General features: G+C 54.0%; 94 protein-coding genes and 1 tRNA gene (2 of these 95 cut by a window edge). 53 read left to right on the top strand and 42 right to left on the bottom strand.

Going from position 1 to position 115,343, the window contains the following annotated elements; genetic code table 11:
- A protein-coding gene (locus tag Q399_RS0115775) for a FimV/HubP family polar landmark protein (protein WP_031570038.1) crosses the window boundary here: on the top strand, positions 1–997 show its 3' portion. It extends 743 nt beyond the left edge of the window; 997 of the gene's 1,740 nt are visible here — the last part of the coding sequence; its start codon lies beyond the left edge, outside the window; its stop codon occupies positions 995–997.
- A 19-nt stretch (positions 998–1,016) separates the two neighbouring features.
- On the top strand, positions 1,017–1,775 hold the full coding sequence (locus tag Q399_RS0115770; RefSeq protein WP_031570037.1) for a substrate-binding periplasmic protein: 759 nt from the start codon (positions 1,017–1,019) through the stop codon (positions 1,773–1,775).
- Here Q399_RS0115770 and Q399_RS0115765 read toward each other — a convergent pair.
- Positions 1,772–3,109, bottom strand: coding sequence for an amidohydrolase (locus Q399_RS0115765; RefSeq protein WP_031570036.1), 1,338 nt, complete (start codon positions 3,107–3,109; stop codon positions 1,772–1,774). The genes Q399_RS0115770 and Q399_RS0115765 overlap by 4 nt on opposite strands.
- Positions 3,110–3,300: 191 nt before the next feature.
- Between Q399_RS0115765 and Q399_RS0115760 the strand changes: the two genes are divergently transcribed.
- Positions 3,301–4,044, top strand: coding sequence for a TerC family protein (locus tag Q399_RS0115760; RefSeq protein ID WP_031570034.1), 744 nt, complete (start codon positions 3,301–3,303; stop codon positions 4,042–4,044).
- A gap of 66 nt (positions 4,045–4,110) precedes the next feature.
- On the opposite strand, the gene Q399_RS0115755 is transcribed toward Q399_RS0115760, so the two are convergent.
- Positions 4,111–4,737 (bottom strand): trimeric intracellular cation channel family protein, encoded by a 627-nt coding sequence (locus Q399_RS0115755; protein WP_031570033.1) that lies wholly within the window; start codon positions 4,735–4,737, stop codon positions 4,111–4,113.
- A gap of 236 nt (positions 4,738–4,973) precedes the next feature.
- On the opposite strand from Q399_RS0115755, the gene Q399_RS0115750 reads away from it, so the two are divergent.
- The 3 genes from Q399_RS0115750 (at position 4,974) to Q399_RS0115740 (ending at position 8,717) form a co-directional block, all read left to right on the top strand.
- Positions 4,974–6,803, top strand: a complete 1,830-nt coding sequence (locus Q399_RS0115750; RefSeq protein ID WP_084164415.1) for a M4 family metallopeptidase — start codon at positions 4,974–4,976, stop codon at positions 6,801–6,803.
- A gap of 146 nt (positions 6,804–6,949) precedes the next feature.
- A complete protein-coding gene (gene zigA, locus Q399_RS0115745; RefSeq protein ID WP_031570029.1) occupies positions 6,950–8,158 on the top strand; it encodes a zinc metallochaperone GTPase ZigA in 1,209 nt (402 codons plus the stop codon).
- Complete coding sequence (locus Q399_RS0115740) at positions 8,124–8,717, top strand: DUF1826 domain-containing protein (RefSeq protein ID WP_084164413.1); 594 nt, start codon at positions 8,124–8,126, stop codon at positions 8,715–8,717. The genes zigA and Q399_RS0115740 overlap by 35 nt, the downstream gene beginning before the upstream one ends.
- Here the strand turns inward: Q399_RS0115740 and Q399_RS0115735 are convergent.
- Entirely contained in the window at positions 8,691–10,043 is a 1,353-nt protein-coding gene (locus tag Q399_RS0115735) for a DUF2252 family protein (protein ID WP_051686069.1), read from the bottom strand. The two genes, Q399_RS0115740 and Q399_RS0115735, sit on opposite strands and share 27 nt — an antisense overlap.
- A gap of 204 nt (positions 10,044–10,247) precedes the next feature.
- Here Q399_RS0115735 and Q399_RS21210 point away from each other — a divergent pair, with 204 nt between their 5' ends.
- Entirely contained in the window at positions 10,248–13,253 is a 3,006-nt protein-coding gene (locus Q399_RS21210; protein WP_211253360.1) for an EAL domain-containing protein, read from the top strand.
- Here the strand turns inward: Q399_RS21210 and Q399_RS0115725 are convergent, their stop codons facing one another.
- Positions 13,254–14,405, bottom strand: coding sequence for an HD-GYP domain-containing protein (locus Q399_RS0115725; RefSeq protein ID WP_051686068.1), 1,152 nt, complete (start codon positions 14,403–14,405; stop codon positions 13,254–13,256).
- A 171-nt stretch (positions 14,406–14,576) separates the two neighbouring features.
- On the opposite strand from Q399_RS0115725, the gene Q399_RS0115720 reads away from it, so the two are divergent.
- On the top strand, positions 14,577–16,235 hold the full coding sequence (locus tag Q399_RS0115720) for a S41 family peptidase (RefSeq protein ID WP_031570019.1): 1,659 nt from the start codon (positions 14,577–14,579) through the stop codon (positions 16,233–16,235).
- Between the two features lie 52 nt (positions 16,236–16,287).
- Here the strand turns inward: Q399_RS0115720 and Q399_RS0115715 are convergent, their stop codons facing one another.
- The 6 genes from Q399_RS0115715 to leuA all read right to left on the bottom strand — a co-directional run bounded on the left by Q399_RS0115715 (position 16,288) and on the right by leuA (position 23,974).
- Positions 16,288–16,767: a hypothetical protein gene (locus Q399_RS0115715; RefSeq protein WP_031570018.1), complete on the bottom strand. Its 480-nt coding sequence runs from the start codon at positions 16,765–16,767 to the stop codon at positions 16,288–16,290.
- Between the two features lie 31 nt (positions 16,768–16,798).
- Complete coding sequence (locus Q399_RS21725; RefSeq protein ID WP_051686067.1) at positions 16,799–19,015, bottom strand: adenylate/guanylate cyclase domain-containing protein; 2,217 nt, start codon at positions 19,013–19,015, stop codon at positions 16,799–16,801.
- A gap of 254 nt (positions 19,016–19,269) precedes the next feature.
- Entirely contained in the window at positions 19,270–19,872 is a 603-nt protein-coding gene (gene leuD, locus Q399_RS0115705; protein WP_031570014.1) for a 3-isopropylmalate dehydratase small subunit, read from the bottom strand.
- Entirely contained in the window at positions 19,869–21,281 is a 1,413-nt protein-coding gene (gene leuC, locus Q399_RS0115700) for a 3-isopropylmalate dehydratase large subunit (protein WP_031570012.1), read from the bottom strand. Before leuC ends, leuD begins: the two co-directional genes overlap by 4 nt.
- Positions 21,282–21,291: 10 nt before the next feature.
- Entirely contained in the window at positions 21,292–22,362 is a 1,071-nt protein-coding gene (gene leuB / locus Q399_RS0115695) for a 3-isopropylmalate dehydrogenase (RefSeq protein WP_031570011.1), read from the bottom strand.
- Between the two features lie 25 nt (positions 22,363–22,387).
- Positions 22,388–23,974, bottom strand: coding sequence for a 2-isopropylmalate synthase (gene leuA / locus Q399_RS0115690; protein WP_031570010.1), 1,587 nt, complete (start codon positions 23,972–23,974; stop codon positions 22,388–22,390).
- 552 nt (positions 23,975–24,526) lie between these two features.
- Here leuA and Q399_RS0115685 point away from each other — a divergent pair.
- Positions 24,527–24,613: transfer RNA gene (locus Q399_RS0115685), tRNA-Leu, on the top strand.
- A 101-nt stretch (positions 24,614–24,714) separates the two neighbouring features.
- Here the strand turns inward: Q399_RS0115685 and Q399_RS0115680 are convergent.
- Complete coding sequence (locus Q399_RS0115680; RefSeq protein ID WP_031570008.1) at positions 24,715–26,637, bottom strand: tetratricopeptide repeat-containing diguanylate cyclase; 1,923 nt, start codon at positions 26,635–26,637, stop codon at positions 24,715–24,717.
- A gap of 206 nt (positions 26,638–26,843) precedes the next feature.
- On the opposite strand from Q399_RS0115680, the gene Q399_RS0115675 reads away from it, so the two are divergent.
- The 9 genes from Q399_RS0115675 (at position 26,844) to Q399_RS0115635 (ending at position 35,986) form a co-directional block, all read left to right on the top strand.
- Positions 26,844–28,073, top strand: coding sequence for an adenosine deaminase family protein (locus Q399_RS0115675; RefSeq protein ID WP_031570006.1), 1,230 nt, complete (start codon positions 26,844–26,846; stop codon positions 28,071–28,073).
- 508 nt (positions 28,074–28,581) lie between these two features.
- Positions 28,582–28,776 (top strand): hypothetical protein, encoded by a 195-nt coding sequence (locus Q399_RS0115670; protein WP_031570004.1) that lies wholly within the window; start codon positions 28,582–28,584, stop codon positions 28,774–28,776.
- 168 nt (positions 28,777–28,944) lie between these two features.
- Positions 28,945–30,960 (top strand): M64 family metallopeptidase, encoded by a 2,016-nt coding sequence (locus Q399_RS0115665; protein ID WP_031570002.1) that lies wholly within the window; start codon positions 28,945–28,947, stop codon positions 30,958–30,960.
- On the top strand, positions 30,944–31,420 hold the full coding sequence (locus Q399_RS0115660) for a hypothetical protein (RefSeq protein ID WP_031570000.1): 477 nt from the start codon (positions 30,944–30,946) through the stop codon (positions 31,418–31,420). Before Q399_RS0115665 ends, Q399_RS0115660 begins: the two co-directional genes overlap by 17 nt.
- Before the next feature lie 127 nt (positions 31,421–31,547).
- Complete coding sequence (locus tag Q399_RS0115655; protein ID WP_031569999.1) at positions 31,548–32,960, top strand: sensor histidine kinase; 1,413 nt, start codon at positions 31,548–31,550, stop codon at positions 32,958–32,960.
- A gap of 2 nt (positions 32,961–32,962) precedes the next feature.
- A complete protein-coding gene (locus Q399_RS0115650) occupies positions 32,963–33,541 on the top strand; it encodes a hypothetical protein (protein WP_031569997.1) in 579 nt (192 codons plus the stop codon).
- A gap of 1 nt (position 33,542) precedes the next feature.
- Positions 33,543–34,907 carry a sigma 54-interacting transcriptional regulator gene (locus tag Q399_RS0115645; RefSeq protein ID WP_031569995.1) on the top strand — a complete coding sequence of 455 codons (1,365 nt, stop codon included), beginning with the start codon at positions 33,543–33,545 and terminating at the stop codon, positions 34,905–34,907.
- 20 nt (positions 34,908–34,927) lie between these two features.
- Positions 34,928–35,245, top strand: coding sequence for a DUF2288 domain-containing protein (locus Q399_RS0115640; RefSeq protein WP_031569994.1), 318 nt, complete (start codon positions 34,928–34,930; stop codon positions 35,243–35,245).
- A 24-nt stretch (positions 35,246–35,269) separates the two neighbouring features.
- The gene (locus Q399_RS0115635; protein ID WP_031569993.1) at positions 35,270–35,986 is read left to right on the top strand and encodes a 2OG-Fe(II) oxygenase family protein; all 717 of its coding nucleotides are present in this window, start codon (positions 35,270–35,272) and stop codon (positions 35,984–35,986) included.
- 6 nt (positions 35,987–35,992) lie between these two features.
- On the opposite strand, the gene Q399_RS0115630 is transcribed toward Q399_RS0115635, so the two are convergent.
- Positions 35,993–36,775, bottom strand: coding sequence for a DUF3667 domain-containing protein (locus Q399_RS0115630; RefSeq protein ID WP_084164409.1), 783 nt, complete (start codon positions 36,773–36,775; stop codon positions 35,993–35,995).
- A gap of 118 nt (positions 36,776–36,893) precedes the next feature.
- On the opposite strand from Q399_RS0115630, the gene Q399_RS0115625 reads away from it, so the two are divergent.
- From Q399_RS0115625 to Q399_RS0115585, 9 genes are all read left to right on the top strand, one after another.
- Positions 36,894–38,303, top strand: coding sequence for an HDOD domain-containing protein (locus Q399_RS0115625; RefSeq protein WP_031569990.1), 1,410 nt, complete (start codon positions 36,894–36,896; stop codon positions 38,301–38,303).
- A 219-nt stretch (positions 38,304–38,522) separates the two neighbouring features.
- Positions 38,523–38,723: a hypothetical protein gene (locus Q399_RS0115620; protein ID WP_031569988.1), complete on the top strand. Its 201-nt coding sequence runs from the start codon at positions 38,523–38,525 to the stop codon at positions 38,721–38,723.
- Positions 38,724–38,876: 153 nt separating this feature from the next.
- Entirely contained in the window at positions 38,877–42,653 is a 3,777-nt protein-coding gene (locus tag Q399_RS0115615; RefSeq protein ID WP_169739325.1) for a two-component regulator propeller domain-containing protein, read from the top strand.
- A gap of 108 nt (positions 42,654–42,761) precedes the next feature.
- Positions 42,762–43,553, top strand: a complete 792-nt coding sequence (locus tag Q399_RS0115610) for a DeoR/GlpR family DNA-binding transcription regulator (RefSeq protein WP_031569985.1) — start codon at positions 42,762–42,764, stop codon at positions 43,551–43,553.
- 2 nt (positions 43,554–43,555) lie between these two features.
- Positions 43,556–45,385, top strand: a complete 1,830-nt coding sequence (glmS, locus tag Q399_RS0115605) for a glutamine--fructose-6-phosphate transaminase (isomerizing) (protein WP_031569983.1) — start codon at positions 43,556–43,558, stop codon at positions 45,383–45,385.
- 136 nt (positions 45,386–45,521) lie between these two features.
- A complete protein-coding gene (locus tag Q399_RS0115600) occupies positions 45,522–48,242 on the top strand; it encodes a DUF2339 domain-containing protein (protein WP_031569981.1) in 2,721 nt (906 codons plus the stop codon).
- Between the two features lie 206 nt (positions 48,243–48,448).
- The gene (locus tag Q399_RS0115595) at positions 48,449–48,826 is read left to right on the top strand and encodes a PadR family transcriptional regulator (protein WP_031569978.1); all 378 of its coding nucleotides are present in this window, start codon (positions 48,449–48,451) and stop codon (positions 48,824–48,826) included.
- Between the two features lies 1 nt (position 48,827).
- Positions 48,828–49,397 (top strand): HAAS signaling domain-containing protein, encoded by a 570-nt coding sequence (locus Q399_RS0115590; protein WP_031569976.1) that lies wholly within the window; start codon positions 48,828–48,830, stop codon positions 49,395–49,397.
- A 25-nt stretch (positions 49,398–49,422) separates the two neighbouring features.
- A complete protein-coding gene (locus tag Q399_RS0115585) occupies positions 49,423–50,616 on the top strand; it encodes a metallophosphoesterase (protein WP_031569975.1) in 1,194 nt (397 codons plus the stop codon).
- Between the two features lie 28 nt (positions 50,617–50,644).
- On the opposite strand, the gene ggt is transcribed toward Q399_RS0115585, so the two are convergent.
- Positions 50,645–52,387: a gamma-glutamyltransferase gene (gene ggt, locus Q399_RS0115580; RefSeq protein WP_031569974.1), complete on the bottom strand. Its 1,743-nt coding sequence runs from the start codon at positions 52,385–52,387 to the stop codon at positions 50,645–50,647.
- Positions 52,388–52,489: 102 nt separating this feature from the next.
- Between ggt and Q399_RS0115575 the strand changes: the two genes are divergently transcribed.
- Positions 52,490–53,326 (top strand): AraC family transcriptional regulator, encoded by an 837-nt coding sequence (locus Q399_RS0115575; protein ID WP_031569972.1) that lies wholly within the window; start codon positions 52,490–52,492, stop codon positions 53,324–53,326.
- A gap of 2 nt (positions 53,327–53,328) precedes the next feature.
- On the top strand, positions 53,329–53,874 hold the full coding sequence (locus tag Q399_RS0115570) for a DUF4256 domain-containing protein (protein ID WP_031569970.1): 546 nt from the start codon (positions 53,329–53,331) through the stop codon (positions 53,872–53,874).
- Positions 53,875–53,891: 17 nt separating this feature from the next.
- Here the strand turns inward: Q399_RS0115570 and Q399_RS0115565 are convergent, their stop codons facing one another.
- From Q399_RS0115565 to gntR, 6 genes are all read right to left on the bottom strand, one after another.
- On the bottom strand, positions 53,892–54,767 hold the full coding sequence (locus Q399_RS0115565; RefSeq protein WP_031569968.1) for a transporter substrate-binding domain-containing protein: 876 nt from the start codon (positions 54,765–54,767) through the stop codon (positions 53,892–53,894).
- Positions 54,768–54,884: 117 nt separating this feature from the next.
- Positions 54,885–55,103 (bottom strand): hypothetical protein, encoded by a 219-nt coding sequence (locus Q399_RS0115560; protein WP_031569966.1) that lies wholly within the window; start codon positions 55,101–55,103, stop codon positions 54,885–54,887.
- Positions 55,103–55,663 carry an RNA polymerase sigma factor gene (locus Q399_RS0115555; RefSeq protein ID WP_031569964.1) on the bottom strand — a complete coding sequence of 187 codons (561 nt, stop codon included), beginning with the start codon at positions 55,661–55,663 and terminating at the stop codon, positions 55,103–55,105. The genes Q399_RS0115560 and Q399_RS0115555 overlap by 1 nt, the downstream gene beginning before the upstream one ends.
- 9 nt (positions 55,664–55,672) lie before the next feature.
- The gene (locus Q399_RS0115550) at positions 55,673–56,065 is read right to left on the bottom strand and encodes a DUF6249 domain-containing protein (protein ID WP_031569962.1); all 393 of its coding nucleotides are present in this window, start codon (positions 56,063–56,065) and stop codon (positions 55,673–55,675) included.
- A 9-nt stretch (positions 56,066–56,074) separates the two neighbouring features.
- The gene (locus Q399_RS0115545) at positions 56,075–57,598 is read right to left on the bottom strand and encodes a serine hydrolase domain-containing protein (RefSeq protein ID WP_031569960.1); all 1,524 of its coding nucleotides are present in this window, start codon (positions 57,596–57,598) and stop codon (positions 56,075–56,077) included.
- 110 nt (positions 57,599–57,708) lie between these two features.
- On the bottom strand, positions 57,709–58,734 hold the full coding sequence (gene gntR / locus Q399_RS0115540; protein ID WP_031569958.1) for an HTH-type transcriptional regulator GntR: 1,026 nt from the start codon (positions 58,732–58,734) through the stop codon (positions 57,709–57,711).
- Between the two features lie 210 nt (positions 58,735–58,944).
- Here gntR and Q399_RS21205 point away from each other — a divergent pair, with 210 nt between their 5' ends.
- The 8 genes from Q399_RS21205 to Q399_RS0115495 all read left to right on the top strand — a co-directional run bounded on the left by Q399_RS21205 (position 58,945) and on the right by Q399_RS0115495 (position 70,081).
- Positions 58,945–59,577: a gluconokinase gene (locus Q399_RS21205; RefSeq protein ID WP_084164405.1), complete on the top strand. Its 633-nt coding sequence runs from the start codon at positions 58,945–58,947 to the stop codon at positions 59,575–59,577.
- Between the two features lie 28 nt (positions 59,578–59,605).
- Positions 59,606–61,048 carry an MFS transporter gene (locus Q399_RS0115530; RefSeq protein ID WP_084164403.1) on the top strand — a complete coding sequence of 481 codons (1,443 nt, stop codon included), beginning with the start codon at positions 59,606–59,608 and terminating at the stop codon, positions 61,046–61,048.
- Complete coding sequence (locus Q399_RS0115525; protein ID WP_211253352.1) at positions 61,048–63,441, top strand: GH36-type glycosyl hydrolase domain-containing protein; 2,394 nt, start codon at positions 61,048–61,050, stop codon at positions 63,439–63,441. The genes Q399_RS0115530 and Q399_RS0115525 overlap by 1 nt, the downstream gene beginning before the upstream one ends.
- A 354-nt stretch (positions 63,442–63,795) precedes the next feature.
- A complete protein-coding gene (locus tag Q399_RS0115515; RefSeq protein WP_031569952.1) occupies positions 63,796–65,352 on the top strand; it encodes a cytochrome ubiquinol oxidase subunit I in 1,557 nt (518 codons plus the stop codon).
- A 1-nt stretch (position 65,353) separates the two neighbouring features.
- Positions 65,354–66,490: a cytochrome d ubiquinol oxidase subunit II gene (gene cydB / locus Q399_RS0115510; protein WP_031569951.1), complete on the top strand. Its 1,137-nt coding sequence runs from the start codon at positions 65,354–65,356 to the stop codon at positions 66,488–66,490.
- A 12-nt stretch (positions 66,491–66,502) separates the two neighbouring features.
- The gene (cydX, locus tag Q399_RS21720) at positions 66,503–66,616 is read left to right on the top strand and encodes a cytochrome bd-I oxidase subunit CydX (protein ID WP_051686065.1); all 114 of its coding nucleotides are present in this window, start codon (positions 66,503–66,505) and stop codon (positions 66,614–66,616) included.
- Positions 66,617–66,638: 22 nt separating this feature from the next.
- The gene (gene cydD, locus Q399_RS0115500; protein WP_157836330.1) at positions 66,639–68,423 is read left to right on the top strand and encodes a thiol reductant ABC exporter subunit CydD; all 1,785 of its coding nucleotides are present in this window, start codon (positions 66,639–66,641) and stop codon (positions 68,421–68,423) included.
- Positions 68,420–70,081, top strand: a complete 1,662-nt coding sequence (locus tag Q399_RS0115495; protein ID WP_031569946.1) for an ATP-binding cassette domain-containing protein — start codon at positions 68,420–68,422, stop codon at positions 70,079–70,081. Before cydD ends, Q399_RS0115495 begins: the two co-directional genes overlap by 4 nt.
- 22 nt (positions 70,082–70,103) lie before the next feature.
- Here the strand turns inward: Q399_RS0115495 and Q399_RS22490 are convergent, their stop codons facing one another.
- Positions 70,104–71,570 (bottom strand): methyl-accepting chemotaxis protein, encoded by a 1,467-nt coding sequence (locus Q399_RS22490; protein WP_051686063.1) that lies wholly within the window; start codon positions 71,568–71,570, stop codon positions 70,104–70,106.
- Positions 71,545–72,060 (bottom strand): PAS domain-containing protein, encoded by a 516-nt coding sequence (locus Q399_RS0115485; RefSeq protein WP_031569943.1) that lies wholly within the window; start codon positions 72,058–72,060, stop codon positions 71,545–71,547. The genes Q399_RS22490 and Q399_RS0115485 overlap by 26 nt, the downstream gene beginning before the upstream one ends.
- 304 nt (positions 72,061–72,364) lie before the next feature.
- Here Q399_RS0115485 and Q399_RS0115480 point away from each other — a divergent pair, with 304 nt between their 5' ends.
- Positions 72,365–74,185, top strand: a complete 1,821-nt coding sequence (locus tag Q399_RS0115480) for a M61 family metallopeptidase (RefSeq protein ID WP_051686062.1) — start codon at positions 72,365–72,367, stop codon at positions 74,183–74,185.
- 74 nt (positions 74,186–74,259) lie between these two features.
- On the opposite strand, the gene Q399_RS0115475 is transcribed toward Q399_RS0115480, so the two are convergent.
- The 3 genes from Q399_RS0115475 to Q399_RS0115465 form a co-directional block, all read right to left on the bottom strand.
- Entirely contained in the window at positions 74,260–75,219 is a 960-nt protein-coding gene (locus tag Q399_RS0115475; RefSeq protein WP_031569939.1) for an aspartyl/asparaginyl beta-hydroxylase domain-containing protein, read from the bottom strand.
- A 116-nt stretch (positions 75,220–75,335) separates the two neighbouring features.
- Positions 75,336–76,784, bottom strand: coding sequence for a heavy metal sensor histidine kinase (locus tag Q399_RS0115470; protein ID WP_051686061.1), 1,449 nt, complete (start codon positions 76,782–76,784; stop codon positions 75,336–75,338).
- Positions 76,768–77,457 (bottom strand): heavy metal response regulator transcription factor, encoded by a 690-nt coding sequence (locus tag Q399_RS0115465; RefSeq protein ID WP_031569935.1) that lies wholly within the window; start codon positions 77,455–77,457, stop codon positions 76,768–76,770. The genes Q399_RS0115470 and Q399_RS0115465 overlap by 17 nt, the downstream gene beginning before the upstream one ends.
- A gap of 222 nt (positions 77,458–77,679) precedes the next feature.
- On the opposite strand from Q399_RS0115465, the gene Q399_RS0115460 reads away from it, so the two are divergent.
- Together Q399_RS0115460 and rarD are read left to right on the top strand one after the other, a co-directional pair.
- A complete protein-coding gene (locus Q399_RS0115460) occupies positions 77,680–78,132 on the top strand; it encodes a thioesterase family protein (RefSeq protein WP_031569934.1) in 453 nt (150 codons plus the stop codon).
- A 296-nt stretch (positions 78,133–78,428) separates the two neighbouring features.
- The gene (gene rarD, locus Q399_RS0115455) at positions 78,429–79,340 is read left to right on the top strand and encodes an EamA family transporter RarD (RefSeq protein WP_031569932.1); all 912 of its coding nucleotides are present in this window, start codon (positions 78,429–78,431) and stop codon (positions 79,338–79,340) included.
- Here rarD and Q399_RS0115450 read toward each other — a convergent pair.
- A complete protein-coding gene (locus Q399_RS0115450) occupies positions 79,337–80,614 on the bottom strand; it encodes an NAD(P)/FAD-dependent oxidoreductase (RefSeq protein ID WP_031569930.1) in 1,278 nt (425 codons plus the stop codon). The genes rarD and Q399_RS0115450 overlap by 4 nt on opposite strands.
- Positions 80,615–80,700: 86 nt before the next feature.
- On the opposite strand from Q399_RS0115450, the gene dapA reads away from it, so the two are divergent.
- From dapA to Q399_RS0115435, 3 genes are read left to right on the top strand one after another with little or no spacing between them, the layout of a single operon-like run.
- Positions 80,701–81,657, top strand: coding sequence for a 4-hydroxy-tetrahydrodipicolinate synthase (gene dapA / locus Q399_RS0115445; RefSeq protein ID WP_245612898.1), 957 nt, complete (start codon positions 80,701–80,703; stop codon positions 81,655–81,657).
- 34 nt (positions 81,658–81,691) lie between these two features.
- Positions 81,692–82,693, top strand: coding sequence for a 4-hydroxyproline epimerase (locus Q399_RS0115440; protein ID WP_031569926.1), 1,002 nt, complete (start codon positions 81,692–81,694; stop codon positions 82,691–82,693).
- A complete protein-coding gene (locus tag Q399_RS0115435) occupies positions 82,693–84,234 on the top strand; it encodes an aldehyde dehydrogenase (NADP(+)) (RefSeq protein ID WP_051686060.1) in 1,542 nt (513 codons plus the stop codon). The genes Q399_RS0115440 and Q399_RS0115435 overlap by 1 nt, the downstream gene beginning before the upstream one ends.
- 81 nt (positions 84,235–84,315) lie before the next feature.
- On the opposite strand, the gene fusA is transcribed toward Q399_RS0115435, so the two are convergent.
- Positions 84,316–86,418 (bottom strand): elongation factor G, encoded by a 2,103-nt coding sequence (fusA, locus tag Q399_RS0115425; RefSeq protein WP_479691990.1) that lies wholly within the window; start codon positions 86,416–86,418, stop codon positions 84,316–84,318.
- A gap of 226 nt (positions 86,419–86,644) precedes the next feature.
- Positions 86,645–87,304 carry a GntR family transcriptional regulator gene (locus Q399_RS0115420; protein ID WP_031569918.1) on the bottom strand — a complete coding sequence of 220 codons (660 nt, stop codon included), beginning with the start codon at positions 87,302–87,304 and terminating at the stop codon, positions 86,645–86,647.
- Between the two features lie 144 nt (positions 87,305–87,448).
- On the opposite strand from Q399_RS0115420, the gene Q399_RS0115415 reads away from it, so the two are divergent.
- On the top strand, positions 87,449–87,712 hold the full coding sequence (locus tag Q399_RS0115415) for a hypothetical protein (RefSeq protein ID WP_031569917.1): 264 nt from the start codon (positions 87,449–87,451) through the stop codon (positions 87,710–87,712).
- 9 nt (positions 87,713–87,721) lie between these two features.
- Here Q399_RS0115415 and recG read toward each other — a convergent pair whose 3' ends face one another.
- The 11 genes from recG to Q399_RS0115360 all read right to left on the bottom strand — a co-directional run bounded on the left by recG (position 87,722) and on the right by Q399_RS0115360 (position 99,382).
- Entirely contained in the window at positions 87,722–89,827 is a 2,106-nt protein-coding gene (recG, locus tag Q399_RS0115410; protein ID WP_031569915.1) for an ATP-dependent DNA helicase RecG, read from the bottom strand.
- Positions 89,828–89,893: 66 nt separating this feature from the next.
- Positions 89,894–90,658 carry a transporter substrate-binding domain-containing protein gene (locus tag Q399_RS0115405; protein WP_084164399.1) on the bottom strand — a complete coding sequence of 255 codons (765 nt, stop codon included), beginning with the start codon at positions 90,656–90,658 and terminating at the stop codon, positions 89,894–89,896.
- 31 nt (positions 90,659–90,689) lie between these two features.
- Positions 90,690–91,454, bottom strand: a complete 765-nt coding sequence (locus Q399_RS0115400; RefSeq protein WP_051686059.1) for a substrate-binding periplasmic protein — start codon at positions 91,452–91,454, stop codon at positions 90,690–90,692.
- A gap of 44 nt (positions 91,455–91,498) precedes the next feature.
- Entirely contained in the window at positions 91,499–91,891 is a 393-nt protein-coding gene (locus Q399_RS0115395) for a RidA family protein (RefSeq protein WP_031569909.1), read from the bottom strand.
- Between the two features lie 5 nt (positions 91,892–91,896).
- Positions 91,897–94,029, bottom strand: coding sequence for a bifunctional GTP diphosphokinase/guanosine-3',5'-bis pyrophosphate 3'-pyrophosphohydrolase (gene spoT, locus Q399_RS0115390; protein WP_031569907.1), 2,133 nt, complete (start codon positions 94,027–94,029; stop codon positions 91,897–91,899).
- Positions 94,030–94,137: 108 nt separating this feature from the next.
- Complete coding sequence (rpoZ, locus tag Q399_RS0115385) at positions 94,138–94,413, bottom strand: DNA-directed RNA polymerase subunit omega (RefSeq protein WP_031569906.1); 276 nt, start codon at positions 94,411–94,413, stop codon at positions 94,138–94,140.
- Positions 94,414–94,461: 48 nt separating this feature from the next.
- Complete coding sequence (gmk, locus tag Q399_RS0115380; RefSeq protein WP_031569905.1) at positions 94,462–95,094, bottom strand: guanylate kinase; 633 nt, start codon at positions 95,092–95,094, stop codon at positions 94,462–94,464.
- Positions 95,095–95,202: 108 nt separating this feature from the next.
- On the bottom strand, positions 95,203–95,691 hold the full coding sequence (locus Q399_RS0115375) for a PaaI family thioesterase (RefSeq protein ID WP_031569904.1): 489 nt from the start codon (positions 95,689–95,691) through the stop codon (positions 95,203–95,205).
- Positions 95,692–95,738: 47 nt separating this feature from the next.
- Positions 95,739–96,362: a hypothetical protein gene (locus Q399_RS0115370; protein ID WP_031569903.1), complete on the bottom strand. Its 624-nt coding sequence runs from the start codon at positions 96,360–96,362 to the stop codon at positions 95,739–95,741.
- A gap of 103 nt (positions 96,363–96,465) precedes the next feature.
- Positions 96,466–98,499 (bottom strand): alpha/beta hydrolase family protein, encoded by a 2,034-nt coding sequence (locus tag Q399_RS0115365; RefSeq protein ID WP_031569902.1) that lies wholly within the window; start codon positions 98,497–98,499, stop codon positions 96,466–96,468.
- Positions 98,489–99,382, bottom strand: a complete 894-nt coding sequence (locus Q399_RS0115360) for a MaoC/PaaZ C-terminal domain-containing protein (RefSeq protein WP_084164395.1) — start codon at positions 99,380–99,382, stop codon at positions 98,489–98,491. The genes Q399_RS0115365 and Q399_RS0115360 overlap by 11 nt, the downstream gene beginning before the upstream one ends.
- Positions 99,383–99,552: 170 nt before the next feature.
- Here Q399_RS0115360 and Q399_RS22270 point away from each other — a divergent pair, with 170 nt between their 5' ends.
- Positions 99,553–102,768: a PQQ-binding-like beta-propeller repeat protein gene (locus tag Q399_RS22270; protein WP_031569900.1), complete on the top strand. Its 3,216-nt coding sequence runs from the start codon at positions 99,553–99,555 to the stop codon at positions 102,766–102,768.
- 83 nt (positions 102,769–102,851) lie between these two features.
- Here Q399_RS22270 and Q399_RS0115350 read toward each other — a convergent pair whose 3' ends face one another.
- Complete coding sequence (locus tag Q399_RS0115350; RefSeq protein ID WP_031569899.1) at positions 102,852–103,457, bottom strand: LysE/ArgO family amino acid transporter; 606 nt, start codon at positions 103,455–103,457, stop codon at positions 102,852–102,854.
- Positions 103,458–103,592: 135 nt separating this feature from the next.
- Here Q399_RS0115350 and Q399_RS0115345 point away from each other — a divergent pair, with 135 nt between their 5' ends.
- Complete coding sequence (locus Q399_RS0115345) at positions 103,593–104,471, top strand: LysR family transcriptional regulator ArgP (RefSeq protein ID WP_031569898.1); 879 nt, start codon at positions 103,593–103,595, stop codon at positions 104,469–104,471.
- A 564-nt stretch (positions 104,472–105,035) separates the two neighbouring features.
- Here Q399_RS0115345 and Q399_RS0115335 read toward each other — a convergent pair.
- Genes Q399_RS0115335 through Q399_RS21710 form a run of 3 tightly spaced genes read right to left on the bottom strand, consistent with a single transcriptional unit; the run spans position 105,036 to position 106,160 of the window.
- Positions 105,036–105,326 carry a hypothetical protein gene (locus Q399_RS0115335; RefSeq protein WP_031569897.1) on the bottom strand — a complete coding sequence of 97 codons (291 nt, stop codon included), beginning with the start codon at positions 105,324–105,326 and terminating at the stop codon, positions 105,036–105,038.
- On the bottom strand, positions 105,323–105,595 hold the full coding sequence (locus tag Q399_RS0115330; RefSeq protein ID WP_031569896.1) for a hypothetical protein: 273 nt from the start codon (positions 105,593–105,595) through the stop codon (positions 105,323–105,325). Before Q399_RS0115330 ends, Q399_RS0115335 begins: the two co-directional genes overlap by 4 nt.
- A 46-nt stretch (positions 105,596–105,641) precedes the next feature.
- Entirely contained in the window at positions 105,642–106,160 is a 519-nt protein-coding gene (locus tag Q399_RS21710) for a DUF2569 domain-containing protein (RefSeq protein ID WP_051686058.1), read from the bottom strand.
- Positions 106,161–106,472: 312 nt separating this feature from the next.
- Here Q399_RS21710 and Q399_RS0115320 point away from each other — a divergent pair, with 312 nt between their 5' ends.
- The 7 genes from Q399_RS0115320 to Q399_RS0115290 form a co-directional block, all read left to right on the top strand.
- Complete coding sequence (locus tag Q399_RS0115320; protein WP_051686057.1) at positions 106,473–107,738, top strand: alanine racemase; 1,266 nt, start codon at positions 106,473–106,475, stop codon at positions 107,736–107,738.
- Positions 107,739–107,778: 40 nt separating this feature from the next.
- A complete protein-coding gene (locus tag Q399_RS0115315) occupies positions 107,779–108,630 on the top strand; it encodes a MurR/RpiR family transcriptional regulator (RefSeq protein ID WP_031569893.1) in 852 nt (283 codons plus the stop codon).
- Positions 108,630–110,159, top strand: a complete 1,530-nt coding sequence (locus Q399_RS0115310) for an N-acyl-D-amino-acid deacylase family protein (RefSeq protein ID WP_051686056.1) — start codon at positions 108,630–108,632, stop codon at positions 110,157–110,159. Before Q399_RS0115315 ends, Q399_RS0115310 begins: the two co-directional genes overlap by 1 nt.
- On the top strand, positions 110,156–110,539 hold the full coding sequence (locus Q399_RS0115305; RefSeq protein ID WP_031569890.1) for a RidA family protein: 384 nt from the start codon (positions 110,156–110,158) through the stop codon (positions 110,537–110,539). Before Q399_RS0115310 ends, Q399_RS0115305 begins: the two co-directional genes overlap by 4 nt.
- A gap of 102 nt (positions 110,540–110,641) precedes the next feature.
- A complete protein-coding gene (locus Q399_RS0115300; protein ID WP_051686055.1) occupies positions 110,642–112,180 on the top strand; it encodes a sodium:solute symporter family protein in 1,539 nt (512 codons plus the stop codon).
- Positions 112,180–113,178, top strand: coding sequence for a PfkB family carbohydrate kinase (locus tag Q399_RS0115295; protein WP_031569887.1), 999 nt, complete (start codon positions 112,180–112,182; stop codon positions 113,176–113,178). The genes Q399_RS0115300 and Q399_RS0115295 overlap by 1 nt, the downstream gene beginning before the upstream one ends.
- A gap of 2 nt (positions 113,179–113,180) precedes the next feature.
- On the top strand, positions 113,181–115,343 hold the 5' portion of the coding sequence (locus tag Q399_RS0115290; protein ID WP_051686054.1) for a beta-N-acetylhexosaminidase. The gene runs 219 nt beyond the window's last position; 2,163 of the gene's 2,382 nt are visible here — the first part of the coding sequence; the start codon lies at positions 113,181–113,183; its stop codon lies beyond the right edge, outside the window.

The following is a 115,343-nucleotide window of genomic DNA, read 5'->3' as shown; positions in this document are numbered from 1 at the left end:
TGAGCGCAGCAGCTGGACAGTCAGTCCGTACCTGCGCTGGGATCAACGCGATAGTGAACGCAATCTGGTTGATTTGCGTCAGGCTTATTGGCTGAGCGTAGGCGATGGCTGGGAGTTTAAAGCCGGCGTCGACAAAATTTTCTGGGGTGTGACCGAGTCGATCCATCTGGTGGATATCATCAACCAGACTGACTGGGTGGATGCGGTCGATGGTGAATCGAAACTGGGCCAGCCGCTGCTGCAACTCAACCTGAGCGGTGACTGGGGCAATCTGCAAAGTTTTGTGCTGCCATATTTTCGGGAGCGTACCTTAAGCGGCGAACAAGGCCGTTTGCGGCTGCCATTGCCGGTGTTAGTCGATGACGCTGTGTATCAGTCGTCGCGCGAACAGCAGCATGTAGATCTGGCGCTGCGTTACAGCCAACAAATCGACCAAATCGACCTGGCGCTGTCGTATTTTACCGGCACTAACCGGGACCCGCGGTTTATGCCGGTGGGTCAGGGTAGTGCGGTGGTACCCTATTACGAACAAATGCAGCAGTGGGGGCTGGAAGGCCAGTGGATTGTCGACAGCTGGATCTGGAAGCTTGAAGCTATTCGTCGCAGCAGCGATATCGACAATTTCACCGCCGCGGTGGCCGGTTTTGAATACACCAATGTTGGTGTGTTTGATTCGGCGGTGGACCTTGGCTGGTTGCTAGAATATCAATACGACAACCGCGGGCAGTTTGCGCCGGTTCCGGGGCAACGCGATCTGTTTGCCGGCGTGCGCGTAGCACTGAATGATGAAGCCGGCAGCGAGCTATTATTTGGCATCGCACAGGATTTACAAAATGGTGGCACCCGAAGCGGCATGCTTGAAGCCTCTATGCGTTTCAGTAACAATCTGCGCTTGCGGCTGGATGCCTGGTTTTTTCAAACCATGTCTTTGCAACAGCCGACCTGGTGGTTCAGACAGGATGATTATATTCAGTTAGGCTTTGATTATTATTTCTGACAATTCCGGAGTATGTCGTATGAAAGTTTGGCTGGCAGCAGTGTTGTTGTGTTGGTCTGCGCTTGCCAAAGCTGAACCCCGCTCCATTGTGGTCGGTATCGAACAAATCGATTATTACCCGCATTTCGATTTCAGCAGCGGCCAGCAGCGTGGCTTCTTCTACGATTTGATGCAGTTATTTGGCAAAACCGCCGGTTATCAAATCCGCTTTTCAGCATTACCAGTCAAACGCCTGTATCAGGAAGCCAACAGCGGAATAGATTTGGTTTATCCGGACAATCCGGCCTGGCAACAGTACATGGTGGCGGAATATCCGAAGACTTTTAGTGACCCGGTGATTTACACCTTAGGCAGCACAATAGTGTTACCGCAAAACCAGCAAATGCCGCTGGAAAAGTTCCGCTCCCTGGCTGTGATCCACGGTTTTGCGCCGCATCGCTGGCTGGAGTTGCAAAAGCGCTACAAATTTCGCATGGTGGATGTCGCAGACAGTGCGTCCGCTTTGGGGTTGGTGCTCAGAGGGCGGGTGCATGGTGCGTCGATTGAACTGAATGTCGCCAATGAATACCTGCGCCGGATTGGCCAGCCGGGTGCGCTGGTGGCGGCTGACACTTTGCCCTTCTCTGAGTTGCCGTTTTTGTTATCCAGTGTGAATCAACCTGGGCTTATCATTGAATTTAACCGCTTTTTGCGCCAACAGCAGCGCGCTATCCAGCAGCTGAAAGACAAATATCAGCTGCTGGAACACAAAGAACAGCTCAAAACGACAACGAACTAGCGCGGTGCCTGTAGCAAATCAGTCAGAGCCCGCACTGTCGCTTCCACGCCGGTACGAACTGCAGGTTCAGGTTCGATTTTAAATAACGGGCTGTGATGGCTCGGCACGGCAGGCCCACCATTTTTCTCCGCGGCAAAAGCCGCAGCCGGTGTGCCGCCGACGGCAAAGTACACACTGGGGATGTATGGGTCTGTCGTCAGGAACGGAAAGTCTTCTGCACCCATGCCGAGCCGTTTGTAATTCTGATCAAAAATATCCGCACCCATATGCTTGGTCCAGGTGGCTTTGAGGCGCTGCGTCAGCGGAATGTCATTGACGGTCGGTGGTGTGGTGCCATCGCGTACTATCACCTCCGGCAGTTTGTCTTCCGGCAGGCCTGCGACCCGTCCCATATTCACCGCGACCCGCTTAATAGCCGCAATCAGCTGATCGCGCGTTTCCATATTGTCGTTGCGCACCGTCAGCTGCAGCACGGCTTGGTCTGAGATGATGTTGTGTTTGGTGCCGGACTGAAAGGAACCAACAGTGATAACACCCGGCTCTTTCGGCGGCAATTCCCGGCTGATAATGGTTTGCAAAGCCAACACAATCTGCGCGCCAAGCACTATCGGATCTTTACCGCGATGCGGGCTGGCGCCATGGGCACCAACACCGTGAATAATAATATCGACGCTGTCGACACCGGAATAAGGCGAGCCTTCTACAGCGACCAACTTACCTGCTTCAATTTCACTGGATACATGGAATGCCAGCGCATAATCCGGTTTACCGAATTTCTGATACAAACCATCCTGCACCATGCCCAAAGCGCCGCCACTGCGCTCTTCTGCCGGCTGCCCGATTAACATCAGGGTGCCGGACCAGTCTTTTTTCCGCGCCGCCATTTGTCGGGCCGTGCCAACCAGGCTGGTGATATGCACGTCATGGCCACAGGCGTGCATCACGGAGACATCGTGGCCGTCCCAATCTTTGGTTTTCACTTTGGAGGCGTACGGCAAGCCAGATTTTTCTTCAACCGGCAGGCCGTCCATATCAGCGCGCATCATCACTAATGGCCCCGGGCCATTTTTCAGGATGGCAACCACACCGGTTTTGCCGATGCCGGTGTGAACCTCAAAACCGGCCGCTTTGAGTTCTTTCGCCAGCCGCGCGGCAGTGTTGACCTCCATATGCGACAGTTCCGGGTTCTGGTGAAAGTGGGTAAATAAGGCGCCCAGATGTTGTTGATAATCACTGGCTACTGATTGCGGTAATGCAGTTTTTGCATCCACAGCAGCCTGCGCTGACACAGCATACAAAGCGGTACTGAGCAAAGTGAGAGAAAAGGTGCGCATCCAGTTGTTCCTGAAACTGTTGAAAAATCCAGCATAACAGAGCGGCAACTGCAGCGTCGTGGTCTTTAACCTGTTGCTGCTGACGTTCACCGCAGCAAGGCTCGCTTGCGGCTAAGCCACGTTTTCATTGGCAGCGTAGAGCTTCGCAAGTAAACTAGCCGGCAGTTTTTAGCTTAACTTGTGAGATCGATATGTTTGAGTGGATTGCAAGTCCGGAGGCCTGGATTGCACTGGGCACGCTTGCCGCATTAGAAATCGTATTAGGTATTGATAATATTATCTTTTTATCAATTCTGGTTGGCCGGTTGCCGGAAAAGCAACGTGCTTTTGCTCGTCGTTTGGGTTTAGGCCTCGCGATGTTTGCCCGGCTGGCGCTGTTGTTCTCGATCTCCTGGGTGATGGGTCTAACCGAAACCTGGTTTACGGTGCTTGGCAATGATATCTCCGGTCGTGACGTAATTCTGATTGGCGGTGGTCTGTTCCTGTTAGCGAAATCCACGCAGGAAATCCACCATAGTCTGGAAGGTGCTGATGAAGAGCCGGGCGCGCCCAAAGTGGTGGCCAACAGCCTGATGATGGTGCTGATCCAGATTATGATCCTCGACATCGTGTTCTCGTTAGATTCAGTGATCACCGCAGTTGGCCTGGTCAATAATATCGAAATTATGGCGATTGCGATTATTGCCGCGGTCGGCGTGATGATGTTTGCCGCCAAGCCTATCGGTGATTTTGTTGACGCCCATCCAACTATTAAAATTCTGGCACTGTCGTTCCTGATTTTGGTCGGCGTCACTTTGATGATTGAAGGCTTTGATGTACATGTACCAAAAGGTTACATCTACTTCGCGATGGCGTTCTCGTGCTGTGTTGAGATGATTAATATCCGCCTGCGTAAGAAATCGAACCCGGTGCAGCTGCACAAAGATTTGCCGTAACAAGGCATCTCTCTGCTTCTATGAAAAAAGCCCGCTGCTGCGGGCTTTTTGCTACTGCAAGACAGGTTATTTACCTATCTGGCCACTGCGGCCAAATACCGGAATAGTCAGATGCCAGCGAATAGCGGCAAGCCGCAACAGCAGACAGGCGAGCATGCCGGCCAGCATTGCCGGCAACGCAGCAACCTGCAAATTCAGTAACTGGGTATAAACCAGGCCGCCAAAAATACAGGTGACAGCATAGAGCTCACCACGAAACACCAGCGGGATCTCCCGGCACAGTACATCGCGGATCATGCCTCCGCAGACCCCACTCATAGTACCCATCATGATGGCGACAAAATCTGAGGTGCCATATGCCAGCGCTTTCTGCGCGCCCATCACGACAAAAAATGCCAGACCTATAGCGTCGGCGATTTGCAGCGCATTGTTTGGAATCGTCAGACGTTTGCGCACCAACAGAATGGTCAGCGCGGTGGCGCCAAAAATGGCGTAGAAATAGCTGTTGTCACTGAGCCAAATGACCGGTACGTCCAAAATCAGATCGCGAAGAGTGCCGCCGCCAATCGCGGTGACCGTCGCGAGCACTATGACTCCAAAGCCGTCCATTTGTTTGCGCCAGGCGGCCAGTGTGCCGGCGATGGCAAACACACCGATGCCCATTAAATCAAACCAGTGAAAAAGCTGTTCCATTCGCAGATCCCGCCAGAAAAACCATCATCTTATCCCAGTTTTGCCGGGGAAACAGCGCTGGTGAAAACTAGTTTGGTGACAGCATGATGTGACGGGGTTGATAAGAACTTAATAAATTACTGATATTGATATGATGTTAATTTTAAGGGGTTTTTCTTGTCTATGTTAGCTGGGCCGCTCTGTATCAGCGCGGTATTCAGGAACATTATTGATAAAAAAATCTAAGAGGAAACCTCATGAAATTACCACATCTGAGCCCATTGGCCATCGCCGTGACCCTGGCATTCTGCGCGCCATTGCAAGCTGCCCAGGTTGTCCCGGCTGCCAATCTGCTAAATGGTCAGGCGCTGAGTAGTCTGGACGGCACGCAAAGCGATCGCAGTGCTGACACGATGAGCTTTAAAGCACTGCAACAAATCAAACGCTTCGACGGCAAACTGAAAAGTCGTTATCAACAACAATTCCGTGGCATTCCGGTTTGGGGCCACAACGTGGCGGCGATTAACGCCAATGGTCAATACAGCGATATCAGCGGCACTGTGGTGACCGGGATCGAAGACGATTTACCGGACGCGCGCCCGGCACTGGCACCGGAGCAGGCGATTTTGGCCAGCCGCGGCGGGGAAAGTCTGCAGGCGTTGTCCGTTGATGAGCAAACCACACTGCAGGCCGAACTGAGTGCACAAAGCGCCAACGCCAAACTCTGGGTTTATCTGGATCAGAACGACACGGCCCGGCTGGTCTACATCACGCATTATCTGACGCAAAAAGGCCAGCATCCGAGCCGGCCTTACAGCATTATCGACGCCAATAGCGGTAAAGTGCTGCAAAGCTGGGATGGCATCGCTCATGCCAATGCGACCGGGCCTGGCGGCAACAGCAAAACCGGCCAATATCAGTACGGCACAACTTACGGCTATCTGGATGTTGATGCCAATTGCCGGATGACCAACGCCAATGTTGATACCATTAACCTCAATGGCGCCACGTCTGGTGGCAGTATTCACCAGTTCACTTGCCCGAATAACACCTTTAAAGCCATTAATGGCGCCTATTCACCACTGAATGACGCGCATTATTTTGGTGGTGTGGTGTTTAATATGTATAAGAGCTGGTTCAATGTGAATCCGCTGAACACCAAGCTGAAAATGCGTGTGCATTATGGCAGCAACTATGAAAATGCCTTCTGGGATGGCACACAAATGACCTTCGGTGACGGCGCCAGCCGGTTCTATCCGCTGGTGAGTCTGGATGTCTCTGCGCACGAAGTCAGCCATGGTTTCACTGAGTTTAACTCCGGCCTGGTCTACAGCGCACAATCCGGTGGCATTAACGAGGCATTCTCGGATATGGCCGGTGAAGCTGCCGAATATTTTATGAAAGGCAGCAACGACTGGCAGGTCGGTGCTGACATTTTCAAAAGCACCGGCGCCTTACGTTATATGGACGACCCGACCAAAGACGGTCGCTCTATCGGTCACGCCAGCAACTACACCAGCGGTATGGATGTACATCACAGCTCCGGCGTGTTCAACAAAGCCTTTTACCTGTTAGCCAACAAATCCGGCTGGAATACCCGCAAAGCCTTTGAAGTATTCACCGTCGCCAACCAGGTCTATTGGACTTCGAATGCAACCTTTGTGTCAGCTGCCAACGGTGTCTGTAAGGCAACCAAAGACAAAGGCTACAACACTGCCGATGTTGCTGCGGCATTCTCAGCGGTTGGTGTAACGACCGCAGATTGTGGCACTGTAACACCACCCGGTGGTAATTCCGGCACCTTAACCAATCTGGCTGCCACTACCGGCAACTGGACACGCAATACTATTACGGTCCCGGCCGGCATGACCAAACTGACGGTCACAATCAGCGGCGGCACTGGTGATGCAGACCTATATGTTCGTTTTGGCAGTCAACCGACCACCAGCAGCTACCAGTGCCGGCCATACAAAAATGGCAATGCTGAAAGTTGTGTGATCAATAACCCGCAGGCGGGTGTCTGGCATGTTGGTTTACGCGCTTACAGCAGCTTCAGCGGCGTGACGCAGAACTGGTCTTATCAATAACCGCAGTCAATAAAACACCAAGCCCGCATTGCGGGCTTTTTTACCTGAATGGTTGCTCATGCGGGCTTCGTCCTGTCAGCGGATGCTGGAATCGATCTGGATATTGTTATAATATAACATCTCAAAGAATCTTTCAGGCCGCTGTTATGCATCATCAAACACCCTTGTTACCTGTCACAGTGTTATCCGGTTTTTTAGGCGCCGGTAAAACCACCTTGTTAAACCATATTCTGCAAAATCGCGCCGGCTTGAAAGTCGCGGTGATCGTCAATGACATGAGCGAACTGAATATAGATGCACATGCCGTGCAAAAAGAAATTCAACTCAATCGCACGGAAGAAAAATTGGTCGAGATGAGTAACGGCTGTATCTGCTGTACCTTGCGGGAAGATTTACTCATTGAAGTACAGGCATTGGCGCGGGAAGGGCGCTTTGATTATCTGGTGATTGAATCTACTGGTATTTCCGAACCCTTGCCCATCGCCGAAACTTTTACTTTCACCGACGAAGACGGCAAAACTCTCGCTGATATCGCCCGGCTGGACACAATGGTGACAGTGGTTGATGCCGTGAATTTCATGGCCGAGTATCAACAAGCCCGTCTGTTGGCAGACAGTGGCGAACACCTCGGAGAAGAGGATGAGCGCACTGTCGCAGATCTGCTCATTGATCAGGTGGAATTCTGTGATGTGCTGGTGGTCAGTAAAACAGATTTGGTCAGTAAATCTGCATTAGATGCTTTGACCGCCGTGCTGCGTCAGCTCAATCCGTCGGCGCAGATTGAGTACAGCCAGCATGGCCGGGTGCCGCTAAACAAAGTGCTGGGCACAGGTTTGTTTGATTTTGCCAAGGCGCAGCAAGCGCCCGGCTGGTTGCAGGTGTTGCGTGGCGAGCAGCAGCCGGAAACCGAAGAGTATGGCATCAGCAGCTTTAGTTTTGTTGCCAGAATGCCGTTTCATCCGACGCGACTTTATCAGTTCTTCCATCAGGATTGGCCACAAGGCCGCTTATTGCGTTCAAAAGGCTATTTCTGGCTGGCGGCACAGCCGGAATTTGCCTGGCAGTGGCATCAGGCCGGCGGCATTGCGCGCTATGGCATGGCGGGTTTGTTCTGGTTTGCCGTGCCTAAAGCGGAATGGCCGGATGATGCTGAAAGCCGCGCTGCGATTGAAGCCCAGTTCAATGGAGACTTCGGTGATTGTCGCCAGGAGTTAGTCTTTATCGGTCAGGAGCTTGATGAGGCTGAAATGCGCAGCCAGTTAGCTGCTTGCCTGTTAACTCCGAAGGAATACGCCGCAGGTCCCGCGGTCTGGCGACTGTATGACAACCCATTTCAGCAAGATGATGTTCACTGAGTTTAGGCCGATCGGGGCACAGATCCGGCAAAGCACATCAGCGGACGTACTCAGCGATATTCTGTTGCCGGAAGTCAATCTCGCGGTATGGCAGCGGCAGCTGGATAAAGAATTGCTGAGCTGTGCCAGACAGTTGGCTGCGCGTCCGGCCTTTGCGCTGCAGCGCCAGACGCATCTCGATGACTTACCGGCGCTGTTAATAAATGCGTTGCCGGAGCTCCCTGGCAGTGACGGACTGCGCAAGGATATTATGTTACAGGCCGAAATGCTGGCCTGTCTGATGGATACAGATTATCTTGGCATCCGGCTAAAAACGTTACATCAAGCGATGTGTCCACGTTTTCATACTGACCATGTGGCACTGCGGATGCTGGTCACTTATGCCGGACCTGCGACTGAATGGCGCGAGGGTCCGGACGAAGCGGATGTTACCGGAGCATTACAGCTGGGCGACACAGCTGTGTTAAAAGGCTCAGCCTGGCCAGACGCAGCAGCCGTCTGGCACCGCTCCCCACCAGGCCTTTCTGTGCGTTTATTGCTGACCCTCGATCCGCTCTGACGTTTGAGTCAGCAGAGTGGCCAGCAACTGGCTGTCTTGTTGTTGCTGGCTGGCATAGTCAGCGCAGGCTTGCAGTAAGGCGTCGGCTTCAACTTCCAACGTCTGTTGCATCTGTACGGCGAAACGCGCAGAGCGCCGGTCAGCCCGGTTGTGCGCCAGCGCCAGCGCATGGCCGCAGGCTTCGGCATATTGGCGCAATGATTTCGCCGGGTCCTGCATGTGCAGACAGATGTCTTCCGGGTCGACATCGACGTTGGCATGATGGAGGGACCGCACCAGATAATGTGCGCCTTCAAACTGCACTTCATCCAGTATTGAATCGGGCCGGCGCTGCATCAGACGCTGGCAATCGACTGTCAGATGCGCGTCATTGAGCCGGTTGACCGGGTGTAAGTCCGGGAAGAAAAACAGCGGTGCTGAACGGCGCTGTTGTTTCACTTCAACCACCTGACACAAAGCCACATCGGCATCAGATCCAATCTCAGCCGGCCCCACCAGCAAATAATAGCGTTGCATATTCAGTGAACCGGTACCAGCGCCATGGCGGGTGACGATATCCAGAATGCTATCGTGCACATAAGGCGCAAAAGCCTGTTCCAGTTCGGCATAACGGCTGGCTTCAATCCGGCTGAATTTGCCGCTGTCGGCTTTAAATTGCAAAGGCCGGGCACTGAAGTCTACCGATTTGGCCAGCGTGCTTTTGCTGAGAAAGTCAGGTCCGGCGGCTGAACGTTTAATGGCTTTTTTCAAAAACGGCTTCAGTACATGTTGTTTCGGGAAATCATCCTGAGTGCTGAAACGAAATTCCGGGTCTTTGGCCACGGCCGCACAGCAATCAGCATAACTTTGCAGAAAACGGCGGGCGGCAGCGTGAGCATCTGCAGCGCTGGCGGCGGTCAACCCGGTCAGGTCCGGCGCATCTTCGCTGATGTATTTCCCGGTGGTAAGGCCGTGGCAATAATCTGCGGCCAGTAACAGGCTGACAATAAAGCGGCTTAAATCCCACACTGCCGGCCCAATACAGGCATCGTCAAAATCGTTGGGAGCAAAAATGACACGTTCGCCATAACTGCCATCTTCAGTGAAAAAACCAAAATTGGAGATATGGCAATCACCCATCACGGTGGTCAGTGGCACTTGCGTGGTGAGCGCCGGTGGCAATTTCAGCAGACCCGACTGAATATCGGCATAAAACAAGCCAGAGCTGCCGCGTAAAAACCGAAACGGGTTTAATGCCATTTTTTGATGTTTGGCCAAGAGTTGCTGGCTGGGGTCAACTTGATCGGTCCGGCTGAATTCGCTGATCAGTTGTTGCAGGCGCTGCATCTGAATATCTCCGTTTCTATGGCTGCGAGGTTTTATGCTAATGCAGAAGCCGTATGCTGGCGACAGAAAAAACCAGCCGTTTTTGTAAGCAAAGGTCTCAGTTATCAATGGTCTGACAAGTGTTGTTGCCTATTTAGAAACTTGCTGCGGCCAGAGGGCTCTATTATCCTTGTGCGACTTGTTCGCATTTACGGGTTTGCCCTGTTGTCACTTCGTCAAAGGTTCATCTTCATTGTTGTGCTGGCTTATCTGGTGCTGGCGCTCAGCTGGATTTTTTTGTCTGACCAGTTGTTGCTGCTGCTGATAGGCCCGGAGCAGCTGCTGAAAGTCTCGATGCTGAAGGGCATGTTGTTTGTGTTGGTCAGCGCGGTCGGCTTGTCGCTGGCGCTGAAAAATGTGCCATTGCCGGCAGGCGTCGAGCGCAGTGTGTTGCCACTGAATCACCGGCAGAGTCAGGTTCGCGATTATCTGCTGGCGGCGTTGCTGGTGGGCATGATGCTGTGGTTCCGTGTGTTATTGCCGGTGGATATAGCCACTAAGCCAATGATGATCCTTCAGTTATTTCCGGTCATTCTGGCGGCCGTTTTTGGTGGTTTTGGCCCCGGTATTTTTGCCACGCTGTTGTCAGCGATGGCCGTCGGCTGGATTGTCCGGCACACGTTAAGTGGTCCGGAGCAAAGCCTGTATATGCAGCTGCAGTGGTTGTTTCTGACGATTAACGGCTTGACCGTCAGCTGGTTATGCCAGCAACTGCGCAACAAAACGTATCACGTGGGTCAGCAGCAGCGTTTGTTAGATGCGGTGATTGAAGGCACTGACGACGTCGTGTTTACCAAAGACAACGCCGGACGATATCAGCTGGTGAATCAGGCGGCTTGTCGGGCTTTTGGCCGCGATGCCAGTCAGATTATCGGTCGTACCGACATCGAATTGCTGGACCCGTCCCAGGTTGTGGTGTGGCAGCAAAATGATGCCAAAGTACGGCAGCAGCAACAAGTGCTGCATTTTCAGGAACAAATTCAGGCGGCTGATGGTAAACCACTTTTGTATTCCGTCAGCAAAGGGCCATTGTTTGACCATCGTCAACAGCTCTGCGGCACCTTTGGTATTGCCCGCGATATTACTGCCATGGTCGGTCAGAAGCGTTTGCTGCAGCGTGTACTGGAAGGCTCAGAGCAGGGTTTCTGGGAATGGGACTTGCAACAACAGCGGATGCAGGTAAGTGAACGCTTTGAGACTATGTTGGGGTATCAGCCCGGTGAAATGGATGTGCGGCCGGATAACTGGCCGCAGCTGGTGCACCCTGAAGATTTTGCTGCGGTAGACCGGTCGCTTGAGCAACATCTGCAAGGCCTGGCGCCGCTGCATGAAGTGGAATTTCGCGCCCGTTGTAAAGACGGCAATTGGCGCTGGATACTGACCCGCGGCAAAATCGTCACGCGCTCGGCTGACGGCGCGCCGCTGCAGCTGGCCGGCACTCACACCGATATTCAGCAGCGCCGGCACAATGAAGAAACACTGCGGCTGGCAGAGCTGATGTTTGCCGGCAGCTATGACGGCATGATGCTGGTTGATGCAGAGAATTGGATTATCCGGGTCAACCCGGCGTTTTGCCGTATTACCGGCTATAGCGCGGCTGAAGTTGAAGGCAAATCGCCACGTATTTTATCGTCCGGTCTGCATGAAAAAGGCTTTTATCAGCAGATGTGGCATCAGTTGCAGCAACATGGCTTCTGGCGCGGCGAAATCATCAATAAACGCAAAGACGGTACTGTGTATACCGAAATGCTGTCGATTTCAGTGGTCCGCGATGCCGATGGCAAAATCCGGCAATATATCGGTATTTTTGCTGATATCAGTCAGCTCAAAGCCCATGCCGCTGAACTGGATAAAGTGGCGAATTTTGATGCTTTAACCGGCCTGCCGAACCGGCGTTTGCTGTTGTCGCGCTTTAATCAGACGCTGATCCGCGCTCTGCAAACCGGACAACGTTGTGCAGTGTGCCTGATTGATATCGATGGTTTTAAGCAAATTAACGAAGAGCACGGCAGCGCCTTTGGTGATCGCGTGTTACTGGCGCTGAGTCACCAGCTCCAGTCTGCGCTGCGCCACGACGACACGCTGGCTCGGCTTGGCGGTGATGAATTTGTCGTGTTGCTGTCGGATATGCCGGCGCTGCCGGAAGGCAACCATATCGTCAAACGGCTGTTGCAGGCGGTCAACCGGCCTTTGCAGCTCGACGGTATCGAAATCTCGCTGACCAGCAGTATCGGTGTCAGTTTATATCCGGATGACAACGCCGACCCTGATACGCTGCTGCGCCATGCTGACAAAGCCATGTATCAGGCCAAAGAGGCCGGCCGCAACCGTATTCAGTGGTTTGACCCTGAGCACGAGCGCGAAGCGCAGGAGCACCGGATGATGCTGGAACAACTGCATGAAGCCTTGCAGCAGCATCAGTTTGTGCTGTTTTATCAGCCGAAAGTGAATTTACGCAGCGGTGCAGTGGTAGGGGTCGAAGCGCTGATCCGCTGGCAACATCCGCAGCGCGGCTTGTTGTCGCCGGCAGCATTTTTGCCTTTTATCGAAGGCAGCGAGCTGGAAAGCCAGTTTGGCCAGTTTGTGTTACATGCCGGCATCATGCAGGCTGACAGCTGGCTGGCTGAAGGGATTCAGCTGGAAGTTGGTATCAATATCAGTGCCAGCCACTTACTGAATGCCGACTTTGCCGCCCAGCTGTCTGGCTTGTTACAGCATTACCCACAGCTCAGTCCAGGGCAGATTGAACTGGAAATTCTGGAAAGCACCGCTATCCATGATTTAGCCGCCGCACGCGACGCGTTAAGGCGCTGTCAGGGTTTTGGCGTGCGTTTTGCGCTCGATGATTTTGGCACCGGTTATTCGTCTTTGACCTATCTGCGTCAGCTACCGGTCCATAGCCTGAAAATCGACCAGAGTTTTGTCCGCGATATGCTGGAAGATCCGGATGACCACAATATTGTTGCCGGCGTGGTGCAGCTTGCAAGCGTGTTTGACCGCAGTGTGATTGCTGAAGGTGTGGAGACTATGGCGCACGCCAAAGCCCTGATAAGTATCGGTTGTGAGCTGGCCCAGGGATACGGTATTGCCCGGCCTATGCCGGCCGCTGAGATCGCAGGCTGGATCCGTCACTGGCAGACCGAACAACCCTGGTGCCAGTTGGATACATGATTAGTGGGTTGGGCTTTCCGCTATATGTGCATCAACAAAATGCCGGGCAATCCATTGGGCTTTTTCGAGCTCTCCGGCTAAAGCTTCGACACAGCGCCTATCGACCAGGCCGGTTTCAGCCATTCGGTGGAGTTCTATCATCGCAGCTTCAGCTGTCCATGGCTTTTTATAGGGCCGCTGACTGGTCAGTGCATCAAAAATATCCGCCACTGTAACGATGCGGGCTTCGATAGGGATCTCGTCACCACGCAAACCACGTGGGTAGCCTGAACCGTCCAGAAACTCATGATGGCAGGCCACAATATTATGCATAATCTCTGAATCCGGCAGGTGTTGCAGACCAAAATCACCAATGACTTTTTGCATCAGTTGCTCACCTTTTTCCACATGCGTTTGCATCAATGCTCTTTCGTCGGGGGTCAGCGGTCCTTGCTTTAGCAGGATCTGATCTGGAATGCCAATTTTGCCAATGTCGTGTAAAGGAGCAAACAGATAGATGTGTTCAATGGTTTCATCGCTAAGCTGAAAATAGGCTGCTACCGATTTCGCGATTAGTCGGGCATATTGCGCCATGCGTTCCAGATGGGCTCCAGTCTCAAAGTCACGTAAATCAACAAATTCCCGCGCCACTTGTGCCGACACCAAAACGGCACGGACTGCGGACAGTTCGGCAGATAACGCCATATTAATCAGATTGCAGTAGAGCAACAGGTCGCGTTGCACGCGGGCATCAAAATAACCGGGTTCTGCGGAATCGAAAAAGATAAAACCCAAAAAGCCGCCGTTATCGTACATAGGAACGGTAAAGGAACTACGGTAGGGTTGTGATAAGAGCCAGTCGGAATGTTGATTACCCGATTTGATTTGCAGTGGGATATCGTCAATGACCCGGCAGCTGCCATTTTTTGCCAGCAGACTCAGTTCGCCGCAACTATCGATCTTGGCTTCATAGCCGCTGATGGCCTGGCCTTCTTTGGTACTGTTGATAAATGTTTTTAGCAGTTGGCTGGAAGGTTCATACAAAGCGCAGGCGATCCGGCTGATGGCAGGCATGGTTTGCAGAACACGGTCGTGTAAATTGGCTAAGCGCTGATTAACACTGCCGCCACCCTGAAACAGTTGCAGAATTTGACTCGGGGCCAGACTGGTCATCACGATGCTCCTTGTATGTGCACTGCCTGAGTGTGGAAACAATTGGCGATTTTTGCAACAAATGCTGCTGGCAAATCAAGCTTGATTGACGTAGGGCAAGTAATTAACTTAGGTGATAACTTTTTGTTATCATCCTGCAGGAATAAGGGATCAATGAGTCTGGAGTGTGCGATGAAACAGTGGATATACAGTAGCGTTATCGTCTTTAGTTCTGCTTTGCTCAGTGCTTGTGGCGGTGGCGGGACCATCGGCGGCGACAGCAACAGTGGGACTAATCCCGGTACTACACCCGGCACCGGCACCACAACGCCAACCACTCCGACAGCGCCAACCTGGATAGCGGGTCAATATGCCGCTGAGTCGACGTTACAGAACTTCTGCGCCACGCCACGCAGCGGTACAGACCCGTTCAGTAACAGCGCCTATCCGGACAAAGCCGGTACCGCCATGCATGAAAAGCTCTGGCTGCGTTCCTGGAGCAACAGAACTTATCTGTGGTACAAGGAATTGCCCGATCTTGACCCGGCGTCATACAGCACTTTGGCCTATTTTGACCTGCTGAAAACCAGCAACAAAACCGATTCCGGTGCCGCCAAAGACAATTTCCATTTTTATCAGGATACTGCTGAGTACAAAAAGCAAACCCAGTCTGCGGTCACCAGTGGCTATGGTATTGAGTGGATTTTCACTGCGACCCGGCCACCGCGTCAGCTGACCGTCGCTTACACCGAACCTGGTAGTCCAGCGGCGACTGCATTGCTGAGCCGTGGTTCGAAGCTGTTGGAAGTTGATGGTATAGATTTCGTCAACGACAATACCCAGGCCGGCGTCAATGCTATCAACGCCGCGTTATTCCCGGCCAAAGCCGGTGAAAGCCACCAATTTACGGTGCAACAAGCCGACGGCAGCCGCAAATCCTTCACTTTGCAATCTGCCGATGTGTCGACGGTGCCGGTGCATAACGTCAAAGTGCTGCAAAGCGGCAGTAAAAAAGTCGGTTATCTGCAGTTTAATACTCACATCGCCGCAGCGCAGCCACAGCTGATTAGTGCTGTGGAGCAGTTCCGCAACGAAGCAGTCAGTGAGCTGGTCGTCGACCTGCGCTATAACGGTGGTGGTTTGCTGGCGCTGGCATCGCAGTTTGGTTATATGGTCAGCGGCCCGAATCAAATCCAGTCGCGTTATTTCGACAAGTTGCAGTTTAACGATAAATATCCGAATACCGATCCGGTGACCGGCGAAGCACTGGAACCCACACCGTTTTATAGCCGCGGTATCGACTACAACGCCGGTCGGCTGACCAATCAGACCTTGCCTAACCTCAGCCTGAACCGGATTTTTGTGCTGACCACCGACAATACCTGCTCGGCCAGCGAAGCCTTTATCAACGCCTTGCGGGGGATTGATGTCGAGGTGATCCAGATTGGCGGCAAAACCTGTGGCAAACCTTATGGTTTTTATCCGACCGACAACTGCGGCACCACTTATTTCACCATTCAGTTCAGCGGCGTCAACGCCAAAGGTTTTGGTGATTATGCCGCCGGTTTCACACCAAAACCAGCCCCGCAGTTTGCCGCTGATATCAAAGGCTGCCCGGTGGCGGACGACCTGAGCAAACCGCTTGGTGATGCACAGGAAGGCCTGTTAAAAACAGCGTTGTTTTATGCCGGCAATAACAGCTGTCCGGTGCTGACCGCGGCGCAGCAAGCACAAACTCAACAAGCACTGTCAGCGGCAGCCCCCCTGCAAAGCGATGGCTTGGCAATCCGCGATCCGCGTCAACAGGAGTTCATGCAGCACAATCTGCTACGCACAGACATTCGGGACTGAATCTGCAGCAACAGCCCGCCAAGCGGGCTGTTGCCAAGGCGTACAAAGCTTGTTATTCCGCCATCGGTCTGGGGCGGATAATAATAGTTGGGTCGATTTCCTGATCGCCAACCCAAATCCGGTAGTTAAATTCACAGCTGTCTTTGTTATCGCCGGGGTCAAGGTTGCGGCACAACTTTTTCAGTTTATTGACTTTTAACCGGCAGCGGCTTTTTTGCTCGTTGCCGATGTCGCATTTAAAAACTTCTTTAGTTAATTCTGGATTGCCGTCTAATTCCACCCGGCAATGCCCCGGCGGACAAGGGATATCACGGAATAGCCAAACCAGTTGCGAGCCGGTATTCTCGTCGTGCTTTTTGTTGTTTTTTACCACGCATTTTTGACTGAATTCTTTGTTTTCCACCGCGATTACACTGCCATTTCGGCTGATTTCTATGGTCTGATTTTCGCGTTCTTTGTCACACTTAGCAACAGCGGCCCAACTGCATAACAGCACACCGCTTAGCAATAACAACAATGGTATCTTCTTCATGGTTCTGTCCTTTTTGTCATGGAAAGAGGGGTCATTGACTGAGCAACGCCAGAAATTGCGGATCCGCAGCGAGGGCCCGCAGATCGGGTTCTACCGCCAGTAACTTTGCCGGGAAACCCAGTCGGACTGCTTGTTTTGCTGATAGCAACGCCGCAGAATTTTCACCCTGACGCGCTTTCATTAATGCATCCAGCAGCCAGGTTTCGGCATTATTTTGTTGTTGTTGCAGTGCCTGTTTCATTTGCTTTTGGCTATTGGCACTGTCGCCGGACGCACTTAAATAATGCGCTTTCAGCGCCAGCTCACGGGCTGTCAGTGTTGGCTTCTGCTCTAGGGCCCGCAGTGCCAGCTGATAATGCAGTCTGGCTTCACTGGGCTGTTGGTTCTGCCGGTAAGCATCGGCAATATTGCCGTGAAATTCATATTCATCAGGACTGGTTTTTAGAGCCTGCTGATACAGCGCTATTGCATCCTGCAAGCGGCCAAGATAGTAGTAAACGGTAGCCAGGTTGGCCTGAATAAAAGGTTCGGGCTGGATTTGCAGTGCTGCTTGATAGGTGTCGGCCGCGGCCTGCAACTGGCCGCTGTATAAATAAGCGGAGCCAAGATTAGTCAATGCTACAGCATTCTCAGGGGCAAGCAGGACGACTTTTTTAAAATTGGCCACAGCAGCCTGTAGCTGTCCTTGTTCCAGCTGAAAGACAGCCATAAGCTGGATTGCCGGCCAATAGTCAGGTTGTAAAGAGACAGCACGCTTCAGTACCAGTTCTGCTTCCAGTGGCTGATTATCCTGCAGATATAAACGTGACAGCAACGCATAAGCCTGGCCAGATTTAGGGTTAGTTGTTAATGCCTGTAGCAAGGCTTTGGCGGCGGTTTGTTTGTCTTGCTGTAATGCCAGCCAGCGGCCATAGGCCAGCCAGTCATCACTGTCTGCCGCGCCTTCTATCAGTTTCTGGCAATAAGGTGCTGCATCCGTCAGTTGCGAGTGATCTCCTCGCCATTCAAACAAGTGGAGCATAGCGTTACACAATGCTTGCCGCCCAGCCCGGAATTCCGGTAACGCTGTGACGACATGCCGGAGTTGGTCTCTGCTTTGCTGCAGTAATCGGGGATTCTGGCTTTGCTCACCTTGTTGCAGCCATTGACGTGCTTGCAGATATTGCTGATAAAAACTGTCTGGGACATCGATATCTGTCGGCGGCGTATTCAGCGCAGCCACACCAGTGATTTGACTGAACAATTGGATTAGTTGTTGTTGTACTTGACGTAACGTCTGTTGTTGCTGTTGTCCGGACCACTGAATTCCCCATTGTTGCTTGGCTGGTGTCGCTGGCCGCTCGAGTGTGAAGTGCAATTCGGCGGGTTTCGGGAAGACCCGCATAACCAGATTCACCCGCAACCTATAATCGGTCGACACCGATCCATCTTCTGGTGCCAGATATAAGCCAGGAATACGCTGAATCGCCTGTTCTATGGCCAGTTGCAGGCCAAAACGAAATTCTGCGGGCAGTTGGTTATCGTTAATCGCAGTCAGGTCTGCCGTTACATACTGACTGCTGCGTTGCGTTGTAGCGGGCAAAGCTGCAGGGGCCAGTGGCGGATCCTGGAGATATACGGTTGTCGTCGCCACGCCTAAGAGAGTAATAAATACCAGCGCCGTCATACGCCAGTGCTTTTGAGTATTGTTGGGCAGCAGGTCTGTCGATGATGATCCAAAGGGTAATTCCAGCAACGGGTCTTGCTGGACTTTATACAGATGTAGCGGGTGGTCAAAGCCGTCCAGCTGAAATTGCCCGGCGCTTTGTACATGAACTTCGGTCTTGTTCATCGCCAGAAACACCGCTTCAGACAGATAAATTTCACCCGGCGGCGTCACGGCTTCGATGCGGGATGCCAGATTGACGGCTTCGCCAAAAATGTCGTGACGGGCGGTGCGGACTTCCCCCAAATGGGCGGCGATGCGGATCACAATCGGCTGTTCGTCAGGATATTGCTGGTGATGCAGCGCCAGCCGGTCCTGCATGCGGCAGGCGCATAACATGGCGTCTGTGGGTGAGCGGAAGGTGAGTAATAACGCATCGCCAATTGATTTCACCAGCTGGCCGGAGAATTTTTTAATCTGCGGTTTTAGCAGGCTTTCAAAATTTTGCAGCAAAGAGGCGTTTTGCCGGCGCGACTGGCGATTGGTGGTGGCGGTGAAGCCAGCGATATCTACGAACAGGATCGTCAGATTTTCAGTATGCACCGTCGGGTTTTCCTGCGCTTGGCCCCGGGTTCCGACAGCTTCACAGACCCTGATGTATTTGCGTGTTACCGATCGAGCATAGTCAGGAAGTTATTGTTTTACCCAATAAATTTAGACTTTTCCCTGTTATAGGGTGTTAGGTGTGTGAACTGTGAACGAAGCTTGATAAAAATGAATGGAAGATGCTGAAAACTTGCTGAAAACAGAAGAAAAACAGCGATGTACTGCGAATGTACATCGCTGTCTGCAGCCAGTTAGCCTAACCAGGGCTGGGCCGCGCGGCGGCGCGCTTCATACTGGTCAATCTGCGGGCTGAAGGTTTCGCTGGCACCGATAAAATCCAGGCCGCTGAGCAGGCGCTGTTTAATATCCGCATCAATGCTAAAGCCAATAGCGGCATTATTACCCAATAAGATTTCCTGATTGGCCAAATCGATGTGCCACTGCTGTGGCCCTTGTTTACAGCGGTTAAACAGAAAATCTATGTTGGCAGCGCTGAGGCTAATCAGCAACATGCCGTTGTTGATGCTGTTATTAAAGAAAATATCAGCAAAACTTTCGGCGATGACGACGTTAAAACCATATTGCTGAATGGCCCAGGGCGCGTGTTCGCGGCTGGAACCACAGCCAAAATTGGCGCGGGTCAGCAGCACAGATGCACCTTGATACTGCGGTTCGTTCAGCACAAACTCCGGGTTCGCACTACCATCGGCCAGATAACGCCAGTCAAAAAACAGCGCTTCAGCAAAGCCGTCACGGCTGACCGAGGTCAGAAACTGCTTCGGGATGATTTGGTCGGTATCAACGTTATTTTTGTCCAGCGGGCACACCAGGCCCTTGGCGAAGATCTCACTCATGCGCTTGCTCCGGTTAAAGTGGCCACATCAACAAATTTGCCGTGAATAGCAGCAGCGGCGGCCATCGCCGGGCTGACTAAATGGGTGCGGCTGCCGCGGCCTTGCCGGCCTTCAAAATTACGGTTTGAGGTGGACGCGCAGCGCTGACCGGCATCGACGCGGTCGTCATTCATGCCGAGGCACATCGAACAGCCCGGTTCACGCCATTCAAAACCAGCAGCTTTGAAAGTGTCGGCTAAGCCTTCTGCTTCCGCCTGACGTTTGACCTGACCAGAACCAGGCACAACTAAAGCGCGTACGCCGGCGGCGACGGTTTTACCGGCGACCACAGCAGCAGCAGCGCGTAAATCTTCAATCCGGCTGTTGGTGCAGGAACCGATAAACACCACATCGACGCTAACATCGGTCAGTTTCTGGCCGGCTTCCAAGCCCATGTATGTCAACGCGCGGCGGGCGGCGTCGGCTTTAATCAGGTCAGTAAAAGATTCTGGCGCCGGCACCGGCTGGTCAATCGCTATCACTTGCTCTGGATTGGTACCCCAGGTCACTTGTGGTTTGATTTGGCTGCCGTCAATGCAGACGACTTTGTCGAACTGCGCGTCGGCGTCTGAATACAGGCTTTGCCAGTAGGCGACAGCGGCATCCCAATGCTCGGCTTTGGGCGCAAAACGGCGGCCTTCCAGATACGCAAAAGTGGTGGCATCCGGCGCAATCAGACCTGCTTTGGCGCCCATTTCGATGCTCATGTTACACAGCGTCATCCGGCCTTCCATCGTCATGCCTTTGATGGCATCACCACAGAATTCCGCGACATAACCGTTACCACCGGCCGTGCCCAAAGCGCCAATCACTGCCAGAATCACGTCTTTTGGCGTAACAAAAGGCGACAGCGTGCCGGTCACTTCTACTTTCAGCGTTTTTGCCACTTGCTGCGGCAGTGTTTGTGTCGCCAGCACGTGCTCAACTTCGGACGTGCCGATACCAAAAGCGATGGCACCAAAAGCACCGTGCGTGGAAGTGTGTGAATCGCCACAGACGATGATCATGCCGGGCTGTGTTAAACCGAGCTCAGGGCCAATCACGTGCACAATGCCCTGATCCGGGTGATACAAGTCCAGCAGCTCAATACCGCTTTCGGCACAGTTGGCAGCCAAGGCCTCCAGCTGCTTACGCGAAGTCTCGCCAGCAGCGTCGTAGCTGCGTACTTGTGTTGAGGTGTTGTGGTCCATAGTGGCGAAAGTTAAATCCGGCCGGCGCACTTTGCGCCCGGCCTGACGCAGCCCGGCAAACGCCTGCGGGCTGGTCACTTCGTGAATGAGGTGGCGGTCGACAAACAACAAATCTGTGCTGCCGTTTAAGGCGCCGACCACGTGGCTCTGGTAAATCTTCTGATATAAAGTCTGGCCCATGGTGGACTCCTTAAGCTGCCTGAATAAAACGCACGATGGCGTTGCCGATATCCGCGGTGTTGTAGCCGGACTCTGCGTTGATATCGCGGGTGACAATGCCTTGTTCCAGGCTCTGTTCCACTGCGGCTTCAATCGCGCGCGCGGCGGCTTCTTCGCCACAGCTAAAGCGCAGCAACAACGCCGCACTTAAAATCTGCGCCACCGGGTTGGCAATGCCCTTGCCTGCGATATCCGGCGCGCTGCCACCGGCCGGTTCATATAAACCAAAGTTAGAACCGTTTAAGCTGGCGGACGGTAACAAGCCTAACGAACCTGCAATGGCGGCTAATTCATCGGATAAAATGTCGCCAAACAGGTTGTCGCACAGCAGCACGTCAAACTGCTGCGGCGAACGGATCAGCTGCATTGCGGCGTTATCGATATACATATGATCCAGCGCCACTTGCGGATAGTCTTTGGCGATGCGGCTGACTACTTCACGCCATAACACGCTGGTCGCCAGCACGTTGGCTTTATCAATGGATGTCACTTTGTTGCTGCGTTTGGCCGCGGCTTCAAAAGCGACGCGGGCGATACGTTCAATTTCGGCCACGCTGTAAGTCTGGGTGTCAAAAGCGGCCGTCTCAGTGCGGCCTTTTTCGCCAAAATAAATACCGCCGGTCAGTTCGCGTACACACAGAATGTCCATGCCTTTCGAGCTGGTGCGTGGGTGAATTGGCGATAAGTCAGCAAAAGCCGGGTAAATCTTGCCAGGGCGTAAGTTACAGAACAGGTCAAAAGTTTTGCGCAGTGGCAATAACGACGCGCGCTCTGGCTGTTGCGCCGGCGGCAGGCTGGTCCATTTTGGCCCGCCGACTGAGCCGAATAAAATCGCATCACTTTGTTTGCACAAATCTAAAGTGGCGGCCGGCAGTGCTTCGCCGTGTGCGTCAATGGCGGCGCCACCGACTAAGGCACTTTGCGTTTTAATGGCAAAACCAAACTTCTCACTGACCGCATCCAGCACTTTTAATGCTTCTGCCATCACTTCCGGCCCGATGCCGTCGCCGGCTAATACTGCAATGTTGTAAGTCTTCATCATCTGTCTCGGAAAAAGTTAAAGCGAATTATTTTTCGATGGCGCTGTCGGCGTTTTTACGCGCCAGCTTCACCGCATCAATGCGTTTGCTGCGTTCAATCAGGTTCAGTACATGCACATAAGCCAGCACGGATGAGCGCACGATGTCGGTGGCCAGGCCTGCGCCGTGATAACGCCGGCCCTGATATTCGATGATGATGTCGACCTGGCCCAGCGCGTTTTCACCTTCGCCTTTGGCCTGCAGGTTGTAATCGACCATCTTGGCATCTTCCAGTTTGGCGATGCGGTGGATCGCCTGAAAGGCTGCTTCGACCGGACCGTTACCGGTGGCTGCTTCTGTATAAGTTTCATCGCCGACCGTTAAACCGACAGTGGCGCTGGCGACATGGCCGGTGTGGGTGCTGGAACTTAAAAACGCCAGTTTGTAGCGCTCGTCGTCATCTTTTAAGTTTTCGAAAAACACCAGCGCTTCCAAGTCGTAATCAAACACCCGGCCTTTTTGGTCGGCCAGCGTTAAAAACGCCTGATAGACCTGGTCTAAATCATAATCTTCTTTGCTGTAACCCATTTCGGTTAAGCGGTGCGCGATGACAGCGCGGCCAGAGCGTGAAGTCAGGTTCAGTTCGTTGGTGCGGATGCCAACTTGCTCCGGCGACATGATTTCATAAGTATTTTGCGCTTTTAACACGCCGTCCTGGTGAATACCGGAGCTGTGCGCAAAAGCGTTTTCGCCGACAATGGCTTTGTTCGGCTGAATTGGCATGTGGCAAATCTGGCTGACCAAGTGGCTGGACCGGTAAATTTCTGTGCTTTTGATATCGGTATAAAACGGCAGATAGTCGCCGCGGGTTTTGATGATCATCGCCACCTCTTCCAGCGAACAGTTGCCGGCGCGCTCGCCGATGCCGTTCACGGTGCACTCAATCTGGCGCGCGCCAGCCTGAATGGCGCTGATGCTGTTGGCGACCGCTAAACCTAAATCGTTGTGACAATGCACCGAAATCCGTGCCTGATCGATATTCGGCACTTTGTGCATCAGCTGGCTGATGATCTGGCCAAATTCGTTCGGGATGGTGTAGCCGACAGTATCAGGAATATTGATGGTAGTGGCGCCGGCTTTAATCGCGGCTTCAACAATGCGGCATAAATCATCAATCGGCGTGCGACCGGCATCTTCACAGGAGAATTCGACATCGTCGGTATAACGGCGCGCATGCTGAATACAGGCGACGGCTTGCTCAGTGGCTTGCTCTAAAGTCTTGCGTAATTTGTATTGCAGGTGCAGTGGGGAAGTAGCAATAAAGGTGTGGATTCGACGGCGTTCGGCAGCTTTTAACGCCTCGCCGCAGGCGTCGATGTCGGCGAACACCGCGCGCGACAGGCCACAAATCACCGGGCCTTTCACGCTTTGGGCAATCGCCTGCACTGAAGCGAAATCGCCCGGCGAAGACACCGGAAAGCCCACTTCCATCACGTCGACATTTAAGCGCGCAATGGCATGGGCCAGCTGGATTTTTTGTTTATGGCTTAAGCTGGCCCGTAATGCCTGCTCGCCGTCACGCAAAGTGGTATCAAAAATCCAGATTTTATTGTTTTCGTGTTGGGCGCTGCTCATATCCTGTTCCTCTTGCTGAAATTTTCACCCATCAGACCTTGAGGTAACAAAAAACCCCGGCCTGTGGCTCGGGGTTTGTTTGCTGGATCCGTATTTACACTACGACCAATGCACAACACCCCGAGGTCCGATTAGGAGCACGAGGAGGCTGAGAAGAATGGCGGTCATAGTGTTTAAGTGATTCATTGCTCTGTCTTTTTTTGGCGCTTGGCCGACATTGCCGGCACATTGTGCTGCAGATACGCGACTGAACAAAGCTGCAGCGTTTTTAGTAATATCACGACAAAAAGCCGAATGCAACAGTATAGATGGCTAAATGGATACGACTTTAGGCTGATGAATTATTAAGCTGTTGGTTTTTATATAGATTTCTGGATGGCTAAATTTGAGATCGGAGCAGTGGTTTTCAGCTTCATCAGCTTGGTGTGATGGCGAAAAAAAGCACAACTACAGCAAAAATTTGGCCCACATCGCAAAAAGCACATGACAGTTAGATAAAAGCCAGCGTAAAATCGCCGCCGTTCTGCCAAGTGCGCCTGCACATGCGACTCTGCCCGGGTGGTGAAATCGGTAGACACAAGGGATTTAAAATCCCTCGCTCGAAAGGGCGTGCCGGTTCAAGTCCGGCCCCGGGCACCACTTCCCTGTAATTTTTCTGATCTTTCCAGCCCTTTTCAACAGTAAGAAAGCTGAATCAACATCACAATGCCGTGTTTTATGGCCGCTGTTTTGTATTCTTCCTACAGCGCCGGTTGTATCGTCAGCAGTTCCTGCGCCGGCTGTGGCAACAAGCCCACGGCCTGATTACGGCCCTGTGTTTTCGCGCGATACAGCGATTCATCAATCTGGTTCAGTGTACTCTCCAGCGCCTGAATATCACTGAGAGTGATCAGCGAAAAACCGGCCGAAATCGTTACTGTTAGTTGGGTATGCGCCAATTGCACCGGCGTGCTGGCAACTTCGCTCAGCAAACGTTGCACCAGTGCCGCCGCGTTCGTGCTGTCCGTTGGTTTTTCGATAAAAATCAGAAACTCCTCACCGCCCCAGCGGATGATTCGGTCGATGTCACGCAGCTTGCCGGCCAGGCGTTTACTGACGATTTCCAGCACCTGATCACCGGCATGGTGACCATAAGTGTCATTGACCTTTTTAAAGTGATCGATATCGATCAGCAGCAGCAGGGCTTCGCCGCCTTGCGCCAGTTTTTGCTGGATAAACTGATTAAAGTAACGCCGGTTAAACACTTTTGTCAGTGGGTCATGCGTGCTTTCGTAGTCGAGTTCCTCATTTTTCGCTGCCAGCGCCTGATTGGCCTGACGCAGCCGCACATAAGCCCAGAGAATGGTCAGAGCCAATAGCATCAGCGACGCCACAATCAGCTGAAAGCTGCGTTGCTCAAATTCCTTGCGGGCCAGTTCAGCCGTGACTTGCTGATGGGCCTGGCGCGATTCCAGTAACGCCTGTTGCTGACGGGCAACTTCGAGCTGAGCATTTTGCAGCGTGGCATCGCGCAGCCGGCGCTGTTCATTGAGTTGGTCGCGTAGCTGTTTACTTTGCTGGCTGGCCTGATAGGCCTCGGCAAAATAACCTTTTTGCGCCAGCAAATCGGCCCATTGCTCCAGCGTGGGAACCAGATATACCAACCATTCGTTTTGCTCAAACCATTGTTGTGCTTCAGTAAAAAGTGGGGCTGCCGCCTGATATTGATCGTTGCTCAGCAGTGCTATCGCCCGCAAAGTTGCGGCCTGAGCGAAGGAGTAAGGATCTTGAGTTTTGTCCAGCCGTTGCAGTAGTTGGGCGGTCAGTTGCAGATTTTCGGCATGACGCCGGGTTGCCTGATAAATTGCCGAGATATTCAGCGCTGCAGTGATATAGACCTGCTCATTGTCTGGTCCTGCCTGATAAAGCAGCTGCTGATAGGCGGCCAGCGCTTCGTCATAGTGTTTGGCCTGCTTCAGTACAAAAGCCTGCCGCAGTTGTAAAGTTTCGCGATTCAGCGGGTCTTTGGCCTGTGCCAAGCCCTGTTGTACTGTTGCCAGCGCCTGCTGATACTGGCCCAAATCACTTTGCAACAGGGCCAGCAAGCCCAGACTTTCGCTGACCCATTCGGACAAGTCGTTTTGTCTGGCGATTGAAAGCGAGCGCTCGATGGCTTGCAACGCTTCATCAACAAAACCGGCATCCATCGCGGCATTGGCAAAATCGAAAGACAGCCACATCTGCATCAAAGGGCCGTCGCTTGCGTTCAGCCCATAGTACGCGGTGTTTTCCAGCTGCAGGATTTGATTCGAGCTGGCGTCCAGCATGGCATGATATTGCTGGCATTTAGTCAGGGCAGCAGCGCCGGTCGCCCTGTCTGTATCACTCTGATGTAATTTGCTCAGATGTTGTAACAAAGCGGGTTGCGGCTGTTGCGATTGCCGCACGGCCAGCCGGCACTGATGCATCAGCAATAACGCTTGGTCGGCCGGTTCAGTAACGTCTGTTGCCAGCGCTTGTAACAAAGTGAGCGGATTTTCCGCTGAAGAATTTTGGACTATCTGCCAGATGCGCTGTTCAAATGCGCTGAATTTCAGCCCGGCATTATTTTCGGCAGCAGTCTGGGTACTGATTCCCAAGACTAAAACAGCCAATGCGTTTTTAACTTTGGTGGATACAACCATTCAACCTCCGGTTTTGCAGGGTTGTAAACTCAAAGCCTAGGCCAGTCGCGGGTCTATCGCCAGATCAGGAACAACTGATTGGCTGAAAAACCAACGGTTGCACAATCTGCATAACACCCCAAATGCGACTGGGATGCAGTCAAATCAACATCCAGGTGCCGATTTTGCTAAACTAGCTGCAGTCGTAAGCTGCTCAGGGACTCACTATGCCGTTTTATTCCGCTGATTTTATTAAAGAAATGCCTAAGTCTGATTTACACCTGCATCTGGATGGCAGTTTGCGGCTGGAGTCTTTGATTGAAATGGCACAGCGCAGCAAGCTGGTGCTGCCGTCTAACACGGTTGAAGGCATGAAAGAGCTGGTGTTTAAAGAGCGCTACAACAACTTAGGCGAATACCTGCATGGCTTTCAGTACACTTGCGGTGTACTGCGCGACCTGGAAAATCTGGAGCAAGCGGCTTATGAGCTGGCGCTGGATAATCAGGCTGAAGGCGTCAATTACATCGAAGTGCGGTTTGCGCCGCAGCTATTGATGGACCCGGCGGTAGGCATCGATTTCGACCGCATTATGCATACTGTCAACAACGGCTTAAAGCGAGCCATGCATGAATACAATGCGCATGATCAGGTCCAGCTCGGTCATCGACCGCCATTTGCTTATGGCATTATTAACTGTGCGATGCGGATGTTCTCCGGCAAAGGTTTTTCGCCTTATTACACCAATTTGTTCCAGCTGATGCGAGATTTTGACCCGATGCAGGTGATCAAACTGGCGGCGATGGAACTGGTGCGCGCCAGCGTGCGATTACGTGACGAAGCCGGTATTCCTATAGTCGCACTGGATTTGGCGGGGCAAGAATCCGGGTTTCCGGCGCACAATTTTAAAGAAGTTTACGAATACGCCCATCAGCATTTTTTGCTGAAGACTTTGCATGCCGGCGAAGCCTATGGTGCCGAATCGGTGTTCGAAGCTATCACCGAATGTTATGCCGACCGCATTGGTCATGGCTATTCGATGTTTATTCCGGAGATGATTAAAGACCCTGCCATCACCGATAAACAGAAATACATCAAAGAGTTAGCTTCATATATTGCGGACAAGCGCATCGCGATTGAAGTCTGCCTGACCTCAAACTTACAGACCAATCCGGCGATTGCCGATATCAAACAACACAAGTTTAAAGATATGCTGGAAAATCGCATCGCCACCGTGATTTGTACTGACAACCGTTTGGTGTCCAATACCACTGTGAGCCGTGAGTATCAGCTGGCGGTAGACAATTTTGATATTCCGCTGAAACGGTTAAAAGATATCGTGGCTTATGGCTTTAAAAAGAGTTTTTTCCCGGGCAGTTATGTGGAAAAACGTGAATATGCCAAGCAGTGTCTGAACTACTTCGATGTGATTTCCCGCAAATACGGTTTTATTAATTAAGCGGCCTGTGTTGACTTGCAAAAGCGCCTGCCGGCGCTTTTTTGCTTTTTCGCGTCTGGCGATGTTCAGGCGGATTTACCGCAACCGGGGCTGCAGACCAGGCTCAGTTGAAATTTGTGTGGTTTGATATCTCCTTAAGTTGTTGAATATAAATTATTTTATTGATTTTTCCTGTGTGCAGCAAAAACTGTCGCAAAAAAGATACATGTTAAGTTATTGATTTATATATATAAAATATGTGTCTGCTTTTTGCTGTCGCTATTTAGCAACAGATCCTTTGATCCTGCAAACGTCCATCTTGATATTTTAGTGCCTGCGAACTAATAAAATTCAATATAAACAGTGACTTGAAATTTTATCTGTAAGTTGGCACACCAGCTGCATATAGGTTATCAAGCAGGTAAATAACGAAAGTGATACAGCGAGTTCCACTTCCGTTTTTTACCTGAAACCCAAGGTAATCACAGTATGTAGTCCGGCAAAGTCCGGTGATGTAGAGAGGTGTAAGATGGACACATTTTTAATCGCAGCAGCAGCTTTCTTCGTGGTTAATGCTTTTGTGTTTGTAACTTATCTGCGCAAGATCGACCTGAACGGTGAAGCAGTGCGCAAACTGGAAAAAGCCCAGTTTACTGATGCTTACAACCGTCAAGCCGCAAAAGTTCGTAAAGCCCGCGCTGCTGGTGTAGCAGCAAACGCATAAGCGCAAATAAATTTGAAAAAGAACCGGTCAGTTGGCCGGTTTTTTTTCGTCTGCAATTTGTACTGGCAAATGCCCGGTTGTCTGAGAACTCTTTGTCTGGCAATACAGACTGCTGCTTTGCTGATGTGATAAGCTGATAAAAATATGTAAATAAACATGGAGGTTTCGATGCGTCTGCAAGGACTGCGCTGGTTTTACCATGCCGGCTTTTTATTCTTCAGTGCCATCGGCTTAGCCGGTTGCGGCGGTGGCGGTTCAGACAGCACAGGTACACCACAACCCACACCACAAAATGCCGCGCCGGTGCCCGGCAGCAATACCTTTCAGTTAAACGAAGACAGCAGCCTGCAGGGCCAGCTCAGTGCCACTGACGCGGACAATGATGCGCTCAGTTATCAGCTGAGCAGTCAAAGTCAGGCACAAGGTGTGGTGGGTATGCAAACTGACGGGCGTTTTACTTATCAGCCCACCGCAGATTTTGCTGGTGAAGCCAGTTTTACCTTCACCGTCAGTGACGGGAAAAATCCGCCGGTGGCCGGCAATGCCAAACTGACAGTACAAAATATCAATGACCTGCCGCAGGTCGCGCTACAACAATTTGATGGGGTAGAAGACACAGCTGCTACCTTTCAGCTCAAAGCGACGGATGCCGATCAGGATCCACTCACCTTTACCCTACAAAGTGTTAATCCGGTCAATGCCGGTGTGGTGGTCAATCCGGCCGGCAGCATCAGTCTGAAACCAGCGGCAAATCTCAATGGCAAAATCGCGCTGCAGTTACAGGTCACCGACGGGAAGTCTGCAGCAGTGGGGTTTAACGCCGAGATCACGCTGGCTGCCGTCAATGATGCCCCGACGCTGACCGTCACACCTTTGCCTGTGTTGTTGGATGCAGGCCAGAGTTATGCTCTGAACTTCAGCGCTGAAGATGTCGATGGCGATATGGTGACAGTGAGTAATGCACAGCCGCAGCTGTTCCGGCTGGACCGCAGCCAGACCAATACGTCATTACAAGTTTTAGCCCGTACTGAGGCTTTGGAAACCGAACTTCTGCTGCAGGCCACAGATCCACAAGGTGCTACAGCGCAATACAAACAAAAAGTCTTGTTGGCGATCCAAAATAGCAATGGCATGGGGCGAACTTTGGTTGGGCCTGTGCAAAGCAACCGGCTGAATCTGGTGATTGTCGGCGATGGTTTTACTGCGACAGAACAGCAGAAATTACGCGATGCTGCAGTCAAATTCAGCCAGGTGTTTTTCAACAGCAAAGAAATTGGTACCCATCGCGATGGCTGGAGCCTGCATGTGCTGGATGCGGTCTCCGCGCAAAGCGGTGCCGACGATCCGTCGACCAACACACTGGTCGATACGCTGTTTGACGGCAATTTTGGCTGTGCCGGCATCGACCGTCTGTACTGTGTGAACAGCAGTAAAGTGTTTAATTATGTGTTCCAGCATTATCCGCAGTTTGATTTTGTACTGGTCGCCGGCAATAGCACCAAATATGGCGGTGCTGGTGGCGCCATCTCGACGTTCACCTTGCATCAGAGTGCGACCGATGTAGCTATCCATGAACTTGGCCATACCTTCGCCCGTCTGGCTGACGAATATGTTGATGATGCCAATGCACATTTGTATTTGCCAGGCTATTGCGAATCCTGTTACGCCAACATCACCCAATTGACGGATTTAACTCAGGTGAAATGGCGGCACTGGTTCAGCGATCCGGCCAAAGTGCCGACGTTGCCGGGTCAGGCCGGTGTAGGTTTGTTTGAAGGCGGGTATTACCACAGTAAAGGGTTTTACCGGCCGAAGGACAATAGTTTTATGCTCGAATTAGGTAAGCCTGTTGGTGAAATCAATGGTGAAGCCTGGGTCAACCAGCTGTATCAGACTATCGGTATGTATCACAGCCAACAGCCAGCACAACCGCAAGTGGTGCAGCTTCGGGGCCAGAGCCAACAGTTTTCGCTTGAATTGTCCGTCGGCAGTGCGCAGCAACAAGTACAGTGGTGGTTAAATGGTCAGTTGTTGCCTCAGTTTGACAATAAAACCAGCATCAGTTGCTGCCAGGACCAACAGCAAGATTATCAGCTCAAAGCTGTAGTTACGGATATCAGTGGTTTAATCAAAGCGCCAGCGCTTGTCAGCAAAGAGGTGGAATGGCATGTTCAGATCCAATAAATTCGTCGGCCTGTTCACAGTTGCCGTGCTGGCCGCCTGCACCGCAGTACCTGGATTTGCTGCCGAGTTCTGGCTGGTGAAAGTGGCTTTTGATGCCAACGGCAGTGAAATTCAACAAGTGCAGCGGGTGCAGCTCGCGGACGGGCAACGCCGGACCACGCAACGGACGCATGCCGGCGCTGTGATGGTCAGTGTGAAAAAGACCGACGGCAAAGTGCTGCAGCAGCTATCTATTGATGATCCCAGAGTGATCCGGGTGCCGATGTTGCCTGGCTCAGCTCAGGGTCACCAGTTTGTCGTGCGGGACGAAGGCGATTTTATGCTGGTGTTGCCGGCACAACCGGATGCAGGCTTGCTAGAACTACAATGGGCCGAAACGCCAGGCCAGCCGGTGCTGCCGGATAGCCCGCAGCAACAGCTGTCTTTGCAGCAATTTGCCACTGAGCTGCAGTTAAAATAAGCCGTTGGCAGCTTGTATCGGCAAAACTCAATAATTGGCCGTGAGTTGTCGCATACAAATCCGCTATGATAGGCGCCAGAGTCCCAGACCGGCGCCTGATGCGCCTGATTGATGCGGAGCCTTCGGCATGCGAAGTCCTATCCAGCCGGCCTCATTGCGGCAGTTTATTTTATTAAGCTTTTTTCTGGCGCTGATCCCGTTAGCGGTGTTGCTGTGGCAAAGTAACAGCGCCTTATCTGACGTCAGCCGTTTTGCCGTGGCCGAAGCTGAATCTTCCGTCGACAGCGTGAAACGTGCCGAGAACATGCAAAATCTGGTGATTGATATCGAACGGGCGGTGCGCCAGTTTGGTATTTTACGCACCGATTCGTTAAGTACACTGGCCACCACCCATTTACTGAATTACCAGCAGATGCTGCAGCAGGTTTGCCTGGATTTAGACGCGCCTTTGCTGTGTCAGGCGCAGGCAGCGCAAGTCACCACCTTATTGCAGAATTTCCTGCATGCCAGTAACGAAGAACTTTCCCCCACCTTGCAGACGCTGCGCCAGCAGCAACAACAGCTGACGGAACAAATCTGGCAACGGCTGGAACAGCGTTTACAGACACAGCAGAGTTTTGTTGTTGATGCGCAGAACCAGTTGGCCTGGCAATCCGTCACGTTGGTGCTGCTGACCTTGTTGTTAGTGTTATGGGCGCAGGCGCGGATCGCCTCACCAATTAAACAGCTCGATACCATGATCCGATCCATCGGTCAGGCCAGTCACCATTTTCCGCACGAACAAGTGGTGGGGCCGCGGGAGCTGACTGAACTCGGTGAGCAATTACGTTGGCTGGCGTCGCGCTTGCAACAGCTTGAAGCTTTAAGGCTGATTCTGTTGCGCCACGCCTCGCATGAACTGAAAACGCCGCTATCCAGTATCAAAGAAGGTTGCGCTTTACTCAGCGAACAACTGGTGGGGCCGCTCAATGGCCAGCAAATGGAAGTAGTGACACTGCTCAACGGCAGTGCCGACCGGCTGAGTCAACTGACGGAACAACTGCTGGACTACAACCGCCTGTTACAACAAGCCAAGCCAGAATTCGCCTGGCACGACAGCCAGCAACTGCTCGACAGTTGTTTCGCTGATCATGCGTTGTCGTTGCAACAACGCCGGCAGTTCATCCAGCTGGACTGTCAGCTACCGCGTATCTATACCGATGCCATGTTATTTCGGCGTATTCTGGACAATCTGATCAATAATGCCCAGGCCTATGGTGGCGAGGGCAGCCCGGTGTGGGTGGTGTTAAAACCACATGAGAAATTTATGCTGCTGGACGTGGCGAATAACGGCACGCCGATCCCGGCGGAGCTCAGGGCCAAGCTGTTTGAGCCGTTTCAGCGCGGTAAAGCGCCACGCTTTGATGCGGTACAAGGCTCAGGCCTTGGCCTGTCGATCGTGTCTGACTGTGCAAGATTACTCGGTGGCATGGCCGAGATCATTGATGTGAATTATGCCGACGTGTGTATCCGTGTGCGTTTGCCTATGGTAGAGGAATAAGTATGAACAAGTGGACCCTGCTTGGGGTAACGCTGCTGGTAGCTGGTTGTCAGGGCGTGCCTGCGCCTTTGCCAGTGATTTTAAAACCCAAACCAGCACCGGAAAAAGTGGTCGAGTTGCCGAAAGAACAGCCGGCGCCGGTCAAGCCGCAACTGGCGTTACAGGATGATGCACCGACGCTTGGCGCCTGGCAGAATTTCCGCGGCGAAGTGCTGCAAATGAATGCCGCACAGCGCGACGCCGTCAGTAAGACTCTGGAAAAAACGCCGGTCGGTGAATTGCAGGGGTTGTTGCTGCGGTTGCATCCGGATACTCCTTATGCCGTGCGGTTTCGTGCCCAGAATCAGCTCAGTGAGCAGCTGAGCCGGTTACCTGCGGGCCTGGCTGCCTTACTTCGCTGGGATTACGCCTACAACCAGAAATTGCTGGAGTCTGAATCTGCAGTCAAAGCGCTCGGCCGGCTCAATGGTCAGCAGCAGGACAATCTGGAAAAATTACAAAAACAAAATGCCGATCTGCAAAAGAAAATCGAGGCGCTGACCCAAATCGAAGCCAAGCTAAACCAATCTGGCGGAGGTTGAGATGCCAACAACTCCGACCGGCAACAATGCCCGTTTATTACTGGTCGACGATGACCCGAGTTTATTGCGGCTGATGACGTTGCGCCTCGAAGGCGAGGGATATCAGGTGATCTCGGCCGATTGTGCTGAAACTGCTTTGACGTTGCTGGCCAAGCAGCCGGTTGACGTGGTGCTGAGCGACTTACGGATGCCTGGCCTTGATGGCATGGCGCTGTTTGATGAAATTGCTAAACGCAGCCCCGGTTTACCAGTAGTGCTGATGACGGCACACGGTTCTATTCCGGAAGCCGTTGCCGCCACGCAGCGCGGCGTGTTTGGCTTTCTGACCAAGCCGCTGAATAACGTTGAACTGCGCGATATTTTGCAAAAAGCTGTGCATCAATCCCATGTACCCAGCAAAGACAGCTGGCGTCAGGCCATTGTCACGCGCAGTAAAACCATGGAACAGGTGCTGGAGCAGGCGTACCGAGTCGCGCAGCGCGATGTCAGCGTGCTGATCACCGGTGCCAGCGGGACCGGTAAAGAGCTGCTGGCAAATGCCATTCACCTGGCGAGTCCACGCGCGCGCCGCGCTTTTGTCGCGATTAACTGTGGCGCTTTGCCTGAGCATCTGCTCGAATCCGAACTCTTTGGCCACGCCAAAGGCGCTTTTACCGGCGCAGTCACTGAGCATGCCGGTTTATTCCGTGAGGCCGATGGTGGCACCTTATTCCTTGATGAAATCGGTGATATGCCGCTGCCGCTGCAAGTGAAATTACTTCGCGCGCTGCAGGAGCGGCAAATCCGCCCGGTCGGCAGCGCCAAATCAATTCCGATTGATGTGCGGGTGATTTCCGCCACGCACCGCGACCTGAAGCAGGCGATGCAGGAACAAAGCTTCCGCGAAGACTTATATTACCGTCTCAATGTGGTCAATCTGCAGTTGCCGACCTTGCGGGAGCGGGCCGAAGATATTCCGCTGTTAGCCCGACATGTACTGCAGCAAAGCGCTGAGCGCCATGGCGTGCAGGTCAACCGGTTTTCCGAAGATGCGATGCAGGCTTTGGTCACAGCGCAGTGGCCCGGCAATGTGCGCCAGCTGGTCAACGTGGTCGAGCAATGTGTGGCGCTGACCAGCAACCCGGTGGTGAGTCTGGCGCTGGTTAGTCAGGCGCTGGAACAGAACCGCAGCTTCTGGCCGACACTGAGTGAAGCGCGTGACCAGTTTGAGCGGCAATATCTGGTGCGGGTGCTGAAAATGGCCGAAGGCAATGTCACCCGTGCCGCGGAGTTGGCCGGACGCAACAGAACTGATTTCCATAAGCTGCTGAAAAAGCATGAGTTAAGCGCAGCACAGGTGTCTGAGCAAGGCGACGAACCTGAATAACCTGATAGAACGAGTACAAGATGCACGACAATTTTGACACTGAACCTGAAGTTTTAAAGGCCAAGATCACCGGGGAAACCGCGCGTATTCACTGGCATGAACTGCAAAAATTTTATGCCGCCGGCGCCGTGGTTGAAGTTGTAGCTGGCCTCGATTTGGTCGAAGTCGCATACGCTTTTGCCGTCGACGATAAAGCCAAAGTCAGTGCCTGGCTGCAGGGCAATCAGGTGCGCCGGGTTGATGATGTGCTGGCCAGTACCTGGTATCAGCAAAATGCTGAATTATGGGCTGTGGTTGTTTCCCCCTGGGTGCTGGTGCAGGACAAAAGACTGCATTGATCTGGCTTTATCTGGACATACTGAATGTTACAACTGAATCTGCCAACTGTAAGCGCTGACTTAAAAGCTGAGTTTGCCGCCGATCTGAAAATCAATCTGTCAGACATTTGGACGCCGGAAAGTGCAGAGCACATTCTGCATTGCCTGCAGCGCGAAACCCCATACGACAATGCTTTTTTTGCCGGTGGCCGTTACCAGTCGCTGTTAGATCAGGAGTTACGGCAAATGCCAGCCGAACAGGTCAGGCAGTGGATGGCACAGCTGCACCAGCTGGCCGCTGAAGGCACCGGTTTTTTGTATGGCAGTCATCTGATTGGCCGGCCGCAGCGCCAGATGCAGACTCCGCCATTGCTGAGCCAGGTACATCAGTTGCTGAATAGTCCGGAGATGCTGCAGTTTGTGCGCGAGCTGACCGGAGAAAAAACGCTGATGTATGTCTCGGCACAAGCCAGTCGCTATGTGCCGGGCAACTATCTGACCCGGCATAACGATGTGGTTGAAGCCGAGGGGCGGCGTTTTGCGTATGTGATGGGTTTTACCCGGCAATGGCACCCGGACTGGGGCGGTTTGCTGCAGTTTTTTACACCGGATGGCACGCCAACACAGACCTGGGTTCCACGTTTTAACAATATGGCGTTATTTGAGGTGCATCACCCACATGCGGTAACTTACGTCACGCCATTCGCCCGCCATGTGCGCTACTCGGTGACCGGTTGGTTCAGAACCAAAGGGCCGCTATAGCTGCACCTACAGATAACGGGTCGGGTCGAGACTTTCCTGATATTCCACTAATTTGAACAGCAGCATGTAAATCACCGCACTGGTGGCCCCCAATAGCATGACGATGCCCTGTTGTAGCAAAACTTGCCAGCAACCGAGCCAAATACCCGGCCAGAATCGTTGGCGGACACTGATACCGGTGTAACAAAAAACGACCAGCATCACCAGAATTGACAGCCCCACCATCTGCTCAACGTGCTGTTCGTACACGCCGCTGAGTAACATGACCAGACTCACCATATAATTCAACACGTTGGTATAGAGTAACGCGACATAACGCTCGGCGACTGTCGAACCTCGCCATAACCAGCCGCTGGCGGCGGCTACCGGGTAAGTCAACACTATCATCAGATAATTCGCATATTGCATGACGATTTCGATGATATCTTCCAGTTTTTTCTGTTCCGATACCTCGCCTATTTTTACCTCGGGTAAATAGATCTTCCATTGGTATAAAAAAGTAAAAAACGCACCAAAAACTAACAACATCAACACAGGATTGGCGTAATGCAAGCGGATGCCCTGATGATAATCGCGGATCAATTTTCCGGGATTTCTCAATAATAACCAGAGAGTTGCAGGCCAGCGTTTGTCGATATTGAACACCGACGCAAACACCTTGTTGAGAATGGCGGCGCTGTGCAGGCGCTCCGGACGAGCTTCGCCGCACTGCGGGCAAAACTGATGCTCAATCTGCGTGGTGCAGTGACTGCACGATAATTCTGCACTATGTTCCATTGGTGTATTCATTTTGTTACTGCCGTGTAGAGGATCTGCACAGTCTAGCCTTTTTGGAAATTAGGCTTCAAGCCTGACAGTGCTTGGGGCTACACTCTGCGTAAAGTGCTGTAGTGAAGAGAAGTACGCTATGCAAGAAATCAGGGGCCTGCAGGCCTGGATGAAGCTCATTTTAAATCAGCAAATGCCGGCGCTGGATGTGGTGGTGCAGCAAATTTGCCAGTTGGATGAGCGCAATGAAGGCAACGCCGACGATTTAGCCAAAATTGTGTTACGCGATGCCGGGCTGACTGCCAAAGTGCTGCGGGTCGCCAATGCTGTGCATTACAACAGATCCGGCAAACCCATCCATACCGTTTCCCGTGCCATTATTCAGGTCGGTTTCCTCGAAATTAAAAACATCACGCTGGCCAGTAGTCTGATTGACAGCTTTCTACAGGGCAAACCACGCCAGCTGTTACTACAGCAACTGACCCAATCTTTCCATGCAGCAGTGCAGGCGCGGGCTTTAGTGCCGCGTGCCGATGCGGCCAAACGGGAGCTGGTGTTTATTGCGGCTTTGCTGCGGCATATCGGCAAGCTGGCGTTGTTGGCGACGCGGGAGCCGGCGGCTGAGCATTTTGTCCGCGAATGCCGCGAATATCCGGACGATGAACATGCCATTGCGATGAAACATCTCGGGATTGGCATCGACAGCCTGAACCGCGAGCTGGTGAAAGAATGGAAGCTCGGTGATTTTATGCTGGATGCGTTGCAGCAAAGCGCACCGGCTGGTTCCATCGGCGCTTTGGTCAATCTGGCGGACAGTATCAGTGTGCATCTGACAGAAGGGCTGCAGTCTCCGGCTATGCTGGAAAACTGCACACAAGTGGCCCAGCTGTGTCAGCTGACGTTGGAAGAAAGCCAGCAGCAGGTGCTGCTGATGGCTGAAGAAGCAGCGCTCACGGCTAATCAATATAATGCTGAAAGCCTGGTGTCATTATTGCCAAACCGGGCACAAATTCTGGCGCAGAATACCGAGAGCAAGCCGACCGGTTATGAATTCAGTGTCCAACTGAATACTTTGTTAAAACTGCAGCGCGTCAGCGACAGTTTGTCGCGCTTGCTGCATGCGACTGTGATTTGCCTGCAAGAAGGCGTGGGATTACCGCGAGTCGCGTTGCTGCTGATGGATTTTCAGAGCAAGAGTTTTGTGCCGAGTTATGTCGCCGGCCGTGACACGCAATTGTGGCGCAATCAGGCGGCAATAGCCCTGGAACAACTGCGAAAAGGTGAAGTGCTGCACGACTTGCTGCGCTCTGAGCAGATGCTGTGGCATAAAAAACTCAATGGTGCCGATATCGGCGCGCTGCAGCAATTTTTGCCCTACGACGGCGATTGTTTTGTCGCGCCGATCCGGCTGGAACGCCGGCTGTTTGGCTTGTTATATGCCGATGCTGCCGGCAAACCGCTGACTGATCGCCAGCAAACAGAATTTGAGCTCACGGCGCAGCTATTAACGCTGATCGTGCAGCAAAGTGATGGGAAAGCGACCGACTAAAAAAACGGGGGACGGCGCAAACGTCCCCCGCAAAGTCACTGCAGAACAGCAAACACCCAATCAACGACTGGGACTACCGTGGAGTGGATCCCTCCATGCACCGGGCAAGTATCGGTGTGTCATCCTGACGTTGCTTACCATAACTTAGTCTTTTTCTAATTGCAAATAATTCTCATTTAAATTATTTTGATCTCAGCGATTGACCGATGGAGATGGCGAATGCTGGGCTTAAGTTTATGGGTGCTGTGGCCGGCGTTATTAGTCTGTGGACTAGATCTGTGGCTGTTCCGCCGGCTGGATTGGCGGAGTTTGCTGCTTGGCACGGCCTGGGTGTTGTTGATGCTGCTGATGGTGATGAGTATGGCGGCGCTGCAGCCGGCAAACGTGCTGCAGACAGTTGGGGGGCAATCGCCGCTGTGATCCTGTTCTTTGATTGCAGTGACAGCAAAAAGCATTAATACTGGACAGAGTCGCTTTCCTTTCAGGTAGATACAGATGCTGAACTGGCGGATTTACTGCCTGATCTTATTGTGTATTGCTCCTCTTTCAGCCTGGTCTCAGGCGTCGCAGGTAATGCCTGCGCCCATTCAGGCTGAGGTTTACAGCCGTTTCCTCAATCTGACCCGCGTCACGCCGAAACTGACGCAGTCAACTGCCATTGTGCAGGATCAACAAGGTTACCTCTGGGTTGGCACGCAACACGGCCTGTACCGATTTGATGGCCAGCAAATCAAAATCTGGCAGGCCGATCCAACTGACCCTAATGCGATGTCGGCGGACTGGGTATCCAGTTTGCTGGTTGACCGTCAGGGCATGATTTGGATTGGTACCCGTTATGGCGGTCTGAACCGCTTTAATCCGGCAACTGAACAGTTCAGCCGGGTGGCATTACCGGCTTTACAGGGCGAACAGCAGCAGGTTGAAATTTCCGTGTTGTATCAGGATAGTGCCGGCGAGCTGTGGGTCGGCACTTATGGAGGCGGGCTGCTGCGCTGGGAGCCGAAAGACGCAAGGCTGGAAAACGTGGTATTGCCGGTCCCGCTCAACGAGCTGGATAGTCTGTATATCAACACGTTATTTCGCGACAGCAGCGGTTATCTGTGGTTAGGCACCGGTAATGCGCCGCTGCGTAACCGCCAGATACAACAAGGCGGCGCCATCCGCTGGCACCCGCAGCAGGGCCACAAACAGCTGTTCAGCACCCGTAGCTCTGCACTGACCGCGGCGGCTGTGACTGCGATTAAAGCCGACGCCAGGGGCCAGATTTGGCTGACCAGCTATGGCGGCGGCCTCTATCATTTCGACAGCGCCAGCGGCATTTTGCAGGCGGAGCGGGCGCAGCCGGCAGCCCTGGCACAGGGGCTGCTGACCGATATCGGTTTTGACAGTCAGGGTGGTCGTTGGCTCAGCAGCTATGACAAAGGGCTGTGGTATCAGGCCGCCGGCAGCGCGCAGTGGCAATTATTCAAAGCCAATCCGTTAGTCAGTTATCAGTTGCCGAGCAATAATCTGACCGGTTTGTTATTTGATAAACAGCAGACACTGTGGCTGAAAACGCCGGTCGGTGTTTTTGGCTTGTCGGCGCAGGCTCAGCAAGTGCGCAATATTCCGCTGGGGCCGGGCGAGACTGGTTTGTTGGGACACGGCGATGTGTTTGGCATCTGGTATCAGGATGAACAGCATGTCTGGCTGGCCAATCGTGATGCCGGGGTCGCCGAGCTGGATTTAACCCGCTTTCTGGTCAAACGCTGGCCGCTGCCGGTTTTACCGGGTCTGGCCAGGCAGCCGACGCTGGTCAGGCAAGTGGTGCAAAATAATCAAGGCCTGTTGTATGTCGGCACCGACAGTGGCTTGTTTGTTTTAGATCCCAACAGCCGCAACTGGCAGTTGCAGCCGCTGGGTGAGAGCCGCCAACCCCATATTGGCAATCTGCATCTGGATAACCAGCAGCGCCTGTGGATTGGCACCCGGGGTGAAGGGCTGTATTTGCTGCAGCAGGGACAGGTCAGGCAATTTCATCAGCAGGTGCGGCCGGGCGTGCGGCTGGATAATGCGGTGATTTCTATCCTGGCAACGGACCAGCAGGATGCTTTGTGGATTGGGCTGGCTGATCAAGGACTGATCCGGCTGGATAAGCTCAGCGGTCAGCTGCAACATTGGCAGGCTTCCGACGGTTCAGGTCTGCGTTTTGATGGTATTCAGCTGATTTATCCGGAAGGCGGACAGCTGTGGTTGCGGGCCGGAAACATCAATCACCGGGTATTGTTTAATCCGCAGCAGCCCGCTCAGGTGGAAGGTTTTAAAGCTTATCTGAGCCCTGCTGATCACGACAAATATCTTGAAGACGCCAACCAGTTTTTACTGTTGTACCGCAATAAGTTACAGTCAGGCGGTTTAGTCCAGTATGGCGAGATGCATGGCTTTCAGGGCACGACCTGGATTGGCGCCTGGCTGATTGATCAGCAACAACGCCAGTACCGGGGCGGCAGTCAGGGGCTGGATATTTACCCTGCTGCTTTGCTGCAAATACCGGAGCAGACCTTTCCGGTCCGGCTGACCGGTTTTAGTTTGTTTAACCGGCCGGTCAAGGTGGGCGACTCGCGGTTACAACTGAAAAAATCGCCCGGTTTTGCTGAGCAAATCCAGCTGCAATATGAGCAGGACATGTTCAGTCTGCATTTTTCTGCGCTGAATTTGGTGGACCCGTTGTCGATGCAATATCGCTACCGGCTGCTGGGCTTTGACCGTGACTGGATTGAAACTGATGCGGCGAATCCGGTCGCTACCTACACCCGGCTGGCACCGGGCCGTTATCAGTTTGAAGTGATGGCCAGAGCGCCAGGGCAGAGCTGGCAGGGCCAGCAGCCAAGTCAGCTGACGCTGCAGATTTTACCGCCCTGGTGGCTGACCTGGTGGTTCAAAACCTCGGTGGTGGTGCTGACGCTGAGTCTGATTTGGTTTGTGATGCAATACCGGTTGCGGCATGAACGCAAAACCCGGCTCTGGCTGGAAAAAGTGGTGGACAGCCGCACCAGCGAGCTGAAAACCCAACATATGGCGCTGAGTAATTCCTATCGCGATTTATCGCTGCTGCAAACTGTGGCCCGGCAGATCACGGCGTCGCTGGACTTACAGGAAATTCTGCTGCTGGTGCATCGTAGTCTGAACGACCTGATGGATGTGCATGTGCTGGCGATTGGCGTGTATAAATGCGAGCAGCAAGTGCTGGAGTTCAGTCATTGGATGGAAAACGGCCAGCTGATGCCACCATTCGAACTGGTGCTGCAAGGTCAGGCCAATCTTGCCGCGGTGTGTTTTGCCCAACAGCGCGAGATCCAGACGAAAAGCCGGCAGGACTTTCTGTTGTATTTGAAAGAGTTGCCAACTCCGCTGGTTGGTGAGCCGATGCAATCGGTGTTGTATTTCCCCCTGAGTGTCAAAGGCGAACAAATTGGCTGTCTGACCGTACAAAGCCCGCAGCAACAGGCCTTCGAGGCAGAGCAAATTGATTTACTGCGTACTTTATGCAGCACTATCGCCATTGCCGTGGCCAATGCTAATGTGGTGCAGCGACTGCAGCAAACCCGCGAGCAACTGGTGATGCAGGAAAAAATGGCCTCGCTTGGGGGCCTGGTCGCCGGGGTGGCGCATGAAATTAATACGCCGTTGGGTATCTGTGTTACCGCCGCCAGTCATTTACAACATGAACTTTCGCAGCTGACGGAGCTGCAGCGCGACAAGCGTCTGACTGCGGCGATGTTTCATGAATACCTGGAGACCGCTGCAGCCACCTGCCAGATGCTGGCTGACAACACCCAACGCGTCGCCGCGCTGGTGCAAAGTTTTAAACAGGTGGCGGTGGATCGTTCGGCGATCAGCGTGCGGGATGTTGAACTGAGCAGTTACTTCGCTGAGGTGTTGCAGGCGTTGGCGCCTGAGCTCAGTAAAACCGGTTGTCAGGTGCAGTTTGATGCCGAGCCTGGCCTGGTGCTGCATGCCGATGCCGGCATCCTGGCGCGGTTACTGGAACATCTGGTGATGAACTCGTTGCAGCATGGTTTTTTGCCGCAACAAACCGACCGGCAGATCCGCCTGGGCCTGACGCAACAAGGCAATCAGGTCTTGATGCAGTATCTGGATAATGGTCAGGGCATGCCGGCTGAACTGCTGCCGCGGCTGTTTGAACCTTTCTTTACCACCAAACGCCATGCCGGCTTTAGCGGTCTCGGCAGTCATATTGTCTACAATCTGGTGACGGTGGAACTGCATGGCAGTATTCAGGTGCGCAGTGAGGCTGGTCAGGGTCTGAGTTACCGGATATTGTTACCGTTACAACGCCGGCCGGACTAACTGAATGGCTGGCGTTGTGTAGCAGTGAAATGCTTGCAATAATATTTCGAATAGATAGAATATCTTTCGAATCGAAACTTAAACCGAAATTTAAGCGCCTGCAACCTGATGAATAAACGCAATACCCAACAAAGACGTCGTGGCATCCTTGACCTCTTGGCCGAACAGGGTGAAGTCAGTGTTGACGACCTGGCGCTGCGCTTTGAAACCTCGGAAGTGACGATTCGCAAAGATTTAACAGCGCTGGAAGACAACGGACTGCTGTTGCGCCGTTATGGCGGTGCCGTGCAGCTGCCACATGAACTGATCAACGAGGCGGCACCTGCCACCATTTCCGCCCGTAAACAGGCACTGGCCAAAGCGGCCGCGGCGCTGATTAAAGACCATTACCGCATTATTCTCGACAGCGGCAGCACCACAGCCGCGTTACTGCCGGAGCTTTCCGCCAAACAAGGCCTGGTGGTGATGACCAACTCGCTGTTTATCGCCAACAGCCTGCGTGAACTCGAGCACGAACCCAAATTATTAATGACCGGCGGCAGCTGGGATGCGCAGTCTGAGTCCTTTCAGGGCCAGCTGGCGGAACAGGTGCTCAGGGCCTACGATTTTGACCAGCTGTTTATCGGTGCTGACGGCATCGATTTACAACGCGGCACCACCACTTTTAATGAACTGACCAGCTTAAGCCGGGTAATGGCGGAAGTGGCGCGTGAAGTAGTGGTGATGGTCGAATCGGATAAAATCGGCCGCAAAATTCATAATCTCGAACTGCCGTGGACGTCGATAAAAATCCTGGTAACAGACGACAAGTTACCCGACACGGCAAAAAGGCAAATAGAACAACAGGGCGTCCGGGTGATCTGTGCCCCTGTTTCAACTGAACATACGACATCGGAGTAAATATGTGTGGAATAGTAGGCGCAGTAGCGCAACGTGACGTCGTCGACATTCTGGTCGAAGGTTTACGCCGTCTGGAATACCGCGGTTATGACTCAGCCGGCGTGGCCGTGGTGAGCCCAACCGGTGAGCTGCAGCGCATCCGCCGTTTAGGCAAAGTGAAAGAACTGTCCGACGCAGTGAAGTTAAACCCAACCGTCGGCGGCACTGGTATCGCGCACACCCGCTGGGCGACGCACGGCGAACCTTCTGAGCGCAACGCGCATCCACACGTCTCTGACAAAATCTCCGTCGTGCACAACGGCATCATCGAAAACCATGGCCCGCTGCGCGAAATGCTGAAAGGCAAAGGTTATGTGTTTAATTCTGATACTGACACTGAAGTCATCGCGCACTTAGTCGAAGAAGAATTCAAAACAGCGGGCTCGTTACTGGCTGCAGTACAAACAGCGGTAAAACAGTTCAGCGGTGCTTATGGCACTGTGCTGATGGACAAAACCGACCCGTCACATTTAGTGGTGGCGCGCTCAGGCAGCCCACTGGTGATTGGCCTCGGTATCGGCGAAAACTTTATCGCCTCAGACCAACTGGCGCTGTTACCGGTGACCCGTCGTTTTATGTTTTTAGAAGAAGGTGATGTCGCAGAAATTACCCGCTTTGACGTCACTGTCTATGACAAACACGGCAATAAAGTAGAACGCGCTGTCACAGAGTCGAACGTCAGCTACGACGCCGGCGACAAAGGCCAGTACCGCCACTTTATGCTCAAAGAAATCTACGAACAGCCACACGCCATCATGAATACGCTGGAAGGCCGTTTGGGTTCTGATTCTGTGTTGGACGAGACTTTTGGTAACGGCGCCGCTGAGCTGTTCAAAAAAGTGAAACATATCCAGATCGTCGCCTGTGGTACTTCTTACCACTCTGGTATGGTGGCGCGCTACTGGCTAGAGTCTTTAGGTGGCATTTCCTGTAACGTTGAAATCGCTTCTGAGTTCCGTTACCGCAAATCTTTTGTGCAGCCAGGGTCGTTACTGGTCAGCATTTCCCAGTCCGGCGAAACGGCGGATACCTTAGCCGCGCTGCGTCTGGCCAAAGAAGCCGGTTATTTGGGCAGTCTGACGATTTGTAACGTCGCCGGTTCTTCGCTGGTGCGTGAATCTGACTTAGCCTTTATGACCCGCGCCGGTGCTGAAATTGGTGTGGCATCCACTAAAGCCTTCACCACGCAGCTGGTTGGTTTAGCCATGCTGACGCTGGCCGTGGGTAAGTACAACGGCCTGACCGCAGCCGCGCAAAAAGATATGGTAGAAGCGCTGAAATCGCTGCCAGCCAAACTGGAAGAAACCCTGACGTTAGCCGGTAAAATCGAACAGCTGGCGGAAGAGTTCGCCGACAAACACCACTCACTGTTCTTAGGTCGTGGCGATCAGTACCCAATCGCGATGGAAGGGGCACTGAAGCTGAAAGAAATTTCTTACATCCACGCTGAAGCCTACGCCGCAGGCGAGCTGAAACATGGCCCGCTGGCGTTAATTGACGCGCAGATGCCAATTATCGTGGTGGCCCCGAACAACGAACTGCTGGAAAAACTGCAGTCAAACGTCGAAGAAGTGCGCGCCCGCGGCGGCATCCTGTATGTGTTCGCTGACGTCAACGCACACTTTAAGTCGGATGCCACTCAGCGCGTACTGAACGTGCCGCACGTTCACCCGCTGATCGCACCAATCATCTACACCATCCCGCTGCAACTGCTGAGCTACTATGTCGCCATCATTAAAGGCACAGATGTTGACCAGCCACGCAATCTGGCGAAGTCAGTGACTGTAGAGTAAGTTTCTGATTTATCTTAGAAAACCCGGCACTAAGCCGGGTTTTTTATTGCCTGTACTTCGCTGCTGTAAAACTTGTTGAAGCGGAAAGTCCGGTGCTATGGTAGGACGTCATAGTTCATCACAAGGACGTCACTGCATGTGGGCACTGCTTGGATTTATCGCCGGTTATAGTCTGGGCGCGCTGGAAGGCGAGACGATGATTGGCGCTGTGCTTGGCCTGGCGCTGGGATTGGCCTTAGATGCCTGGCGCAAAGCAGCTGCAATGGAAGCGCAGCTGACCGCATTACAGCAGCAAGTGAAGCAGCTCGGTCAGCAGACGCCATCCAGACCAATTGTTTGTGCAACCGCGGCTGTTGAGGCAGCCGAACTGCAGGCGAGGGCGCTGCAACCTGCCCAGATCCAAACAGACGCAGGACCGGCAGAGACTGCGCCAGCAAACAGCAGGGCCGCATCAGTGCTGGTTGGCGGTACAGAGCTGCCGTTTGAGCCTGATGCGTCGCCAGTCACTGCTGCTGATCCCTGGCAATCACCGTCGCAGCAAACTGCTGCTCCTACGTTAACCTGGCTCAGCCCCTTATTTGATTTGTTCCGTCAGATCAGCCCGTTGGTGCTGGCTGGCCTTACCGTGTTGTTTTTGGGCCTGAGTTTTCTCGCCACGTACTTTGCCCATCAGGGCTTATTGTCGATGGAGCTGCGGCTCGGTTTTATCGGGCTTTGTGGCGCTGGTCTGGTCGGGCTTGGCTGGTGGAAACGCCGCCGGCTGGGCAATCACGCCGCGCTGCTGCAGGGGGCCGGTTTTGCTGTGGTCTATCTGACCTTGTTTGCCGCCTGCAAGTATTATCCGATGATTGGTGGTACAACGGCTTTTGCGCTGATGTTGCTGACGGTATTGGCTGGCAGCGCGATGGCGTTGTTACAGCAATCCCAGGCAATGGCCATTCTCGCTACCGCCGGTGGTTTTTTGGTGCCTTTGCTGACATCGGACGGCTCGAATCGTTTTGTCGGACTGTTCAGCTATTACCTGCTACTGAATGCCGGTGTGTTGCTGTTGGCCTGGTACCGGCAATGGCGCTGGCTGAACTGGACTGGTTTTGTCGCGACTTTTGGCATCGCGCTGGCCTGGCAGCTGATCAATTACCACAGCAGCGACTACGCGCTGGTGCAGCCGTTTTTCGCTGCTTATTTCCTGATGTACCTGTTGATTGGTTATCGCTTTACGCTGCGCCAGGGCCATCAGAGCCGCGGTTTTATCGATGGCAGTTTAGTGTTTGGACTGCCGTTGTTGTCCTTTAGTCAGCAGCTGTTGCTGACGAATCATTTTAGCCAGGGCGATAGCGTCAGCGCCGCGGTCTATGCGTTGCTGTATGGTGGCATGTATCTGCTGGTACGCCGGCAGCAACGCGACGATTTACGCCGGTTTGGCCAGATCCAGCTGGGCCTCGCGCTGATGTTTGCCTCTTTGGTGCTGCCATTTTCTCAAGGCGCCAGCTGGACCGCCTTTGGCTGGGCGTTGGAGGCTGCCGGTCTATGTTGGCTCGGTTTCCAGCAACGAAGCCGCGCCAGCCGCGCCGGTGCTTATCTGCTGATGGCGGGTGCACTGGTCGCTTTTGTCAGTGAATTGCCGGTGCAGACCGGCCGCTTATGGTTTTTGCAGGGCGACTTTAGCAATATTCTGGTGCTCGGCTTGTCGCTGCTATTGCTGTCAGTCAGCAGCGACCGCAAGCCGGCGGATACACGGCTGTTGCCGGGTGAAACTGCTTTGACCTTGCTGTGGGCATTGCTCGGCTGGGGCCTCTGGCATCTGGCGTTTTTTGCCGAACTGGACGGTCATCTGACGCAGCCTTTAGCGGCGCAGATCGCGGCGGCGGCGCTGTCGTTAGTGTTGGCGTCCGCACTTTATCAGCGCTGGCCATTGCCGACGCTGCAGCGTTTTGGCTGGTGGCTGTTACCGCTGCTGTACTGCTGGTATGGCGCCGAATTTTTTCGCCAGCTCGACAGCGGCCACTGGCAACCGGTGTTGTCTCTGAGCGGTATCGTCGCGCTGATGTTGGTGCTTTTGAGTTTCTATCGCTGGATTCGGCAGGCGCAGGTCAGCAAGCCATTGTATTTACTGGCGATGCCCTGGCTGGTGGGGGTTTTAGTGCTGTGGCAGGCACGTTATCTGGCGAACAGTTGGCAACTGGAGAATCAGCAGCTGTTGGGGCTGTTTTTTGTTGCTGTCGTGGCACCCATGTTGTTGTGTCTGTGGTTATCTGTGCAGCAGCGCTGGCCGCATCCGGCCGCACCGGCGCTGTTTTTAATACGGCTGCCTTTGCCCTGGCTCGGTGGACTGTTGCTACTGTGGGGTTGGAGTCTGGTGGAATCGGCAACAGGTTATCCGCTGCTGAACGGTCCGGATGCCGTGATGCTGGGCGCAGTGCTGGCCGCGGGCTTGCAATGGCGGGCTATCCAACGTGTGTTAACGCCAACGCCTTGGCTCACGCAGTTGCTGGCCGCCGCGGCTTTTATCAGTGCCACTGTGCTGTTGGTACGCGCTATTGCGCTGCTGCTGCAGCTGCCGTGGCAATTTGAGTCGCTGTGGCACAGTAGCGAAGTGCAGCTTGGCCTGTCAGTCGGCTGGACGCTGCTGGCATTGGTGCTGATGCTGCGTGGTCATCTGCTGCAACACCGGCTGCGCTGGCAAGCTGGCGCAGCTTTGCTGGCGGTCGTGCTGGTGAAACTGTTTTTGGTCGACCTCGCGGATGCCGGCTCGCTCAGCCGGATTGTGTCTTTTATTACCGTTGGCGGCCTCACAGTGCTGATAGGTATTAAAGCGCCGATGCCGAAAACGGGTGCAACTTCTGCCAGAGCCGGCTAAGCGCTGATGTTTTTCAATATAGAAAGTCAGTGGCCTTGTTGTTGTCACTGACTTTTTGCTTTTTACCTACTGATTATTTTTTCATCTGACGTCTTTATCCTGTTGATCTTTATCTTGGCTATCACTATGCTCAGCATTATACCTTGTATTGCAAGGTATAATTTAATACATAGCGAGCCAATGCCTAGGCCCGATACAGGTGAATGATGAACTCAACCGAAGCTTTGATGGAAAAGTGGGAAGTGCAGCTGCGCAAAGGCACGCTGGAACTGGCTATTCTGGCGGCGTTGCAGCAGCGCACTTTATATGGCCTGGAACTGCTGAAATTGCTGCAAAGTTTGCCTTCTACGACGATCACTGAAGGTACTTTATATCCGCTGCTGGACCGGCTGAAGCGCGATGAACTGGTCGATGCGCAGTGGGTACAGGAAGGCGAGACCCGACCGCGTAAGTACTACCAGCTAACCCCCCTTGGCAACAAAAAGCTGACCGATCTGACCCGGCTCTGGCGCCAGTCTGTCAGCGATATTGAATGGCTGTTGGCCAACCCGGGCCCGCAACCGCTACCGAATACAGGAGTCTGAGATGTCTGCAGCAGAATTGCACAATAACGAGATGATCCATGGTTATCTCAATGATTTACGTCGTTATTTGTCCCGGCTGGCCCCGCATGAAACGCAGGAAGTGATCCGTGAAATTGAAAGCCATTTGTTTGATGTGCTGGACCAGCAGGCTGCGAATGGTCAAGCCGCAGACGTGGCAGAAATTTTGCGCGGTTTTGGTGATGCGCGTCAGCTGGCGGCATTGTATGTCGCCCACATCGAAGAAGGCGCGCCGCCGCCGCGTGGTTTTCGCGCCATTCAAAGCGTGAAAAAAAGCGTCACCGCCAGTCTGTATTTTGCCATGGCGGTGTTTGGTTTCAGCATGGCGTTTGGGTTGTTGTTTATCGCCGGGGCGAAATTTCTGCTGCCCGAGTCGGTTGGCGTCTGGTCGACACCGCATGGCGACAGCATAGTGGTTGGTTTTGTTTCAGTGCCGCCGATGGCCACGCCCGAGGTGATGGGCTGGTGGATAGTGCCGGTAGCGACATTGCTGGCTGTAGGGGTGGCCTGGCTGACGCGCAAAGTGCTGCTGGTGTTAAAACAGCATATGTGACTGATTGATACACAGGGAATTTGCGATGAAACTCATCTGGACCAATCTGAAACATTTTTGCATCACCAGCCTGTTGCTGCTGGCTTTGGCGCTGGGCCTTGCGGTGTTCTTCAGTATCGATATTGATTACGGCGACGACCGCCGCGCTTATAAAGTCGGCGGTGAAGGCCCGCATGTGTTTTTTAGCGGCGACCAGATGCAGCTGAACTTTATCCGCGGCGATGGCGAAACCGGCTTTTATCTGGAACAACAAACGGTGCCACTGACGGCAACAGTACAAACGCAGGTGTGTTTTCCGTTGGAAGATAATCATTTTGCCCTGACCATTAACGGCAGCAGCCCGGACCGGGAGCCAGATGGCCGTTTTATCCCGCCGCCGCTGCGTTATCAGGACAACGAGCCGATTCTGGCGATCTCCGATATTGAAAGCGCCTATAAAACACTGCGCGATTTTTTGCAGGCGCACCGGGTCATCGATGCAAAGCTGAACTGGACCTTTGGCAAAGGCCATCTGGTGCTGCTTGGTGACATGACCGACCGCGGGCCTTCCACCACGCAGGTGCTGTGGCTGATTTATCAGCTGGAACAGGCGGCGCGGGCGCAGGGTGGCACTGTGCATTACATTTTGGGGAACCACGAAATCAAAAACCTGCAGGGCAACTTTCAGGCAGCGGATAAAAAGTATCAGTTTGTCGCGACAGTGCTGGGCAAACAGCAAGCCGATTTATATGGCGACAACAGCCTGCTTGGCCGCTGGCTGGCCAGTAAAAATACGGCGGAACTCATCAACGGCCAGTTGTTTGTACACGGCGGTTTGCATCCCAAATTGGCGACGCTGAATTATTCGCTGGAAGATTTAAATACCATAGTCCGGGCGCATTACCGCACGGCCTATTATCCGAAGAAAAACGCCGAAGCCAACGACCTGCTGTTATCCACCCGCAGCGGTCCGTCCTGGTATCGTGGTTATTTTGAAGCCGATTTAACGCAAGATGAAGTGGAAAAGACTTTGGCACGCTTTGGCGCCAGCGCTGTGGTGGTGGGCCACACACCACAGCGGCGGGTCCATAGTTTGTTTGCCGGTAAGGTGATTGCCATCAACGTGCGCCAGCCACGCGATTACCGCGGCAGTATCCCACCGCGCAGCAGTGAGGGATTATTGATCCGCGATGGCCAGTTTTTCCGCCTGCAGGACGATGGCAGCGCCGAAGCTTTGTGACGCTTTGGCTGCCAGCGCCGGCAATATTTCAGTGCGCCGCGGCGATACCGTCACGCCTCGAGTCTGAACCTGCGACATAACCTTTTTCCAGTTTCATCACGCCCTGGCCGCCACCAAAAATAAGGCCAGGGCTGTTGCCATGAAAAAAGCCCTGCGCTGTGGCCATCACCGGGTTTTGCGGTGCATGCCCCATGGCATATAAACGTTCGACGGTACTTTGCGGAATAGCCTGTTCAAAACTCACTCTGTTGTCTTCCCAATGCCGGAACCTTGGGGCATCGATGGCTTCCTGAATATCCATATTAAACAACAGCATATTCAGCAGCACCTGGACATGCGCCTGCGGTTGCTGCGGCCCGCCGACAATGCCATAGCTTAACCAGGCTTGCTGTTTGCCCTGAGCATCGGTTTTGGTGACGAAGCCGGGGATAATGGTATGAAAAGGTCGTTTGCCCGGCGCGACGGTATTGGCTCTTCCCGCTTGCGCCGATAAGCCGACGCCGCGGTTTTGCAGCGCAAAACCAGTGCCCGGCACCACAATGCCTGAACCAAAAGGACCGGCCAGGCTGTTAATAAAAGACACCATATTGCCGTCTTTGTCTGCCGTACTTAAATAGGTGGTATCACTGGTGGTCAGCGACGGTTCCGGTGCTGCTCTTGGCAGCGCTTTGTTGGCATCAAGATATGCCCGGCGCTTTGCGATCACTTCGTCAGACAGCAACTGCTCAGGCTTAATCTGCATAAAAGCCGGGTCTCCGACAAAATGTTCCAAATCGGCGTAGGCCAGTTTTTTCGCTTCAATCAAGTGGTGCAGATAGTCGGCGGAGTTGTGTTGCATCGCCGCCAAATCATAAGCCTCTAAGATCTTCAGCATTTCTAAGGCTGCAATACCCTGACCATTCGGCGGTAATTCCCATAACCGGTAGCCTTTAAATGACACCGACATCGGCTCGACCCATTCCGCGCTGTAATTGGCAAAATCCGCTGCGGTTAAAAAGCCGCCCAGCGCCTGAACACCGGCGGCAATCTTGTCGCCCAGCTCGCCGCCGTACAGCGCTTGTGGTCCCTTGGCAGCAATCAGTTTCAGCGAGTTGGCATAATCCGGGTTGGTAAACCATTCGCCGGCTGCGGGCGTCCGTTTACCATCGATGAGAAAAGTGGCGCGGGCGCCCGGGTCCCAGTTGATTTGTCCTTCAAACAAAGCCCATTCGCTGGCTGTGGCTTTGGATACCGGAAAGCCCTGTTCAGCCAGTGCGATAGCTTGTGCCAGCGCTTCCGCCAGGGTGATAGTGCCATGGGCTTCCAGCAATTTGGCCCAGCCGGATAAAGCACCGGGCAGTGTAATGGACAGCGGGCCTTCACCGGGAATACGTCCACGCTTGGCAATGGCGTCAAAGGTCATTAAAGCGCCGGCATGGCCACTGCCATTGATGCCGACCAGCCGCTGCTCTTTTTCCAGCCAGACCATGGCAAACATGTCGCCGCCGATGCCAGTCATATAAGGCTCGACCACACTTAATACCGCCGCGGCTGTCACCGCCGCATCTACCGCATTACCGCCGCGTTGCAACACGGCTAAACCGGCCTGACTGGCCAGTGGCTGACTGGTGCTGACCACGCCGTTGGGGGCATAGACCGCCTTTTCGCGGAACTGTTCGGTCGGCGTACCTAAACCGGCGCGAAAGGAAAACCCGGCAACGATGGCCGCAATGGCGACCACAGCTGCAATTGCCAGCGTCCAGAGCAAAAACCGTTTGAGTCCATTTAGCATGTTCAATTTCCAAATTGTTTACATTCAGCGATATAGTAAAGCCATCACTCTGCACGTTATTGCACGATATTGCGCTGCCTACATTCAGGAGTATCACCCCAGATGAGAAAAAACCAGGGATGGGTCAAACGCGCCGCCGGGGAGACTGAGCGATTCGAAGCTTGTTTCAGTGGTCTGGCTTATGCGCCGCATCGTCATGACACTTATACCCTGGCCTTAACCACAGCCGGCGTGCAAAGTTTTCATTATCGCGGGCAGCTGCGACATTCATTGCCCGGTGAGGTGGTGATCCTGCACCCGGATGAACTGCATGATGGCCAGGCCGGCACTGACAGCCCGTTTGCCTACCGCGCCATCACTATCAATCCGGTCGAGGTGCAGCAAGTGTTGCAAGGTGCCAGTTTACCGTTTTTACCCAGCGGCGTGACCAAAGATCCGCAGTTTGTCCGTATCGCCGGCGCCTTGTTAGCGGAGTTTGACCGGCCGCTGGAGACTTTAGAGCAGCAGGAGCTGATTTATTCCTTTGCGCGCTGTTTACAGCAAAACACCAACAACAGCAGCCGGCACACAAGCGTCAACTACCAGGCAATGAACCGGGTGCGGGAATATATCGACGATATTATTACCATTAATTCCGACATGCCTGCTGAGATCACCCTGGATGAGCTGGCGCTTATTGCCCAATACAGTAAGTGGCAAATCACCCGCGATTTCAGGGCATTGTATGGCACTACGCCTTATCGCTACGTGATCCTGAAACGGCTGCAGAAAGCCAAAACCCTGATAGAACGCGGTTTGCCGCTGGTGCAGGTGGCCTACAGCTGCGGCTTTACCGACCAGAGCCACCTGCACCGGCATTTTAAACAGTGTTTTGGCACTACACCCAAAGTGTGGGCAAGTTTGCATCAGCCCCCGGGGCAATTTAGCAAAGGAGAGTAATGATGGAGCCGAATCCGTATGCAGCCCAGCTGCAAATCCTGCAACAGCGTTTTGCACTGCAGCCATACCGACATCCGGGTCTGAGCTGGCAGCAGGTGCTCGAACGCCTGCAAGCCGCGCCGGCCACACTCGAAGTGTTGGCGGCGATGGAAGCCAGCGGCGGTGAACCCGATTTGCTGGCGCTGGACGCCGACAGCGGCGAATTGTTATTTTGTGATTTTTCGGCCGAAAGCCCGGTCGGCCGGCGCAGTTTGTGTTTTGACCGCAAGGCACTGGACGGTCGCAAAGCCAATAAACCGGCCGGTTGTGTCGATGAAATGGCGCAGGCGATCGGTATTGAACTATTAAACGAACAGCAATACCGCTTATTGCAAAGTATCAAGGCGGTGGATCAAAAAACCTCGAGCTGGCTCGCCACACCAGCTGCTATCCGCAATTTAGGCGGGGCGCTGTTTGGCGACCGGCGTTATGACCAGGTGTTTGTTTACCACAACGGCGCCGATTCTTATTATGCCGCACGTGGGTTTCGCGGTGTCGTGCGGGTCTGAAACCGGCAATCGGCGGCTTAATGTTGCTGGTGCTGGCGGATGATTTGCTGAATTTTGCGCCGGTCAGCCACTGACAGTGTGTAGCTGTTGGCCTCAACAAAAGCCTGCTGGCGGTACAGTTGTTTTAACGCTGCATCGACCTTTTTGACGAAGGCGCGGGTCAGTGCCGAATCGGCGCACATCAGATGGCCGCTGGCATAGGCCGGTGCCTGAGCCAGTGGATATTGCCGGACTTTTAACGCCGTGTTTTTCTGCAGATAAGCCTGCATTTCGGTCGGGTACAGCAAAATAAAATCAGCGCGGCCGGCTTCAAACATCGCGACAAAATGCTGGTAATAATGCGAAGTCGAGATGGCGGTGATCTGCCGTGCCGGCAGTTCTGCCACGGCTTTATCCAGCGCGTCGCCGAAGGAATAGTCTTTCGGCACCACGATTTGCTGTCGCGGATACTGCTGCAACAGCGCTTTTAAACTACGGATTTGGCCTTGTTTATTCAGCAGCGCCGGCGGTACAGCTTCCGCTGCCGCATGTTGATACAGCTGATAACCCAGATAAAAATTTACCGGCAGTGAAAACAGATATTTACTGGCCCGCTCAGCACTTTTCACCCGGTTTAGTGAACACACCGGCAGACCTTGTTCCATCATCCGGTCGGTACGCGCTATCGGCATCTGCTGTACCTGCAGTGGTGTGGCGATGGCTTTAAACAGCAGGCGGACGGTATCAATATCGGCTGACTGGTCAGTACCGCCGCTGTTGAGCATGTCGGCCGATTCAGCGTCGTAGTGATGGATTTCTATTGCCAAAGGTGCTGGAGGCTGCGCCAGGACCGACACCGTGACTGGCAAGGTGAACAGGGATAAAACCAGCAGCCAGGAGCGGGTCAGCGACATGGGCATTCCTTAGCAAAGCTGTAAAAACAAAATGGTACTGCATCATTGGCATTTTCGCAGTGTTTTTCCCGGCGCTGGGTGATGGTTGTACCAGTGCGTCAGCCTTGCTGCCGGTGTTTAATCCGCCAGGATTAGCACCAGCGCCACGGCGAAACCGCCGATAGCCAGTTGCCCGGCGCTCAGCGGTGGCAGGGCAATGGCCGGCAATGCCAGCACCAAGACGTTGGCTGCCAACAGCAACGTCACTGCCAGCAGTGCTGCACTGCTCAGCACCAGCAGGCGGCGGTGTTGCCAGAGCCAGAGCCGTAGTCGGTGTTGCCATTTGAGTTTCAGCATCAGCAGTTTATCCTGTCGAGCGCTTCACGCGCCTGTTTCATATAGGTCTTAACACTGCCAAGCGGCAGCTGCAATTTTTCGGCAATTTCGCTTTGGGAATAACCATAAAATTCAGCATAAACAAACACCTGCTGCTGTACATCACTGAGGTGTGCCAATAACGTTGCGGCATCACGTTGTCCAGCGCTCTGGTCGTTATGGCTTTGTGCTTCCGGCTCACTGTGAAACCAACGTTGCTTCAGCCGGGCGAAAATACCCTGCGCTCGTTTGGCCTGTAATAACTCATTGATGGCAATGCGTAACAGCCAGGTGGAGAACTCGGCCTGCTGCTGATACTGGCCGATATGCAGAAAAGCTTTAACGTAAGTTTCCTGCATTAAATCATCAACTTCAAACTTGCTGTCGCTGGATTTATACAACAAAAACGCCCGCAGTTTGCGCTCAAAGCGGCCAAACAATTCGTTAAAAGCCGCGCTGTCGCCGGACACCTGCACAATAGCGACCAACTGGTCGACTGATGCTTGTTGCAGCGCTTGCCGGTTTGCTGGCGTTTGCGACACAGTGCCCGCTTAACCGGGCCGCCGGCGGTCAAGCCAGGCCAGCAGTAAAAACGCCAGGCCGAGCAGGCCCGGTAACATGGCGATACCATTTAGCGCGTCATTTAAATCCAGATTGCCGCGCTGCGGGAAATCGGCCAGATAGGAAAAAGCCAAAATGGCCAGCGCCAGCACCAGCAAAAAAATGCCTTTACGTAAGTCGCGGTTGGCAGAAAAAAACTGGTTGGCGATTTCGCGGATAGTCTCCGGTGACAGCGGTACCTGTTGCGTCAGCGAGCGTTCGACCATTTGCAAAAACAGCTGCTTTTTCTTGTACTTGTACAGCAATAACAACCCCAACAGCGCGATCAGTGCGCTGAAGGAAATGAAAGGTACCAGGATCTCTGCCCACTCTTGTCCGGTCATGAGTTGTACTTATTTTCGTTGCCACAGTTCAGCGCCAAGGTACAACTGTGGCAACAGTTGTTCAAGCACCGGCATGCTGTTGTCGCCATTCATAAAAATCACATAACCATTGCCGCTTTGCGGAAACAGCATGGCGGCGGTGGACACGCCCGGATCTTTGCCGGTATGCAGCATCAGCGCTTCTCCTGTGGAAAAGCCGCTGAAGATTTCCCAGCCAAGGCCTACGCCATTATTGGCTTTCAGCGGCACCTGAATGCTCTGCATTTGCTGGTAAAGCGCTGGCATCGTCTGTTGCTGCGTGAGTACAAACAGCAAAAACTTGCTGTAGTCTTCAACTGTGGTCAGCAGGTTGGCTGCAGCATTGGCTGTGCTGTGTTTTTCCAAAGGCAGCAGCTGGCCTTTGGCGTCGTGGTTACGGGCATAACGCTGCTCGTCGACTGCCGGCGTCCAGTAAAAATGCGTATCTTTCATGCCGGCCGGCTTGAATACATACTGTTCTGCCAGCTGTTCCAGCTTCAGGCCAAATTTCGCTTCCAGCGCTTTGCGCAGATATTCAAAGCCTTCGCCGGAATACTGATGCCTGGTGCCGGGCTGAAACTGAAACTGCAGTTTTTTGTTAGGCTCCAGATAACGCCAGTTGGCAAAACCACTCTGATGCGTTAGCACTAATCGCGGGGTTAATAACAGATGGCGCGGGTCGGTTTTGAGATCCGGGTCGACCCAATAGCGCGCCAGCGGTTCATCGAGGTTAAATTTACCGGCGGCCACCAGCCGCAACGTCAGCAGGCTGACAATAGGTTTGGTCAGCGACGCCACTTTAAACAGCGTATTGGCTGGGGCTGGCACGCCTTGTTGCAATTCACCATAGACCCGCACCGACTGCAATTTGCCCTGATTGATGATGCCGAGACCCAAGGCCGGCACCTGATGTTGTTTCAGTAAGCCTTCGATAAAAGATGCAGATGGCTCTGCGATGTTGTTTTTGCTGTTGGTGGTACTGGTTGCCACAGTTTCAGCTGCCCTGATAACCGGGTCCTGATGGTCATAACTGAGCACATCATTGAGCTGCCAATCGTCGCCTTGTTTCAGCCAGACCGAGGTAAAGCGGGCCGTGCCGGTCAGGCGGTCGGCTTTACCGGGCTCGCGCAGATAAAACTCATGCTCCCCTTGTTGGATAGCGCCGTACAGCTGCTGATCTTGATATAACGGAAAAGTCCTTAAACTACCGGCGGTCAGTTTACGGATAGGCTTATGCGCCGGGTCACTGCACAGGTTTTGCCGGACACTTTGCATAAACAACGCTTTGTCCTGAAAACCCGCACGGTCATGGTAAAACTTCAGCTTTGCGCTGACATTGGCGTCGAGATAAGCCAAATCACATTGATTAAAGCCACGCTCGAAAAACTCAGCATCTTTTTGGCTCAGCGCCTGATGCAGCGATTCCGCGGTATATGACGTCTGTCCCGCTTTTGCTGTTTTAAAGCACAGGCTGAATACAGCCGCTGTGAGCAGGGATAAAGTGAGTTTCAGCATGTTGAGTTCTCCGATTGAATATGCTGAAACTTAGATGCACGCCGAATTGGCTTTGGATTTCACTGTGGTGAATATTTTGCGGAAAAGATGCAGGCCTTTGCTCGGCGCACTCAGGTCGAGCCGCGCACCATAATGCTGTAACCCACGTCAATAGGCGGGAATTCTGTTTGATTGCCGCTGGCTTTTTGCATCAGCAGTTCCACCGCCTGTTTGCCCATGGCAAAACGCGGCGCGGCGACGCTGGTGATGCCGGGTTCGACCAGTGCTGAGGCTTCGAGGTCGTTAAAGCCGGCGATGGCAAGGTCGGCGGGCACCCGCAGGTTCATTTTGCGTGCTTCAAATAAAGCGCCGAGCGCCAGGTCGTCGTTACAGCAGAAGACGGCGTCGCAATGGCCCTGCGATTCGGCCATCACCGCCTGCAATAGCTGGCCGCCGAGTTTAATCGACGACGACTGGCCGGTGGTGACGACAAACTGCTGGCACAAGGCCTGAGACTCCCGCGCCTGTGTCAGGTTCCAGTCTTCTATCGCGCGCTTGAAGCCGGCCAGGCGTTGTTGTGTGCGCTGGTCCATCCTGGCGCCGAGAAAACCAATCCGGCGATATCCGCGTGCCAGCAAATGTTGGGTCATCGCCATGCCGGCATCCAGATGGGAAAAACCGATATTGATATCAATGGGTTGGTCTGTTAGTTCCATCAGCTGCACTACCGGAATACCGGCGTTTTGCAGCAATTTTCGGGCGTAATCGGTCTGGTCGGTGCCGGTCAGGATCACCCCTTCCGGTGCCTGACTTAATAAAGTGGCGATCAGTTTTTCTTCTTCCAGTGGCGAATAATGGCAATCGCCCAAAATGACCTGCAGTTGGTGTGGTTTCACTGCGCTGTAAATGCCTTGCAGCACTTCGTTAAATACAATATTCGACAAGGACGGGATGATCACCGCCAACACCCCGGATCGGTTGGATGCCAGCGCACTGGCGGCGTGGTTGCGGATATAGCCCAGTTCGTGAATGGCCTGTTCAATTTTTTGCCGTAGTTTGTCTGACACTTTCTCCGGCGTGGTCAGCACCCGCGACACAGTGATAGCGCTAACACCGGCCAGTTTAGCCACATCTTTTAAATTGGGTTTACGATTCATCAGCGAACGTCCTGCGATTTTTGCTGCGAATGCTGCTGCAGGAGGCTGCGACAGCATTCAATAATTGGCTCACCATAACGGAAAATCAGTCTTGTGGTCAAAATGATTGCGCTAACATTTTGTCTGAATTAAGCTGTATCGGCATTGTTGTAAGCGATTTCATCATTCCCGGATCTTAGCACTGGATAGCAGCAAAAGAAGGACAGGCAGATGCCGCGTGATACCGCAGCTGACGGCCCATCAGCATTAAGCACACCTACAAAGATAGCAGGCCCGGGCCCGGCAGCGGCCCAGGATGTCGCTGGACAAAAGCCGCAGACGTTAATTCTGATGGGGGTGGCCGGCAGCGGCAAATCCACGCTGGCGCGGCATTGTGCGGACGCGCTGGGCTGGACTTATCTGGAAGGCGACGATTTTCATTCTGCTACTGCCAAACAAATGATGGCATCTGGCCAGCCGTTAACCGCAGAACTGCGCCAGCACTGGGTCGGATTGTTATGTCAGGCGCTGCAGCAACAACAGGCCAGCGGGCTGCCGACTGTGTTGAGTTACTCCGGTCTGATTCAGCAGCAACGGGCGCAGATCCGTGCCGCTGCTGCTGCGCCATTATTTGTCTACCTGCACGGGCCGGCTGACGTGCTGGCAGCACGGTTACGCGCCCGCACCGCGCATTTTATGCCGGAATCTATGCTGCACAGTCAGCTCGCGACGATGCAGGTGCCGGTACTGGAACCGGACGTGTTGTGGCTGGACCTGCGGTTGGCGTTGCCGGAACAAGTTAAACGCATATTTCAGGCACTGCAGCGAACCGCTGATAGCGCTAACACAAAACCGGCGAATTAACCGTGCCGGATGATACAGGCTTAGCAGCATGACAAACACGACCATCAGCAGCACCAGCGTAAGTGAAGGACCACAGGCGACTAGCCCGCAGCAGCGGCTTGGGCTTGGCGAGAAAGTCGGGTACGGCGTCGGCGATATCGGCTTTAACTTCTACTGGGCCAATATCTCGGCCTTTTTACTGATTTTTTATACCGATGTGTTTGGTATTTCCGCTGCCGCTGCCGGCACTATGATGCTGATCACCAAAATTATTGACGCCTTTACCGACCCGATGATGGGGGCGATTGCCGACCGCACCCGCTCGCGTTTTGGCAAATTCCGGCCATATCTGCTGTGGCTGGCGTTACCGCTGGCGGGCGCCGGTGTGCTGACTTACACCACGCCCGACCTCGATGCCGACGGCAAATTATATTGGGCTTATGGCACTTACAGCCTGCTGATGCTGATTTATACCGGCATTAATATTCCGTATTCAGCGCTCTCCGGCGTCATCACTGCCAACAGTCAGGACCGCACCACATTGGTCAGCTTCCGCTTTATCGGCGGTTTTACCGGCGGCATTTTAGTCACTTATCTGACACCTAAACTGGTGCCACTGCTGGGGCAGGGCGACGACGTACTGGGCTGGCAGCTGACGATGGGGCTGTTTGGTCTGGCGGCGGCGTTGTTGTTTCTCTGCACTTTTGCCAGCACGCGCGAACGTATTCAGCCGGTCAGTACTGTGCCGGCACCGGTGTGGCAGGACATCCGCGATTTGGCCGGCAACAAACCATGGCTGGTGCTGTTTTGCCTGGCGCTGGTCATCATGATCACCATCACGTTGCGTGCCAGCAGCGCTGTGTATTACTTCAAATATTATCTGCAGCAGCCACAGCTGGTCGGTGAGTTTTTGTCGAGTTATATGCTGGCACTGGCGCTTGGCGCTGCATCGACCCCGCTGATGACGCGTTTTCTGCCGAAGAAAACCTTGATGATGTTGTTGATGAGCCTGGCTGGGGTGATGTCGCTGGCGCTGTATTTCGTGCCGCCGGACAACATCACACTGGTATTTGCGCTGAATCTGGCGATTGGTTTTGTGCTGGGGCCCAAGTCGCCGCTGGCATTTTCGATGTATGCCGACAGCGCGGATTACAACGAATGGCGCACCGGCCGGCGGGCCACCGCCATGACATTTTCGGCGGCGACTTTTTCGCAAAAACTCGGTGGGGCGCTGGCTTCTGCCACCATCGGCTGGGTGCTGGCACTGCTGGGTTATGTCGCCAATGCGGAACAAAACGCCGGTTCGCAACAAGGTATTTTGTGGCTGATGTCGGTGATCCCCGGCATTGTCGCGTTACTGGCGGCGGCGGTGATGTGGTGTTATCCGTTGTCTGAAGCCCAGGTCCATGCCCTGCAACAAGAGCTGGCCGCGCGGCGTGTAGCTGCTGAGCAAGACGTTTCCAGTACTGATATTTCCGGGAGTAAAACCTGATGCCTTTGATGAATCCGGATGCTACAGGGAAGCGTTATCAATTGTTCAGTGCCACCGCCATGCCGCAGGCCGCCGCATTTTTATGGAATCAGACCATGATGATCCAGCTGAACTGCCGCGGTTATGCCACTGCCCAGTTTATGCAGCCGGAACCGGCCAAATACGCCCATGCGCCCAATCTGGAAGCCAAAACTTTTATGCAGCCGGAGCAGCCGTATTACGCCCATCATCCGGGCCGCTTTGTTTATGTCAAAGATCAGGACAGCGGCGAATTGTGGTCGGTGCCGTATGAACCGGTACGCCGTGCCCCGGCAAAGTTTGTGTTTTCCGCCGGCAGTGCTGACATCTGCTGGCAGCTCGAGCTCACTGATGATTTACGGCTGGAATGGCGGCTGAGCCTGGCACCGGATGCGCCGCTGGAGCTGTGGCAGCTGCGGGTGCGAAATTTAGGTACTGCCACGCGCCGGCTCAGTCTGTACCCGTATTTTCCGGTTGGCTATATGTCCTGGATGAATCAGAGCGGCCGTTATGAAGCGGATTTACAGGCGGTGGTGTGCAGCAGCGTGACGCCGTACCAGAAATATCCGGATTATTTCAAACAAAAAGACTTTAAAGATCAGACCTTTTTGCTGGCAGAACGCGCGGCGCTGGCGTGGGAAGCCAATCAACAGCAGTTTGAAGGTGAAGGCGGCCTGGCTGCACCTGCTGGTATCAGCGCCGAACGGCTGGCAAACGGCAACGCCGATTATGAAACACCGGCTTGTGCACTGCAGTACGATGTGGTGCTGGCTGCCGGCGCCAATGAGTTATTCCGCTTTGTGTTTGGCCCGGCCAAAGATCTGGCCGAAATTGCCGCCATCCGGCAGCGTTATTTTGGCTCAACGCAGATTGACGGTTTTGCGGCAGCTATTGTTCAAAGTCAGGCGCATATGGACGCTATCACACCCGCCATTCAAATCCGCACACCGGATGCGGGCCTGGATAATTTTGTTAATCAGTGGCTGCCGCGTCAGGTGTATTACCACGGCGAGGTGAACCGGCTGACGACAGATCCGCAGACGCGCAACTATCTGCAGGACAATATGGGCATGGCTTATCTGGCGCCGCAGACGGCGCGGCAGGCGCTGTTGACGGCGCTGTCGCAGCAGCATCAGAGCGGCGAAATGCCGGATGGGATTTTGCTGCATCCGGACGCGCAGCTGAAATACATCAATCAGGTGCCGCATACCGACCAATGTGTCTGGCTGCCGTTATTCCTGCGCGCTTATCTGGATGAAACCAACGACTGGTCTGTGCTGGACGAACAAGTCGGCTACAAAGAAGCCGACGCCGGCGCGACCACAGTACGCGAACATCTGCATCGCGCTATGGCCTGGCTCTGGCAGAAAAAAGACCACCGGGGCTTAAGTTATATCGAGCAAGGCGACTGGTGCGACCCGATGAATATGGTCGGCTACAAAGGCCGTGGTGTGTCGGGCTGGCTCAGTCTCGCCGCCGCTTATGCGCTGAATACCTGGGCGGAAATTATTGCAACCCAGGGCCCAACCCAGAATGAGACGGCGCAGGCAGACGACTACCGGGCCAAAGCCGCAGCCTTTAATCAGGCGGTGAATCAATATCTGTGGGACGGTCAGTGGTATGGCCGTGGCATCACCGACGATGATGTGGTGTTTGGTATCAGCAAAGACCCTGAAGGGCGGATTTATCTCAACCCACAAAGCTGGGCGCTGTTAAGCGGCGCGGCGAGCCCGGCGCAGCAACAAGCGTTATTACAGGCGGTGGATGCACAGCTGCAAACGCCTTATGGCGTGCAAATGCTGGCACCGGCTTATACCGCGATGCGTGACGATGTTGGCCGGGTCACGCAAAAATTCCCCGGTTCGGCTGAAAATGGCTCTGTGTATAACCATGCGGCGGCCTTTTATCTCTATGCCTTGTATCAAATCGGCGATGCCGATCGCGCTTTTCACACACTGCGCCAGATGTTGCCATCGGACGATGAAGCCGATCAGCGTCAACGCGGCCAGTTACCGGTGTTTATACCGAACTATTATCGTGGCGCTTACAGCCAGTATCCGCGCACGGCAGGCCGCTCCAGTCAGCTGTTTAATACCGGCACTGTGCATTGGGTATATCGTTGCCTGATTGAACATTTGTTTGGTCTGAAAGGTGAAGGCGCGGGGCTGCGGATCCAGCCACAGCTGCCGGCCCAATGGCCGGAAGCAGCCGTGACGCGGCAGTTCCGTGGTGCACTGATTGAATGCAGTTACAGCCGTCAGGCCGGTATCGTGGCGCCAGAAGTTTATCTGGACAACCAACAACTGGCTGGTGGTTTGTTGCCCGAGGTCTACAGCGGGCGGAGCTATCGGCTGCGGGTGTTATTACCGCTTTGACGTGGCAGTGCTGGTCCGGCAGATGTTTTGTCCGCTGCCGGGCCCGCTGTTTGCGCTGAAGAGTTGCGTGTTTTTTTTACGGTAGTTTGCAAAAATCTGAACTCCTTCCAATACTTAGCTACAGAATTCAGGGATGAAAAACCGCTGCGGCAAATTGTCGCAGGTCAAGCTTTTACCCCTCGTATTTGATTCTAATCAAGGTTTATACCCCGGTTGCCGCAGACAATAGTCTTGCGCTGTTGTGAAGGCATTTTTGATGTTGATCAACAACCCGGCAGTTAGGGTTCGCTGTTTGAATGCGCAGGCATTATATTAGTAAATGATTAATTAAGTTAACCCCACAGGAGACGGTGGATGGATATCGTCGAACTCTCGCGCTTGCAGTTTGCCTTTACGGCAATGTACCACTTCCTATTTGTGCCACTGACGCTTGGTATGACGTTTTTACTGGCGATCATGGAGTCGGTTTATGTGATGACCGGCAAAGAAATTTACCGCGATATGACCAAATTCTGGGGCAAGTTATTTGCCATCAATTTCGCGCTGGGTGTCACTACTGGCATCGCGATGGAATTCCAGTTTGGTACCAACTGGTCCTATTATTCGCATTATGTTGGCGACATTTTTGGCGCGCCGCTGGCGATTGAAGGCCTGATGGCGTTTTTCCTCGAATCGACGCTGGTCGGTTTGTTTTTCTTCGGCTGGGACCGCTTAAGCAAAGTGCAGCATTTAGCGGTGACCTGGCTGGTGGCTTTAGGTTCTAACCTGTCCGCGCTGTGGATTTTGATTGCCAACGGCTGGATGCAAAACCCGGTGGGCGCTGAATTCAACTATGTAACGATGCGGATGGAAATGACCAGCTTCAGCGAAGTCATCTTCAACCCGGTGGCGCAGGTCAAGTTTGTCCATACCGTGTCGGCGGGTTATGTCACTGGCGCGATGTTTATCTTAGCGATTTCGGCATGGTATATGCTCAAAGGCCGCGATTTAGCCTTTGCCCGCCGCAGTTTTGCCATTGCTTCAGCTTTTGGTTTAGCCGCGTCAGTATCGGTGATTGTGCTCGGTGATGAATCCGGTTATGAGCTGGGTGACGTGCAAAAAGTCAAACTGGCAGCAGTGGAAGCAGAGTGGGATACCCATCCGGCACCAGCGTCTTTTACCGTGATTGGCGTGCCAAACAGTGAGACACAAACCACTGACTACGCGGTGAAAATTCCTTATGCGCTCGGCCTCATCGCGACCCGGTCGCTGGATGAGCCGGTTAGTGGTCTGAAAGATTTAAAAGAGCAGCACCGCGCCCGTATTATTAACGGTATTGAAGCTTACCGGTTATTGCATCTGCTGCGCGCCGGCGACACTTCGGCTGAGACCAAAGCGGCCTTTGACAGTGTGAAAAAAGACTTAGGTTATGGCCTGTTAGTCACCGCTTATGCTGAAGACCCAACCAAAGCCACGCCAGAACAAATTCAGGCTGCAGTCGATGGCAGTATTCCGCAGGTGGCGCCTATGTTCTGGAGCTTCCGTATTATGGTGGCGGCCGGTTTTGCCATGCTGGTGATTTTTGCGCTGAGTTTTTATTACAGCGCGAAACGACTGGAGCGCAAACCAACCTGGTTGTTACGCGCCGCGGTACTGGGCTTGCCACTGCCGTGGATCGCCTGTGAAGCCGGCTGGTTTGTCGCTGAATATGGCCGTCAGCCCTGGGCCGTCGGTGAAGTATTGCCCACCCACATGGCCGCGTCTGGTTTAACGCCAGCTGAGATCTGGACCAGCCTGATCCTGATTTCAGTGCTCTATACCATTTTCCTGATTATCGAAGTCTGGCTGATGCAGCATTTCGCCCGCAAAGGCCCGTCCAGCCTGCATACCGGCAAATACGATTTCGAAACCGGCAAAGCGACTGAGGTGTAACATGGATTACGAATTTTTAAGATTTATCTGGTGGTTATTGGTCGGTGTGCTGTTGATTGGCTTTGCCATCACCGACGGTTTTGACATGGGTGTCGGCGCTTTATTAAAAGTGGTCGGCAAAGACGATATGGACCGGCGCGTGATGATTAATGCGGTCGCGCCGCACTGGGATGGCAATCAGGTTTGGCTCATTACCGCTGGCGGTGCTTTGTTTGCCGCCTGGCCACCGGTGTATGCCACTGCTTTTAGCGGTTTTTATCTGGCGATGATGCTGACGTTGGCGGCCTTGTTCATGCGTCCAATTGGCTTTGATTACCGTTCCAAGCTGGAAAATCCGGCCTGGCGCAGTAACTGGGACTGGGCGCTGACCTTTGGCTCGGCTGTCCCGCCAATCATTTTTGGTGTGGCTTTTGGTAATTTGCTGCAAGGGGTACCGTTTCATTTTGACGAACTGCTGCGCATCAAATACACCGGTAGTTTCTTCGCGCTGTTAAACCCATTTGCCTTGCTGGTCGGCGTGCTGAGTTTGTTGATGTTTGTCAGTCAGGGCGCAGCTTACCTGCAGATGAAAACCGAAGGTGATCTGCTCAAACGCAGTCAAACCGCCGGTTTTATTGCTGGCTTAGGTGCTGCTGCTTTATTTGTTCTGGCTGGTGTCTGGCTCAATGCCGGCATCGATGGTTATGTTGTCACCAGCGCTTTGGATGGTAATGCCATTAACAATGCGGTCAGTAAAACTGTAGAAGTGCGCAGTGGCGCCTGGCTGCAGAATTTCGCCGATTATCCGCTGCTGTGGCTGGCGCCGGCACTGGGCGTGGCGGCATTTGCGCTCAGTGGCTTGTTGAGTAAAGCCGGTAAAGGCGCGCTGGCGTTCCTGCTGACTTCATTGGGCCAGGCCGGGGTGATTTTAACCTGTGGCATTGCAATGTTTCCCTTTGTGATGCCATCCAGTTCAATGCCAAACCACAGCCTGACCATGTGGGACGCGACTTCGAGCGAGCTGACATTAAAAATCATGTTCTTTGTAGCCTGTGTCTTTGTGCCTATTGTGCTCGGTTACACCATCTGGAGTTATATCAAGATGTTTGGCCGCATCAATGCGCAGCACATCAGCAATAACACCCATTCACTGTATTAAAAGGACAAGATTATGTGGTATTTCGCCTGGATTTTAGGAGTCTTGCTGGCCTGTTCTTTTGGCATCATCAACGCGATGTGGCTGGAGTTGAATGGTTACGCCGAAGAGGATTCTGGTTCTGAGTGAGTCTGCTCTGAATAAGCCTGTTTTGAGTCAGTCTACCCTGGCTAAATCTGAGCCAAATCATGCCAGAACCTTATTGCAACAGTGGCTGAGGCCTTACCGGCCTAAGCTACTGCTGGCAGTATGTGCAGCGGCTCTATCCGTGCCGCTGTTGCTTTGGCAACTGTGGTGTCTGGCACTTTTTGCTGATGCCATGCTGGACACTGCAATGAACGCCGCTGCGCTGACAGCCGGCCCACCTGCTACGGCACTTCCATTTTCGTTATTGTGGCAGTTTGCGCTGGCTTTTGTGCTGCGCCAGCTGTGTTTGCTGTTGCGCGATGGGCTGACCCAACACAGTAGTCGTTTGTTACGGGCAGACCTGCGCCGGCAGCTGTTAAACAAATTGGCAGCGCAAGGCCCGGCGCGACAACGTTTTGGCAGTGATGGTGTGCTGTCGACCTTACTCACTGAGCAGGTTGATGCGCTGGACGGTTATATCAGCCGTTATTGGCCGCAGCTATTTCTGGTGATTTGGACGCCATTGCTGATTGCGGTGGTGGTCTGCTTGCACAGTGTGCTGGCCGGTTTGCTGTTACTGCTGACCGCGCCGCTGGTACCGTTGTTTATGGTGTTAGTGGGCCGCGAAGCCAGTAAAGCCAGCAGTGAAAAACTGGCCGAACTGGGCCGGATGGGCGGACGGTTGTGGCAATTCCTGCAGGGGCTGACGCTGCTGCGCCGGCTCAATGCCATCCCGCAGGCTACTGCCCAGCTGCAATATGCTGCCGAGCGTTACCGCAGCAGTTCGCTGCAGGTGCTCCGGCTGGCGTTTTTGTCGACCGCAGTGCTGGAGTTATTCGCATCGCTGGCCATCGCTTTGGTGGCGTTGTATTTAGGCCTTGGGCTTTTGGGTGAATTGCCCTGGGCCAAAGGCGAAGTGCCGGTCGCTTTTGCGCCGGCACTATTTATTTTGTTACTGGCGCCGGAGTTTTATCAGCCGCTGCGCCAGCTTGGCAGTGATTATCATGCCAAAGCACAAGCCGAAGCGGCGGCATTGGCGCTTAAACCGTTGTGGTTATTGCCGGAGCCATTCACCGGCACAGCTTCCGACAGCCTTTCCTGCACTTTCACATACAGCCCGAGCCTGCATGAGCAGGTTAAGCCACTGCTGCAGCTCCGCCAAATCCGGTTGGGCAGTATTGAGCGGCCGCGATTAATAATCCCAGAACTACAAATCAACGTCGGCGAACGTTTATTGCTTTGTGGCGACAGTGGCAGTGGGAAGTCGTCATTTTTGCAGCTGTTGGCCGGTTTTGCCGACTTTAACGGTGCTTATCAATTCGCCGGTCAGCCGGTTACAGCAGCAAACAGACCACAGCTGTGGCAACAATTGAGTTATTTAACGCAAATGCCGGAATTATTCGCCGGCTCTGTGGCAGAGAATTTACGCATGGCCAAGCCTGCGGCCAGCGACGCAGCGCTGCGGGCTTGCTTACAACAGGTCGGCTTGTTGACCGAATTAGGTGAAGCGACTTCGCTTGATTACCGGTTAGGTGAAGCCGGGCAGGGCTTGTCCGGTGGTCAGCAACAGCGACTATGTCTGGCGCGCTTATTACTGGCGGACCGGCCTTTGTGGCTGCTGGATGAGCCTTTTGCCGAGCTGGATCAGGACACTGCGGCGGATTTGGCGTTGTTGCTGGCAAAGCTCAGTAGCGGCCGCACGCTGCTGATCGCCAGCCATCAGTGGCAGCAACTTGGTTTCCTCGATGGGGCTTTGCAATTTAGTCAGGGTCAGCTGTCGGGCCGTTGTGATATTGGAGATCTGGCATGAAGGCCCGGTCAGAGCCCGGCATCCGGCTGCGCGACTTATGGCTCAGTCACCAAGCCGGTTGGAGCTTCAGTTTCAGTTTGGGCCTGCTGACAGTCATGGCAACAGTGGCGCTGTTGGCCTGGTCCGGCTGGTTTATCAGCGCGGCGGCCGCCGCTGGTGTCGGCGCCAGTTTTAACTATTTGCGGCCGGGTGCTTTGATCCGGCTGTTTGCCATTGTGCGCACCGCCGGACGTTATGGCGAAAGGCTGGTATCGCATGCCTTGGTGCTGCGCTTGCTGGCGGTATTGCGGTTGCGGGTATTTGTCGCGCTCGCGCACCAAACCGGTCAGACCGTAACAGTTGGTGGTGACCGCTTGCAGCGTTTAATTGCCGATATTGACCTGTTAGATCAGTTGCCGCTGCGGCTACTGAATCCATTGGGCTATGCCAGCTTGCTGAGCGCCGCCTTTTTGCTGTTGGTGTTTCTGCTGCTGCCGGCGGCTTTCTGGTCTGTGACGGCGCTGCTGCTGTTACCGATCCTGGCGATCATAGGGTTATGCCGGCCTGGTACGTCTGGACCGGTGCAACAGGCTGCCACCGAAGTACAGCGCCAAGGGCAACGCCGTGGCCTGTTACTGGAAAACCTGCAATTGCTGACCACCTTATTAACCACCGGTCACTGGCAGCCGCGGCAGCAGCAGTTTGTCCGGTTAGATCAGCAGCTGCAGCAATTGCAGCAAGACCAGCAATATGGCCAGCTGGCGGCACAGTTTGCGCTGCAACTGCTGATACTGGCGGGCCTGGCCACGCTGACCTGGCCCATGCTGGACGCCTGGCAGACTGGACTCCCGTTTCCGCTTGCGGTGCCGTTATGGCTGGGTTTAGTGCTGGCCTGGCTGGGGCTGACGGAACTGCTGTTGCCGCTGATATTTATCCCGCAAAGTTATGGTCAGCTCAGAGCGGCGCAGCAGCGCTGCAATGCCATGGCCGGGACAGATGACAGGGTATTGCAGCCGGACGAAACTGTGGCTGCAGCGCCCGTTGTGCAGCAGCAAGTCCGTCTGGACCTACAACAACTGCAGTTTGGTTTCCAGGCATCGCTGGGCGAAGTCAGCGCAAGTTTTCAAAGCGGCGACGTTGTGCTGCTCAAAGGCCCGTCGGGCAGTGGCAAAAGTTGTTTATTGCAAACACTGGCGGCGGAAATGCCGGCTTTGGGCGGAACCACACTGTTGCAGGGCGTGACACTGGCGCAATGGCCTGAAGCTGCGCTGTATCGCCAGATCGGCTATTTACCCCAACGGCCTTATTTATTTGGTTTGTCGGTGGCGGCGGATCTGCGCCTGGCCAAACCGGATGCAACAGATGAAGAATTATTGCAAGTACTGCAACTGGTTGGTTTGGACGATTGGCTGTCGCACCAACAGCAGGGTTTATTAACGGTGCTGGGCGATTATGGCGTCGGGTTGTCCGGTGGCGAACTAAAACGTTTTGCTTTAGCGCGCCTGCTCCTACAAAAACCAGCGGTCTTATTACTCGACGAACCCTTCGCCGGCCTGCAACCACAACTCGCGCAACAACTGTTGCAGCGGCTGGCGGCATTTCAGCAGCAGGGCATTTTGATGATTGCCAGCCATCAACAACAGCAGGATAGGGTGTTTAACCGGACCTTGCGCCTTTAACGGCGCAAGGCGGCAAACTGTTTTAATGGGTTGTGTCGTATTCTGCCTGTGCTTCCTGCTGTAGGTCATTTAACCCAATAAATACCGATTGACTGGCCGTTTCCATGTTGTGGTAACAGCTCAGAATATGTTCCTGCACTGCGGCCTCTCTCTGCCAGTCCAAATCAATGGAATCGAGCATCTGATGCACGCTTTGATGTACCTGCTGATGGGGTTGTTCCAATGCGCGATAACTGGGCAGATGACCAAATAAAGTCCGACCGTCGCCCTGGTACCATTTACCCATGCGGCAGTGTTGATGGTCGACTTTAACAGCAGTGGCTTCCGCGCTTTGGGTACCGGCGTTAAAGGCCGCATAAGCATTTTGTTTGTAGACAATATGATCCACTTTGACCAATGAAGTGAAAGTGGTAATGCGGGCTTTTTGTACTTGTTGCTGCGCTTGTCCGGCATTTGCTGCGAGAGCAACAAAACTTTGCTGCAGCGATTCCAGTTGCTGCATCATCACCGCCGCGCTGTCATTGAGTTGTTGCTGATGCAGTAAAATACCTTCACTTTGACGCTGGAACTGGCCGACCACCTGATTAATATCGCCGGTGGCTTTTTTGGTATGTTCGGCCAGGGTTTTCACTTCCTGCGCCACCACCGCAAAACCACGGCCATGTTCGCCAGCGCGGGCGGCTTCAATCGCGGCATTTAATGCCAGCAGATTAGTCTGGTCGGCAATATTGCCAATCAGATCCAGAATGCCGTTGATTTGCGCACCCATCGCATTGAGTTCAAGCACTGCATCACGGCTTTGCTCAGTGCGCGCTTTATTGACAGCAAAACTATCCATCACCTGGGTTATGGTGCTGCTGCTGTCAGTGGCCCGTTCGGCGGTCGCGGAAGCGATTTGACCAATTTGTACAATTTGCTCAGTAATTTGCGACAAGTCCTGCTGCGTCATTTGTAAATTGTTTTTGGTGTTAGACGCATTCATTGACTGCATTGACGACAGTAGCCGGTTTTTCACCACATTGCGGTAATTCTGTTCAACGTGCTCGATGGCCTTGTTGATATCTATAAGAGACTTGTGAAAGCCACCACTCATCCCGCTGGCCTGCGCTGGCCGGCCAAAGCGTTCTTGTTCGACACGGGTAAAAGTGGTGCCGACCTCGCGGAAATAAGTCTCCAGCTGGTCAAACATTTCATTGACCTCCCAGGCGACCTGACCGACTTCACCCATGTTGGGGACCTGGGTGATCCGGGCGCTGAAATCGCCGTCGCGGGCATGTTTCAGAATATCGCGGATTTGTTGCAAAACCCCAAGCGGCACCGCAATACGCCGGAATGCCAGAACACTGCCAAACACCGTCAGACCATACAGACCCCAGGAGATAAACCAGGGGATGGCCGCAATACTGTTCAGACTGAGAATCAGTAATAAAACCAGGTTAAAGCTGACCAGCAGCAACGCAAATTTAGAGCCCCAGAACAAATTTTTCATAGCAGCCAAAGTCCTTTTCAATCATTTGTATCAACCAGCGCATGGATTGTTCACCGCGGTCGGACGGTTGTTGTTGTTCGATTTGCAGCATCTGCTGGTAAAACGGCAGCACTTTATCAATAGCGGCTCGTTTTGGTTTGCGCCGACAGGAGAAATAACCGGTATGGCGGTGTTGATTGTCGAACACCGGTGACACGTTGGCAAAAACCCAATAATGATCGCCGTTTTTTGCTCTGTTATTGATATAAGCAAAACACTCTTCGCCAGCGCTGATTTGTTGCCACAAGTATTTAAACAGGCCTTTGGGCATGTCCGGATGACGCACAATATTTTGCGGCTGTCCCAGTAGTTCAGCTTCGCGATAACCGGAAATTTGCATAAAGGTCCGGTTTGCATAGCTGATGATGCCATTCCGGTCGGTTTTTGTGACGATAAATGACTCCTCGTCCAGACTGATCTCACGACCAGTCAATGGCGATTTTGACTGCATAGGCGGCGGTTCTCCCAGCTTGGTTTGACACGACAGCAACAGGCCCGAACTGACAGAAACCATGATGCTTTGTGAGGCGGTGTTATTTGTTCCGAAAGTGTAGAAGAAACTAATTTACCTTGCCGGACTATTCCCCAAAGACCTGATACAGATCAACGGCTTCATATATTCAGCAGAATGCGACCAGTCACAGCAAAGACCGGCTAAATACTTTGCGGCAAAGCCCTGCGCTGTGATTAACTGGTTTTATAGTTATGAATAAGCCGGCGGCCACAATCTGGTTGCTCAGCAGAGGGACATCATCGTGGTATTCAATCGTTGTACGCTGGCCTTGTTGCTGGCCTTGTTGCTGGCCGGTCTGACAGGGACGGCGGGGGCCGACAGTTTTTATCAGCTGGATTTGGCTGGTCATCAGCGGCATCAGATAGCTGTCAGTGCGCGTTTTGTTGTGGCAGACACGGCACCTTTGCTGCTGCAGATGTCATCCGCATCGCCAGGGCGTTATGCCCGCCACGACTTTGCCAAAAATATTTATGCGCTTAAAGCACTGGATGGGCAGGGCAACCCACTGGCGCTGCAGCGTATGTCGCCGACCAGCTGGCAGGTCAGTGGCCATCAGGGCGAAGTGCAGGTCAGCTACTTGTTGTTTGGCAATCATGCCGACGGCACCTATAACCAGATTGACAGCCGCCACGTGCATTTAAATATGCCCGCATCTCTGTTATTTGCCCCGGCGTTGCGGGCCGCGCCGGCCACAGTCAGCCTCAAAACCATGCCCGAAGGCTGGCGGGCTGCGACTCAGCTGTATCCGCAGCCGGATGGTTCGCTCAATGCACCACAGATCGATTATCTGATGGATAGTCCGCTGGAGCTGAGCGAGCATCAGCTGTACAGCTTCAGCCAGCCGTCCGGTGGCAAAACTTATCGGATTGAACTGGCGCTGCATCACGATGGCAGTGCTGATGAAGCCAAAGTGCTGTTAGAGAAAACTCAGGCAGTGGTCAGGCAGCAGCAGGCGATTTTTGGTGAACTGCCGGATTTTGCCAACCAGCGTTACACCTTTATCGCCGACTATTTGCCGGGTGTCGATGGCGATGGCATGGAGCACCGGAATTCGACCGTGGTGACCAGTGACAGCTCGCTGGCGCAGAATGAATTCAGTCAGATTGAAACGATTTCCCATGAGTTTTTTCATGCCTGGAATGTCGAGCGGATCCGGCCAAAAAACCTCGAACCTTTTGATTACAGCCAGACCAATATGAGTGATGCGCTGTGGTTTGCCGAAGGGTTTACCAACTACTACGGCAAACTGGCGTTAAAGCGCAGCAGTCATTTTGATTTAGACACTTATCTGGAAAAAGTGCAAAAGCCGTTAAATCAAACGTTACAAACGCCGGCGCGGCGTTGGTCTGGTCCGGCCGCGGTCAGCCAGCAGGCTGTGTTTGTCGATGCCGGTGTGGCGGTGGATAAAAGTAATTATGCGAACAACTTCCTGTCGTATTACACCTACGGCGAAGTCGTGGCGCTGGCGCTGGATTTAACGCTGCGCACGCAGTACAACACCGATTTGGACGCGTTGATGCAGTTGATGTGGCAACGATTTGGCAAACCGGAACAACCTTATCAGCTGGCGGATATTCAGCAGGCGCTGGCCGAAGTCAGTGGCGATGCGGAGTTTGCAGCGGCATTTTTTCGTGACAGCGTTCATGGCCCGGCCTTGCCGGATTTTGCCGCTTTGTTCGCGCAAATGGGCTTAACGCTGGAGCCGGAAGATGCGGAGAAAGCCTGGCTCGGGCCTTTGACGCTGGAAAGCTTCGGCGATGCGGTGCGGGTACAGTCGGTGTCGCGCGACGGCAGTCCCTGGGCCAGTGCCGGTATCACCGACGGTGATTTATTGCTAAAGCTTGGCGCGGTGCGGCTGCGCTCCGCCGAGGATATCGACACTGCGCTCAAAGCAGCAAGCCCCGGTGATGTGCTCGCTCTGCAGTACCGCCGCTTTGACCGCGAACACACCGTGAAAATCACCGTAGCGGCGGATCCGACGCTAAAACTGAGCCTGGATAAAAAAGCCAGCCGCGCCAGTATCAAACGCCGTGATGCCTGGTTAGGGGCGAAAAAGCTCTAGGACAGGTCATTCAGATCGCAAAGGCCGGTAACTTACCGGCCTTTTTTATGGCAGATTTATCTGCCAATTGGCTTTCAGACCACGCTGGCCACTACCTGATAAATGCCGTGTAACATCAGATAGAACAGTGCCAGCAAGGTGGTATTCAGGCTGTATTTCACCACTTTGTATAAGCGCGGTTTGGTTTTCTTCATCGTTTTGCCCTGGCCCAGCAAAGGTGACACTTTGGCAAACAAAGCACTGGCTTTGCCGACTTTATCCTCGGCCGTATTCGGCACTACCGTGGTCCGTACCAGAAAACCATAAAAGAAATTGAACAAACGGCCCGGCCAGTACATCGGGCGTTCGATGTCGCACATCAGGATCAGGCGATGCTGGTCGGTATCATTACGGACAAAATGCGGGAAGGTCTCATCAAAAATAAAGGCTTCACCATCGCGCCAGTGCGCGGCTTTGCCGTCGACATTAATAAAACAGTCCGGTGAATTCGGCACCATCAGGCCAAAATGGTAACGCAGTGAACAGGCCAGCGGATCTGAGTGAATGGTCAGCTGCGAATGCGGCGGCAGAATAGAAAACATCGCGCCTTTGATTTCGGGAATTTGCTGCAAAATTGCCAGCGTTTGCGGGCAGGTTTTTTTTGCACTTGTGTGCTGATAGCCATACCAGCACAGGTAAAATTTGCTCCAGCCGTATTTAAAAAAAGTGCGGAAACCGACGTCGTAATAACCGGGGCTGCCGGGTTCATTGGTCTGGCAAAACGCTTTGTTGTCAAACAGGGCTTTGGCTTCTGCCAGAATGGTCGGGTAATGCTGTTGAATTAAATGCAGGTTTTTATACTGTGCCGGGTCGATGTAAGCGCCCTGGGCTTTGCGTTTGGTAAACAGATATAACACGCAGTTAAATGGCGCAAAAATCGGCCAGCTCTTGCGTAAATACTGACTGAAACTCTGATAACGGGCGTCACCACGTAAGCGATAGACATAAAAAATCGTGGCTGAAAACCAGCAGAAAATAAACAGTGTGAACAGCATAAAGATCCTTGTTGTTATTGTTATGCCTGTGGCTGGCTGCACAAGTTCGCTGTGGCTTAGCTCAGCACAGATGGATGACGACTCGATGACAGCGCCGGACAAAACTCCGGCTCTGGTTAACTTAGCTGGTTCAGCGGGCGCTTGTCCAGAGGCCAGCGCAGGATAAAATCGGTGTTACCATGACCGGGACTTTGCGCCGCATCCGGCACAGAAACAGCGCTGATTTCACCGCCGTGCAGTGTCACTATCGATTGCACCATGGCAAGGCCAAGACCAGCCCCTTCACTGTGGCGTTGCCGTGAAGGATCTGCGCGGTAAAAGCGTTCAAACAGCCGTGGTAAATGCTCCGGCGCTATCACAGGACCACAGTTACGGATACATATCTCCAGGTGGCCGGCCAGCGTGTTGACCCGGATCCAGACTGTGCTGTCGGCGTCGGCATGCCGGATGGCATTGGACAGCAGATTCGACAGCGCGCGCTGCAGCATCACTTTGTCGGCCCGAAGTGAAACCGCGGGGCCTTGATACTGCAGGCGGATATTGCGTTCGTCAGCGATAAACTCAAAAAACTCAAACAGCTGCCGGCACAGGGGTTCTAACGCAACCGCTTCCGGCTGCAGTTTAATCAGCCCATGGTCAGTTTTGGCCAGCCACAACATGTCGCTGACCATTTTTGCCAGCCGCTCCTGCTCTTCCAGATTGGAATACAGCAGTTCGCGATATTCCTCGAGGCTGCGGTCTTTACTGAGGCTGACCTGCGTCTGAGTGATGAGGTTACTGAGCGGCGTGCGCAGTTCATGGGCGATGTCGGCCGAAAACTCCGATAGCCGGCTGAAGCCTTGCTGCAGGTTTTCAATCATCTGATTAAAACTTTGCACCAGTTCAGCCAGTTCCACCGGTACCTGACCCGGTTCCAGCCGCAAATGCAGTTTTTCGGTGCTGATCTGGCGGATATCACTGCTGAGCTGGCGCAGCGGCAACAAGCCCTGTCGCACGCCCAGCCAGGCTGCCAGTAAAATCAGTGCAACGGCAGCGGCGATGGTCAGCCATAAAGTCCAGCGCAGCAGATGCAGATAGTGCAGATGAAATTCCATTTCCATCGCCACGGCGATTTGCAGGCCTCGTGGCCCCTGCAAAATTGCGCCGCGATAAGTATGTGCGCCCTGATCCCAGCTGATAAGGTCGGCTGGCGTGATCTGACTGACAGGGCGGGTCAGACGAAATAACGGTGTTAAATCTGCGCCATCGGCACTGAGGGTTGGTTTTTCTGTCGCGTCCAGCACCAGATAATAAGTCTGATGATGACCAGTTAACACCTGATGCAGACTGGCATGATGTTGCTGCGGTTGCAGCGCCGGGTCTTGCAGCGTGTGCAGCACTGAATGCGCCACCGCCTGTAGTTCGCCGGCGTCCTGTTCAGCAAAATGCGCTTCAATGGAGTTTTGCAGCATAGTCGCCAGCAAGCCGGCACAGAGTAAAACGGCGGCGGCGACAAATAACATCACCCGGGTGGCGAGCGATAATGGCCGCGGTTGTGGCTGCGATGGCTCAGCTGGCGTCGGCATCCGGTACCTCCAGCTTGTAGCCCATGCCGCGCACGGTGTGAATGAGTTTCAAAGCTTGGTCGTCGTCCACTTTGCTGCGTAAGCGTCGTACTGCGACATCAATGACGTTGGTGTCGGAATCAAAATTCATATCCCAGACCTGGCTGGCAATCAACGAGCGCGGCAGCACTTCGCCTTCGCGACGCAGCAGCAGCTCCAGTAAAGCGAATTCTTTTGGTGTCAGATTGAGTTTTTTTCCGCCGCGGCTGGCTTTATGTTTGCTGATCTCCAGCACTAAATCGGCAGCCTGCAAGCGGTCAGCCTGCGGCGCCAGCTGACCACGGCGCAGTAAAGTGCGGGCCCGTGCCAGTAACTCGTTGAAAGCAAAAGGTTTTACTAGATAATCGTCGGCACCCAGTTCCAGCCCGCGCACCCGGTCATCGACAGTATCCAACGCGCTTAACAGCAACACCGGCGTATGGCGGTTGGCCTGACGCAGTGCTTTGACAATACGCAGGCCATCAACGTCCGGCAACATCACATCCAGGATAATCAGCTCAAACTCTTCGGTCATCGCCAGATGATGACCGTCCAGGCCATTGCGGCATAAAGTTGGATTAAAACCGGCTTCGGTAAAACCCTGTTTCAGGTAATCTCCGGTTTTCACTTCATCTTCGACAATCAATAAACGCATCGGATGTCTCTTCAGATCCTGGCTTTGAGCCGCTGTAGCATAACAGCTTAGGGTGACGTCGTGCAGCCAACAACCAGATGACAACCGGATGACAAAACTGTCATCTGTTGTGCTTTGGCAGGCGATGCTGTGGTAGTGGTGTCGCTTTACAGCAACGTGATGTCGCAGTAACTTAACTGCTCTTACCAGTGAAATCCAATAGCCGTCGCCCGGAGTATCCGCATGCAAACTTCTGATTTACTGCCATTTATTGCCTCAGTGTTTCAGCAAATGCCGTTTAATCAGCTGTTAGGGCTGCGGGTCACCGAGTTTTCGGCCGAACGTGCCGAAGTGCGCTTTGAGTGGAAAACCGAGCTGGTCGGCAATCCGGTGCAGCAAATTCTGCATGGTGGTGTGATTGCCTCAGTGCTGGATGTGGTGGGCGGTATTATGGCAGTGTCGAGCGCGCTGGTGCGCCTCGACACCACAGATCACGCCCAGCTGGCCGCCAAACTTGGCAAAATGAGCACTATCGATATCCGCACCGACTATCTGCGGCCAGGCCGTGGTGACGAATTTATCGCCACGGCGCAAGTGATCCGCTCCGGCAACAAAGTCTGCGTTTGCCGGATGGAGCTGCACAATAACGAAGGCCTGCACATCGCCCTCGGCACCGGTACATATCTGGTGGGGTAAAAACGGGATCTAAACAGGCAACCTGCGTTGCCTGTTGCCGTTTTTACGGCGAATCCGGGATTTCAGCAGGCAACCAATGTTGCCTGCTGCCGGAAAAGCGCCTTGAGCTCTGCGAAAGGCTGTTCTGAGCTCTGCGAAGGTCCGGGCGACGGGGTGCGCAACACCTACGGGAAACAATCCGTTGCCAGGGTACAAGTATCGGTATCCTCAGACATCCGTTAAAATGCCGCTTTGCCGGCCCTGCAGTTTTATATCGGATAAAACGCCGCAGTGACCGGAGCAAGGCGAATTTCCTCATGTCACTGACGCGCGAACAGAAAATCGGCGGTGCTTTTGCCGCCACTGCTTACACCCTATGGGGCGTTGCCCCGTTATATTTCAAACAGATTGATGAAGTGCCGGCGGCAGAAATTCTGCTGCACCGTATCGTTTGGTCTTTTGCCTTATTGGCTCTGGTGCTGACTTTATTACAGCAATGGCCCAAAGTCGTTGCGGTACTGCAAAAGCCAAAAATGGTGTTGGCGATGCTTGGCACCGCCTTGTTACTGGCTGGGAATTGGGGCTTGTTTATCTGGGCGGTGAATAATCACCATATGCTGGATGCCAGTCTCGGTTATTACATCAATCCGCTGCTGAATATTCTGCTCGGCATGTTATTCCTCGGCGAGCGCCTGCGACCGGCGCAGTGGGCCGCAGTGGCTTTGGCCTTTAGTGGTGTGTTGTTGCAGCTGATCCATTTTGGTTCTTTGCCCTGGATAGCACTGGTGCTGGCCGGCAGTTTTGCGCTGTACGGGTTGTTCCGCAAAAAGCTGGCGACTGATGCGATTGGTGGCCTGTTTATTGAGTCATTGTTGCTGATGCCGCTGGCGCTGTTGTATTGGAGCCAGTTCGCGGACAGTCCTTATGCTGACCTGACACAAAACCCATTGAGCCTGAACTTGTGGCTGGTTGCCGCCGGCGTGGTGACGACAGTGCCGTTGCTGTGTTTTATCGGCGCAGCGAAACGGCTGCAGTTATCGACGCTGGGCTTTTTTCAGTACATCGGCCCCAGTTTTATGTTTATTTTTGGCGTGTTTTTGTACAACGAACCGCTGGACCCGAGCAAATTACTGACTTTCGGTTTTATCTGGACCGCCTTGTGTCTGTACTCATTCGACGCCTGGCGGCATTTACGTCGCCCACGTCAGGCGCCATCCACAGCGCATTAAAACCGGTCGATGCGATAGGGGCTGAGATCCAGTTCCAGTGTCTGCCGCAGCAGCAGCGCACCGGTGATTTCGGCAGTCAGCGCCGCCCAGGTCAGCCCCAGATGCTGATGGCCAAAGTTTAAGTAAACCCCTGGATGGCGCGGCGCGGCGCCCAATACCGGCAGCGAATCCGGTAATGACGGCCTGTTACCGGCCCAGGGTTCCAGCGCCGGATTAGCCGAGGTTGGTTCTGCCAGCAGCTGATTGGCGTGTTTCAATAACACGCTGGCCCGTCGATAGTCCGGTGCACTGTTGATGCCGGCAAATTCCACAGTGCCGGCCAGCCGCAAGCCATGCTGCATCGGTGTCATAATAAACTTGCGCTCCAGCGAACTGACCGGGCTTTGTAGCGGCCGGCTTTGCGTCATCAGATGGTAGCCGCGCTCTGACTCCAGCGGTACCTGATAACCCAGATCTGCACATAACCGATGCGATGCAGCGCCGGCACAGATCACCAGCTGGCTGACCTGCAGGGCCAGCTCGCCCGGGCCTGTTTGCGGGATATTCGGCTCTGGCACCAGATCAAGCTGATAGCCGTTGTTGCATGGCCGGATGCGCTGCACCTGTTGCTGGCGGAATTGGCCACCCAAAGCGACAAATTGTTGATAAAGCTGCAAACACAGCGCATAAGGGTCTACTGTATGCGCCACTTCCGGAAATTCAATAGCGCCCTGAACCTGAGAACTAAGAGCCGGTTCACGGGCACGCAAGGCCGCTTGTTCCAGCCATTTCACGCTGATCCCTGCTTCTTTGTATTGACGAAAGGTTTGCGCCAGGTCGATTAAACCGGGTTGCTCCGACACCAGCAAAGCACCGCGAAACTGCACTAAATCCGTCGCTTCTGCCTGCGGCAACAGCCGTTGCCAGGCGGGCAGCGCCTGCGCGTTTAATACACTCAGCGCCCGTTGCAGGGCCTGCTGCCGGCTAGGCCGCACGTTGGCAACAAAACGCAGCAACCAGGGTAGGGCTTTAAAAAAATATCCGGCGCGCAGCCGCAGCGGGCCTGTCGGGTCCAGCAGCATGGCCGGCAGCTGGCGCAGTACCGCGATGGATGCCAGCGGAAACACCTGTTCTGTCGCGAAGTGACCGGCGTTACCGCGCGAACAGCCGCTGCCAGGGCCCTGCGCATCCAGCAGCACCACTGAAAGACCAGCGCGCTGCAATTGCAATGCGGTCGTCAGGCCGACTATACCGGCGCCAATCACTGCAACTTTGACCTTTGCCTCTGTATCCATTTGTCGAATTCTCTTGCTTTTAGAGGATTGTATACAATATCCTAAATATCGAATGGTTCGTCAAACTGTATTTCAGGAGTGCTGTGATGTCTGCTGCTTTGTCTACCCCGGTAATGGCCAATCGCCCGCAATGGGCCGGTGTATTTCCGGCGATTTCTACCCAGTTTCATGCCGATGGAACTATTAACTTTGCTGCCAACCAGCGCATGCTGGAACAGCTGATTGCAGATGGCATCGACGGCATCATTGCGCTTGGCACTATCGGCGAGAATGCTTCACTAAGCGCGGCGGAAAAACTGGAATTTTTGCGTCATACCGTACAAACCGTCGCCGGCCGTATTCCGGTGATTGCTGGTTGTACCGAGCATAGCGCAACAGATGCAGTGACCTATGTGCAGGCCGCTGAACAGATTGGCGTGTCGGGCATTATGCTGCTGCCGGCAGTGGTTTATCGCGGCACTGATCGCGAAGTGCTGGTGCATTACCAGACGGTTGCCCGCGCCACCAACTTGCCGATTATGATTTACAACAATCCGGTCAGTTATGGCGTGGATATTAATCTGCAGATGACGGCGATTTTGGCGGAAGAGCCGAATATCGTGGCGATTAAAGAATCGACCACAGATACCCGTCGCATCACTGAGCTGCAAAGCCGGTTTGGTGAGCGTTTTATTATCTTCTGTGGCGTTGACGATATAGCACTCGAATCTGTACTGCTTGGCGCCACCGGTTGGATCTCGGGCCTTACCAATGTGTTTCCACGTGAATCCGTGACCTTATTTGCGCTGGCCCGCGCCGGTTACTTAAAAGAAGCGCGCGAGATTTACCGCTGGTTTATGCCGTTGCTGCGGCTCGATACGATCCCGACGCTGGTGCAATGCATCAAGTTTGCCGAGCAATTGGTTGGGCGCGGCAGTGAGCAAGTGCGTCTGCCACGGCTGACGCTGATCGGCGACGAACGTGCTTATGTGGAAAAAGTTGTGGCTGATGCACTCGCGAGCCGGCCGGATCTGAGCCACTATCAGCGTTTGCTGAATCAATAACAGCCCGGCCCATGCGGTTTTCAGGAGCAGCAGTATGCTAAAAGGTACCTTTTTTTGTATCGACGCCCACACCTGCGGCAATCCGGTACGGCTGGTGACCAGCGGTCATCCGCAGTTAAACGGTCAGACCATGAGCGAAAAACGGCTGGATTTTCTCGCCCGTTTTGACTGGATCAGGCAAGCGCTGATGTTTGAACCGCGTGGCCATGCCATGATGTCCGGCGCTTTTTTGTACCCGCCGTGCAGCAGCGATGCGGACGCTTCAGTGCTGTTTATCGAAACCAGCGGCTGTTTGCCGATGTGCGGACACGGCACTATCGGCACTGTCACGGCTGCGCTGGAAGCGGGTCTCATCACCCCGAAAATACCGGGTCAGTTGTTATTAGACGTGCCGGCCGGTCAGGTCCGCATCAGCTATCAGCGCGACGGCGATAAAGTCACATCGGTGAAAATCCGCAATGTGGCGTCATTTCTGGCGATTAAAGGCGGTGAAATCGATGTGCCTGGCCTTGGCCTGATCAAATTTGATGTGGCCTACGGCGGCAATTTTTATCTGATTGTCGAGCCGCAGGCCAATTTCCCCGGCCTTGAGCACTGGACAGCCGCTGATGTGCTGCGCTGGAGCCCGTTAGTGCGCAAGATCGCTAATCAGCATTATTCCTGTGTGCATCCGCTCGATGCCAGTATTGCCGGCATCAGCCACGTACAGTGGACCGGCAAGCCGAAAACATCAGGCTCTGATGCCGCCAACGCAGTGTTTTATGGCGATGGCGCCATCGACCGTTCGCCCTGTGGCACCGGCACCAGCGCGCGGATGGCACAGCTGTATGCCCGCGGTGATTTAAAGGTCGGCGACCGTTTCGTGCATGAAAGCATCATCGGCAGCCAGTTCACCGGTGTGGTGGAAGCGGCGACCGAAGTTGCTGGCATTGCCGCAATGTTCCCGTCCATCGCCGGCTGGGCCCATGTGTATGGTGCCAACCAAATCCGCGTCGATGACGCCGACCCTTATGCTTTTGGTTTTGAGGTGCGTTAATGCGCAATGATTCCTTATTTCAGCTGCAAGATGCCAACACGCCATTTGCTGGCCGTCACCTGATTGACGGTGTCTGGCAAGGCGAAGCGACGGCTGAATTTCACAGTTATATGCCGGCAGAAAACCGCGCCTTACCCTGGACTTTCCCCGAAGCGGGTTCGGCAGAGCTGCAGGCGCTGATGCAGAGTGCACAAACGGCTTTTGGCCAATATCGCCAAACCAGCCGCGCGGCGCGTGCGGCGTTTTTACGACAAATTGCCACTGAGATTGAGGTGCTCGGCAGCGTGCTGGTTGAAACTGTGATGGCGGAAACTGCCTTGCCGCAGGCGCGGGTTGAAGGCGAACGTGGCCGTACCTGCAACCAGCTGCGGCTTTTCGCGGGCTTGTTGGACGAGCCTGCAGCCAGCACTTATCTGCCGGCGCAGCCACAGCGTGTGCCGTTACCGGCACCTGAGCTCCGGCTCGATACTGTGCCGCTTGGGCCTGTGCTGGTATTTGCTGCCAGTAATTTCCCGCTGGCGTTTTCGGTGGCTGGTGGTGATACCGCCAGTGCCTTAGCGGCCGGTTGTCCGGTGATTGTTAAAGCGCATAATGCCCATCCGGCGACTTCAGCATTGGTGGCGCAGGCGATAGACAAAGCCCGGCAGGCCTGTGATTTACCGGCCGGAGTGTTTCAGCTAGTGTATGCACAGCGCCATGATTTTTCGGCGCAGCTGCTCCAGCATCCGGTAGTGAAAGCTGTGGCTTTTACCGGCTCAGAACTGCTTGGGCTGCATTTTCAAAAACTGATCCAGCAGCGCGCGGTGCCGGTGCCGTTTTATGGTGAGCTGGGTTCACAAAACCCGTTGCTGCTGTTACCGGAACAGCTGGCGCTGCATGGTGCGGCATTTGCCACAGCGCTGGCGCAGTCAGTGCTACAGGGCAATGGCCAGTTCTGTACCCGGCCTGGTCTGGTGTTTGTACCGGATCAACCAGAAACCGGCGCTATGCTGGATATGCTTACCGGTAGTTTCACTGCCACTTCGCTGGTGACTTTACTGACGGCAAAAATCGCCGAAGGCTACCGCCACAGCTGTGCGGTGCTCAATGGCTTGCCAGGTGTGACACAGCTTGCCGAGGGGCGGTCGGCACTGGTGGAAAAAGGCTGTCAGGTGTTGCCACGGCTGTTTATCACAGACGCGATGCGCTGGCATGAATTGCCGCAATTACAGCATGAAGTGTTTGGGCCTGCGACAGTGCTTATCCGCTACCGCACGCTGGCTGAAATAGCAGCGATCCTACCGACACTCAAAGGTCAGCTGACTTGTACGGTCTATGGCACAGATCAGGATTTGCAGGCGCTGCAGCCGTTACTACCGCTGCTTGTTGACTGTTGTGGCCGTCTCATTCGTAATCAGATGCCGACTGGCGTTGAAGTCTGCAGTGCCATGCAGCATGGCGGCCCTTTTCCGGCCAGTACAGACTTACGTTTTACAGCGGTCGGTACTGCGTCTTATCAGCGGTTTGTCCGGCCTATATGCTGGCAGAACTTTGGCGGCTGAATACAAAGCAGCTGCCACTGACTTTTTCGCCAAAACAAAAAGCCCCGCAATTGCGGGGCTTCTTTTTTGGCTAGCGGCTAATTAGTTCTTAGCGGCAGCTTTCTTTTCTTTCTCTTTCGCGATCACAGCTTCAGCTACGTTTGAAGGACATGCAGCGTAGTGGTCGAATTCCATAGAGAATTGGCCACGGCCTGATGTCATTGTACGCAGTGTAGAGATGTAACCGAACATCTCTGACAGCGGCACTGTTGCTTTGATACGAACGCCAGTTGCGCCAGACTCTTGACCAGAGATCATACCGCGACGACGGTTCAAGTCACCGATCACGTCACCAACGTGGTCTTCTGGAGTGAAGACGTCGACTTTCATGATTGGTTCTAACAGTTGTGGACCAGCTTTTGGCATTGATTGACGGAATGCGCCTTTAGCAGCGATTTCGAATGCGATAGCTGATGAGTCAACGGCGTGGAAACCACCGTCGAACAGTTCAACTTCAACGTCCAGTACCGGGAAGCCAGCCATGGTGCCTGTAGACATCATAGACTCGAAGCCTTTTTCGATCGCTGGGTAGAATTCTTTTGGAACGCTACCGCCAACAACTGTTGACTTGAATGTGAAGCCTGAGTTTGGCTCGCCCGGACGGATGCGGTAGTCAATTTTACCGTACTGACCAGAACCACCAGATTGTTTCTTGTGCGTGTAGCTATCTTCGATTTCACGAGTGATAGTTTCACGGTAAGCAACCTGTGGTTGACCAACAATCAGTTCAACGCCGTAAGTCCGTTTCAGGATGTCGACTTTGATATCTAAGTGCAGTTCACCCATGCCTTTGAGAATAGTTTCGCCAGAATCCTGGTCAGTCTCAACGCGGAACGTTGGATCTTCTGCAACCATCTTACCGATAGCTACAGACATCTTCTCCATGCCGCCTTTGTCTTTTGGCGTAACAGAGATAGAGATTACCGGCTCTGGGAATACCATTGGTTCTAAAGTACATGGTGCTTTTGGATCACACAGGGTGTGACCAGTTTGCGTGTTGTTTTTCAGACCAACCAGCGCGATGATGTCACCGGCCTGAGCAGTTGTCAGGTCAGTACGGTCGTTCGCGTTCATCTCAACCATCCGGCCGATACGTTCTGTCTTACCAGTGTAAGAGTTCAGAACTGTGTCGCCTTTGTTCAGCACGCCAGAGTAAATACGGATAAAGGTCAGGGCGCCGAAACGGTCGTCCATGATCTTGAATGCCAGTGCGCGGAATGGCTCGTCAGCAGAAACGATAGCGTGTTCGCCAGTTTCAGCACCTTCTTCGTCAGTCAGCGGCTGAGGATTAACTTCAGTTGGGTTCGGCAGGTAGTCAACAACTGCGTCTAACAGTAATTGCATACCTTTGTTTTTGAAGGCTGAACCACAGTAAGTTGGGAAGAATGCCAGCTCACGGGTACCTTTGCGGATACAAGCTTTGACTTGTTCCACAGTTGGCATTTCGCCTTCCATGTAAGCCATCAGCAGGTCATCGTCTTGCTCAACGGCAGTTTCGATCAGCTGTTCGCGGTACATAGCAACGTCATCCAGCATGTCAGCCGGGATGTCAGTCACTTTGTAGTTTTCTGGCTGGCCAGAATCGTCCCACACATAGGCTTTTTCAGACAGCAGGTCAACCACACCAACGAAGGTATCTTCGCGGCCGATTGGCAGAGTCATGATTAATGGTTGTGCGCCCAGAACGTTTTTAACTTGTTCTGTTACGCGGATGAAGTCAGCACCGATACGGTCCAGCTTGTTCACGAAGATCAGACGAGAAACTTTCGCGTCGTTGGCATAACGCCAGTTGGTTTCAGATTGAGGTTCTACACCGCCTGAACCACAGAATACACCGATACCACCGTCCAGAACTTTCAGAGAACGGTAAACTTCAACTGTGAAGTCAACGTGGCCCGGGGTATCGATCACGTTGAAACGGTGACCTTTCCAGAAACAGGTAACAGCAGCAGACTGAATAGTGATACCACGTTCAGCTTCCTGCACCATGAAGTCAGTAGTTGATTCACCTTCGTGAACTTCACCGATCTTGTGGATTTTACCGGTCAGTTTCAGGATACGTTCGGTCGTGGTGGTTTTACCGGCATCAACGTGAGCGAAGATACCAATGTTTCTGTATAAGGATAAATCTGCTGACATAGTCATCTCGATTAAGCTAGGGGTTAGAAAATAGGGCGACAATATACAGGATTTTATTTCGATTTGCCCGAAAAAAAAGCAATGATCCGGACAGTTTCACCCAACTGTCTTATTTTGCCGCTGCAAACATCGCGTTACAGCAGTAAAGACTGCTATAACGGTTTGAAATGTCAGCCACTAAGCGGCTGAAATCAAAACGGAAGGGCGAATGATCCTGCTGCGGGACTTCGGATCAGTTGCTCAGGCTGGCGACTATTTGTTTCACTTCACCGGCTGCGCCGAGGATATGCTGAGCCAACAAGGCACAGGCGGCGTCGGTCTGGCCTTCACGGCACAACTTCAGCAGTTCACTATGTTCCGGATCGGCTTTTTGCACACCACCGGCCAGCATCAGATGCATGCGGATGTAGCGGTCTGACGTGGTCAGCAGTTGCTGCACCATTTCAAAACTTAAGGGCCGGTTGGCGGCGCGGTACAAAGTCAGATGGAACTGAGTATTGAGCACACTCCAGCTGCCGGCGCTGTCCTGCTGTTGATAAGCATCAGCCATCTGGCTGCGCAGCACTTCGGCGGCAGCAAGATCAGCTTCAGTCAGTAACGGCACCGCGCGGCGCAGCAAATCGGTTTCCAGCATAGCTCTGAGTTCAAATAACTCAGTGACCTGGTCGGCAGATAAGCGGGTGGCGGTGGCGCCTTTATGCGCCTCAAACTCGACCAGCCCCTCAGCTTCCAGTTGCAGCAGCGCTTCGCGCACCGGAATGCGACTTACATTTAACTCTTCGGCCAGCGCGGCCTGACGCAGCGGTTCACCGCCTTTAATGGCGCCGGACAGGATCTTCTGCCGAATTACTTCAACAACGACTTGGGTGCGGGTTTTGTATTCGATACTCATCAGGGGTCCGGGTTACCGATATATGCTGCAAAAACACAGTATACCAAGTCGATATAGTCATTCGTCTATCAGTTTTAATGGTGAGATCGCATCCGGCATTTGAGCTGTGGCACTATTATAAGACGTAAAATCACAGAGGTCGTTATGAAGCTATATATCGCAGTTGATGTCTCGGATGATGATGTCACGGTGCAGGAAATCGCAGAGCAATGTGGTTATGACTTGAAACATCCGGCGGTGCATGACGTCGGTGCACCGGAACCAGTTGAATATCTCGGGGAAAGCTGTTTGTTGCTGCGGGTGCACTTGTTGCGGGATATCACAGCGACAGATTTATTGCAGGAAGCACAGGTACTGATTTCTCATCCGTCAGTGTCGTCCGTGCGAAAGTTATGGGTTGAGGCCTGAGCTATTGCATCAGGCCTGTGCATAAATCTCCCGATAGCCCAGCCAGCGGCGGATCAGCGCTTCACTGCCACGGCGATCCTGCTGCCACAGCAACTGGGCTGTCTGTTGCGCCGCCGGGATCAAATCCTGATCGCGGCTTAGATCGGCGATGCGATAACTGGCGAGGCCAGTCTGGCGGGTGCCGAGCAGTTCACCCGGGCCACGAATTTCCAAATCGCGTTGGGCGATAACAAAGCCGTCGTTGCTGTCGCGCAGCACACTCAAGCGGGCCTGCGCGGTAGGGGACAGCGGCGCATGATACAGCAGCACGCAGTGTGAAGCGGCGCTGCCACGGCCGACCCGGCCACGTAGCTGGTGCAGTTGCGCCAGGCCAAGCCGCTCCGGGTTTTCGATAATCATCAGGCTGGCGTTTGGCACATCCACGCCGACTTCAATCACAGTGGTCGCGACTAATAATTGCAGTTCGTTCGCGGCGAAGGCCTGCATCACCGCTTGTTTTTCACTGCTTTTCAGCCGGCCATGCACCAGGCCAATGTTCAGTTCCGGCAAAGCTGCAGCAAGTTCGGCGGCGGTGATTTCGGCGGCCTGACATTGCAGCGCATCGGATTCATCAATCAAAGTGCAGACCCAATACGCCTGCCGGCCTTGTTCCTGCACCACCTGGCGCACCCGGCTGACGACTTCAGCACGGCGCGTGTCCGGGATTGCCACAGTCGTTACCGGCGTGCGGCCCGGCGGCAGCTCGTCGATGATAGAGGTGTCCAAATCAGCGTATGCGGTCATCGCCAGCGTGCGGGGGATAGGCGTCGCTGTCATCACCAACTGATGTGGCGCAAACCCCTGTTGTTCACCTTTGGCTCTGAGTTCCAGCCGCTGATGCACACCAAAGCGGTGTTGTTCGTCGATGATGGCAAGCGCCAGCGCAGCAAACTGCACTTGCTGCTGAAACAAGGCATGAGTGCCAATCACCAACCGGGCGCTGCCATCGGCAATGGCAGCAAGCTCAGCGTCGCGCGTTTTGCCTTTGGTTTTGCCACCAAGCCAGGCTATCTGCACGCCTAAAGGTTCCAGCCAGCGCCGGAAGGTGCTGGCGTGTTGCTCGGCCAGCAGTTCAGTCGGCGCCATCAGTGCGACTTGCCAGCCGGCCTGGATCACCGGCAAAGCAGCGAGCGCCGCGACCAGGGTTTTACCGGAGCCAACGTCGCCCTGCACCAACCGTAACATAGGTTCTGTGCGGGCCAGATCTTGCTGAATTTGCTGCAATACCCGTTGCTGCGCGCCGGTTGGTCTAAACGGCAGGCTGGCCAGCAGTTGCGGCGTCAGCTGTTGGTCGGGCGGAATGGGACGGGCGGCCTGAGTGCGCGACAGGCTGCGCACCTGCAGCATGCTGAGCTGCTGCGCCACCAGTTCTTCAAAAATCAGCCGCTGCTGCGCCGGATGTTGTCCCAGTTCCAGCAGCTGTAAAGAAGCATCCGGCGGTGGCCGGTGCAGATAAAATAACGCGTCGCTGAGGCTCCAGGCCTGCCAGTGGCCGGCATGCTGTGCCTGCAGCGCGAATAACGGCGCCAGATATTCTTCCGGCGCGGCGCGGCGCAGCTCTGTCAGCGCCTGCTCTGTCAGCGTGCGCCAGCTGCCTTGTTTTAAGCCTTCGGTGGTCGGGTAGACTGGCGTCAGCGACTCGGCGAGCTCGGGGCCGGCGTCATCTTTGATGATTTTGTATTCCGGATGCAGCATCTCCACGCCACGCATGCCGCGTTTGACTTCGCCAAAACAGCGTAGCGTGACCCCCGGTTCCACTGCGTTTTTTTGTGCCGCGCTGAAGTGGAAAAACCGCAGCGTGATACTGCCGCTGCCGTCACGCAGCACTACTACCCAACTGCGTCTTTTGCCAAAGGTGATTTCACTGCTTTGCACCACGCCCTGCACACTGACCTGCTGCGCCGGCCAGGTGTCGGCGATAGGGCAGACGCGGGTGCGGTCTTCATAACGGAGTGGCAGGTGGAACAAAATATCCTGCACCGAATGCAGGCCCAGTTTTTCCAGCAACGCAGCAGTTTTGGCGCCAACACCTTTGAGATGCACTATGGCCAGGTTGGCAAGAGAGGTCCGGCTCAAATTCTGTCAGGTCCGCAGACAATCATCGTCGCATCATAACGGAAAAATACTGCAGCGTGCGCAGGCTCAGTAAAAATGCGTTTTATTGGCCGCGACCATGTGTTGCAGTGCCTGATCGATTTTTGGCCAGAGCGCCTGGTGCGGGCTTAACCGGGACATCGCCAGATGAGTGCGCTGAGTGTGGTCCGCGGGTAGTTGCCAGTCATTGAGCTTCAGCGTCTTAAAACGCGGATTTTTCTGTAATTCCAACGAGGTATAATGCAGTGGCCCCACGTAAAGATCGGCTTGCTGATACAACAATAACGCCAGCGCACTTTCCAAATTTTTGCCCCAAATGATGGTCATTTGCAACTGGGGTAACCGTTTCAGAAAGGCCGGTGGATAAGTGCGGTCTTTCGTCAGTACCACGATGCGCCCGCGCAAGTCCTGTTCGCGTTGGATCTCCGGGCTATGCGGCGCTAAAAAGATACTGGTCATCCGCACTTCATCAAAAGGCGCCATCAGATATACCGCCTGGCGCGCTTCGGTTTGCACCAAACCAGTCATCAGATCGGTTTTACCTTCTTCCAGCAGTTTCAGACAACGGCTTAATGGGGTTGGAGGGCTGAACGTCAGGGTAAAACCACTGGCATCCGCCAGTTCACGCATCATGTCGACCATAGGCCCGGTGGGCGCCTGCCCGGCTATGTAGCTATGGCGCGGCGGCAAGTGATCAAGGCACCATTGCAGCACAGGTTTAGCTGGAGTCTGGGATGCTTCGGTAGGGTTGGCTACTGCCTGCGATAGCCAGCAAAACAAGCACAGAGCGCTGTAGCGAAACCATCCGGACATCTGCAACTCCTTCTGGCATCAAGCCAGTCTGTTAGTTTCCTACCAACACCGATAAGTCGGCCTGGCTTGCATCCGGTGCGTATAAGCGGCTGACAGTTCCGTCTGCCATCATTTCGGCGATAGTTTTTTCAATGACGGCGGCCAGTTGCGGGTGGCGGCTATGCCGGGAAAAGCCAATATAGATAAACTGCGGTGTGGCCGTTTTAAGCATCAATGGCGCGCGTTTAAATTTCTGATGTAAACGCGGTGTGTTGTACAAATAATCCAGCGAACTGTAACGCGGTACAATTAAGCCATCAACCCGGCCTTTGGCCAGTACATCAAAACCGGCAGCGATACTTGGGACCTCCAGCTGGCGGTTGGATCCCAGATTACGGACTAAGGTCATCAAATCCGGATGATAGGCGTAGTTGCGCACTGTCGCTAAGGTTAAATGTTCCAGCTGACTGAGCTGATTAATCGTGCGGGGGTCGTCACCACGCTGATACAAAGATTCCGGAATACGTTCGCTGTATGGAAACATCAGCATTAAGGCTTCGCGTTCCGGTGTTTTGTTCAGATTAGTCATTAGATCCGCTTCGCCACTGGCGATTTGGCGAAAACAACGGGCTACCGGCGTTCGGGGACTGTATTCAATCCGAAAGCCAGCGCGGCGCGCCAGTTCCTGCATCAGGTCGACAGAGGCGCCAACCGGGCGGTCAGGCCGCTGGAATTCATGAAAACGCGGGAAATGGTCCAGACACCAGTGCAGCACCGGCCGGTCGTCTGCGGCCTGCACCGCCGACGACAATAACAATAAAGTGAACAGCAGTGACTGCGTCAGCCACTGCCGGCAACGGCTTAGTTGGTTGATGGCAACTCCATCACACCGTCGATTTCAATCTGCGCGGCGCGCGGCAAAGCGCTGACCTGCACTGCAGCCCGCGCCGGATAAGGCTGGCTGAAGTACAGCGCCATGATTTCGTTGACGATGGCAAATTTGCTTAAGTCAGTCAGGAAAATATTCACTTTGACCATATCCTGGATAGTGCCACCGGCGGCTTCACAGACGGCAGACAGGTTTTTAAATACCTGATGGGCCTGCTCGGCGAAATCTTCCGACACCATCTGCATGCTAGCCGGCACCAGCGGAATTTGGCCACTTAAATACACAGTAGTGCCAATTTTGACCGCCTGCGAATAAGTGCCGATGGCGGCAGGGGCATTGGCAGTACTGATAATGACTTTGGACATGAGGGTTACTTCCTTCTGTAAACTTTAATCACATCCGGCGTGACCCGGAGTTTGCGCATCACGTTGGCCAGATGAATACGGTCCCGCACCGACAGCGTGATTTTAATCACATAGTCGCCGGAATCCCGGTCGTCGGTCGACAGATCCTGAATATTGGAATCCTGCGACGCGATGACAGTCGTGAGTTTGGCCAACATGCCTTGTTTGTTCACGATAAAAATGCGGATATCAACCAGGAACTGTTTGTCGCCGGTCTGATCCCATTTCACCGGGAAATATTTGCCCGGTTCTTTTTCCCAGCCACGGATATTGCGGCATTCGGCGCGGTGCACGTTAAGGCCTTTGCCCGGTGAAGCGCTGGCGGCAATAGGGTCGCCCGGAATAGGCCGGCAACATTTGGCAAAAGTGGTGAGTAAACCTTCCGAGCCGACAATTACCGCTTTGACTTTGGATGGTAACGGATTGTCGGCGACGGTTTGCGCCGCAACCGGAGTGACTTCATCAAATTCACCAAGCAGACGGCGCGCCACGGCGATAGGCAGCTGATTGCCAAGGCCGATGTCGGAGTAGAGTTCGTCCAGCGTTTTTTTCGTGGTATGCGCCAGCACCCGCTCAATCCGCTCTGGGGCGATAGTCTCGATTTTGACTTCACCGAGCGCCGAGCCAAGCAGCCGTTTACCCAGCGCCACCGCTTCGCTTTGCTGTTGTTTTTTCAGGAAGTTGCGGATGCTCATGATGGCGCGGCTGGTCACCACATAGTTCAGCCAGCTGGCGTTGGGTTTACCGCCCGGACTGGTGATGATTTCCACCGTCTGGCCGGTTTCTAAGGCTTTGGTCAGCGGATAAGGTTTACGGTCGACCCGCACACCAACGCACTTGTTACCAATGTCAGTATGCACGGCATAAGCAAAATCGACAGCGTTGGCGCCAATCGGCAGCTCAACGATTTTGCCTTTGGGCGTAAACACATAGAGCTCATCCGGGTACAGCTCGGTTTTGACGTTTTCCACGAATTCGTAGGTATTGCCGGCGCTTTGCTGAATTTCCAGCAGGCTTTGCATCCAGCGCCGGGCGCGGATTTGCGCTGCGCTGTCGCCCTGTTCACCGGATTTTTTGTATTTCCAGTGTGCGGCGATGCCGTTATCAGCCATTTCATCCATATCGCGGGTGCGCATCTGGATCTCCACCGGAATACCGTGTGGGCCAATCAACGACGTATGCAACGACTGATAGCCGTTTTGCTTTGGAATAGCGATGTAATCTTTAAAACGGATCTCAATAGGTTTGTATAGGTTGTGCACAACGCCGAGCACGCGGTAACAGGAATCCACACTGTCGACCACGACGCGAAAGCCATAAATGTCCATCACATCGTTGAACATCAGCTCTTTGCTTTTCATCTTGCGGTAGATGCTGTACAGGTGTTTTTCCCGGCCTTTGACTTCGGCATTGATGCCGGCATCGCGGATGCGCGCAGAAATTTCGTTCTGAATTTTGTCGATAATTTCGCTGCGGTTGCCACGCGCTTGTTTTACTGCAGTTTCCAGCGCACGGTAGCGCATCGGGTATAAAGCGCGGAAGCCCCAGTCCTCGAGCTCATTTTTAATATTGTGAATACCCAGCCGGTTGGCGATAGGGGCGTACAGCTCTAAAGTTTCGCGGGCGATGCGGCGGCGTTTTTCCGGTTTTAACGCGCCGATGGTGCGCATATTATGCGTGCGGTCGGCCAGTTTAATCAGGATAACGCGGATGTCCTGCGTCATCGCCAGAAACATTTTCTGCAGGTTGGTGACTTCGAACTCTTTGATATCTTTAAATTTTACTTTGTCGAGTTTCGACACGCCCTGTACCAGTTCGGCGACTGTGCTGCCAAAACGTTGTTTCAGGTCGTCAAAGCTGTATTCGGTATCTTCAATCACGTCGTGGCACAAAGCGGCCATCAGGGTTTCGTGATCCATCCGCATGTCGGCCAGAATACTGGTGACGGCGACCGGGTGGGTGATGTAGGGCTCGCCGCTGCTGCGAAATTGCGGCGCATGCGCGTCGCGCGCAAGGATATAGGCCTGTTGCACCAGGGCAACCTGCTCAGGGGGCAAGTACGCGCTGATCTGTTGTTTCAGACCTTCAAATAAATACACAGTGTGAGACTCCGGGCCCGGATATCAGGGTTGTATCCGTTTTCAGACTCAAATATACGTGGATTTTCAAGGCTTGCCAACGGGATACCCCGTTGGCAATGGGCAGGATTAGTGATCTGAACCGATGATGGCGGCGACTGCGGCCATTTCAGATGCTTCCTGTTGCAGTTGGTCACGACGCTCCTGTTGGTCCAGGATGTCGGCAGTGATCAGGCCTTTTTCGATTTCGCGCAGCGCGACGACGGTAGATTTGTCGTTTTCGATGTCAACCATCGCTTCTTTGCCTTCCACTGAGAGCTGGCGTGCGCGGCGTGCGGCGACCAGGATCAGGTCAAAACGGTTACCAATTTGATTTACTGCATCTTCGACTGTTACGCGAGCCATTTTGCACTCCGGGATAAGACTGATTCGTTCAAAGCCGGCTAGTGTACGCTATTTTGCCGGTGTCGCCAACAGGCTGGCGAACAAGGCCGTTTGCTTTTGCTGCTGCTTGGCCAGCGTCAGGCGTTGGCTCAGCACTACTGCGGCAAACTGCTGCAGACAATGCTGGAAGTCGTCGTTGATCAAAACATAATCATATTCAGTGACATGGCTGATTTCGCTATGCGCCTGCTGCATGCGTTTGGCGATAGTCTCTGCACTGTCAGTGCCACGGCCATTTAAGCGTTTTTCCAGCTCGGCTACGCTCGGCGGCAGGATAAAAATCGATAACACGCCTGGCACTTGTGGCCGGATTTGCTGAGCGCCCTGCCAGTCGATATCCAAAAACACGTCGCGGCCTTTGGCCAGTTCTGTTTCGATAGCGCGGCGTGAAGTGCCGTAATAATTGCCGAAGACTTCAGCCCACTCCAGAAACACGCCTTCGTCAATCAACTGCTTAAACTGCTCGACACTGACAAAATGGTAATGCACGCCGTCGGTTTCGCCAGGGCGCGGCGCCCGGGTGGTATGCGACACACTCAGTTGCATGTCGGCATGTTGTGCCAGTAAGGCGTTGATTAAACTCGATTTGCCGGCACCGCTTGGCGCAGACAGAATAAACAGGTTGCCGGGTAAATGTTGCATGCGGAAATTCTCTGAAACAGGCTCTGCCAACAAAAACCGCAGTGTACGCAGAACGACGGCGGGCTGCAATCCACGACTTTTGCTGATTATTGCTGTGCTAAAGCCGGTTTAACCGGCTTTTTTCGCGGTGGCTTTGACTGATAACGTCAGCTCAAACCTGGCCATCGGCTCGTCGCCATGTAAGGAAGGGCAGGTGACAGTAATGCTGACGGTTTTGTTGATGCGCTGTCCGGTGGCGATGGATTCGTCCATCATCGCATCGATCAGTGCGCCGTCGTTGCTGCGAAACCAGACTTCTGCTTCCGGCCGTTTTAAAAATTCACCTTTGACATCTTTAAAGGCAAAGTTGGCGTTGATGCCGCGCTCACGCGCTTTGCTAAATACCAGAAAAGCGCCGGCTAAGTCGGCGCCAATGGCCAGCGCGCCAAAATAAATACTACCCAGATGATTTTTGGTACGCCAGGTGTGCGGCATGCTGACTGCCAAATGCGTATCCGACATTTCGCGGATCTTCGGGCTGCAAAAACCGATCAGCGGGATGTACCGCAGACCGAACCAAAACAGCATGCGCTGAGCTTGTTTCATTGTGACGCGCATTGTGACTCCGCAAAAACAGAAAAACCGGGCCACAGCATATCTGACTGTTACTGGTCAGACAAGTTATTGGTTTGGCTGGGTTGTCGCTCGCTGTATTGCTGTTCAAAACGCTGCTGAGCCTGTTGGCGCTGCTCGACACACTGGCGGATGCGTTCGGTCTGACGCACGCCAAAACAATAAAACGGCGGCTGATAATAATTCAGCCAGGCAAGCTGTTTGTTGCCCTGAAACGGCGCTTTAACGCTGATCACCGAGATAGTCATCCCGGCGTCAGGCGGATTGTTGCCTTGGCTGCTTGCCTGGGTCTTGGTCTGTTTTTTCGCTTGGCTGTTGGCCTGCACGGCTTGTTGCTGCTTTTTACGGGTTGCTGCGGCGCGTCGGCGCTGCGGTGTTGTAATGTCCTGCGGCTGCTGACAATGATATTGCAGCTGCAGTTCGAGCTGGGCTTGCTGCGCTTTGATTTTTAGTTCCTGTTTCAGCTTATAACCACGGCGTTGTTGTTCGCGGTTCAGTTCCAGTGCGGCTTCCAGCTGCGCACACTGGGCAACGCTGAACTGTTCAATTTGTGCTGGCGTGGGGGTGCTAAAACTCAGCAGCAGGCCCGGCAGCAGTCTACGGGCATAGCTGGCAATAAACGGAGTAAAAAGCGGGGCAAGCTGTTGAGCACACATGGGCAAATCCTTCTGTTGCAAAGGGTTCCGGTAGTCGTCCTGACCGCCGGTGGTTTTTGAGTCTGGCTTTTGCGTTGAGTTTTTGAGTTTAGTTAAATAAAAGTTAATTTCCAGCCGCTGCTGGCCGGACTTCCAGTCCCTGTAGCGCGTTGTCGAGGTTATCCAGATCTGGGTTCTGATTGTCGTCAGCCGGCGCTGTTGCAGTGCTGTTAAGGGGGGCGGGGGGTAAATGACTGACTACCAGGCTGGCCAGCAGATAAAACTGCAGGCGGCGGCTTTGTAGCGTGCCGGCCTGATGGCTGCTGTCCGGGTCCAGCCACAGCCGGACGGATTTGCCCTGTGCTAAAGCCTGTTGCTGAAATTGCTGTAACGTCGCTGCTGAAATGCGGTCGTCGCGGCCTGCAGCCCACAGAAACAGCGGGCGTTGCAGAAATTTAATGCGCATTAGCGGCGATTCTCTACTTAGCTGTTGTTGCCAGCGCCGGTCTTGCCAGGGCACGCCGGCCGCCTGAAACAATGTACTGAGGCTTGGTTGACCATAAGGCGTGGCGGCTACCGGCAGATAAGCCTGTAAGGTGGCTGCCAAATCCACCGGCGCAGCCAGCGCCAACCCAAACCGAAAGCGCTGTGGCTGCGCCTGCAGCGCCTGGACCGCGAGATAACCACCAAAGGAGTGGCCAATCACCAGCTGCTTCGTCGGGTCGCCAATGCCGGTTGCCAATAAAAGGTCGAGCCCGCTAAAGATATCGCTGAGCAGCGGGCTTTGCGGGCCAAAATCTCCCTGCGCCGCCTGCAAAAAAGCCTGACCGTAACCGGCCGAACTGCGGTACTCGGGTTGCAGCACAATAACGCCGTGATTGACCAGCCATTGCACCCACACATCGTACGACGGGTCGGTTCTGCTAAAAGGCCCGCCGTGGATTAGCGTCACCAGCGGGCTTTTGGCCAACTCCCGGCCCGGCGGCAGATAAAGATATCCTGGGATAGTTTGGCCGTCCGGCGTCTGCCAGGCGACTTGCTGTGGCGACACTCCGGCCGGCAGCGGCGCTGCGGCACTGAGCCGCAATGGCTGGCGTTGCTGGATCTGCAGGTCTTTATTCAGCGTCAGCAGCAGATGCTGCGCGTTGATTTGATCGCTGCAGCTGAAACTGGCCAGCAGTCTGTTTTTATCTGCTGCAGTTTGAGTGGCGAGTTGCAGCTGCATCGAACACTGTGGTTGTAGTGCCTGCAGCTGGTCCAGCAGTGACTGCCAGGCCGGGTCTGTACTTTGCCAATACAGCCGCTGATACAAACGTGCATATGCCAGCAGTTTGCCATCGCTACTATGTAAGGTCTGGCTGATGTCGGGTTGCAGGCCGGCTGCCGGTGTCTTTGCAATATCGTCAGGCAGTTGCTTTGGGATTTGTCGGGAGCTTTGCGGTGAAAATTGCTGAAGTAATAGCGTTCTGCCGGCGGCGTCTTGCCAAACCGGACGCGGCTTCGCGTACGACTGGCTGCCTTCTGTGGCCGGCCAGATTTGCTGTGCCGCGTGATTGGGTTTGAGCCACCAATAGCTGAGACTGGTTTGCTGCCACTGCAACACAGCACCGGCGGCATTGAGTTCAATCACCTGCATTTGCTGGCGTGGTGGGATTTGTTTCTGGCCCGGTAAGGCAAAGCCGGGTTGCCACAGCGTGCGCAGCGTTTTGCGCCGGATGTCGAGCAGCTGCAGCAGGTCGGACGATGCCAGCCAGAGCTGTTGTTGATCTTCGCTTAGCATTAGTTGAGTTGGCGGCACTTCGCGTTGTTTATGCAGCACCTGCTCTTCGCCATCACCCTGACTGCGGCTTAGCCAGTATTGCTGGCCTTGCCGGCGCCAATAATAAACCCAACGCCCGTCTGGGCTTAGCAACGGCTGTAGCGGTAACTCCGGAAAAAAATGACCGGCGCTGAAATAACTGGCTAAAGGGAGACCGGGTAGCGGCGGAGATTGTTCACTCTGCAGTTTCAACTGCTGCCAATCTGCGGCGCTGAATGCCGTGATCACTGGGTCTGCGGGCAGCGGCGCCGCAATCGAAGGCACTGGGCTCAACGCTATACAAAGCCAGCAGACGGTCAGTCTCAACTGGCGGTAATGGCGAATCGCATTAGCCCGCATCCGGTACATCAGCCTCTTTGGGCCAGAGTTGCAGATTTGCCAATAAGCACAAACGCCCTTGTTGCCATAAGGCATATTCACCGCTGTTTTGCTGTGTCAGCTGTAGCGGGATGCCGGGTAATACCGGTGTTTTAAACTGCAGATAGAGCTGCTGTACCGGAACAGGTAAAGCCTGACATAGCAATGCAGCACTGGCCATGCCATGCAAAATCGGTTGCGGCTGGCCAAATAATCGGGCCGACCAGCGCCACAAATGAATAGGATTGTAATCACCGGATAAACGGGCGTAAGCGCGGGGAGCCTCTGGAGCTGTCTCAATCTCCGCGATGCGCTGTTCCGGTCGGATTGGGGCTTGAGTTGTTTTGTGACTGTGGCCACTTCGTACTCCTTTTTGCAGCAGGTACTCGCTGCTGCCGGTCAGGACTAACCGCTGCTGTTGCCATAACTGCTGCTCAGCCCGCAGTAGCAGACCTTTTTCATGAGGCACTGTCGATAGTACGGTGCAAATTAGCAGCGGGCCGTCACCGCAAAGTTGGGTTTCAGACTGGTGTTTTCGCGCCTGTAGTTCATTGTGCAGATGGATCAAGCCCGCCACTTTTAATCCAGGGCATTGCAGCATGCTGGCTAGTTGAGCTTTTTGTAGCAGCGGGTAATAAAAACACAAAGGCACAGGGCCAGCTGGAATACCAAAAAACTGCTGATAGGCGGACAGCTGAGCAGATGATGGCGCGGACGTCTGATGACAAAACTGACGCGGCACAGGGCCAAAAGGTTGCTTTGGCTGCAGCAATGTCAGGCCCGCTTTGAGCAACAGCGGCCAGAGCGCTGCCGGTAGGGGCACCGCAGCTATATCTGCAGAGGGGGCTGGGTCAGTATGCGTCATCGGCCACTACATGTCTGTGAAAACGAGATAAACAGGAGCTTATCAGACCCCGGTGGCTGAACCCAGCATTGCCTGAAGGCTGCTGTGTGACAAATTTTTGCTTAAAAGTTTAATATTTGCTAGCGTCCTGCACTTTTGTTGAATGGATACTGCACGAGGGAGTTGCTGTTATGTTGCCGAATATACGCCGGCTGTTTTGGATCTGGATTGCATGCTTTGCAGTTTTCTCATTCAAAATCAATGCAGATCAAGTACTACAGAGTATTCAGGTCGAAGACAAAGCTTATATCAGGACTGACACCCAGCTGCTGATCTATTCATTAACAGATGGTTCTTTCAGCAAAAATGCGGAATTGCCTGCTGACGCCGGCCCCATAGCTGTCAGTGACGGTAACATCTACCTCATCCGCGATAGCAGTTTGTATCTGTTTGATATCAATAACGGCACGTCCAGGCTATTTCGCAGCTATCCGAGTGCACTCAAAGCGGTGGCAATTGTTGGCCATCTGCTGTACCTGACCAGTCAGACCGATTTATGGGTGTCAAATCTCAATACTGGGGTTGAATATGATCGGCAGAGCTTCTCGAATCTGACAGAGCGGTTAGTGGTAGATGGCAACAACCCCGATGCGTTTGTCATCACGGATGACGGCCCGGCACAAGGATATACGCTGCATCGGCTGGCGCTTGATGAGCAGCGCCGCTTTATGCGCACACAAAGTAGCAAGATGGCGTTAAATTCACCGGATTATGCCTTGTTTTTCGCGCCGGATCGCACGGCATTCTATGGCAGTGACGGCCGGTTACGCGACTTTACCAGCCTGGAGGCTTTTGCCCGCGCCGGGTTATACATCAATGATTTAGCCTGGCATGACAGCGAAGCAATCGCTTTATCTGAGCGCAGTGTCTATCGGATTGGTACGGATTCGACTTTACTGGAACGTTATCGGATCCCACACGATGAATTTTCCACAGAAAACCGTATCGCACGAATTTTTATCTGGCAAAACCAACTCTACCTGTTGGAGCGGGACGGCCTGACCTTAACGGCTGTGAGCTTCAGCCAATTTGAACCAATTTTGCCGAACGAGCCAAAAGACCCGACGAATTTGGCTTTTGAGCCCGCAGCAGTGTTTGCCAACCAAAGTCAGGATCAGGTCTATTTGCTGGATAACAGCCGCTTTCAGCTCTATCGCTGGGATGTGGCCAGCGAAAAATATCTGACCTCAGTGGCGCTGCAGCGGGAAGTCGCAGAGTGGGTGCCGGCACCGGCACAAAACCGGCTGTATTTCCGTTATGTGGGTGACCCGGTTATTTATCAGCTTGCTTTGGCGACCGGGGTGGTCAGCGCCTTCAGCAAAGAACCTGAGATCCCGGTTGGAATGGGCCTGGTTGGTGAGCATTTGATGGTGCGTGATCTTGGCGTGCAGTCCGGCACCGCACTTGCGCGCTTTTTCAACTCAGATGGTAAAACAGTCGAAATCATCCAGAATTGGCCAGTGCCGGCGGGCAGCGTCTACGAGCCGATTCGTCAGCGCTTTTACCATATCGAGGACTATCAGGGCGAAGCACTGCACTGGATGGAATTTGATAGCAAACAGCTGATATTCGGCGATAAAAAAACGCAAAATAAGCAGAACCGGAACCATATCTATGGCCAGCCTGAATTCTCACAAAATGGTGCGGCCATGTCGGTACAATATGGCCATGTCCTCAGTGCCGCCAGTCTGAAACTGCAAAAAGATTTGCGCCCCGAAGCGCCAACCAGCTTCATTTACACAACGCTGCATCGCTGGGTACATGGCCAACTGTTTACGCTGAGCCCGGATAGTCGGTATGAGGAAACGTATCTGAGCCATTGGCGCGCCGATTTGGCTGTGGCCAATGCGCAAATTCTGCCCGGCAGACCCGTGGCGCTGCTGGGCTTGCCGCTGCGCAACAAAGTGTTGGCGGTGACTCTGCATCTGGGGTTCCCGCAATTGCAAACAATCCCCCTGACGTTGACCGATCTGGACAACGATGGCGTCAAAGACGATACCGATTTATTTCCGGCTGATAACAAAGAATGGCTGGATCTGGACTTTGATGACATCGGTGATAATGCCGACGCCGATGACGACGGTGACAACGTCAATGACGACCAGGATGCCTTCCCGCGAGATAAAAAAGAGTGGGCAGACACCGACCGGGATGGTACTGGCAATAATGCAGATACCGATGATGACAATGACAATGTACCGGATGATCGGGACGATTTGCCGCTAGACCCTACAGAGTCGGTTGATACGGACAAGGATGGTATCGGCAACAACAAAGATACCGATGACGACAACGACAGTTACCCGGACAACAATGATGCCTTCCCGCTGGATAAAACCGAATGGCTGGATACGGACAAAGACGGGACTGGCAACAACGCCGATACAGACGATGACAATGACAAAGTACCGGACAGCAGTGATGCGTTTCCGCTCGACCCGACAGAGAGCCTTGATACTGATAAAGATGGTGTCGGAAACAACAAAGACAGCGACGATGACAATGACGGCGCTGCGGACACGGAAGATGCATTTCCATTAGATGCCAGCGAAAAATCCGACCACGACAAGGACGGCATCGGCGACAACAAAGACTCCGACGATGACAACGATAACCGGCTGGACAACGCCGACTACTATCCACGGGATGCCAGCCGCTGGGATTTGGATGCGCGCAAGTTTATCCCGCAGCTGACTGGCAGTACCTGGACCTATAACACGGTGACAGCGTCATTGGGGCAGTCCCAGATGTTCGGCAGTCAGTCGCTGTTGCCGCTGCAGTTTTCCAATGGCAACAGACTGTATTTGCTGGGTTTTAATGGCGAGCTGCAACTGCATGGTCTGTATCTCCCGGCCATATCAGTCGGTGGTGCTAATTTTTCGGTGGATTTACGCTTTGATCGCGCGGTGAATCTGGCGTATTCAGGCATGCAAATCGAGAAAGGTCAGGTCAACATCAGCCCGACCTACGGTAAAAAATCGATGGACTACACGGCCAAAGTCGAAGCCGCTGGCTGGCAGAAAGTGAAAGTTGGAGCCGGCGAATTCGATGCAGTGATGGTGAAACTGCAGCTCAATGCCGGAGCAGCCGTCGAATCCGCCACTAACAATGTCTTTATCACCTATGACGCAACTTTTTGGTTCGTAGAAGGCGTTGGCTTGGTGAAAGTACAGGAATGGAGCAAGTCGACCGAGTTACAAAGTTATCAGATTGGCGCTCCGGAGACTGCCAAACCAGGAAGCAACAGCGCAGACAGCGCCGGAGGCGGTAGCCTGAGCGCGGCATTCGCGCTGTTATGGTTACTGGCGGGCTGGCGGCGTCTGATAGTACCAACACAGCGCCGCTAAAGACTGTGTTTATCGGCAGGGATGCCGGTGAATTGTGTTGACGCCAGTGACCAGCGCTATAGCTTCATAGAATAGGCCGGCTGTTACAGTTGTGACAGCGCCAGCTTGCCGGCAATAAGCGTTAATAACAGCGCTACAGTGCTGTCAAACAGCCGCCAGCGCTGCGGTGAGCTCAGCAGTATTTTCAGCTTAGGCGCCAGGCCTGTCAGGGCCCCAAACCAGCAAAAAGACGCCAGACAAGCGCCGACCGTAAACCACAGCGGCGACGGCTGGGCGTTGCCGATGCTGCCTAACAGCACCACAGTATCCAGATACACATGTGGGTTTAATAAGGTGATAGCAAAAGCCGTCAGCGCGGTTTTGCCGGTTGATTGCAGTTGCACTTCACTACTGGTCAGCAGGCCAGAACTGCCTTGCCAGGCCCGCTGCGCGGCACCATAAGCCAGATACAACAGCATCAGCACACCGGCTACAGTGAGCAACGGCACCAGCGGTGGGATCCACTGCTGCAAAGTCGCGATGCTGCTGACGCCGGCGACGATGAGCAGCGCGTCGCAGCCGATACAGACCGCCGCAATCACCAGCCGGTTGGCTCCGGCCATGCTTTGGCTCAGCACCCAGATATTCTGCGCGCCGATGGCGACAATCAGGCTTAAGCCAATACTAAATCCAGTCAAAAACGACAACATCACCAAGCTCCGCGCTCTGGAAGATCACAACCCAAGCTTAAGTGCTGGCTTAAAATGAATCTAACGAATAATAATTGTGATACATGATTGAAAATCATAATGCGCTGAAACTGGCGAAGAACCGGGAGCACCCACATGCTGGATTACCGTTTATTACAGGCGCTGGCGGCTGTCACAGCACAAGGCGGTTTTGACAAAGCCGCCACTGCGCTGCATCTGACGCAGTCGGCAGTTAGCCGGCGCATCAAACAGCTTGAAGCCATTTTGGGTCAGCCGGTGCTGCAGCGCAGCACACCGCCCAAACCCACGGCCGCCGGCCAGCGTTTGCTCAATCACTTGCAGCAAGTGCGGCAAATGGAAAGTGCACTCGGCCTCACCGAACCCGACAGTCCGCTGCAGGTGCGGCTTGCCACCAACGCCGACTCGCTCGCCACCTGGTTGCCGCAGGCTTTGGTGTTACCGGCACCGTCGCAGTTACAATTTGATTTGGTGGTGGAGGATCAATCCGTCAGCCTGAAACGGATGAAACAAGGCGACGTGATGGCGTGTATCTGTGACAGCCCGCAGCCGGTTAATGGCGGCGCTGTGATGCCGCTCGGCGCACTGCGTTATCGCGCTGTGGCGAGCCCGGCTTTTATCCGCCGTTATGGCCTGCAACCTTTGACTGCCGAAGCATTGGCGCAGGCGCCTTGTCTGGTGTTTAGCAACGATGATGCGCTGCAACACCGGTTTTTGCACGACATCGCCGGCATCAGCCCAACACTGGTGCATCAGTGCCCATCGTCCGAAGGTTTTTTAAAAGCAGTGCTGGCCGGTCTAGGCTTTGGCTTGTTGCCAGAGCTGCAAATGCAAATGCAAACGCAATTTGCTAATGGCGAGCTGATTGATCTCGCGCCGGGATATTTTCTCGACACGCCGCTGTACTGGCATCACTGGCAAACCGAAAGCCCGCAGCTGAAGCAACTGCGGCTACAGGTGTTGGCTTGTGCAAAGGAATGTTTGGTCGGGATTTAGATGCTGAGCGGGTAGTCGCCGGTTTTTTGAACTGTGGTTTAGTCAGTTTTGTTTAAGCTGCTAATCAACGATTGCGCAATTGCCGATTTGGCTTTAGTTGATGATGGCAACAGATGTGTGGCTGGAACTTGATGCACAGCACCGCCTACTTATCGCGGCAAAGCCAACACCGCCACCACTGCGTTCGCCCGTTCGCGCCTCCCGCGCTCACTCTTGATCGCTCACTCCGCGGCTGCCGATGTTGGTTTTGCTGGGGTTTGGCGACAGCTGCTTTGAGCGAAAAGCAGATCTAGAAATAACTAATTTTTGGGCATTATTAAATGTCTGCGTTACTTCAAACGCAGACATTTGGACTTTGTGGGCTATGTAGGCGCTGCACCACATTGCCAGCCCTGCTGGTGAGCACTGATCACTTCTACTGGAAATGACTGATCGGGCTGCTGGTGGTTTTGCGCAATATGGACATGAAGAAAAGGACACCGGCATGGGCGTCCTTTTCTGAAATTAATTAATATTTTAACATTCTCAATTAATGATTAATGTAGTATCTCGAAGGTTCAATTGTTACCATCTATCTTCTTTATCTCTAATTATTTTTATAACTTTATTTTTCTTCACACCTATATATATCCGATCTGATATTTCCAGCATAAGCCCAATGAAACATATGAATCCATATACATCCCAGTTGGATATCATATTATTCATCGCAGAACTAAATGAGCCGCTTGTAATGGACAGCCCGACAAATATAATCGGAAAAACAACTGCCGACGCAATTGCCATTGCAACACTTCCATTGATAAACGATAAAACAATGATCATCAGCTTTTTGTCTGTGTCATTATCAGTCATTCTATTTCTCTTTTATCTCTTGTTTTACCATTTCGGTAGTACCAGTTGATACGCTCTTCCGAGTCACGGCAGAAATAGCACTTGAGCCAGTGATTGCCAACTGCGCCAGCTATTTGACCAAGACCAGCACCAAGAGCATTTCCAGCTAATTCTGCATTCGATGCGGCGAGATTAGAAACTTTGAATCCTTCTCCTCGTGCTGTATTGACGGTCATCTCGCCTGTCATATTCGCACTGCTTCCAATGATTGCTCGTGCAGTAGCACCCATAGAAGTTCCTGCAGCTTTACCAACAGCACTTGCTTCCGCAACCCACCTAACAAACAAAAGTATTTTTCGCCCGCTCTGAGATATACAAATAAGGCACCCAGATGCCGAGAGCTATGGCGCTGCTGAAGAGGGATTTGATGATGTCGTCGGTCCAGACTTCCAGCTGTGGAAACATCAGGCTGGTGATCAGGGTGTCGCCGAGCAGGAAGGTGGCGGCCATGGCGGCCAGTATAAAAAAGTACTTCGGCAGTAAGCTGCTTTTGCGCATAAACAGATAAATCAGATAGACCGACAGCGCCAGCATTAGCAGGTTGATCAGCATTTCAGAGAAAATCAGCAGAATAAAACCAGCGGAGGCGGCGTGCAGGATATCGCTGAAATCGCCGTCGCTAAACAGCGGTTGGTACAGACCCCAAAGGTTCACCAATAAGCGGAAAGGCCCGAGCCAGATGCCAAAACCGAGTAACCACAACCAGCCGCCAAAGGCCCAGGGCTGAGGTACCGGGGCTTGTACCGTGTTTTCTGCCGTTGTTTCCGGCTGCGCCGTAGTCCCTGTGTTGTTCATCAGTCGTCCTGGTCTGTTTGCGGAAATCGTTGTGTTCAAGCTATCGGTTTTTCTTTTTTATTACAACAAGATATCTACATATGTACCTAAAAATGTTTTTGCCGGCAGACCTGAAAAAAACGGGGCCCGCAGGCCCCCAAACATCGCACTTCTTTGTTCTTGTCTGAATTGTTCTCGCGATACATATGTTATTTAATAACAGTTAAAATTGATATTGATTGTTATGTTTTAACACGATATTTTAAGCCAACACAACGATTATTTTTGCAGCAGGCTGAACCGGCTTTGCTGCAGGGAAAAAGGAACACAACCTTGACCAACAGAAGGCTTGCCGCAGATGAGCAAGGACAGGAATTGCCTTTAACCGGAAAAGGCCTGGGCGACTGGCAGCAATTGTCGACATCAGGCTGGTCTTTATTCGATGGCGATATTTGTTTACCGGTCGCGACGCTGAACTGGCAGGTGGTAGAGCGGAACCTGGCCTGGATGGCGACTTTTGCTAGCCAGCAACAGGCGCTACTCGCGCCGCATGGCAAAACCGCGATGACACCGGCGTTATTTCAGGCGCAGCAGGCCGCCGGAGCCTGGGGTTGCACTGTGGCGACTGTGCCGCAGCTGCAGGTGGCTGTTGCCGCCAGCATGGGCCGGGTGGTGTTAGCCAATCCATTAGTCGGCCGCGCCGAACAGCGTCAGGTCGCGAAGCTACTGCAGCAAGGGCTGGAGTTTTATTGCCTGATTGATGACGCGACGCAGCTGCCCGGCCTGCAACAGGTGATGGCTGAGGCCGGCGTCACTTTGCAGTTGTTGCTGGAACTCGGGGTGCCGGGCGGGCGCTGCGGGGTACGTGGCGCGGAGGCAGCGCTTGATTTAGCAAAGCGCATCACAGCGTACCCGGCGTTAAAACTCTGTGGTGTCGAGTTTTATGAAGGCGTGGTTAAAGGCGGTGAGGCTGCGCTCAAACAATTTATCCGCGATGGTTATGCCACTGCGGCGCAGCTTCATCAGGCCGGTTTGCTGCAAACCAATGCAGCGGGTCTTTATTTAGTCAGCGGCGCCGGTTCTGCTTATTACGATTTAGTGGCGGACGAATTTCAAAAGAGCAACATAAGCCAGCAAGGCTTTGCGCTGGTGCTGCGGCCCGGCTGTTATGCGCTGCATGACAGCGGCATTTATCAGCAGGCACAGCAGCAAGTGCTGGCGCGAAGTCCGCAGGCTTGTTTGATCCCCGGTGCGCTGGAAGATGCCTTATTAGTGTGGGCTTATGTGCTGTCGCGCCCTGAGGCGGACCTGGTGGTGGTCGGGCTTGGCAAACGTGATGCGGCTTTTGATGCCGGGCTGCCGCAGCCGGCGCTGTGGTTTCAAACTGGCATGGCAAAGCCTGCGCCATTTACCGCCGAAGCCCTAAAAATCATGGACCAACATTTATTACTGCGGGTGGCGGCCACAACAACTTTAGCTGTTGGTGATATGCTGGCTTTTCGCACGTCCCACCCTTGTCTGACGCTGGATAAATGGCGGCAGCTGGCGGTGCTGGACGACGATTTTATGGTGCGCCGGGTACTGGCGACCCAATTCTGAACAAAATCAGCCTGGCCTTGGGCCTTAAGGACATCCAGCTGTGGATATAGTGACAAGAATTCATGAATGTCTGGCGCATCTGCGCCCGTCTGAGCAAAAAGTGGCGCGGTTTATCCTCAATGACCTGAACTACGCCGCCAATGCGCCTATCAATGAACTGGCCGATCAGGCCGGCGTCAGCCATGCCAGCATTACGCGGCTGGCGCGGGCGCTGCAATGCACCAACGTGCGTGAACTGAAACTGCGGTTGGCGCAGTCAGCCGCCGTCGGTGAGCGCTTTAACAGTGAACAGCAAGTCGAGCAAAAAGACATTCCGGCCATTTACAGCGCCATTGTTGAAATTTTGCAGCTCAACACCGGCCTGATTCGCCAGGAAGCCATCGAAGCGGCATCGCAGCTGATGATCAATGCACCTAAGGTGCTGATTTTTGGCGTCGGTGGTGGCAGCTCCGTGCTGGCGCAGGAAGCGCATAACCGCTTGTTCCGGCTGTGTGTGCAAAGCAACGCCTATTCCGACCCATTGTTGATGCGGATGACCGCGGCCAGCGTCGACAAAGGCGACGTGGTGCTCTGTCTGTCGCTCAGTGGTTATAGCCCGGATGTCGAAGCGGCGGTGCAGATTGCCAAAGATTATGGCAGCCAGGTCGTGGCGATTTGTCCGGACAGCCGCTTGTCAGCGCTGGCCGATGTGCATCTGCCGATCCTGACGCAAGAGTCTGATTTTATTTATAAACCCAGCGCGTCGCGTTACGTGATGCTGGCGGCCATCGACATTCTGGTCAGCCAGATTGCAGTGCTGAATCAGCGCAAATCCCGCGAGAAACTGCGGCGGATTAAACACGAACTGGATGAACACCGCAAAGGGCCGGAGCGCCTGCCGCTGGGAGATTAATGTTGGGAAACCCGAGTTCCGCCGCTGCTTTGCAGTGTGACCTGCTGATCCGCAATGCGTTGTTATTGGATGGCAGTGGCCGCCCCGGCTGGTACGCCGATTTGGCTGCGCAGGCTGGCACCATTGTCGCCATTGGCGATTTGGCCGGGGTAGATCTCCAGTCAGCGACTGTCGTGGATGCCACAGGGCTGGTACTGGCGCCGGGTTTTATTGATGTACATACCCACGACGATTTGGAAGTACTGCGTAACCCGCAGATGCTGGCGAAGCTCAGCCAGGGCGTGACGACGGTCATTACCGGCAACTGTGGCATCAGTGCTGCGCCGGTTTCGCTGCGCGCTGAAGTGCCGGACCCGATGAATCTGCTGGGGCAAAGCACGGATTTTTGTTATCCGCACTTTGCCGATTATGCTGCTGCGGTGGATGCAATACAGCCCGCAGTCAATGTGGCGGCACTGGTGGGGCACACGGCGCTCAGAGCCAGCATTTTGGACCGGCTTGATCGTGCCGCGACGCCCGGCGAAATCGACCAGATGCGCCAGACGCTGGAACAGGCTCTCTTGCAAGGCGCTTTGGGCTTAAGTTCGGGCCTGGCTTATCACAATGCCGCTGCCGCACCGGTCGAAGAATTATTGGCGCTGGCCGCGCCGCTTTGTGCCGCCGGCGCTATTTACACCACGCATTTACGCACTGAATTCGATGGCATTCTTGATGCCCTGACCGAAGCGGCGGATTTGGGTCTGAAGCTCAATGTGCCGGTGGTTGTGTCGCATTTAAAATGTGCCGGCGTGCTGAACTGGGGCCGCTCGGCGGAGATCCTCGATTTTTTTGCCGCCAGGCGCAAACAGCAGCAATTCAGCTGTGACTGTTATCCCTATTCGGCCAGTTCCAGCACGCTGGATTTGGCGCAGGTCACCGCCGACTTTGCCATTATGATCACCTGGTCAGAACCGGAGCCGGCCAGTGCTGGACGTTTGCTGGCGGACATCGCCGCCGACTGGCAATGCAGTTTGCTGGAGGCCGCCACACGACTGATGCCGGCAGGTGCTGTGTATCACGGCATGCATGAAGCTGACGTGCAGCAGTTTCTACAGGCGCCGTACAGCATGATTGGTTCCGACGGCCTGCCTTGTGACCCGCTGCCGCATCCACGTTTGTGGGGCGCCTTTCCACGGGTGCTTGGTCATTATTGCCGTGACTTAAAGCTGTTTGAACTGGCCGAAGCCATTCACAAAATGACCGGGTTGTCGGCGGAGAATTTTAATCTGACCGGGCGCGGGCTGCTGCGCGAAGGTTATCAGGCCGATCTGGTGTTATTTGACCCTTCGACAATCCGCGATAACGCGACTTTCACTCACCCTGTTGCTGCTGCGGCCGGCATTTCTGCGGTCTGGGTCAATGGTGTGCTCAGTTATCAGCAGGGCGCGGCGACAGGTCAGCGCGCCGGTCGTTTTTTAGCCCGCCAACCGGCGCGAAATTCCGTTATTAAACATCCCAACTCCAATCCAGATAAGGAAGCACAAGCATGATCCGCAGATTTGGCGCCGAAGGCGGCACCGGCACCGGTGGCCAGTTTTTACCTTTTTCCCGCGCGGTGGAAGCCGGTGGCTGGTTGTATGTATCCGGCCAGACGCCGATGAAAGATGGCGAAGTGGTCGAAGGCGGCATTGTTGAGCAGTCGCGCCTCGCCATTCAGAACTGCCTCGACATCATGCAGGAAGCCGGTTATGGCCTTGAGCATGTGGTGCACGTCACTGTGGTACTGACTGACCCGCGTTATTTTGGCTCGTTTAATAAAGTGTTCCGCGAAGTCTTTGGTACCCATCCGCCGGCGCGGATCTGTGCTGTCGCTGATTTGGTGGTGGACTGCAAAGTGGAAGTCGACGTCACCTGCTACAAAGGCAGCTAAGCGCGCGACAAAACAACGCTGCGACAGAGCAAGGCGGCCACAGAGCTGCCAGTCTGCGTAGCGGAACATCGGCGCGACAGCGCAACGGGGAATAAACATTTCATGCAACAATCCATACAACAAACAGAGCAGCAATGGCTGTTTCTGACCGGTTTTGCGCTGTATTTACTGGCGATGGTAATGCTGGGCTGGTGGGTGTCGCACCGGGCTAAAGGCGCTGGCGAGCAAAGCGGCGAAGACTTTTTACTCGGTGGCCGCGCTTTGCCATTCTGGCTGATGCTGGGCACTACAGTCGCGACTATGGTTGGCACCGGTTCGTCGATGGGCGCAGTCGGTTATGCCTATCAACATGGCTGGGGCGGTGTGTTGTATGGCCTTGGCGGTGGCATTGGTATTTTGCTGCTGGCCTGGTGGTTTGCGCCGCTGCGCAAGCTCAATTTCCTCACCATGGCGGAGGAGCTGAGTTATTACACCGGTGCCGACAAGCAGGTGCGCCATGTGGTCGGTGTGTTGATTTTTATCGCCTGTATCGGCTGGCTTGGCGCACATATGCTTGGCGGCAGTATGTATCTGGCCTGGCTCACTGGCCTGAGTTTAACTGAGAGTAAGTTATTGATAGCCGCTGGTTTTGCCATTTATGTGGTGATTGGCGGTTACACCGCAGTGGTCTGGACGGACGCGGTGCAGGCGATCATTTTATTTGTCGGTTTTATTCTGATGGCGGGTTTTGCGCTGGCGGCGGTGGGCGGTGTTGACGCTATTCAGACGCAGGCCAATACGTTGGCGGCGGCGCAAACTGCTGGTACCGCCTGGCTGCCCGGTTTGTCGCTGGCGGTCGCGGTGGCGGTTGGTGTGCTGGCGACGCCGAGTTTTCGCCAGCGGATTTATTCCGGCAAAGATGTCAGTGCTATCCGCAAATCTTTTGTCTGCTCTGGCCTGTTGTATCTGTTTTTCTCGATGATCCCGGCCGTGTTGGGCCTCGCCGCCCTGCAGCTGGCACCGTCGCTGCAAAACCCCTCTTATGCCTTTCCATTTCTGGCGCTGAATACCTTGCCGCTGGCGCTGGGTGTGTTAGTGCTACTGGCCGGTATTTCTGCGACCTTGTCGAGTGCGAGTTCCGATGCCATCGCCGGTGTGTCGGTGTTGGTTGGCGACTTGTACAAAGCGCTGTTTGGCCGTTTGCCTGCGCCGGAAAAAGTAGTGTTGCTATCGCGGCTCGGGTTGGTCGCTGTGGTCGCGCTGGCTCTGGGTTTTGCCTTATTGGCTGACAATATCATCGGCTATATCACGACGATGGTCGGCATGGTGTTGTCCGGTTTGTTTGCCGTGGCGCTACTCGGCCTGCGCTGGACCCGGCTGAATAAAGCCGGCGCGCTGGCGGCATTATTAACCGCGCCGCTGGTGTCGTTATTGGTGTTGTGGTGGCCGGGTGCTTTGGCTTTTTGGGGCAATCCGGTGATCCCGGCGACGGTGTTGAGTTTGGTTGCGGCGATAATCGGCAGCCTGCTCAGCGCGCCAGTGGCGATGAGCCGCGCTGAAGCCCTGGCGCTGCTGGCGGCAGGGCGGGTCACCGATCAGCCCGCGACTGGCCCAGAGAAAACCGGCGGTTATTCAACTGCCACTGAGGCGGAGGCCGGCTGATGCGCATCGGTTTTTTTGGTGAAGTGATGCGTGAGCATCGGGCGGATGGCCGGGGTTATGGTTTTGGCGGCGATACGCTCAATACCGCTTTGTATCTGCATCGGCTCAGCACTCAGCACGGGCTTAACATCGAAGTGCAGTATTTCACGTTGCTGGGGCAGGACGTTGCCAGCGAACAGCTGGCAGCAACGTTGGACACAGAGGGTCTAGTGCTGCGGGCCCCCCGGCATCCGCTGAAAACGCTTGGCCAATACTGGATTGATATCGACGCCAGCGGCGAGCGCAGTTTTCGGTATCAGCGCGATGACAGCGCAGTGCGGCAGTACTTTTCACCTGAACAGACATCATTGCAGCAGACGCCGCTGGAGCAGGCGCTGGCTGACGGCAGCCTGGATGCTTTGTATCTGAGCGGTATCAGCTTTGCGATCCTGACCGAGCCAGACCGGCAGCGGCTGTATCAGGCGGCGGCAGATTTTGTTGGCCGCGGTGGTCGGCTGATTTATGACAATAATTTCCGGCCTTTGTTGTGGCAAGCCGAAGCTGCCGCGCGCTGGCAGCAAAAGCTGTTGCCGCTCTGTCAGCTGGCGCTGTTGACCGACAGCGACGAGCGGCTGATTTGGCAACTTCCGGATGCAGCACCGGCGGCTTTAGTCGACGCAGCGCTGCACGCCGGCGCCCGCACCGTGCTGCTTAAATGCGGTGCAGCGCCTTGTTGGGTTGGCACGGCAGCATTGCGGCTACAAGTCGAAGCGCAGCAGGTACGTCAGCTGGTCGACAGCAGCGGTGCCGGCGATGCCTTTGCTGCCGGATTTCTAGCCCGTTTTTTGACTGCGCCTGATGCTTTAGTGGCGGCAGATTTGGTCGCAGCGGATTTGGTCGCGGCAGATTTGGTGGCGGCTGCGCAGGCAGGCCATCAGCTGGCGGCGGCGGTGGTGCAGCAGCATGGCGCTATTATCCCGCGGGAATTGATGCCGCAAATCAGCTTGCAAGGAGCCTGAGCATGCGACAGCTGCTGATGTTTATCTGTGTGGTTACACAGCTCTTTGCCGCAACGACAAAGGCCGAACCCGTTTTAATGCCAAAACCGGCAAAGATACAGGCTGGTAGCGGTGAAATGTTGCTGGCAAAAACCATCGGCGTTGCGGTGGACGGGCCGGACAGTGCTGCGGTCGGGCAAGCACTGCAACTACTGGCACAATTCCAGCCGCAGCTCACTTTTAAAGCCTCGCCTGCTGCGGGCGCACAGCTGCAGATCCGCTATCGGGCAGCCATTCCGCTGCCCGGCCCGGACGATGACGAAAGTTATCAGCTGCAAATTGACGCGGACCGAGTCCGCCTCGATGCGCACAGCAGCACCGGCGTATTGTATGGCCTGATGACTCTGAGCCAGCTGGTCAGTTGTGACAGCAATACCTGCCAGCTGCCGCTGCTGACAATCAGCGATAAACCGCGGTTTCGCTGGCGTGGATTGTTGCTCGACAGTGCGCGGCGTTTTATTCCTCTCTCTGATATCCGCCGCACGCTGGACGGCATGGCGGCGGCCAAACTCAATGTGCTGCATTGGCATTTGACCGATGATCAGGGTTGGCGTATTGAATCTCAGGCTTATCCGAAGCTGCACCAGTTAGCGAGTCAGGGCCAGTTTTATAGCCAGCAGCAAGTACGCGAGCTGGTGAGCTATGCCGCAGCGCGGGGCATCCGGGTGGTGCCAGAGCTGGACGTGCCGGGTCATGCCTCGGCGATTGGCATGGCTTATCCGGAACTATTAGCCTGGCCGGATGCGATGCTGGACAAAAAGGGTATACAGCCGCTACCACCGGAGCGGCGTTTTGGCGTGTTTGCGCCGGTGCTGGATGTCAGCAAAGCAGAGAGCTGGCAGTTTATCAGCGCGCTGGTCGCAGAGTGGCGCCAGCTGTTTCCGGACCCTTATCTGCATATTGGCGGCGATGAAGTGAAAGCTGATTATTGGCTGGCGAACACTAATATTCAGCAGCTGATGCAACAGCAGCTACTGGTGGACGGCCATGCGCTGCAGGCCTGGTTTAATCAGAAACTGGCAGCGCTGCTCGCCCAGCAGCAGCGCCGGATGATTGGCTGGGATGAAACCTTGCATCCGCAATTGCCGAAAACTACGGTGGTGCAAAGCTGGCAGGGCCAGGACGCGCTCGGTGCTGCGGTGCGGGCTGGTCATCCGGCGCTGCTATCAGCAGGTTTTTATCTTGATATGCCGCAGCCCGCGTCTTATCACGCGCAGAACGACCCGCTGGCGGTGACCATGCCGGTGACAGCGCCGCCACAAACACTACAACAACTGCAGTTTGCCTTCAGCTTGCAGCGCTTAAACGGCAAGACTGTGACTGGCACGGTCCGCTTGTATCAGACAAAAAACGGTGACTGGCAAGGCAGCCTGGCGGCGACAGGCCGGGGTGTGGTGCCGGCCCAAGTGCGCAGCTGGCCTTTGGCCAACAAGTCTTTGGCAAACACACAGCAGCTGCGGGTTGATGCCAATAATTATCTCGGGCCTGTGCAGCTGCGTTTTAGTCTGAAAGACGGCAAACCAGCCCAAGCGCTGGCGCTGATTGGCAATCATAGTTATCCGCTGATGTTAGAGCCCGAGCCTTATACAGTGCTTGCCAGCACAGCGGTATTAACCGATGCGCAGCAGCAATTGCTATGGGGTGGCGAAGCGGCGCTTTGGTCTGAGCTGGTCGCGCCGCAGCTGCTCGACTTAAAACTCTGGCCGCGGTTGTTTGTAGTGGCAGAACGGTTTTGGTCACCGGCGGCGACTGCTGCGGATGCAACGGCCAACCTGTCACAACGGTTAATTACAATGGATAACTATGCCGCGCAGATTGGTCTCAAACACCGTGTTCAGGCCAGTGCCAGTTTGCAACAATGGGCGAAGCAGGAACTTGGGGCTTTGACAAGCGCGCAGAACCAGGCGCTGCAGGACTTCAGCCAGTATTTGCAGCCGCTGCATTATTACGGCCGTCACCATCTGAAAACCGCAGCAGACCGTTATCATCTGGATGAGCCGTTGACGCAGCTTGCCGACAGCTTAATGCTGGAGTCGCCGGCGCTGCTGGCTTTGCAGCAGGGTTTTGCGCAGGCAGCGCCCTGTCAGTTGCCGGCGGACTGGCCGGTGTGGCAACAGGCGTTTTCA

The organism is Rheinheimera texasensis DSM 17496, assembly GCF_000711985.1.
Classification (GTDB): Bacteria; Pseudomonadota; Gammaproteobacteria; order Enterobacterales; family Alteromonadaceae; genus Pararheinheimera; species Pararheinheimera texasensis.
Note: the sequence above shows the minus strand (reverse complement) of the source record. Positions and strands in the feature narration are given on the sequence as shown.

Bases quoted from the DNA above. Each gene is read 5' to 3' on its own strand.
- Q399_RS0115570 (WP_031569970.1), top strand. From the start codon at position 53,329: ATGGAGCCGAATCCGTATGCAGCCCAGCTGCAAATCCTGCAACAGCGT.
- leuB (WP_031570011.1), bottom strand. From the start codon at position 22,362: ATGATGAAGACTTACAACATTGCAGTATTAGCCGGCGACGGCATCGGG.
- Q399_RS0115460 (WP_031569934.1), top strand. From the start codon at position 77,680: ATGCAAACTTCTGATTTACTGCCATTTATTGCCTCAGTGTTTCAGCAA.
- Q399_RS0115375 (WP_031569904.1), bottom strand. From the start codon at position 95,691: ATGCGCGTCACAATGAAACAAGCTCAGCGCATGCTGTTTTGGTTCGGT.
- rpoZ (WP_031569906.1), bottom strand. From the start codon at position 94,413: ATGGCTCGCGTAACAGTCGAAGATGCAGTAAATCAAATTGGTAACCGT.
- Q399_RS0115740 (WP_084164413.1), top strand. From the start codon at position 8,124: ATGACAACCCATTTCAGCAAGATGATGTTCACTGAGTTTAGGCCGATC.
- Q399_RS0115625 (WP_031569990.1), top strand. From the start codon at position 36,894: ATGCAAGAAATCAGGGGCCTGCAGGCCTGGATGAAGCTCATTTTAAAT.
- Q399_RS0115405 (WP_084164399.1), bottom strand. From the start codon at position 90,658: ATGTCCGGATGGTTTCGCTACAGCGCTCTGTGCTTGTTTTGCTGGCTA.
- Q399_RS0115435 (WP_051686060.1), top strand. From the start codon at position 82,693: ATGCGCAATGATTCCTTATTTCAGCTGCAAGATGCCAACACGCCATTT.
- Q399_RS0115530 (WP_084164403.1), top strand. From the start codon at position 59,606: ATGACAAACACGACCATCAGCAGCACCAGCGTAAGTGAAGGACCACAG.
- Q399_RS0115675 (WP_031570006.1), top strand. From the start codon at position 26,844: ATGCCGTTTTATTCCGCTGATTTTATTAAAGAAATGCCTAAGTCTGAT.
- Q399_RS0115760 (WP_031570034.1), top strand. From the start codon at position 3,301: ATGTTTGAGTGGATTGCAAGTCCGGAGGCCTGGATTGCACTGGGCACG.
- Q399_RS0115305 (WP_031569890.1), top strand. From the start codon at position 110,156: ATGATCCGCAGATTTGGCGCCGAAGGCGGCACCGGCACCGGTGGCCAG.
- Q399_RS0115755 (WP_031570033.1), bottom strand. From the start codon at position 4,737: ATGGAACAGCTTTTTCACTGGTTTGATTTAATGGGCATCGGTGTGTTT.
- Q399_RS0115360 (WP_084164395.1), bottom strand. From the start codon at position 99,382: ATGACGCATACTGACCCAGCCCCCTCTGCAGATATAGCTGCGGTGCCC.
- Q399_RS0115765 (WP_031570036.1), bottom strand. From the start codon at position 3,109: ATGCGCACCTTTTCTCTCACTTTGCTCAGTACCGCTTTGTATGCTGTG.
- Q399_RS0115620 (WP_031569988.1), top strand. From the start codon at position 38,523: ATGCTGGGCTTAAGTTTATGGGTGCTGTGGCCGGCGTTATTAGTCTGT.
- leuD (WP_031570014.1), bottom strand. From the start codon at position 19,872: ATGAGTGAGATCTTCGCCAAGGGCCTGGTGTGCCCGCTGGACAAAAAT.
- Q399_RS0115485 (WP_031569943.1), bottom strand. From the start codon at position 72,060: ATGCAGTCAAAATCGCCATTGACTGGTCGTGAGATCAGTCTGGACGAG.
- leuA (WP_031570010.1), bottom strand. From the start codon at position 23,974: ATGAGCAGCGCCCAACACGAAAACAATAAAATCTGGATTTTTGATACC.
- Q399_RS0115655 (WP_031569999.1), top strand. From the start codon at position 31,548: ATGCGAAGTCCTATCCAGCCGGCCTCATTGCGGCAGTTTATTTTATTA.
- Q399_RS0115670 (WP_031570004.1), top strand. From the start codon at position 28,582: ATGGACACATTTTTAATCGCAGCAGCAGCTTTCTTCGTGGTTAATGCT.
- Q399_RS0115600 (WP_031569981.1), top strand. From the start codon at position 45,522: ATGTGGGCACTGCTTGGATTTATCGCCGGTTATAGTCTGGGCGCGCTG.
- Q399_RS0115575 (WP_031569972.1), top strand. From the start codon at position 52,490: ATGAGAAAAAACCAGGGATGGGTCAAACGCGCCGCCGGGGAGACTGAG.
- Q399_RS0115595 (WP_031569978.1), top strand. From the start codon at position 48,449: ATGAACTCAACCGAAGCTTTGATGGAAAAGTGGGAAGTGCAGCTGCGC.
- Q399_RS0115610 (WP_031569985.1), top strand. From the start codon at position 42,762: ATGAATAAACGCAATACCCAACAAAGACGTCGTGGCATCCTTGACCTC.
- Q399_RS0115300 (WP_051686055.1), top strand. From the start codon at position 110,642: ATGCAACAATCCATACAACAAACAGAGCAGCAATGGCTGTTTCTGACC.
- Q399_RS0115415 (WP_031569917.1), top strand. From the start codon at position 87,449: ATGAAGCTATATATCGCAGTTGATGTCTCGGATGATGATGTCACGGTG.
- gmk (WP_031569905.1), bottom strand. From the start codon at position 95,094: ATGCAACATTTACCCGGCAACCTGTTTATTCTGTCTGCGCCAAGCGGT.
- Q399_RS0115475 (WP_031569939.1), bottom strand. From the start codon at position 75,219: ATGCTGTTCACACTGTTTATTTTCTGCTGGTTTTCAGCCACGATTTTT.
- Q399_RS0115660 (WP_031570000.1), top strand. From the start codon at position 30,944: ATGTTCAGATCCAATAAATTCGTCGGCCTGTTCACAGTTGCCGTGCTG.
- gntR (WP_031569958.1), bottom strand. From the start codon at position 58,734: ATGAATCGTAAACCCAATTTAAAAGATGTGGCTAAACTGGCCGGTGTT.
- Q399_RS0115515 (WP_031569952.1), top strand. From the start codon at position 63,796: ATGGATATCGTCGAACTCTCGCGCTTGCAGTTTGCCTTTACGGCAATG.
- Q399_RS0115465 (WP_031569935.1), bottom strand. From the start codon at position 77,457: ATGCGTTTATTGATTGTCGAAGATGAAGTGAAAACCGGAGATTACCTG.
- Q399_RS0115525 (WP_211253352.1), top strand. From the start codon at position 61,048: ATGCCTTTGATGAATCCGGATGCTACAGGGAAGCGTTATCAATTGTTC.
- Q399_RS0115750 (WP_084164415.1), top strand. From the start codon at position 4,974: ATGAAATTACCACATCTGAGCCCATTGGCCATCGCCGTGACCCTGGCA.
- glmS (WP_031569983.1), top strand. From the start codon at position 43,556: ATGTGTGGAATAGTAGGCGCAGTAGCGCAACGTGACGTCGTCGACATT.
- Q399_RS0115715 (WP_031570018.1), bottom strand. From the start codon at position 16,767: ATGAAGAAGATACCATTGTTGTTATTGCTAAGCGGTGTGCTGTTATGC.
- ggt (WP_031569974.1), bottom strand. From the start codon at position 52,387: ATGCTAAATGGACTCAAACGGTTTTTGCTCTGGACGCTGGCAATTGCA.
- Q399_RS0115470 (WP_051686061.1), bottom strand. From the start codon at position 76,784: ATGCCGACGCCAGCTGAGCCATCGCAGCCACAACCGCGGCCATTATCG.
- cydB (WP_031569951.1), top strand. From the start codon at position 65,354: ATGGATTACGAATTTTTAAGATTTATCTGGTGGTTATTGGTCGGTGTG.
- Q399_RS0115635 (WP_031569993.1), top strand. From the start codon at position 35,270: ATGTTACAACTGAATCTGCCAACTGTAAGCGCTGACTTAAAAGCTGAG.
- Q399_RS22270 (WP_031569900.1), top strand. From the start codon at position 99,553: ATGTTGCCGAATATACGCCGGCTGTTTTGGATCTGGATTGCATGCTTT.
- Q399_RS0115335 (WP_031569897.1), bottom strand. From the start codon at position 105,326: ATGACTGATAATGACACAGACAAAAAGCTGATGATCATTGTTTTATCG.
- Q399_RS0115345 (WP_031569898.1), top strand. From the start codon at position 103,593: ATGCTGGATTACCGTTTATTACAGGCGCTGGCGGCTGTCACAGCACAA.
- Q399_RS21205 (WP_084164405.1), top strand. From the start codon at position 58,945: ATGCCGCGTGATACCGCAGCTGACGGCCCATCAGCATTAAGCACACCT.
- Q399_RS0115450 (WP_031569930.1), bottom strand. From the start codon at position 80,614: ATGGATACAGAGGCAAAGGTCAAAGTTGCAGTGATTGGCGCCGGTATA.
- Q399_RS0115310 (WP_051686056.1), top strand. From the start codon at position 108,630: ATGTTGGGAAACCCGAGTTCCGCCGCTGCTTTGCAGTGTGACCTGCTG.
- Q399_RS0115615 (WP_169739325.1), top strand. From the start codon at position 38,877: ATGCCTGCGCCCATTCAGGCTGAGGTTTACAGCCGTTTCCTCAATCTG.
- Q399_RS0115550 (WP_031569962.1), bottom strand. From the start codon at position 56,065: ATGACCGGACAAGAGTGGGCAGAGATCCTGGTACCTTTCATTTCCTTC.
- Q399_RS0115365 (WP_031569902.1), bottom strand. From the start codon at position 98,499: ATGCGGGCTAATGCGATTCGCCATTACCGCCAGTTGAGACTGACCGTC.
- Q399_RS0115565 (WP_031569968.1), bottom strand. From the start codon at position 54,767: ATGTCGCTGACCCGCTCCTGGCTGCTGGTTTTATCCCTGTTCACCTTG.
- Q399_RS0115645 (WP_031569995.1), top strand. From the start codon at position 33,543: ATGCCAACAACTCCGACCGGCAACAATGCCCGTTTATTACTGGTCGAC.
- Q399_RS0115395 (WP_031569909.1), bottom strand. From the start codon at position 91,891: ATGTCCAAAGTCATTATCAGTACTGCCAATGCCCCTGCCGCCATCGGC.
- Q399_RS0115585 (WP_031569975.1), top strand. From the start codon at position 49,423: ATGAAACTCATCTGGACCAATCTGAAACATTTTTGCATCACCAGCCTG.
- Q399_RS0115370 (WP_031569903.1), bottom strand. From the start codon at position 96,362: ATGTGTGCTCAACAGCTTGCCCCGCTTTTTACTCCGTTTATTGCCAGC.
- zigA (WP_031570029.1), top strand. From the start codon at position 6,950: ATGCATCATCAAACACCCTTGTTACCTGTCACAGTGTTATCCGGTTTT.
- Q399_RS0115735 (WP_051686069.1), bottom strand. From the start codon at position 10,043: ATGCAGCGCCTGCAACAACTGATCAGCGAATTCAGCCGGACCGATCAA.
- Q399_RS0115630 (WP_084164409.1), bottom strand. From the start codon at position 36,775: ATGAATACACCAATGGAACATAGTGCAGAATTATCGTGCAGTCACTGC.
- fusA (WP_479691990.1), bottom strand. From the start codon at position 86,418: ATGACTATGTCAGCAGATTTATCCTTATACAGAAACATTGGTATCTTC.
- Q399_RS22490 (WP_051686063.1), bottom strand. From the start codon at position 71,570: ATGAAAAATTTGTTCTGGGGCTCTAAATTTGCGTTGCTGCTGGTCAGC.
- Q399_RS0115725 (WP_051686068.1), bottom strand. From the start codon at position 14,405: ATGACCAGTCTGGCCCCGAGTCAAATTCTGCAACTGTTTCAGGGTGGC.
- Q399_RS0115640 (WP_031569994.1), top strand. From the start codon at position 34,928: ATGCACGACAATTTTGACACTGAACCTGAAGTTTTAAAGGCCAAGATC.
- Q399_RS0115420 (WP_031569918.1), bottom strand. From the start codon at position 87,304: ATGAGTATCGAATACAAAACCCGCACCCAAGTCGTTGTTGAAGTAATT.
- Q399_RS0115495 (WP_031569946.1), top strand. From the start codon at position 68,420: ATGAAGGCCCGGTCAGAGCCCGGCATCCGGCTGCGCGACTTATGGCTC.
- leuC (WP_031570012.1), bottom strand. From the start codon at position 21,281: ATGGGCCAGACTTTATATCAGAAGATTTACCAGAGCCACGTGGTCGGC.
- Q399_RS0115665 (WP_031570002.1), top strand. From the start codon at position 28,945: ATGCGTCTGCAAGGACTGCGCTGGTTTTACCATGCCGGCTTTTTATTC.
- Q399_RS0115330 (WP_031569896.1), bottom strand. From the start codon at position 105,595: ATGGGTGCTACTGCACGAGCAATCATTGGAAGCAGTGCGAATATGACA.
- Q399_RS0115295 (WP_031569887.1), top strand. From the start codon at position 112,180: ATGCGCATCGGTTTTTTTGGTGAAGTGATGCGTGAGCATCGGGCGGAT.
- Q399_RS0115720 (WP_031570019.1), top strand. From the start codon at position 14,577: ATGAAACAGTGGATATACAGTAGCGTTATCGTCTTTAGTTCTGCTTTG.
- Q399_RS0115650 (WP_031569997.1), top strand. From the start codon at position 32,963: ATGAACAAGTGGACCCTGCTTGGGGTAACGCTGCTGGTAGCTGGTTGT.
- Q399_RS0115770 (WP_031570037.1), top strand. From the start codon at position 1,017: ATGAAAGTTTGGCTGGCAGCAGTGTTGTTGTGTTGGTCTGCGCTTGCC.
- Q399_RS0115680 (WP_031570008.1), bottom strand. From the start codon at position 26,637: ATGGTTGTATCCACCAAAGTTAAAAACGCATTGGCTGTTTTAGTCTTG.
- Q399_RS0115350 (WP_031569899.1), bottom strand. From the start codon at position 103,457: ATGTTGTCGTTTTTGACTGGATTTAGTATTGGCTTAAGCCTGATTGTC.
- Q399_RS0115590 (WP_031569976.1), top strand. From the start codon at position 48,828: ATGTCTGCAGCAGAATTGCACAATAACGAGATGATCCATGGTTATCTC.
- dapA (WP_245612898.1), top strand. From the start codon at position 80,701: ATGTCTGCTGCTTTGTCTACCCCGGTAATGGCCAATCGCCCGCAATGG.
- Q399_RS0115545 (WP_031569960.1), bottom strand. From the start codon at position 57,598: ATGCTGAAACTCACTTTATCCCTGCTCACAGCGGCTGTATTCAGCCTG.
- cydX (WP_051686065.1), top strand. From the start codon at position 66,503: ATGTGGTATTTCGCCTGGATTTTAGGAGTCTTGCTGGCCTGTTCTTTT.
- Q399_RS0115440 (WP_031569926.1), top strand. From the start codon at position 81,692: ATGCTAAAAGGTACCTTTTTTTGTATCGACGCCCACACCTGCGGCAAT.
- Q399_RS0115560 (WP_031569966.1), bottom strand. From the start codon at position 55,103: ATGCTGAAACTCAAATGGCAACACCGACTACGGCTCTGGCTCTGGCAA.
- rarD (WP_031569932.1), top strand. From the start codon at position 78,429: ATGTCACTGACGCGCGAACAGAAAATCGGCGGTGCTTTTGCCGCCACT.
- Q399_RS21710 (WP_051686058.1), bottom strand. From the start codon at position 106,160: ATGAACAACACAGGGACTACGGCGCAGCCGGAAACAACGGCAGAAAAC.